At 69.8% G+C, this 111,814-nt stretch carries 112 protein-coding genes and 3 tRNA genes (2 of these 115 cut by a window edge); 66 read left to right on the top strand and 49 right to left on the bottom strand.

Features of this window, described 5'->3' with window-relative positions:
• From trxB to AB0G28_RS06680, 3 genes are all read left to right on the top strand, one after another.
• On the top strand, positions 1-252 hold the end of the coding sequence (trxB, locus tag AB0G28_RS06670) for a thioredoxin-disulfide reductase (protein WP_361083713.1). The gene continues 741 nt to the left of window position 1, outside the view; the window shows 252 of its 993 coding nt (coding positions 742-993); the start codon falls outside the window, past its left edge; its stop codon occupies positions 250-252.
• 33 nt (positions 253-285) lie between these two features.
• A complete protein-coding gene (gene trxA, locus AB0G28_RS06675; RefSeq protein ID WP_093945794.1) occupies positions 286-609 on the top strand; it encodes a thioredoxin in 324 nt (107 codons plus the stop codon).
• A 281-nt stretch (positions 610-890) separates the two neighbouring features.
• Positions 891-2,039, top strand: coding sequence for an N-acetylmuramoyl-L-alanine amidase (locus AB0G28_RS06680; protein WP_361083717.1), 1,149 nt, complete (start codon positions 891-893; stop codon positions 2,037-2,039).
• 208 nt (positions 2,040-2,247) lie between these two features.
• On the opposite strand, the gene AB0G28_RS06685 is transcribed toward AB0G28_RS06680, so the two are convergent.
• On the bottom strand, positions 2,248-2,892 hold the full coding sequence (locus AB0G28_RS06685; protein ID WP_361083720.1) for a GNAT family N-acetyltransferase: 645 nt from the start codon (positions 2,890-2,892) through the stop codon (positions 2,248-2,250).
• A gap of 216 nt (positions 2,893-3,108) precedes the next feature.
• On the opposite strand from AB0G28_RS06685, the gene AB0G28_RS06690 reads away from it, so the two are divergent.
• Together AB0G28_RS06690 and AB0G28_RS06695 are read left to right on the top strand one after the other, a co-directional pair.
• Positions 3,109-4,428 (top strand): PLP-dependent aminotransferase family protein, encoded by a 1,320-nt coding sequence (locus AB0G28_RS06690; protein ID WP_361083723.1) that lies wholly within the window; start codon positions 3,109-3,111, stop codon positions 4,426-4,428.
• Positions 4,429-4,464: 36 nt separating this feature from the next.
• Positions 4,465-5,409 carry a D-alanine--D-alanine ligase gene (locus AB0G28_RS06695; RefSeq protein WP_361083726.1) on the top strand — a complete coding sequence of 315 codons (945 nt, stop codon included), beginning with the start codon at positions 4,465-4,467 and terminating at the stop codon, positions 5,407-5,409.
• A 134-nt stretch (positions 5,410-5,543) separates the two neighbouring features.
• Here the strand turns inward: AB0G28_RS06695 and AB0G28_RS06700 are convergent, their stop codons facing one another.
• The 9 genes from AB0G28_RS06700 to rpmH all read right to left on the bottom strand — a co-directional run bounded on the left by AB0G28_RS06700 (position 5,544) and on the right by rpmH (position 11,617).
• The gene (locus AB0G28_RS06700) at positions 5,544-6,542 is read right to left on the bottom strand and encodes a ParB/RepB/Spo0J family partition protein (RefSeq protein WP_361083729.1); all 999 of its coding nucleotides are present in this window, start codon (positions 6,540-6,542) and stop codon (positions 5,544-5,546) included.
• On the bottom strand, positions 6,539-7,486 hold the full coding sequence (locus AB0G28_RS06705; RefSeq protein ID WP_361083732.1) for a ParA family protein: 948 nt from the start codon (positions 7,484-7,486) through the stop codon (positions 6,539-6,541). The genes AB0G28_RS06700 and AB0G28_RS06705 overlap by 4 nt, the downstream gene beginning before the upstream one ends.
• Positions 7,487-7,542: 56 nt before the next feature.
• The gene (gene rsmG / locus AB0G28_RS06710; protein ID WP_361083735.1) at positions 7,543-8,214 is read right to left on the bottom strand and encodes a 16S rRNA (guanine(527)-N(7))-methyltransferase RsmG; all 672 of its coding nucleotides are present in this window, start codon (positions 8,212-8,214) and stop codon (positions 7,543-7,545) included.
• 145 nt (positions 8,215-8,359) lie between these two features.
• On the bottom strand, positions 8,360-8,896 hold the full coding sequence (locus tag AB0G28_RS06715; RefSeq protein WP_361083737.1) for a DUF6886 family protein: 537 nt from the start codon (positions 8,894-8,896) through the stop codon (positions 8,360-8,362).
• Positions 8,897-8,956: 60 nt separating this feature from the next.
• Positions 8,957-9,511, bottom strand: a complete 555-nt coding sequence (locus AB0G28_RS06720; RefSeq protein WP_361083740.1) for a R3H domain-containing nucleic acid-binding protein — start codon at positions 9,509-9,511, stop codon at positions 8,957-8,959.
• A gap of 29 nt (positions 9,512-9,540) precedes the next feature.
• Positions 9,541-10,647: a membrane protein insertase YidC gene (yidC, locus tag AB0G28_RS06725; protein WP_361083743.1), complete on the bottom strand. Its 1,107-nt coding sequence runs from the start codon at positions 10,645-10,647 to the stop codon at positions 9,541-9,543.
• 5 nt (positions 10,648-10,652) lie between these two features.
• Entirely contained in the window at positions 10,653-11,003 is a 351-nt protein-coding gene (gene yidD / locus AB0G28_RS06730; RefSeq protein WP_361083746.1) for a membrane protein insertion efficiency factor YidD, read from the bottom strand.
• A complete protein-coding gene (gene rnpA / locus AB0G28_RS06735) occupies positions 11,000-11,452 on the bottom strand; it encodes a ribonuclease P protein component (protein ID WP_361083749.1) in 453 nt (150 codons plus the stop codon). Before rnpA ends, yidD begins: the two co-directional genes overlap by 4 nt.
• Before the next feature lie 21 nt (positions 11,453-11,473).
• Complete coding sequence (gene rpmH, locus AB0G28_RS06740) at positions 11,474-11,617, bottom strand: 50S ribosomal protein L34 (RefSeq protein WP_043787046.1); 144 nt, start codon at positions 11,615-11,617, stop codon at positions 11,474-11,476.
• Between the two features lie 604 nt (positions 11,618-12,221).
• Here rpmH and dnaA point away from each other — a divergent pair.
• The 10 genes from dnaA (at position 12,222) to AB0G28_RS06790 (ending at position 24,680) form a co-directional block, all read left to right on the top strand.
• Positions 12,222-13,844 (top strand): chromosomal replication initiator protein DnaA, encoded by a 1,623-nt coding sequence (dnaA, locus tag AB0G28_RS06745; protein WP_361083753.1) that lies wholly within the window; start codon positions 12,222-12,224, stop codon positions 13,842-13,844.
• Positions 13,845-14,737: 893 nt separating this feature from the next.
• Entirely contained in the window at positions 14,738-15,871 is a 1,134-nt protein-coding gene (gene dnaN / locus AB0G28_RS06750; protein ID WP_072475326.1) for a DNA polymerase III subunit beta, read from the top strand.
• Positions 15,872-15,903: 32 nt separating this feature from the next.
• Complete coding sequence (gene gnd / locus AB0G28_RS06755) at positions 15,904-16,794, top strand: phosphogluconate dehydrogenase (NAD(+)-dependent, decarboxylating) (protein ID WP_361083757.1); 891 nt, start codon at positions 15,904-15,906, stop codon at positions 16,792-16,794.
• A gap of 10 nt (positions 16,795-16,804) precedes the next feature.
• The gene (recF, locus tag AB0G28_RS06760; RefSeq protein ID WP_361083760.1) at positions 16,805-17,959 is read left to right on the top strand and encodes a DNA replication/repair protein RecF; all 1,155 of its coding nucleotides are present in this window, start codon (positions 16,805-16,807) and stop codon (positions 17,957-17,959) included.
• 106 nt (positions 17,960-18,065) lie between these two features.
• A complete protein-coding gene (locus tag AB0G28_RS06765) occupies positions 18,066-18,671 on the top strand; it encodes a DciA family protein (protein ID WP_361084154.1) in 606 nt (201 codons plus the stop codon).
• 197 nt (positions 18,672-18,868) lie between these two features.
• Positions 18,869-20,836 (top strand): DNA topoisomerase (ATP-hydrolyzing) subunit B, encoded by a 1,968-nt coding sequence (gyrB, locus tag AB0G28_RS06770; protein ID WP_361083763.1) that lies wholly within the window; start codon positions 18,869-18,871, stop codon positions 20,834-20,836.
• A gap of 46 nt (positions 20,837-20,882) precedes the next feature.
• Positions 20,883-23,420, top strand: a complete 2,538-nt coding sequence (gene gyrA, locus AB0G28_RS06775) for a DNA gyrase subunit A (protein WP_361083766.1) — start codon at positions 20,883-20,885, stop codon at positions 23,418-23,420.
• Between the two features lie 47 nt (positions 23,421-23,467).
• Entirely contained in the window at positions 23,468-24,118 is a 651-nt protein-coding gene (locus tag AB0G28_RS06780) for a DUF3566 domain-containing protein (protein ID WP_361083768.1), read from the top strand.
• A gap of 49 nt (positions 24,119-24,167) precedes the next feature.
• Positions 24,168-24,241 (top strand) — tRNA-Ile (locus AB0G28_RS06785).
• A 283-nt stretch (positions 24,242-24,524) separates the two neighbouring features.
• Positions 24,525-24,680: a hypothetical protein gene (locus AB0G28_RS06790; RefSeq protein ID WP_361083771.1), complete on the top strand. Its 156-nt coding sequence runs from the start codon at positions 24,525-24,527 to the stop codon at positions 24,678-24,680.
• A gap of 12 nt (positions 24,681-24,692) precedes the next feature.
• Here AB0G28_RS06790 and AB0G28_RS06795 read toward each other — a convergent pair whose 3' ends face one another.
• Entirely contained in the window at positions 24,693-26,282 is a 1,590-nt protein-coding gene (locus AB0G28_RS06795; RefSeq protein ID WP_361083774.1) for an alpha/beta hydrolase, read from the bottom strand.
• Between the two features lie 298 nt (positions 26,283-26,580).
• Between AB0G28_RS06795 and AB0G28_RS06800 the strand changes: the two genes are divergently transcribed.
• Entirely contained in the window at positions 26,581-26,748 is a 168-nt protein-coding gene (locus AB0G28_RS06800) for a DLW-39 family protein (protein ID WP_361083776.1), read from the top strand.
• A 33-nt stretch (positions 26,749-26,781) separates the two neighbouring features.
• Positions 26,782-26,854 (top strand) — tRNA-Ala (locus AB0G28_RS06805).
• Between the two features lie 170 nt (positions 26,855-27,024).
• Here the strand turns inward: AB0G28_RS06805 and AB0G28_RS06810 are convergent.
• Positions 27,025-27,483, bottom strand: a complete 459-nt coding sequence (locus AB0G28_RS06810; protein ID WP_361083779.1) for a hypothetical protein — start codon at positions 27,481-27,483, stop codon at positions 27,025-27,027.
• A gap of 706 nt (positions 27,484-28,189) precedes the next feature.
• Here AB0G28_RS06810 and AB0G28_RS06815 point away from each other — a divergent pair.
• The gene (locus AB0G28_RS06815; protein ID WP_361083782.1) at positions 28,190-29,119 is read left to right on the top strand and encodes an ATP-binding cassette domain-containing protein; all 930 of its coding nucleotides are present in this window, start codon (positions 28,190-28,192) and stop codon (positions 29,117-29,119) included.
• Entirely contained in the window at positions 29,116-29,859 is a 744-nt protein-coding gene (locus tag AB0G28_RS06820) for an ABC transporter permease (RefSeq protein WP_361083785.1), read from the top strand. Before AB0G28_RS06815 ends, AB0G28_RS06820 begins: the two co-directional genes overlap by 4 nt.
• Here AB0G28_RS06820 and AB0G28_RS06825 read toward each other — a convergent pair.
• Positions 29,843-32,950, bottom strand: coding sequence for a BTAD domain-containing putative transcriptional regulator (locus AB0G28_RS06825; RefSeq protein WP_361083788.1), 3,108 nt, complete (start codon positions 32,948-32,950; stop codon positions 29,843-29,845). The two genes, AB0G28_RS06820 and AB0G28_RS06825, sit on opposite strands and share 17 nt — an antisense overlap.
• A 101-nt stretch (positions 32,951-33,051) precedes the next feature.
• Between AB0G28_RS06825 and AB0G28_RS06830 the strand changes: the two genes are divergently transcribed.
• Both AB0G28_RS06830 and lipB read left to right on the top strand, forming a co-directional pair.
• A complete protein-coding gene (locus tag AB0G28_RS06830) occupies positions 33,052-34,272 on the top strand; it encodes a cytochrome P450 (protein WP_361083791.1) in 1,221 nt (406 codons plus the stop codon).
• Positions 34,273-34,281: 9 nt separating this feature from the next.
• Positions 34,282-34,917, top strand: a complete 636-nt coding sequence (lipB, locus tag AB0G28_RS06835) for a lipoyl(octanoyl) transferase LipB (RefSeq protein WP_361083794.1) — start codon at positions 34,282-34,284, stop codon at positions 34,915-34,917.
• On the opposite strand, the gene AB0G28_RS06840 is transcribed toward lipB, so the two are convergent.
• The 3 genes from AB0G28_RS06840 to AB0G28_RS06850 are packed head-to-tail and all read right to left on the bottom strand — an operon-like array spanning position 34,901 to position 37,643.
• Positions 34,901-36,292, bottom strand: coding sequence for an alpha/beta fold hydrolase (locus AB0G28_RS06840; RefSeq protein WP_361083797.1), 1,392 nt, complete (start codon positions 36,290-36,292; stop codon positions 34,901-34,903). The genes lipB and AB0G28_RS06840 overlap by 17 nt on opposite strands.
• Before the next feature lie 54 nt (positions 36,293-36,346).
• Entirely contained in the window at positions 36,347-36,985 is a 639-nt protein-coding gene (locus tag AB0G28_RS06845) for a pyridoxal 5'-phosphate synthase (protein ID WP_361083800.1), read from the bottom strand.
• 1 nt (position 36,986) lies between these two features.
• Positions 36,987-37,643 (bottom strand): hypothetical protein, encoded by a 657-nt coding sequence (locus tag AB0G28_RS06850; RefSeq protein ID WP_361083803.1) that lies wholly within the window; start codon positions 37,641-37,643, stop codon positions 36,987-36,989.
• 82 nt (positions 37,644-37,725) lie between these two features.
• Here AB0G28_RS06850 and AB0G28_RS06855 point away from each other — a divergent pair, with 82 nt between their 5' ends.
• Together AB0G28_RS06855 and AB0G28_RS06860 are read left to right on the top strand one after the other, a co-directional pair.
• Positions 37,726-38,253: a DUF2020 domain-containing protein gene (locus AB0G28_RS06855; RefSeq protein WP_361083806.1), complete on the top strand. Its 528-nt coding sequence runs from the start codon at positions 37,726-37,728 to the stop codon at positions 38,251-38,253.
• A gap of 146 nt (positions 38,254-38,399) precedes the next feature.
• Entirely contained in the window at positions 38,400-38,852 is a 453-nt protein-coding gene (locus AB0G28_RS06860) for a hypothetical protein (protein ID WP_361083809.1), read from the top strand.
• A 63-nt stretch (positions 38,853-38,915) separates the two neighbouring features.
• Here AB0G28_RS06860 and AB0G28_RS06865 read toward each other — a convergent pair whose 3' ends face one another.
• On the bottom strand, positions 38,916-39,452 hold the full coding sequence (locus AB0G28_RS06865) for a hypothetical protein (RefSeq protein ID WP_361083812.1): 537 nt from the start codon (positions 39,450-39,452) through the stop codon (positions 38,916-38,918).
• A gap of 90 nt (positions 39,453-39,542) precedes the next feature.
• Here AB0G28_RS06865 and AB0G28_RS06870 point away from each other — a divergent pair, with 90 nt between their 5' ends.
• Together AB0G28_RS06870 and AB0G28_RS06875 are read left to right on the top strand one after the other, a co-directional pair.
• Positions 39,543-40,061 carry a peptidylprolyl isomerase gene (locus AB0G28_RS06870; protein ID WP_361083814.1) on the top strand — a complete coding sequence of 173 codons (519 nt, stop codon included), beginning with the start codon at positions 39,543-39,545 and terminating at the stop codon, positions 40,059-40,061.
• Between the two features lie 38 nt (positions 40,062-40,099).
• The gene (locus tag AB0G28_RS06875; RefSeq protein ID WP_361083817.1) at positions 40,100-41,053 is read left to right on the top strand and encodes a rhomboid family intramembrane serine protease; all 954 of its coding nucleotides are present in this window, start codon (positions 40,100-40,102) and stop codon (positions 41,051-41,053) included.
• Here the strand turns inward: AB0G28_RS06875 and AB0G28_RS06880 are convergent.
• Entirely contained in the window at positions 41,050-41,421 is a 372-nt protein-coding gene (locus AB0G28_RS06880) for a PH domain-containing protein (RefSeq protein WP_361084157.1), read from the bottom strand. The genes AB0G28_RS06875 and AB0G28_RS06880 overlap by 4 nt on opposite strands.
• A gap of 112 nt (positions 41,422-41,533) precedes the next feature.
• Positions 41,534-41,800 (bottom strand): cell division protein CrgA, encoded by a 267-nt coding sequence (gene crgA / locus AB0G28_RS06885; RefSeq protein ID WP_043787021.1) that lies wholly within the window; start codon positions 41,798-41,800, stop codon positions 41,534-41,536.
• Positions 41,801-42,043: 243 nt separating this feature from the next.
• On the opposite strand from crgA, the gene AB0G28_RS06890 reads away from it, so the two are divergent.
• Genes AB0G28_RS06890 through AB0G28_RS06900 form a run of 3 tightly spaced genes read left to right on the top strand, consistent with a single transcriptional unit; the run spans position 42,044 to position 44,224 of the window.
• Positions 42,044-43,066 (top strand): class E sortase, encoded by a 1,023-nt coding sequence (locus AB0G28_RS06890; RefSeq protein WP_361083820.1) that lies wholly within the window; start codon positions 42,044-42,046, stop codon positions 43,064-43,066.
• Entirely contained in the window at positions 43,066-43,221 is a 156-nt protein-coding gene (locus tag AB0G28_RS06895; RefSeq protein ID WP_361083823.1) for a hypothetical protein, read from the top strand. Before AB0G28_RS06890 ends, AB0G28_RS06895 begins: the two co-directional genes overlap by 1 nt.
• Positions 43,222-43,234: 13 nt before the next feature.
• Positions 43,235-44,224 (top strand): LLM class flavin-dependent oxidoreductase, encoded by a 990-nt coding sequence (locus tag AB0G28_RS06900; protein WP_361083826.1) that lies wholly within the window; start codon positions 43,235-43,237, stop codon positions 44,222-44,224.
• On the opposite strand, the gene AB0G28_RS06905 is transcribed toward AB0G28_RS06900, so the two are convergent.
• From AB0G28_RS06905 to AB0G28_RS06915, 3 genes are all read right to left on the bottom strand, one after another.
• Complete coding sequence (locus tag AB0G28_RS06905; protein ID WP_361083829.1) at positions 44,193-44,585, bottom strand: SCO5389 family protein; 393 nt, start codon at positions 44,583-44,585, stop codon at positions 44,193-44,195. The two genes, AB0G28_RS06900 and AB0G28_RS06905, sit on opposite strands and share 32 nt — an antisense overlap.
• Before the next feature lie 100 nt (positions 44,586-44,685).
• Positions 44,686-45,420, bottom strand: coding sequence for an ABC transporter permease (locus AB0G28_RS06910; protein WP_361083831.1), 735 nt, complete (start codon positions 45,418-45,420; stop codon positions 44,686-44,688).
• A complete protein-coding gene (locus tag AB0G28_RS06915; protein ID WP_361083834.1) occupies positions 45,417-46,130 on the bottom strand; it encodes an ABC transporter ATP-binding protein in 714 nt (237 codons plus the stop codon). The genes AB0G28_RS06910 and AB0G28_RS06915 overlap by 4 nt, the downstream gene beginning before the upstream one ends.
• 170 nt (positions 46,131-46,300) lie before the next feature.
• Here AB0G28_RS06915 and AB0G28_RS06920 point away from each other — a divergent pair, with 170 nt between their 5' ends.
• Together AB0G28_RS06920 and AB0G28_RS06925 are read left to right on the top strand one after the other, a co-directional pair.
• Positions 46,301-48,124: a histidine kinase gene (locus tag AB0G28_RS06920; RefSeq protein ID WP_361083837.1), complete on the top strand. Its 1,824-nt coding sequence runs from the start codon at positions 46,301-46,303 to the stop codon at positions 48,122-48,124.
• Entirely contained in the window at positions 48,064-48,723 is a 660-nt protein-coding gene (locus AB0G28_RS06925; protein WP_361083840.1) for a response regulator transcription factor, read from the top strand. The genes AB0G28_RS06920 and AB0G28_RS06925 overlap by 61 nt, the downstream gene beginning before the upstream one ends.
• Here the strand turns inward: AB0G28_RS06925 and AB0G28_RS06930 are convergent.
• A complete protein-coding gene (locus AB0G28_RS06930; protein WP_361083843.1) occupies positions 48,720-50,066 on the bottom strand; it encodes an FAD-dependent oxidoreductase in 1,347 nt (448 codons plus the stop codon). The two genes, AB0G28_RS06925 and AB0G28_RS06930, sit on opposite strands and share 4 nt — an antisense overlap.
• 85 nt (positions 50,067-50,151) lie before the next feature.
• Between AB0G28_RS06930 and AB0G28_RS06935 the strand changes: the two genes are divergently transcribed.
• The 4 genes from AB0G28_RS06935 (at position 50,152) to AB0G28_RS06950 (ending at position 52,627) form a co-directional block, all read left to right on the top strand.
• Positions 50,152-50,796: an aminodeoxychorismate/anthranilate synthase component II gene (locus tag AB0G28_RS06935; protein WP_361083846.1), complete on the top strand. Its 645-nt coding sequence runs from the start codon at positions 50,152-50,154 to the stop codon at positions 50,794-50,796.
• Positions 50,793-51,584: an ABC transporter ATP-binding protein gene (locus AB0G28_RS06940; protein WP_361083849.1), complete on the top strand. Its 792-nt coding sequence runs from the start codon at positions 50,793-50,795 to the stop codon at positions 51,582-51,584. The genes AB0G28_RS06935 and AB0G28_RS06940 overlap by 4 nt, the downstream gene beginning before the upstream one ends.
• The gene (locus AB0G28_RS06945; RefSeq protein WP_361083852.1) at positions 51,572-52,213 is read left to right on the top strand and encodes a hypothetical protein; all 642 of its coding nucleotides are present in this window, start codon (positions 51,572-51,574) and stop codon (positions 52,211-52,213) included. The genes AB0G28_RS06940 and AB0G28_RS06945 overlap by 13 nt, the downstream gene beginning before the upstream one ends.
• A 99-nt stretch (positions 52,214-52,312) precedes the next feature.
• A complete protein-coding gene (locus AB0G28_RS06950) occupies positions 52,313-52,627 on the top strand; it encodes a hypothetical protein (protein WP_361083855.1) in 315 nt (104 codons plus the stop codon).
• A 52-nt stretch (positions 52,628-52,679) separates the two neighbouring features.
• On the opposite strand, the gene pknB is transcribed toward AB0G28_RS06950, so the two are convergent.
• The 7 genes from pknB to AB0G28_RS06985 form a co-directional block, all read right to left on the bottom strand.
• A complete protein-coding gene (gene pknB, locus AB0G28_RS06955; protein WP_361083858.1) occupies positions 52,680-54,659 on the bottom strand; it encodes a Stk1 family PASTA domain-containing Ser/Thr kinase in 1,980 nt (659 codons plus the stop codon).
• Positions 54,656-56,020 (bottom strand): serine/threonine-protein kinase, encoded by a 1,365-nt coding sequence (locus tag AB0G28_RS06960; protein ID WP_361083860.1) that lies wholly within the window; start codon positions 56,018-56,020, stop codon positions 54,656-54,658. The genes pknB and AB0G28_RS06960 overlap by 4 nt, the downstream gene beginning before the upstream one ends.
• 3 nt (positions 56,021-56,023) lie before the next feature.
• Positions 56,024-57,490: a penicillin-binding transpeptidase domain-containing protein gene (locus tag AB0G28_RS06965; RefSeq protein ID WP_361083864.1), complete on the bottom strand. Its 1,467-nt coding sequence runs from the start codon at positions 57,488-57,490 to the stop codon at positions 56,024-56,026.
• A complete protein-coding gene (locus AB0G28_RS06970; protein WP_361083867.1) occupies positions 57,487-58,974 on the bottom strand; it encodes an FtsW/RodA/SpoVE family cell cycle protein in 1,488 nt (495 codons plus the stop codon). Before AB0G28_RS06970 ends, AB0G28_RS06965 begins: the two co-directional genes overlap by 4 nt.
• Positions 58,974-60,371: a PP2C family serine/threonine-protein phosphatase gene (locus AB0G28_RS06975; RefSeq protein ID WP_361083870.1), complete on the bottom strand. Its 1,398-nt coding sequence runs from the start codon at positions 60,369-60,371 to the stop codon at positions 58,974-58,976. The genes AB0G28_RS06970 and AB0G28_RS06975 overlap by 1 nt, the downstream gene beginning before the upstream one ends.
• Positions 60,368-60,829, bottom strand: a complete 462-nt coding sequence (locus AB0G28_RS06980) for an FHA domain-containing protein (RefSeq protein ID WP_003079002.1) — start codon at positions 60,827-60,829, stop codon at positions 60,368-60,370. Before AB0G28_RS06980 ends, AB0G28_RS06975 begins: the two co-directional genes overlap by 4 nt.
• Positions 60,830-60,930: 101 nt before the next feature.
• Positions 60,931-62,175, bottom strand: a complete 1,245-nt coding sequence (locus AB0G28_RS06985; protein WP_361083873.1) for a DUF3662 and FHA domain-containing protein — start codon at positions 62,173-62,175, stop codon at positions 60,931-60,933.
• 130 nt (positions 62,176-62,305) lie between these two features.
• On the opposite strand from AB0G28_RS06985, the gene AB0G28_RS06990 reads away from it, so the two are divergent.
• Positions 62,306-62,388 (top strand) — tRNA-Leu (locus tag AB0G28_RS06990).
• 205 nt (positions 62,389-62,593) lie between these two features.
• Here AB0G28_RS06990 and AB0G28_RS06995 read toward each other — a convergent pair.
• The 3 genes from AB0G28_RS06995 to AB0G28_RS07005 all read right to left on the bottom strand — a co-directional run bounded on the left by AB0G28_RS06995 (position 62,594) and on the right by AB0G28_RS07005 (position 64,702).
• Entirely contained in the window at positions 62,594-63,328 is a 735-nt protein-coding gene (locus AB0G28_RS06995) for a trypsin-like serine protease (RefSeq protein ID WP_361083876.1), read from the bottom strand.
• A 103-nt stretch (positions 63,329-63,431) separates the two neighbouring features.
• Positions 63,432-64,184: a trypsin-like serine protease gene (locus AB0G28_RS07000; RefSeq protein WP_361083879.1), complete on the bottom strand. Its 753-nt coding sequence runs from the start codon at positions 64,182-64,184 to the stop codon at positions 63,432-63,434.
• A 143-nt stretch (positions 64,185-64,327) separates the two neighbouring features.
• Positions 64,328-64,702, bottom strand: coding sequence for an FKBP-type peptidyl-prolyl cis-trans isomerase (locus AB0G28_RS07005; protein WP_361083882.1), 375 nt, complete (start codon positions 64,700-64,702; stop codon positions 64,328-64,330).
• A 140-nt stretch (positions 64,703-64,842) separates the two neighbouring features.
• Between AB0G28_RS07005 and AB0G28_RS07010 the strand changes: the two genes are divergently transcribed.
• On the top strand, positions 64,843-68,061 hold the full coding sequence (locus AB0G28_RS07010; RefSeq protein WP_361083885.1) for a penicillin acylase family protein: 3,219 nt from the start codon (positions 64,843-64,845) through the stop codon (positions 68,059-68,061).
• 50 nt (positions 68,062-68,111) lie between these two features.
• Here the strand turns inward: AB0G28_RS07010 and AB0G28_RS07015 are convergent, their stop codons facing one another.
• Positions 68,112-69,107, bottom strand: a complete 996-nt coding sequence (locus AB0G28_RS07015) for a hypothetical protein (protein ID WP_361083888.1) — start codon at positions 69,105-69,107, stop codon at positions 68,112-68,114.
• A gap of 100 nt (positions 69,108-69,207) precedes the next feature.
• On the opposite strand from AB0G28_RS07015, the gene AB0G28_RS07020 reads away from it, so the two are divergent.
• Complete coding sequence (locus tag AB0G28_RS07020; protein ID WP_361083891.1) at positions 69,208-69,558, top strand: hypothetical protein; 351 nt, start codon at positions 69,208-69,210, stop codon at positions 69,556-69,558.
• A gap of 3 nt (positions 69,559-69,561) precedes the next feature.
• Here AB0G28_RS07020 and AB0G28_RS07025 read toward each other — a convergent pair whose 3' ends face one another.
• A complete protein-coding gene (locus tag AB0G28_RS07025; RefSeq protein WP_361083895.1) occupies positions 69,562-70,371 on the bottom strand; it encodes a phosphoribosyltransferase in 810 nt (269 codons plus the stop codon).
• Between the two features lie 167 nt (positions 70,372-70,538).
• Here AB0G28_RS07025 and AB0G28_RS07030 point away from each other — a divergent pair, with 167 nt between their 5' ends.
• The 4 genes from AB0G28_RS07030 (at position 70,539) to AB0G28_RS07045 (ending at position 73,865) form a co-directional block, all read left to right on the top strand.
• Positions 70,539-71,411 (top strand): DNA-processing protein DprA, encoded by an 873-nt coding sequence (locus tag AB0G28_RS07030; RefSeq protein ID WP_361083898.1) that lies wholly within the window; start codon positions 70,539-70,541, stop codon positions 71,409-71,411.
• 30 nt (positions 71,412-71,441) lie between these two features.
• A complete protein-coding gene (locus AB0G28_RS07035; RefSeq protein ID WP_361083900.1) occupies positions 71,442-72,482 on the top strand; it encodes a PLP-dependent transferase in 1,041 nt (346 codons plus the stop codon).
• 61 nt (positions 72,483-72,543) lie between these two features.
• Entirely contained in the window at positions 72,544-73,293 is a 750-nt protein-coding gene (locus AB0G28_RS07040; protein WP_361083903.1) for a hypothetical protein, read from the top strand.
• Entirely contained in the window at positions 73,290-73,865 is a 576-nt protein-coding gene (locus tag AB0G28_RS07045; RefSeq protein WP_361083906.1) for a class F sortase, read from the top strand. The genes AB0G28_RS07040 and AB0G28_RS07045 overlap by 4 nt, the downstream gene beginning before the upstream one ends.
• On the opposite strand, the gene AB0G28_RS07050 is transcribed toward AB0G28_RS07045, so the two are convergent.
• Complete coding sequence (locus tag AB0G28_RS07050) at positions 73,851-74,891, bottom strand: patatin-like phospholipase family protein (protein WP_361083909.1); 1,041 nt, start codon at positions 74,889-74,891, stop codon at positions 73,851-73,853. The two genes, AB0G28_RS07045 and AB0G28_RS07050, sit on opposite strands and share 15 nt — an antisense overlap.
• A gap of 10 nt (positions 74,892-74,901) precedes the next feature.
• Positions 74,902-75,648: a FadR/GntR family transcriptional regulator gene (locus AB0G28_RS07055; protein ID WP_361083912.1), complete on the bottom strand. Its 747-nt coding sequence runs from the start codon at positions 75,646-75,648 to the stop codon at positions 74,902-74,904.
• A gap of 66 nt (positions 75,649-75,714) precedes the next feature.
• Between AB0G28_RS07055 and AB0G28_RS07060 the strand changes: the two genes are divergently transcribed.
• The 10 genes from AB0G28_RS07060 to AB0G28_RS07105 all read left to right on the top strand — a co-directional run bounded on the left by AB0G28_RS07060 (position 75,715) and on the right by AB0G28_RS07105 (position 85,470).
• Entirely contained in the window at positions 75,715-77,205 is a 1,491-nt protein-coding gene (locus AB0G28_RS07060; protein WP_361083915.1) for an ABC transporter substrate-binding protein, read from the top strand.
• Positions 77,202-78,146 (top strand): ABC transporter permease, encoded by a 945-nt coding sequence (locus tag AB0G28_RS07065; RefSeq protein ID WP_361083918.1) that lies wholly within the window; start codon positions 77,202-77,204, stop codon positions 78,144-78,146. The genes AB0G28_RS07060 and AB0G28_RS07065 overlap by 4 nt, the downstream gene beginning before the upstream one ends.
• Positions 78,146-78,952 (top strand): ABC transporter permease, encoded by an 807-nt coding sequence (locus AB0G28_RS07070; protein WP_361083921.1) that lies wholly within the window; start codon positions 78,146-78,148, stop codon positions 78,950-78,952. Before AB0G28_RS07065 ends, AB0G28_RS07070 begins: the two co-directional genes overlap by 1 nt.
• Positions 78,949-79,680 (top strand): ABC transporter ATP-binding protein, encoded by a 732-nt coding sequence (locus AB0G28_RS07075; RefSeq protein ID WP_361083924.1) that lies wholly within the window; start codon positions 78,949-78,951, stop codon positions 79,678-79,680. Before AB0G28_RS07070 ends, AB0G28_RS07075 begins: the two co-directional genes overlap by 4 nt.
• Positions 79,677-80,447, top strand: a complete 771-nt coding sequence (locus tag AB0G28_RS07080) for an ATP-binding cassette domain-containing protein (protein WP_361083927.1) — start codon at positions 79,677-79,679, stop codon at positions 80,445-80,447. Before AB0G28_RS07075 ends, AB0G28_RS07080 begins: the two co-directional genes overlap by 4 nt.
• Entirely contained in the window at positions 80,440-81,852 is a 1,413-nt protein-coding gene (locus AB0G28_RS07085; protein WP_361083930.1) for an aldehyde dehydrogenase family protein, read from the top strand. The genes AB0G28_RS07080 and AB0G28_RS07085 overlap by 8 nt, the downstream gene beginning before the upstream one ends.
• The gene (locus tag AB0G28_RS07090) at positions 81,849-82,604 is read left to right on the top strand and encodes an SDR family oxidoreductase (protein WP_361083933.1); all 756 of its coding nucleotides are present in this window, start codon (positions 81,849-81,851) and stop codon (positions 82,602-82,604) included. The genes AB0G28_RS07085 and AB0G28_RS07090 overlap by 4 nt, the downstream gene beginning before the upstream one ends.
• Positions 82,605-82,613: 9 nt before the next feature.
• Positions 82,614-83,999, top strand: a complete 1,386-nt coding sequence (locus tag AB0G28_RS07095; protein ID WP_361083935.1) for an amidase — start codon at positions 82,614-82,616, stop codon at positions 83,997-83,999.
• Positions 84,000-84,086: 87 nt separating this feature from the next.
• Positions 84,087-84,608, top strand: a complete 522-nt coding sequence (locus AB0G28_RS07100) for a sigma-70 family RNA polymerase sigma factor (protein ID WP_361083938.1) — start codon at positions 84,087-84,089, stop codon at positions 84,606-84,608.
• The gene (locus AB0G28_RS07105) at positions 84,601-85,470 is read left to right on the top strand and encodes a CU044_5270 family protein (RefSeq protein ID WP_361083941.1); all 870 of its coding nucleotides are present in this window, start codon (positions 84,601-84,603) and stop codon (positions 85,468-85,470) included. The genes AB0G28_RS07100 and AB0G28_RS07105 overlap by 8 nt, the downstream gene beginning before the upstream one ends.
• Positions 85,471-85,509: 39 nt before the next feature.
• Here the strand turns inward: AB0G28_RS07105 and AB0G28_RS07110 are convergent, their stop codons facing one another.
• Positions 85,510-86,361: a CoA ester lyase gene (locus AB0G28_RS07110; protein WP_361083944.1), complete on the bottom strand. Its 852-nt coding sequence runs from the start codon at positions 86,359-86,361 to the stop codon at positions 85,510-85,512.
• Positions 86,358-87,428 carry a CoA ester lyase gene (locus AB0G28_RS07115; protein WP_361083947.1) on the bottom strand — a complete coding sequence of 357 codons (1,071 nt, stop codon included), beginning with the start codon at positions 87,426-87,428 and terminating at the stop codon, positions 86,358-86,360. Before AB0G28_RS07115 ends, AB0G28_RS07110 begins: the two co-directional genes overlap by 4 nt.
• Positions 87,429-87,850: 422 nt before the next feature.
• Between AB0G28_RS07115 and AB0G28_RS07120 the strand changes: the two genes are divergently transcribed.
• The 3 genes from AB0G28_RS07120 to AB0G28_RS07130 are packed head-to-tail and all read left to right on the top strand — an operon-like array spanning position 87,851 to position 90,106.
• Positions 87,851-88,501, top strand: a complete 651-nt coding sequence (locus tag AB0G28_RS07120; RefSeq protein WP_086841766.1) for a hypothetical protein — start codon at positions 87,851-87,853, stop codon at positions 88,499-88,501.
• 10 nt (positions 88,502-88,511) lie between these two features.
• Positions 88,512-89,162 (top strand): SDR family oxidoreductase, encoded by a 651-nt coding sequence (locus AB0G28_RS07125; protein ID WP_361083951.1) that lies wholly within the window; start codon positions 88,512-88,514, stop codon positions 89,160-89,162.
• Positions 89,159-90,106 carry a ribose-phosphate pyrophosphokinase gene (locus tag AB0G28_RS07130; protein ID WP_361083954.1) on the top strand — a complete coding sequence of 316 codons (948 nt, stop codon included), beginning with the start codon at positions 89,159-89,161 and terminating at the stop codon, positions 90,104-90,106. The genes AB0G28_RS07125 and AB0G28_RS07130 overlap by 4 nt, the downstream gene beginning before the upstream one ends.
• Here AB0G28_RS07130 and AB0G28_RS07135 read toward each other — a convergent pair.
• Positions 90,103-91,398: a D-arabinono-1,4-lactone oxidase gene (locus AB0G28_RS07135; RefSeq protein ID WP_361083957.1), complete on the bottom strand. Its 1,296-nt coding sequence runs from the start codon at positions 91,396-91,398 to the stop codon at positions 90,103-90,105. The genes AB0G28_RS07130 and AB0G28_RS07135 overlap by 4 nt on opposite strands.
• 87 nt (positions 91,399-91,485) lie before the next feature.
• Here AB0G28_RS07135 and AB0G28_RS07140 point away from each other — a divergent pair, with 87 nt between their 5' ends.
• Positions 91,486-92,670: an amino acid deaminase/aldolase gene (locus tag AB0G28_RS07140; RefSeq protein ID WP_361083959.1), complete on the top strand. Its 1,185-nt coding sequence runs from the start codon at positions 91,486-91,488 to the stop codon at positions 92,668-92,670.
• 6 nt (positions 92,671-92,676) lie between these two features.
• On the opposite strand, the gene AB0G28_RS07145 is transcribed toward AB0G28_RS07140, so the two are convergent.
• Positions 92,677-93,273: a TetR family transcriptional regulator gene (locus AB0G28_RS07145; RefSeq protein WP_361083962.1), complete on the bottom strand. Its 597-nt coding sequence runs from the start codon at positions 93,271-93,273 to the stop codon at positions 92,677-92,679.
• A gap of 93 nt (positions 93,274-93,366) precedes the next feature.
• On the opposite strand from AB0G28_RS07145, the gene AB0G28_RS07150 reads away from it, so the two are divergent.
• The gene (locus tag AB0G28_RS07150) at positions 93,367-94,299 is read left to right on the top strand and encodes a zinc-binding dehydrogenase (protein WP_361083965.1); all 933 of its coding nucleotides are present in this window, start codon (positions 93,367-93,369) and stop codon (positions 94,297-94,299) included.
• 63 nt (positions 94,300-94,362) lie between these two features.
• Here AB0G28_RS07150 and AB0G28_RS07155 read toward each other — a convergent pair whose 3' ends face one another.
• Positions 94,363-95,010, bottom strand: coding sequence for a TetR family transcriptional regulator (locus AB0G28_RS07155; protein WP_361083968.1), 648 nt, complete (start codon positions 95,008-95,010; stop codon positions 94,363-94,365).
• Positions 95,011-95,140: 130 nt separating this feature from the next.
• Between AB0G28_RS07155 and AB0G28_RS07160 the strand changes: the two genes are divergently transcribed.
• A complete protein-coding gene (locus AB0G28_RS07160; protein ID WP_361083971.1) occupies positions 95,141-96,463 on the top strand; it encodes a GH1 family beta-glucosidase in 1,323 nt (440 codons plus the stop codon).
• Positions 96,456-97,715 carry an MFS transporter gene (locus AB0G28_RS07165; RefSeq protein WP_361083973.1) on the top strand — a complete coding sequence of 420 codons (1,260 nt, stop codon included), beginning with the start codon at positions 96,456-96,458 and terminating at the stop codon, positions 97,713-97,715. Before AB0G28_RS07160 ends, AB0G28_RS07165 begins: the two co-directional genes overlap by 8 nt.
• Positions 97,716-98,040: 325 nt before the next feature.
• Here AB0G28_RS07165 and AB0G28_RS07170 read toward each other — a convergent pair whose 3' ends face one another.
• Positions 98,041-98,454 carry a hypothetical protein gene (locus AB0G28_RS07170; protein ID WP_093945700.1) on the bottom strand — a complete coding sequence of 138 codons (414 nt, stop codon included), beginning with the start codon at positions 98,452-98,454 and terminating at the stop codon, positions 98,041-98,043.
• Positions 98,455-98,466: 12 nt separating this feature from the next.
• Positions 98,467-98,811 carry a hypothetical protein gene (locus AB0G28_RS07175; protein ID WP_072475261.1) on the bottom strand — a complete coding sequence of 115 codons (345 nt, stop codon included), beginning with the start codon at positions 98,809-98,811 and terminating at the stop codon, positions 98,467-98,469.
• Positions 98,812-99,131: 320 nt separating this feature from the next.
• Here AB0G28_RS07175 and AB0G28_RS07180 point away from each other — a divergent pair, with 320 nt between their 5' ends.
• Positions 99,132-100,517, top strand: coding sequence for a helix-turn-helix transcriptional regulator (locus AB0G28_RS07180; protein ID WP_093945699.1), 1,386 nt, complete (start codon positions 99,132-99,134; stop codon positions 100,515-100,517).
• Positions 100,518-100,539: 22 nt separating this feature from the next.
• Positions 100,540-101,427, top strand: a complete 888-nt coding sequence (locus AB0G28_RS07185) for an aminoglycoside phosphotransferase family protein (protein ID WP_361084160.1) — start codon at positions 100,540-100,542, stop codon at positions 101,425-101,427.
• Between the two features lie 185 nt (positions 101,428-101,612).
• On the opposite strand, the gene AB0G28_RS07190 is transcribed toward AB0G28_RS07185, so the two are convergent.
• From AB0G28_RS07190 to AB0G28_RS07205, 4 genes are all read right to left on the bottom strand, one after another.
• On the bottom strand, positions 101,613-102,644 hold the full coding sequence (locus tag AB0G28_RS07190; RefSeq protein ID WP_361083979.1) for a CopD family protein: 1,032 nt from the start codon (positions 102,642-102,644) through the stop codon (positions 101,613-101,615).
• Positions 102,644-103,195, bottom strand: coding sequence for a copper resistance CopC family protein (locus tag AB0G28_RS07195; protein ID WP_361084163.1), 552 nt, complete (start codon positions 103,193-103,195; stop codon positions 102,644-102,646). Before AB0G28_RS07195 ends, AB0G28_RS07190 begins: the two co-directional genes overlap by 1 nt.
• Positions 103,196-103,297: 102 nt before the next feature.
• On the bottom strand, positions 103,298-104,062 hold the full coding sequence (locus tag AB0G28_RS07200) for a YcnI family protein (protein ID WP_361083982.1): 765 nt from the start codon (positions 104,060-104,062) through the stop codon (positions 103,298-103,300).
• 72 nt (positions 104,063-104,134) lie between these two features.
• Positions 104,135-104,623 carry a hypothetical protein gene (locus AB0G28_RS07205; protein WP_361084165.1) on the bottom strand — a complete coding sequence of 163 codons (489 nt, stop codon included), beginning with the start codon at positions 104,621-104,623 and terminating at the stop codon, positions 104,135-104,137.
• 292 nt (positions 104,624-104,915) lie between these two features.
• Between AB0G28_RS07205 and AB0G28_RS07210 the strand changes: the two genes are divergently transcribed.
• From AB0G28_RS07210 to AB0G28_RS07225, 4 genes are read left to right on the top strand one after another with little or no spacing between them, the layout of a single operon-like run.
• The gene (locus AB0G28_RS07210) at positions 104,916-105,563 is read left to right on the top strand and encodes an ABC transporter permease (protein ID WP_003068987.1); all 648 of its coding nucleotides are present in this window, start codon (positions 104,916-104,918) and stop codon (positions 105,561-105,563) included.
• Complete coding sequence (locus tag AB0G28_RS07215) at positions 105,556-106,722, top strand: ATP-binding cassette domain-containing protein (RefSeq protein ID WP_361083986.1); 1,167 nt, start codon at positions 105,556-105,558, stop codon at positions 106,720-106,722. Before AB0G28_RS07210 ends, AB0G28_RS07215 begins: the two co-directional genes overlap by 8 nt.
• The gene (locus AB0G28_RS07220) at positions 106,719-107,498 is read left to right on the top strand and encodes an ABC transporter permease (protein ID WP_361083989.1); all 780 of its coding nucleotides are present in this window, start codon (positions 106,719-106,721) and stop codon (positions 107,496-107,498) included. Before AB0G28_RS07215 ends, AB0G28_RS07220 begins: the two co-directional genes overlap by 4 nt.
• Positions 107,495-108,454, top strand: coding sequence for a glycine betaine ABC transporter substrate-binding protein (locus tag AB0G28_RS07225; RefSeq protein WP_361083992.1), 960 nt, complete (start codon positions 107,495-107,497; stop codon positions 108,452-108,454). Before AB0G28_RS07220 ends, AB0G28_RS07225 begins: the two co-directional genes overlap by 4 nt.
• Positions 108,455-109,157: 703 nt before the next feature.
• On the opposite strand, the gene AB0G28_RS07230 is transcribed toward AB0G28_RS07225, so the two are convergent.
• Positions 109,158-109,619 (bottom strand): DUF6474 family protein, encoded by a 462-nt coding sequence (locus AB0G28_RS07230; protein WP_361083995.1) that lies wholly within the window; start codon positions 109,617-109,619, stop codon positions 109,158-109,160.
• Between the two features lie 94 nt (positions 109,620-109,713).
• Between AB0G28_RS07230 and AB0G28_RS07235 the strand changes: the two genes are divergently transcribed.
• Both AB0G28_RS07235 and AB0G28_RS07240 read left to right on the top strand, forming a co-directional pair.
• Positions 109,714-111,354, top strand: a complete 1,641-nt coding sequence (locus AB0G28_RS07235; RefSeq protein WP_361083998.1) for a TM0106 family RecB-like putative nuclease — start codon at positions 109,714-109,716, stop codon at positions 111,352-111,354.
• An 82-nt stretch (positions 111,355-111,436) separates the two neighbouring features.
• Positions 111,437-111,814 carry the 5' portion of a PadR family transcriptional regulator gene (locus tag AB0G28_RS07240; RefSeq protein ID WP_361084000.1) on the top strand. It continues 252 nt past the right edge of the window, so 378 of the gene's 630 nt are visible here — the first part of the coding sequence; the start codon lies at positions 111,437-111,439; the stop codon falls past the right edge of the window.

A 111,814-nucleotide genomic window follows, 5' to 3' on the forward strand; every position in this document is an offset into this window, starting at 1 on the left:
GTGAAGGGGCAGGTCGAGCTGGACGAGGACGGCTACGTGGTCACGAAGGGCAAGACGTCCTTCACGAACCTCGACGGCGTCTTCGCGGCCGGCGACCTGGTGGACCGCACCTACCGGCAGGCGATCACCGCCGCCGGTTCGGGATGCAGCGCCGCGATCGACGCGGAACGATGGCTCGCGGAGCACGGCGAGTCGGACGCCCATGAGGCGGCCGAGCTGGTCGGCGGCGGCTACGGCGCGGGCACCAACTGACTTTCCGGCTTTCGACCACTTGGAGGAGAAACCATGTCCAACACCGTGAAGGTGACCGACGCGACGTTCGTCGACGAGGTCCTGACCAGCGAGAAGCCGGTCCTCGTCGACTTCTGGGCCACCTGGTGCGGCCCGTGCAAGATGGTCGCCCCGGTGCTCGAGGAGATCGCCGCCGAGAAGGGCGACAAGCTGACGATCGCCAAGATCGACATCGACGAGAACCCGAACACGCCGCGTGACTACCAGGTGATGTCCATCCCGACGCTGATCCTCTTCCAGGGCGGCAAGCCCGTGAAGCAGATCGTGGGCGCCAAGCCGAAGGCCGCGCTGCTGTCGGACCTCGCCGACGTCCTCTGAACCGAACAAGCCCGGCGAACCCGGGGCCTGCGGGAATCTCCCGCGGACCCCGGGTTCTTCCGTCCTTCGGGGGAATCTGACCGATGTGGGTGAATGCAGCGTGACGACGGCCACGACGGGTACTCCACGATCGGGCCCTTGACCCACCTACCGGGCCTGCGCTGTCACCGAGAGTTGGCAAGGCACAATAGAGGACCTGGGTGCGGCCCAGCGAAGGTTTTCCCCAAGTCCTGCCACGCACCGAGCCCCCGATTCGGTGCCTGAGGAAGAGCGAGGAGTGCATGCGGGTACTCCGCCGCGGTGACGCCGGTCCGGACGTCGCCGAGATCAGGTCCATCCTGGCCGGGATGGACCTGCTCCCGCCGGTCACCGACACCGGCGACTACGGCACGTTCGACGTCGCCGTCGAGCACGCCGTCCGTGCCTTCCAGCAGCGCCGTGGGCTGATCACCGACGGCATCGTGGGTCCGGCCACGTTCCAGGCGCTCAAGGGCGCCAGCTACCACCTGGGCAGCCGCCCGCTGTCGTACACGATCGCGGCGCCGATCCAGGGTGACGACGTCTTCACGCTGCAGGAACGGCTGACCGAGCTCGGCTTCGACGCCGGCCGCCCCGACGGGTACTTCGGCCCCCAGACCGAGCGCGCCCTCAAGACGTTCCAGCGCGACATGCGCCTGACGCCGGACGGCATGTGCGGTCCGGCGACCATCCGTGAGCTGCACCGCCTGTCGTCGCCGCGGGCCCGGGGCGGTCGCCCCGTGTTCCTGCGCGAGCAGGAGCAGGTGCGCCAGGCCGGGCCGCGGCTGCGCGGCAAGCGCATCGTGATCGACCCCGGCCACGGCGGCGACGACCTCGGCGTGGTCGCCGGCGACCTGCGTGAGGCCGACATCGCGTGGGACCTCGCGCGCCGCCTGGAGGGCCGGATGAAGGCCACCGGCATGGAGGCGCTGATCTCCCGCGGCCCGAACCACAGCCCGACCGAGCTGGAGCGTGCCCGCTTCGCGAACGACGCGGGCGCCGACCTGTTCCTGTCCCTGCACAGCGACAGCAACCCCTCGCCGCGCGCGCAGGGCATCGCGAGCTTCCACTTCGGCACCGGCAACGGCACCACGTCCACCGTCGGTGAGCTGCTGGCCGGCTTCATCCAGCGCGAGGTCGCGGCCCGCACGGGCATGCTGGACTGCCGCACGCACTACAAGACGTGGGAGATCTTCACCCGCACCCGCTGCCCGGCGGTCCGGGTCGAGATCGGCTACCTGACGAACCCGGACGACGCCCGCAAGCTCGGCGACCCGGCGTTCCGGGACATCGTCGCGGAGGGCATCCTCATCGCCGTCAAGCGGCTGTACCTCCTCGGCGAGGGCGACCAGCCGACGGGAACGTTCACGTTCGCCGACGTCCTGGCGCACGAACTCGCGAAGGCCGAATAAGCCCGACCACAACCCCTAGCGGCTCTCCTTCACCTGCCCCACCACCCCTGGGGACGACGTCCGCTCGTCCCCAGGTTTCGGGGCAGTCATCCACAGCTTTTCCACCGCTCCTATCAGCGCTCTGTGGATAACTCGGCACTTCTTCCACAGTTGTGCACACGCGCTTTCGAGCGCGCGAAAGCTCACGCGCAAACGTTTGCGGGGTAGGTCAGGCGCGGCCGAGGCTCGGCTCGGCGGTGGTGATCGTCACCTGGCCGAGCAGCCGTTCCAGCGCCGCCTCGACGTCTTCCTTCCAGGTGATCGCCGAGCGCAGTTCGAGGCGCAGCCGCGGCCACTTCTGGTGCGGGCGGACGGTCTTGAAGCCGACGCTCTGCAGGAATCCCGCCGGCAGCACGCAGCTGTGCCCACCGTCCGGGTCCGGCTCGTCGGGCTTGGCGTCGCCGAACGCCTCGATCGCGCGCACGCCGCGCTTGGTCAGGTCCTTGGCGACCGCCTGCACCAGCATCCGGCCGAGACCGCCGCCGCGGAACTCCGGGAGCACCTGGAACGCCGTCAGCAACACGGCGTCGGCGCTCGGCGGCGACGTCGGGAAGGCGAGGGCGCGCGGGACGGCGTTCGGCGGGGCGTAGAGCACGAACCCGACCGGCAGCGTGTCGCTGTAGACGATGCGGCCGCAGGAACCCCACTCGAGCAGCACGCTCGAGACCCAGGCTTCCTTCTCGACCTCGGTGGCGCCGAACTCCTCCGCCTGGTTCTTCAGGTGGGGGGCGAGTTCCCAGTACACACACCGGCGGCAGCTCTTGGGCAAGTGCTCGAGGTTGTCCAGTGTGACGCCCACGACGCGACGCGACACCCGCGACCTCCCTGACCTGCGCGCTCCCGACCGGCTACCCGCTCGTCAAGCCGCGCGAGATCCACAGCACGAATACGGGAGCCATGGTCGAGGATAGGCCGATGTGACAAGCACCGAAAGGCCAGGGGTCCCGGACGGGTGCCCGGTTACACTCGATGGGATCTCCACAGCTCCCGCGGGAGTGACCGTGTCCACCGAGCCCCGGGTGAATCGTCGATGACCGAGAACCGCCCCAGCAAGCCGCAGAGCGGCCGCCACAGCCTCGACCCGCACCTCGAGCGGTACGCCGCGCGCACCGCCGGGATGACCGCCTCCGAGATCCGGGCGCTGTTCGCGGTGGCCAGCCGGCCCGAGGTGGTCTCGCTGGCCGGCGGCATGCCGAACCTGGCGGCGCTCCCGCTCGACACGCTGTCGGCGCAGGTGGCGGAGATCATCGCCGAAGACGGCCTGGTGGCGCTGCAGTACGGCTCGGCGCACGGCGTCCCGGTACTGCGCGAGCAGATCTGCGAAATCATGGCCCTGGAGGGCATCAAGGCGCACCCGGACGACGTCGTGGTGACCGTCGGCTCGCAGATGGGCCTGGACATGGTCACGCGGTTGTTCTGCGACCCCGGTGACGTCGTGATCGCCGAAGGCCCCTCGTACGTCGGCGCGCTGGGCTCGTTCGCCGCGTACCAGGCGCAGGTCGTGCACGTGGCGATGGACGACCACGGCCTGGTGCCCGAGCTCTTGCGCGAGGCGCTCGACCGGACGAAGAAGGCCGGCCGCCGCGTCAAGTTCCTCTACACGATCCCGAACTTCCACAACCCCGCCGGCGTCACGCTGGCCGTGGAGCGCCGCGCGGAAATCCTCGAGATCTGCCGCGAGCACGACGTCCTGGTCGTCGAAGACAACCCGTACGGCTTGCTCGGCTTCGACGGACAGACCTACCCGGCGCTGCGGTCGACCGATCCCGAAAACGTCGTGTACCTCGGCTCGTTCTCCAAGACGTTCGCTTCCGGCCTGCGCGTCGGCTGGGTGCTCGCGCCGCACGCCGTGCGCGAGAAGCTCGTGCTCGCGGCGGAGTCCGCGACGCTGTGCCCGCCGACGTTCAACCAGATGATCGTGTCGCGCTACCTGGCCACGCACGATTGGAAGGGCCAGATCAAGAAGTTCCGCGAGAACTACCGCGAGCGGCGCGACGCGATCCTGTCCGCGCTCGACGAGCACCTGCCGCCGGGTTGCACCTGGACCAAGCCGGACGGCGGCTTCTACGTCTGGGTGACGGTGCCGGAAGGCGTCGACACCAAGGCGATGCTGCCGCGCGCGGTGACCGCGCGGGTGGCGTACGCGTCCGGAACCGGCTTCTACGCCGACGGCTTCGGCAGCCGTCAGATGCGGCTGTCGTACTGCTACCCGACACCGGAGCGCATCACCGAGGGCGTGCGGCGGCTCGCCACCGTGCTCGAGTCCGAAATGGACCTTGCCCGCACCTTCGGTAACGTGGGCACGCGCCGGATCCAGGGGCCGCAGACACCTTCACCGGACACGGTCTAGAACCGCGAGTCCGTAGCAGCTAAAGGAGTTTCCACGGTGGTCGACCGTACCGTTGCCGTGCTCGCCGGCGGGCTTTCGCACGAACGCGACATCTCCCTGAGGTCCGGGCGACGGCTCTCCGCGGCGTTGAAGTCCGAAGGCTTCGACACCCACGAATGGGACACCGACGCCAGCCTGCTGGAGCGCCTGCGCACCCAGCGCCCGGACGCGGTGGTCGTCGCCCTGCACGGCGGCGAGGGTGAGAACGGCTCGGTGCAGACGGTCCTGGAGATGCTGGACGTGCCGTTCGTCGGCACCGGCTCCCAGGGCTGTCGCCGCGCCTGGGACAAGCCCACCGCGAAGTCGCTGCTCGCGAACGCCGGGTTCGTGACGCCGAGCTGGGTGGTGCTGCCGCACAGCATGTTCCGCGAGCTGGGCGCGCAGGCGGTGCTCGACGCGATGGTGGAGCGCCTCGGCCTGCCGCTGATCCTCAAGCCGGACCAGGGTGGCTCGGCGCTCGGCACCCAGGTGGTGCGCGAGGCGGCGGAACTGCCGGCGGCGATGGTCGGCTGCTTCGCCTACGGCGACACGGTGCTCGCGGAACAGTACGTGGACGGCGTCGAGGTGGCCGTGACGGTCGTCGAAGGCGAGGACGGGCCCCAGGCCCTCCCGGCGGTCGAGATCGTGCCGGAGAGCGGCGTGTACGACTTCACGGCCCGCTACACCGCCGGCCTGACCGACTTCTTCACGCCGGCGCGGCTCGACGACACCGCGGCCAAGGCGGTGGCCGAGCTGGCGGTCGCCGCGCACCGCGTGATGGGGCTGCGCGACATCTCCCGGACCGACGCGATCGTGGCCGCGGACGGCACGGTGAACTTCCTCGCCGTGAACCTGTCGCCGGGTCTCACCGAGACGTCCACGGTGCCGATGTCGATCGAAGCGGCGGGCAAGTCGCTCGGCGGGGTTTTCTCGGAGCTGATCTCCCGGGCGATCGCCCGCTGATCCTTCCTACGCGAAAGGCCACTACGGAAGCTTCCGTGGTGGCCTTTTTCGTGTCGCGAACCATGATCACCGGGAGTGCTTCCCACGGCTGCGATCCGCAATCATCACCGTGACGAAACACCCCGGTGTGATCCCTAATCGGAATCCGGTGTCCGATTTGCCGTGTTCGCGTCGATGATCGAGACGATCCGCTCGAGGTCGTCGACCGAGCCGAACTCGAGCACGATCCGGCCCTTGCGCCGGCCGAGGTCGACCTTCACGCGGGTGTCGAACGTGTCCGAAAGCCGGTTCGCGAGCTCCTGCAACCCGGGCGCCTGGATCGGCTTGCGCGGTGCGGGCTTCGGCTTGGCCGGCTTTTCGCTCTTCTTGAGCGTGACGGCTTCCTCGGTCGCCCGGACCGACATGCCTTCCGCGACGATGCGGGCGGCGAGCTCTTCCTGGCTTTCGGCGTCCTCCAGCGACAGCAGCGCCCGCGCGTGCCCGGCGGACAGGACGCCCGCGGCGACCCGGCGCTGCACCGGCAGGGGGAGCTTGAGGAGCCGGATCGTGTTGGTGATCACCGGGCGGCTGCGGCCGATCCGGCTCGCCAGCTCCTCGTGGGTGACGGCGAACTCGTCGAGCAGCTGCTGGTACGCCGCCGCCTCTTCCAAGGGGTTCAGCTGGACGCGGTGGATGTTCTCCAGGAGCGCGTCGCGGAGCATCGACTCGTCGGCGGTCTGGCGGACGATCGCCGGGATCGCTTCGAGCTCCGCCTGCTGCGACGCCCGCAGCCGCCGCTCGCCCATGACGAGCTCGTACTCGTCGTTGCCGAGCTCGCGGACGACGATGGGCTGCATGAGACCGAACTCGCGGATCGAGTGCTCGAGTTCGGCGAGCGCGTCTTCGTCGAAGACCTGCCGCGGCTGCTTCGGGTTGGGCTTGATCGAGCTGACCGGGATCTCGCGGTAGACCGCGCCGGCGACCTCGCCGCCGTGCTGCGTCGCCTGACCGTTCGCCGCGAACCAGCCCTTGTCCTCGGCCGCCTTCTTGTCCGCCGCGTCGACGGCGGGCGCCGGCAGCGGCCCGCCGGTCGCCGGTCCGGTCGGGATCAGGGCAGCGAGGCCGCGCCCCAGCCCTCCTCGGCGCTCGGTCATGTCGAACTACCCCTCTCCAGCTGTGCGCCGCGCTCGGCGATCTCCTTCGCCGCGTCGACGTAGCTCATCGCCCCGCGCGAACCGGGATCGTAAGCCAGCACCGTCTGGCCGTACCCGGGCGCCTCCGACACCTTCACGCTGCGGGGGATGACGGTCTTCAGCACGGTGTCGCCGAAGTGGTTCCGCACCTCGTTCGTCACCTGGTCGGCCAGCTTGGTCCGGCCGTCGTACATGGTGAGGAGGATCGTCGAGACGCGGAGCTCGCGGTTGAGGTGCTGCTGGACGAGCTCGATGTTGCTCAGCAGCTGCCCGAGTCCTTCGAGCGCGTAGTACTCGCACTGGATCGGGATGAGCACCTCCTGCGCGGCGACCATCGCGTTGACCGTGAGGAGGCCGAGCGACGGCGGGCAGTCGATGAAGACGTAGTCGACGCCGATCTCGTTGAGGATCTCCGAGGAGATGGCCTCCTTGAGCCGGGACTCGCGCGAAGCCATCGAGACGAGCTCGATCTCGGCGCCGGCGAGGTCGATCGTCGCGGGGACGCAGAAGAGGTTCGGGGACTGGTCGGTCGGCTGGGCCGCTTCCGCGAGCGTCACCTCACCGATCAGCACCTCGTAGATGGAGGGCGTCCCGGACCGGTGGTCGACGTCGAGCGCGGTGCTCGCGTTGCCCTGCGGGTCGAGGTCGACGACGAGCGTCTTGAGCCCGTGGACGGCGAGCGCGGCGGCGAGGTTGACCGTGCTGGTGGTCTTGCCGACCCCACCCTTCTGGTTGGCGACGGTCAGCACGCGGCGGCGTCCGGGCCGGGGGAGCTCCCCCTCCTTCGGGTGCAGCAGACGCGCGGCGCGGGCGGCTTCTTCGGCGATCGGGGTCCAGCCCACGTCGGGGGTGGTCTCCGTGGAGTCGGACGGCGGGGGATTCACCGGTCTCGACACCTCCTCCATGTAGACGTCTGGTCGGTGGTCGAGTCGCGTTGTTTCACGTGGAACAGCGCGACTCGTTAACGCTTCCTGCTCCGCGCCTTCGGCTTGCCCGGCGCCGTCTTCGACGGCAGGCGGCGGATCTTCACGACCGTGCTGGGGACCTCGAGCACAGCCGCACCGCACTCGACGATCAGCGGATCGGCACCGCCGGCCTTGCGGATGGCAGCGCCGTCCCGATCGATCTCGTCCGCCGCGCTGGCCCCCTTGAGGGCGACCAGGAAGCCGTCGGGACGGACGAGCGGCAGGCACCAGTCCGCGAGCCGGGCGAGGGGGGCGACCGCGCGAGCGGTGACGATGTCGGCACCACCGAGCTGCTCACGCACAGGCCGCTCCTCCGCGCGTCCACGGACGATGGTAATCGGGAGTTCCAGCTTCTCGGCCACCTCGGCCAGCCAGTCCACCCGGCGGGCCATCGGTTCGAGCAAGACGATATCGAGGTCCGGTCGTGCGATCGCCAGCGGTACTCCCGGAAGCCCGGCGCCCGACCCGACGTCGATGACGCGAGCCCCTTCGGGCAGCTGCTCGCCGATCACCGCCGAGTTGAGCACGTGCCGTTCCCACAGCCGCTCGACTTCCCGGGGTCCGATCAGGCCACGCTCGACGCCGTGGCGCTCCAGGAGTTCGACGTACCCGGCCGCTTGGTCGACGTGCTCACCGAACACTCGCGCCGCGGCCTGCTCCAAGCTCACTCCGCCTACTCCTCGTCCGCCGGTTTCACGTGAAACCGCGCTCGCTCGATTGTCCCCGATGAACCGGGGAAGACGAGCCGACAGTCCGAAGATGTGGACAACTCCACTCAGGCGGCCGTCGTCGCGGACGGTTCCACGTGAAACATCACGCGTGTAATTCGCTCCGCCGAGGCCGGGCGTTGCCCAGCCGGATGCCGCTGAAGCCGAGCGAGCTCTCCGCCGCGGTGTCGACGAAGCGCCACAGGTTCGGCATCACCCGCAACTCGATCCCCGCCGCCTCGTGCAGCGCGAGCAGATCGCCGACCGGCTCCGGCGGGCCGAGCGGCTCCACCGCCTCGGTCGCCACGACCGCATGGGCGTGCGCCCCGAACGGCCGGAACGACGTCGCCGCGAACCGGTAGGCGAACAGCCGCACCGTGCGCATCGCCTCGAGCCAGCCGTACTCGATCGCGTGCACGCGATCGGCTCCCAGCCACGCGCGGTCGGCCGACGACGTCCCCGGCACCACCCAAGCCATCGCGCGGGGGCACTGGCGCGGGAACCAGTAGTCCGGTGCCCGGGCCGCATCGACCGCCCAGACGTACGCCTCCGGCTGCCGCGCCGTCGCAGCGACGTGTGGCTCGAAGCGGGTGATCGCCGGATCTTCCGAGAAGTGGAGGACCTCACCGGGTGCCGGGCGCATGGCACAAAAGAAGCGGCCCCACCTGACCAAGTCAAGTGGGGCCGCTTCGACAACCGGGGCTCAGGACTCCGGGAAGATCACCACACGCCGCTTCGGGTCTTCGCCCTCGCTCTCGCTCGTGACACCCGAGACCGTCGCCACCGCGTCGTGGACCACCTTGCGCTCGAACGGGCTCATCGGCTGCAGCCGCACCCGCTCGCCGCTCTTCAGCACCGACTCCGCCGTCGAGCGGCCGAGCTCGCGCAGTTCCTCGCGACGGTCCGCGCGCCAGCCCGCGATGTCCAGCATCAGGCGGCTGCGAGAGCCGGTCTCCTGCTGGACCGCCAGGCGGGTCAGCTCCTGCAGCGCCTCGAGCACCGTGCCGCGCGGGCCGACGAGCTTCTCGAGGTCCTCGCCGCCGTCGATGCTCACGATCGCGCGGCCGGCTTCCACGTCGAGGTCGATGTCACCGTCGTAGTCGAGCAGGTCCAGCAGGCGCTCGAGGTAGTCGCCGGCGATGTCACCCTCCCGCACGAGGATGTCGTCGTCGCCTCCCGCCTTCTGCTCGGTGGCCTCACCGTCGGCCGGGGTCACGTCGTCCTGATCGGCGTCGATCGTGTCGATCGTCTCCGACATCATTCGTCTCCTCTCCGAACCGGTCGCGCTCAGCGGCGCTTCCGGCCCGACTTCCTGGTCGAGTCTTTGAGAAGGCCCGGCACGCCCGTGCCGTCGTCCTTCGAGCCGTTCTGGCCGTTGGTGCCGGCCGTGGTCTTGTCGGTGCCGCCCGCCGGAGCGGTCTGCGCGAAGCCGTGGGCCGAGCCCGCCTTCGTGACCTTCTTCGACGTGCCCGTCTGCTCGGGCTGGTTCTTCTTCTGCTGGACCGGCTTCTGGCCGACCTTCGGCGCGGTCGGCTTCTGCCCCGGCTTCGGGCCGAGCGACGCGCGCTTCTCCGCGGCCTCCGCCTTGCGGGCCGCCTCTTCCTTGTCGATCTTCGTGTAGACGAGGCGCTGCTGCATCAGGGTCCAGCCGTTGTTCGCCAGCCAGTAGAAGAGGAGGCCGAGCGGGAACAGCGCACCGAAGACGAGCACACCGAGCGGGAAGATGTACATCGTCAGCTTGTTCATGATCGCGGTCTGCGGGGTGGCCGACGCGGCGTTCTGCCGGGCCACCGAGTGCCGCGCGGTCAGGTGCGTGGCGATCGACGCGACGATCATCAGCGGCAGTGCGACCGGGAGCACGCTCCAGTGGAAGCCGACGTTCGTGGCGCCACCGCTGACGACCCCTACGCCGTTGTAGACGGCCTCACCGAGGTTGACGCCGAACAGCTTCGCGTTGACGTAGGACTCGACGTCGTGCTGGCTGAAGAAGTAGTTCTCGGTCTTCGGGCCGCCACCGGGCGGCGGCATCGTGAACGCGCGGAGGACGTGGTTCAGGCCGATGAAGACCGGGATCTGGAGCAGCATCGGCAGGCAGCTGCCCAGCGGGTTGACGCCGTGCTCGCGCTGGAGCTTCTGCATCTCCTGCGCCTGGCGCTGCCGGTCGTTCGCGTACTTCTTCTGGATCTTCTTCATCTCCGGCGCGAAGTCCTGCATCTTCTTCATCGACCGGACCTGGTTCACGAACGGCTTGAACATGATGCCGCGCACGGTGAACGTCAGGAAGATGATGCCGAGGATCCAGGCGACCGCGGTCGATTCCCCGAAGACGAACCCGAAGACCTTGTGCCAACACCAGAGGATGAAGGACACGGGGTAGTAGATGAAATCGAGCACTGCTGCTACTCCTCGATCGGTGTTTCAGGTCGTCGGTGGCGCCACGAGAACTCCTCGGGCACGGGATCGCGGCCAGGCGGTGTCCAGGGTCCGCAACGCAGCAGCCGGCGCAGCGCGAGGTAGGAGCCGCGGCCGGCGCCGTGCCGGGTGAGGGCTTCGACTGCGTACGCGCTGCAGCTCGGGTAGAACCGGCAAGCCGGCGGGAGGAAGGGCGAGATCGCCTTGCGGTAGAGCTTGATGGGGAGCAGCAGGACCCAGGCAACCGGGCCGGGCCGCGGTTCGGCGACGTCGACGTCGTCGTGCCCGGAGTGGTCGTGTGCTGAGTCGTGCTCGGGGTTGGCTCGCATGCCGGTCACACCGCTGATCCGTGGTCGGGGGCCGCGTCCGCGGGACGCGTCGGGCGGGGGACATCCCCGGCCGGACGGTGCGACGTCAGAAGCCCCAGCCGACGCAACGCGGCGTCGAGATCGGATCCCAGCTCGGCGCTGGACGCGGTCGACGACGGCGGCAATGCCCGTACGACCAACGAAGTACCGGCGGGCAGTGTTCCGAGCCTGGCCGAAACGAGATGACGCAGCCGCCGGGTGACACGGTGGCGGACCACCGAGTTCCCGACGGCCTTGCTCACCACAAAACCCGCCCTGGCCACCGGCACAGTGTTATCGAACTGCACAGCGTCGGCGGCCACGGACGGGTCCGTGGTGAGCGCGTGGACGACGAGGCGGCGCCTGCCTGCCCTGGACCCGCGACGGAGAACCACGCGGAAATCCTCACTCCGCCGCAGACGTGCGGCAGCCGGCAGCACGGCGCGCCTCGATCGGGGCGATCAGGCGGACAGCGCGGCGCGGCCCTTGCGACGGCGGGCCGCCAGGATGGCCCGGCCGGCGCGGGTGCGCATGCGCAGGCGGAACCCGTGGGTCTTCGCGCGGCGGCGGTTGTTCGGCTGGAAGGTGCGCTTACCCTTGCTCACTGCTTCTCCTGTGTCTCGCGGTGTCGTGTCCCCACCCGGCCCGGGAAGAATCTTCTTCCCCCGCCTGGCGTGTCGTGCGGGCGCACGGCAGTCTCTGGTGTCTCCTACCAACGTGTGGCCTCGTCACGACGAGCGACGACAACGTGGGCACGCGAAACGCACCCGTCGCATACGGGAGACCTTACGAGGGTACGCACCCCCGTCGGGCGGCCGGTAAGCACCCCCTCGGCCACGGTACGCGACGGGCGAGCGGGCCCGCGATCGTCGACGCCGGGGCACCGAATGGCAACGCGCCGTACACCGTGAAATGCTTGCGCCCCAGGATGCCTTGTGGCCGCGAGCGGGGCTTGTTAGCGTGCCTCTCTCGGGTCACCGGTTCCAGGTGCACGAGTATCCGGGTGGTGGAGTGCCCACCGGCGTACGACGAGCCCGCAGGTGGCAGCGCCGCGGGTCGCCGTACATTAGTGCACAGCTGTGGACAACTATGTGGATATTCGCTGTGCCGGTGCGCGGACAGGCTTCCTGTGATCGCCGGGTGGAGTGACCAGGGCGTTCCGGGAGCGGATCGGCCGTCCACGCCGACGAGGGGAGGGGAGCCAGACAGGTGTCGGAGCACCAGCACAATCTGGGTGTCATCTGGGAACAGGTGGTACGCGAACTGTCCGACGGGACCCTCTCCCCCCAGCAGCGCGCCTGGATGCGCGTGACCCGGCCGATCGGCCTGCTCGACGGCACCGCCCTCCTGGCCGCCCCCAGCGACTTCGCGAAGGAAGCGATCGAACGCGGGTTGCGCGGCGCGATCACCGACGCGCTGTCGCGGCGCCTCGGCCGCGCCATCTCCCTCGCTGTGAAGGTCGACACCGCCGAGGCCGTCGCCCCGGCGCCCGTGGCCCGCTACGCGCCGTCACCCGGCCGGGTGGAAAACGGCGTCGGCCACGAAGCCGCGCCGCCGCTCCCGGGCAACGGCGCGCCGATGATGCCGCCGCCGCGTCCCGAACCCGCGCCGCCGATGCCCCCGCCGATGCCGGCCCACCAGTCCGTGGCCCCGAAGCCGGACGACGACGGCGACACCGACGAGGAAGTCGACGAAGAGGGCGAGGCGCTCGCCGCGGTCCACGAGATCTGGCCGACGTTCTCCGGCCAGCCGATCGCCGGCCAGCCGTACACCGCGCCCGCGCAGCCGCAGACGTCGAAGACGAAGCTGAACGAGAAGTACACCTTCGACACCTTCGTCATCGGCGCGTCCAACCGCTTCGCGCACGCGGCCGCGGTCGCCGTCGCCGAAGCGCCTGCCCGCGCGTACAACCCCCTCTTCATCTGGGGTGAGTCCGGACTCGGCAAGACGCACCTGCTGCACGCGGTCGGGCACTACGCGCAACGGCTCTTCCCGGGCATGCGCGTCCGGTACGTCTCGACCGAAGAGTTCACGAACGACTTCATCAACTCGCTGCGCGACGACCGCAAGGTCGCCTTCCAGCGGCGCTACCGCGACATCGACATCCTGCTCGTCGACGACATCCAGTTCCTGGAAGGCAAAGAAGGGACGCAGGAAGAGTTCTTCCACACCTTCAACACCCTCCACAACGCGAACAAGCAGATCGTCGTCAGCTCCGACCGCCCGCCGAAGCGCCTCGAAACGCTGGAGGACCGGCTGCGGACGCGGTTCGAGTGGGGCCTGATCACCGACATCCAGCCGCCCGAGCTCGAGACGCGGATCGCGATCCTCCGGAAGAAGGCGGCGCAGGACAGGCTCGCGGTGCCGGGCGAGGTCCTGGAGTTCATCGCCTCGCGCGTCGAGGCGAACATCCGGGAGCTCGAAGGCGCGCTGATCCGCGTCACGGCGTTCGCGTCGCTGAACCAGCAGCCGGTCGACGTCGGGCTCGCCGAGATCGTGCTGCGGGATCTGATCCCGGACTCGCACGCGCCGGAGATCACCGCGCCGACCATCATGGGCGTCACGGCGGAGTTCTTCGACGTGACGCTCGACGACCTGTGCGGCCCGGGCAAGACGAAGGCGCTCGCCACCGCCCGCCAGATCGCGATGTACCTCTGCCGCGAGCTGACCGACATGTCGCTGCCGAAGATCGGGCAGACGTTCGGCGGCCGCGACCACACGACGGTCATGCACGCGGACAAGAAGATCCGCAAGGAGATGGCCGAGCGCCGGCGGATCTACGACCAGGTGCAGGAGCTGACGTCGCGCATCAAGCAGCGCGCCCGCCAGTAGCACATCCCTTATCCCGCAACGACTTCGGGGCGTCCGCTCAATGTGGACGCCCCTTCGTCGTCTTTGAGTGAAGTCCTTTATGGGCACAGTCGTCTTTGGAGTGTTCTCAGCACGCGTACACGCCTTCGCTGCTTCGCGCGTGTACGCGTGCTTCGCAAAGTCGCGAAAATTGTTTGTACACAAGGAAGTTTCCCCATGGTGTGGGCGGATTGCCCACAGTGCCAACAGATCTCTCACCAGCGACGATGCCGGATCGGTCCACACCCCGCCCACAGGCCGTCCACAGGAAATCCACACGGTTGTCCACGCGGATTCCCCAGGTTGCCCACAAGCTGTGCACAGGAGGGCCCGGTCACTCGGAAGGGCGATTCGGACCGCTCCCGGCACCCCCAGACCCTGGGTACAAATCGCCCCGCACCTGGGGACAACCGTGGGGACAACTGGGGATGGCTGTGGACGAATCGGGGGACGCCCGAAACCATCCACGGACGCCCCGATCCGTCCACAGGTCCGCCACCACGGTTCTCCACACGCCCGCGAGCGCTCCGACCTGCGCGAACGAGCTTGATCCACACAATCCACAACGCCTACTACTGCTACTGCCCTTAGATCTTTTGAAAGAGAGAACAAAACAAAAACAGGCGATGGACGAAGTTGGGGACAGCCTCGAGATCGTGTCGGCATGTCGACAAACCGAAGGGCAGCCCGAGGTGACGCAGGCCGCCACGACGGCCTAACGTGGACGCCTGCACCTGGTCCGCGCTCCGGCCGCACACGCGGAGGGCGGACCGGCCGGAGGGGGCAGCCGGTCACTGCCCCGCGAGAACGTGGCCCGGCCGGCCTCGTCGCCCTGCCCGAGCCGAAGAGGGCTCGGTCGTCGAAAGGATGCGCGCATGAAGATCCGCGTCGAGCGTGACGGGCTCGCCGACGCCGTCGCGTGGGTGGCCAGAAGCCTCCCCTCCCGGCCTCCGGTGCCGGTACTGGGCGGTGTCCTCCTCGACGCCGGTTCGGACGGCGACACCGACGCGCTGACGGTCTCGGGCTTCGACTACGAGGTCTCCGCCACGGTCGGGGTCCCGGCGACGATCGCCGACGGCGGCCGCCTGCTGGTCTCCGGGCGGCTCCTGGCCGACATCACCAAGGCGCTGCCGGCGCAGCCGGTCGAGATCTCCGTCGACGGCGCGCGCGCCACCATCACGTGCGGCAGCGCGCGGTTCTCCCTGCCGACCATGCCGGTCGAGGACTACCCGCAGCTGCCGTCCCAGCCCGCCTTCGCGGGCGAGCTCGCCGGCGACGCGTTCGGCCAGGCCGTCACCCAGGTCGTCGTCGCCGCGGGCAAGGACGACACGCTGCCGATGCTGACCGGCATGCGGCTCGAGATCTCCGGCAGCTCGCTGACCCTCGTCGCGACCGACCGGTTCCGGCTCGCCATGCGCGAGTTCACCTGGCAGCCGGCCGAGGGCCTGGCCGACGCCGCGGTGCTCGTCCCGGCGCGCACCCTCGCCGAAGCCGCCAAGACGCTCGGCGCGTCCGGCGCCACGATCCGCCTCGCCCTCGCCAGCGGCGAAGGCCTGCTCGGCCTGTCCGGTTCCGGGCGCTACACGACGACCCGGCTGCTCGACGCGGAGTTCCCGCCGTACCGCCAGTTGCTGCCCGCGTCGCACACCTCACGCGCGGTCATCGACGTGTCGGCTCTCACCGAAAGCATCAAGCGCGTTTCGCTGGTGGCCGAGCGGGGGACTCAGGTACGACTGGAGTTCGGGGACAACACGCTGCGGTTGTCCGCGGGCGGCGACGACGAGGGAAGCGCCGAAGAGGAGCTTCAGGTCGAGTACGAAGGTGAGCCGGTGACGATCGCGTTCAACCCGGGTTACCTCGTCGACGGCCTCGGCGCGCTCCACAGCGACCGGGCCGAGCTGACGTTCACCACGCCGAACCGGCCCGCGCTCATCAAGCCCGCCGACGCCGAGGGCAACGTCGTCCCCGGCTACCTGTACCTCCTGATGCCGGTTCGCCTGCCGGGCTGACCCGGAACTTCGTTAGCACGTAAGGGGATCTCATGGTTCAGCTCGGTCTGATCGGCCTGGGCAAGATGGGCTTCAACATGCGTGAGCGGCTGCGCGCGGCCGGTCACGAGGTGGTCGGCTACGACCGCAACCCGGACGTCAGCGACACGACGTCGCTCGAAGACCTGGTGTCCAAACTGGACGCTCCGCGGATCGTGTGGATCATGGTCCCGGCCGGCGAACCGACCCGGCAGACGATCACCGAGCTGAGCAACCTGCTCGCCGCGGGCGACATGGTGATCGACGGCGGCAACTCGAAGTACACCGACGACAAGCTGAACGCCGACCTGCTCGCGGCGAAGAGCATCGGCTACCTCGACTGCGGCGTGTCCGGTGGTGTGTGGGGCAAGGAGAACGGCTACGGCCTGATGGTCGGCGGCGCGGCCGCCGACGTCGAGAAGGCGATGCCGATCTTCGACGCGCTGCGCCCGGAGGGTCCGCGCGAAGAAGGCTTCTCGCACGCCGGCGAGGTCGGCGCGGGTCACTACGCGAAGATGATCCACAACGGCATCGAGTACGGCATGATGCAGGCCTTCGCGGAGGGCTTCGAACTCCTCGAGGCGGCGAAGGTCGTCAAGGACGTGCCCGCGGTGATCAAGGGCTGGCAGCGCGGCACGGTCGTCCGGTCGTGGCTGCTCGACCTGCTCGTGCGCGCGCTCGACGAGGACCCGGAGCTGGACGACCTCGAAGGCTACGTCGAGGACTCCGGCGAAGGCCGCTGGACGCTGGAAGAGGCGATCAACAACGCGGTGCCGGCGCCGGTCATCTCGGCCGCGCTGTTCGCCCGGTTCGCCTCGCGGCAGGAACACTCGGCCGCGATGCGCGCGGTCGCCGCGCTGCGCAACCAGTTCGGCGGGCACGCCGTGAAGAAGGTCGGCGGATAGGGAGCCACTGGTGTATCTGCGACACCTGCAGGTCACCGACTTCCGCTCCTGGCCCCAGGCCGATCTCGCCCTCGAACCCGGGCCGACCGTGCTGGTCGGCCAGAACGGCCGCGGCAAGACCAACCTGCTGGAGGCGATCGGGTACGTCGCGACGTTGGGCTCGCACCGCGTCGCGACGGACGCGCCGCTCATCCGGCACGGCTGTGAGCGCGCGCTGGTCCGGGTCGCGGTGGTCAACGACGACCGCGAGCTGACCGTCGAGCTGGAGATCACCGCCGGCCGGGCGAACCGCGCCCGGGTCAACCGCGGTGCGGTCGGCCGTCCGCGTGACGTGCTCGGGATCCTGCGCACGGTGCTGTTCTCCCCGGAGGACCTCGCGCTCGTGCGCGGTGACCCGGGTGAGCGACGCCGGTTCCTCGACGAGCTCCTGGTGCTGCGCGCGCCGCGGTACGCGGGGGTCCGGGCGGACTACGAAAAGGTGCTGAAGCAGCGGAACGCCCTGCTCAAGACGGCCGGGAAACGGCGTACGGGCCGCGAAGACCCGTACGCGCTGTCGACGCTCGAGGTCTGGGACGACCACCTCGCGGTGGCCGGCGCGGAGTTGCTGGCCGCGCGCCTGAACCTCGTCGCGGACCTCGCGCCGTATGCGGCTTCGGCGTACATGGGGGTCGCGCCGGACTCACGTCCGGCGAAGATCTCCTACCGGTCGTCGCTGGGTGCGGCCCTGCCGGAGACGTACGGCGTACCGGACGGCGAACGGGCGCAACCCGAGGTCCTCAAGGACGTCTTACTCGAGGCGCTCGGGGAAGCCCGGAAGGCGGAGCTCGAGCGCGGGATCAGCCTGGTCGGCCCGCACCGGGACGAGCTGGAGCTGATCCTGGGCCAGGCACCTGCCAAGGGTTACGCGAGTCACGGCGAGTCGTGGTCGTTCGCGCTGGCGCTGCGGCTCGGCAGCTACGAGCTGCTGCGTGCGGAGGCGGGCGAGCCGGTGCTGCTGCTCGACGACGTGTTCGCCGAGCTGGACCGCAAGCGCCGGGCCAGGCTGGCGGAGGTGGCCGCGAGCGCCGAACAGGTGCTGGTGACCGCCGCGGTCGACGAAGACGTGCCCAGTGAGCTGGCCGGGCACCGGTTCGTGGTGGCGGATGGTGAGATCTCGGGTGGCTGAGCAGCGCGATCGAACACCCCGTGTGACGGGCGACACAAACCGTACCCAATCTGGGGACAAACCTGTGGACAGTGTGGATAACACGGTGAATGAGTTATCGCTGCCCGTGACCCTGCGGCCAGATGGGTGGCCCAAAACGCCCGAAAACGACTCCAAGCCTCCCGCGAGTACTGAGCGTGACAGCCAGGTTGGGCCGAACGAGACGCCTCCGACCGGGCGCGACCTCGCCCACGCCGCGCTCGAAGCCGCCAAGGCCAAGGCGAAGGAGCGGGGCGTTCCGCCGGGACGGCGCCGCCCGGCGGTCGGCGGCGGGCAGAACCCGCGCCGTCGCCGCTGGTCGGGGCCGGGCGCGGACCCGCGCGACCCGCAGCCGCTCGGCCGGCTCGTCTCCCGGCTGGTCAGCGACCGCGGGTGGAACGAGAGCGTCACGAGCGCCCGCGTCTTCGCGCAGTGGGCGCGGCTGGTCGGCGAAGACGTCGCCGAGCACGCGCAGCCGGTCGCGCTGAAGGACGGCGAGCTCACCGTCCGCGCCAGCTCGACGGCGTGGGCCACGCAGCTGCGGTTGCTGCAGGGAAAGCTGCTGGCCAAGATCGCGGCGGGGGTCGGCAACGGCGTCGTCAAGCGGATGCGGATCCAGGGCCCGACGGCCCCGAGCTGGCGGAAAGGGCCTCGTCACGTGCCGGGCCGCGGCCCCCGTGACACGTACGGCTGACCCGGCTTGCGCGATGCTCGGTTGAGTGCCCCGAGAACGCATCCAGAACTCCCGAGATACGTCAAGACTCGGCTTGCACCGATTTCGTCCGTCTGTGACGCGTTCAGGGGTGTCCTTGCCGCATGTCAGCGGACGCGGCCAAGTACACTGGGAGGGAGCGAGCGTCCGCTCGGGCGAGACGAGGAGAAACAACGCCGGTGACCGAGAACAAGAGCGAGTACAACGCGTCGTCGATCACGGTGCTCGAAGGCCTCGAAGCGGTCCGCAAGCGCCCCGGCATGTACATCGGTTCCACCGGTGAACGCGGGCTGCACCACCTCGTCCAGGAGGTCGTCGACAACTCCGTCGACGAGGCGATGGCCGGCTACGCCACCAAGGTCGAGGTTACCCTCCTCGCCGACGGCGGGGTGCGCGTCGTCGACGACGGCCGCGGCATCCCGGTCGACATGCACCCCAAGGAGAACAAGCCGACCATCGAGGTCGTGCTGACCCAGCTGCACGCGGGCGGCAAGTTCGACAGCGACTCCTACGCGGTGTCCGGCGGCCTGCACGGCGTCGGCATCTCCGTGGTGAACGCGCTCTCGACGAAGCTGCTGGCCGAGGTCAAGTACGGCGGCCGCAGCTGGCGGCAGGAGTACACGAACCAGGTGCCCGGCCCGCTCGAGGACCTCGGCCCGGCGACCGAGACCGGCACGACGATGACGTTCTGGGCCGACGGCGACATCTTCGAGACCACGACGTACAACTTCGAGACCATCTCGCGCCGGCTCCAGGAGATGGCGTTCCTCAACAAGGGGCTGACGCTGTCCCTGCGCGACGAGCGCGTCGCCGACGAGGAGACCGAAGAGGACGCGGAGGGCAAGGTCGCCCGCGTCAAGGAGAAGGTCTACTGCTACCCGGGCGGGCTCGAGGACTTCGTCAAGCACATCAACGGCAGCAAGGACCCGATCCACCCCAGCGTGATCTCCTTCGACGCCAAGGGCACCGGCCTCGAGGTCGAGGTCGCGATGCAGTGGAACACCGGGTTCACGCCGTCGGTGTACACGTTCGCCAACACGATCAACACCCACGAAGGCGGCACCCACGAAGAGGGCTTCCGCGCCGCGCTGACCCGCGTCGTCAACGCGTACGCGCGCGACAAGAAGCTGCTCAAGGAGAAGGACGCCAACCTGACCGGTGACGACGTGCGCGAGGGTCTCGCGGCGATCGTCTCGATCAAGCTGGGCGAGCCGCAGTTCGAGGGCCAGACCAAGACCAAGCTGGGCAACAGCGAGGCCAAGACGTTCGTGCAGCAGCAGTCGAACGAGTGGCTGGCGGACTGGTTCGAGCGCAACCCCACCGAGGCGAAGACGATCATCAACAAGTCGATCTCCTCGGCGCAGGCCCGGATGGCCGCCCGCAAGGCGCGTGACCTGGTCCGCCGCAAGGGCGCGCTCGACATCGGCGGCCTGCCCGGCAAGCTCAAGGACTGCCGCTCCACCAAGCCGGAGGAGTGCGAGCTCTACATCGTCGAGGGTGACTCGGCGGGCGGCTCGGCCAAGGAAGGCCGGGACTCGATGTACCAGGCGATCCTGCCGATCCGCGGCAAGATCATCAACGTCGAGAAGGCCCGCATCGACCGCGTCCTCAAGAACACCGAGGTCCAGTCGCTGATCACGGCGCTCGGCACCGGCATCCACGACGAGTTCGACCTCTCGAAGCTGCGCTACCACAAGATCGTGCTGATGGCCGACGCCGACGTCGACGGCCAGCACATCACCACGCTGCTGCTCACCCTGCTGTTCCGGTTCATGACGCCGCTGATCGAGCACGGCCACGTCTTCCTGTCGCGGCCGCCGCTGTACAAGATCAAGTGGCCGCGGTCCGAGCCGGAGTACGCGTACTCCGACCGCGAGCGCGACGCCGTCATCAGGGCGGGCGTCGAGGCCGGCAAGAAGCTGCCGAAGGACGACGCGATCCAGCGCTACAAGGGTCTCGGCGAGATGAACGCCGAAGAGCTGTGGGAGACCACCATGGACCCGGCGAACCGGCTGCTGGGCCGGGTGACCATGGACGACGCCGCCCAGGCGGACGACCTGTTCTCGGTCCTGATGGGCGAGGACGTCGAGGCCCGCCGCTCGTTCATCACGCGCAACGCCAAGGACGTGCGCTTCCTGGACGTGTGAGCGTCCCCCGACCTTGTCCCGCCAGGACCCACCCGAGAAGGACCAGATGACGGAAACCCTGCCGCCGGCTCCGGAGAACGACCGGATCGAACCGGTCGACATCCAGCAGGAGATGCAGCGCTCCTACATCGACTACGCGATGAGCGTGATCGTGTCGCGGGCGCTGCCGGACGTGCGCGACGGCCTCAAGCCGGTCGCCCGCCGCATCCTGTACTCGATGTTCGACTCCGGCTTCCGGCCGGACCGCGGGTACAACAAGTGCTCCCGCGTCGTCGGCGACGTCATGGGCAACTACCACCCGCACGGCGACTCGGCGATCTACGACGCGCTGGTGCGGCTCGCCCAGCCGTGGTCGCTGCGCTACCCGCTGATCGACGGCCAGGGCAACTTCGGCTCGTCGGGCAACGACCCCGCGGCCGCCATGCGGTACACGGAGTCCCGGCTCGCGCCGCTGGCCATGCAGATGCTGGCCGACATCGAAGAAGACACCGTCGACTTCTCCGACAACTACGACGGCCGCACGCAGGAGCCCGACGTCCTGCCGTCGCGGTTCCCGAACCTGCTGGTCAACGGCGGTTCCGGGATCGCGGTCGGGATGGCGACCAACATCCCGCCGCACAACCTGCGCGAGGTCTCCGAGGGCGTCGTCTGGGCGTTGGAGAATCCCGACGCGACCGACGACGAGCTGCTGGCCGCGCTGCTGGTCCGGATCAAGGGCCCGGACTTCCCGACCAGCGCGATGATCCTCGGCACGTCCGGCATCGAGGACGCCTACCGCACCGGCCGCGGCTCGATCCGCATGCGCGCGGTCGTCGAGGTCGAAGAGGACGCGAAGGGCCGCACGATCCTGGTCGTGTCCGAGCTGCCGTACCAGGTCAACCCGGACAACCTGGTCGAGAACATCGCGAACCTGGTCCGCGACGGCAAGCTCACCGGCATCGCGGACATCGCCGACGAGTCCAACAGCCGTTCGGGCATGCGGATCGTCGTCACGATCAAGCGGGACGCGGTCGCGAAGGTCGTGCTGAACAACCTGTTCAAGCACACCCAGCTGCAGCAGAACTTCGGCGTCAACATGCTGGCGCTGGTCGACGGCGTGCCGCGCACGCTGCGGCTCGACCAGATCATCCGCCACTACGTGAAGCACCAGGTCGAGGTCATCGTCCGGCGGACCAAGTTCCGCCTGAAGAAGGCCGAGGAGCGGGCCCACATCCTGCGTGGGTACGTCAAGGCGCTCGACATGCTCGACGAGGTCATCGCCCTCATCCGGCGGTCGCCCTCGGCGGACGAGGCCCGGCCGGCCCTGATGGAGCTGCTGGACGTCGACGAGATCCAGGCCACCGCGATCCTCGACATGCAGCTGCGGCGCCTCGCCGCCCTGGAGCGGCAGCGGATCATCGACCAGCTGGCCGAGATCGAGCTCGAGATCGCCGACCTGAAGGACATCCTCGAGAAGCCGGAGCGGCAGCGCGCGCTGATCCGCGACGAGCTGATGGCGATCGTCGAGAAGTACGGCGACGACCGGCGCACGCAGATCGTCGGCTTCGGCGGCGACGTCACCGACGAAGAGCTCATCGCGGTCGAGGACGTCGTCGTCACGATCACCCGCACGGGGTACGCCAAGCGGACGAAAACGGATCTCTACCGGTCCCAGAAGCGCGGCGGCAAGGGCGTGCAGGGCGCGACGCTGAAGCAGGACGACATCGTCCAGCACTTCTTCGTGTGTTCGACGCACGACTGGATCCTGTTCTTCACGAACAAGGGCCGGGTGTACCGGACGAAGGCGTACGAGCTGCCCGAGGCGAACCGCAACGCGCGCGGCCAGCACGTGGCGAACCTGATGGCGTTCCAGCCGGACGAGCAGATCGCCCAGGTCATCGAGATCAAGAACTACGAGGTCGCGCCGTACCTGGTGCTCGCCACCAAGCGCGGCCTGGTGAAGAAGACCAAGCTCACCGACTTCGACTCGAACCGCTCGGGCGGCCTGATCGCCATCAACCTGCGTGAGGGCGACGAGCTGGTCGGCGCGGTGCTCGCCGGCCCGGAGGACGACCTGCTGCTGGTGTCGGCCGAGGGCCAGTCGATCCGCTTCCACGCGACCGACGAGGCACTGCGGCCGATGGGCCGCCCGACGTCCGGCGTGCTCGGAATGCGCTTCAACGACGGCGACGAGCTGCTCGGCATCAGCGTCGTCAAGCCGGACAAGTTCCTGCTGGTCGCGACCGACGGCGGCTACGCCAAGCGCACGGCGATCGAGGACTACCCGGTCCAGGGCCGCGGCGGCAAGGGCGTGCTCACCATTCAGCATGACCGGAAACGTGGCAGGCTGGTGGGTGCGCTCATCGTCGACGCCGAGGACGAGCTGTACGCGATCACCTCGAGCGGCGGCGTGATCCGCACACCGGCGGGCGACGTGCGCAAGGCAGGACGGCAGACGAAGGGGGTCCGGCTGATGAATCTCGGCGAAGGCACCACTCTTCTCGCGGTCGCACGCAACGCGGACGAGCCCTCGGACGTCGCCAATGGTGAAGCTCCGGAAACACCTGAAGCGGGTGAAGAAACGACGGCGCCGTCGGAGCAGTAAGTTCACTACGGACAGCGCCCCACGGCACGGGTAAGGACTGACTCTTCGTGACACCATCCGAGAATCCCGAGGCAGCGGGTTCGAACGGGACCGCGGCCAGCCCGCCCTGGCAGCGGGTCGACAAGGAAGGCGACGCCGAAGCGACGGTCAAGCTGGCCACGGAGCCGTCGTCCGACGAGACACAGCAGGTCGAGCGCCCGGTGGTGACGGGAAGCGCGGCCCCCCGCCTCTTCGGCGGCCCCGAACCATCGGGCGAGCCCTCAGCGGCGGCCGTCCCGTCGGCCTCGACCCAGCGAGCCCGCCCGAGCGCCCTACGGCGCCCAGGACGTGGGCCCCGCCGGGCGTCGCTGCAGGTGAAGCGGTTCGACCCGTGGTCGGTCCTGAAGCTGTCCCTGGTCCTGGGCGTGGCGATGTTCTTCGTCTGGCTGGTGGCGGTAGGCGTGCTGTACACGGTCCTCGACGGCATGGGCGTCTGGGACAAGCTGAACGGAACGTACTCGTCCCTGGTGGGCGGCGAAGGCGCCAACGCATCAGCGGAACCCCTGATCAGCGCGGGCCGCGTGTTCGGCATCGCAGCCATCCTCGGCGCGATCAACATCGTCCTGGTCTCGGCCCTGGCCACGGTCAGCGCGTTCATCTACAACGTGTCGGCAGACCTGGCGGGAGGCCTCGAAGTCACCCTGTCGGAACGAGAGTGACCCGGTTGCAGGGCCCCTTCGGGGGTCCTGTAAAGTTCTCCTCGTTCAAGGGCCTATAGCTCAGGCGGTTAGAGCGCTTCGCTGATAACGAAGAGGTCCCAGGTTCAAGTCCTGGTAGGCCCACCCGGTTGACCCGGTCATGTGCGGTGAAAGCCCGCACATGACCGGGTGTTTTTTGTCTCTGGGGGCCGAGCCCCCAGACCCCCACGGTGCGGTTTGTTCCGACCCAGCGTGGTTGCCTCGCGTCGTTCTACGAAATGCTCGGCTTCGAGATCACCTGTCGGCAGACGCGGCGGCGGGGATGCGGTCCGTGCACGGAAAACTGCTCGTCTCCGGCATTCCGCGAAGGAACCCGAGGCGCGGACCAAGCTCGCCAAAGCCATGGAGAACGCCGTGAGGCAGGCGGATGCGCGCGGCGACGAACGCCAGGGGCTTGAAGATCCTGGAAGGCGCGTTGAAGCGGGCGACCGGCGACGAACCGGGGTTTCCGGCGGTGCAGGAGTACCGCGACGAGCTCATCGAACGGATCTACGGCGAAAGCCCGGTTCACCAAAGTTGGTGAACCGGGCTTTGACTATCCGCCTGACGGCGGGTCGAACGGCCCGCGCTCGGCGGCGCAGACCGTGCCGGCCGGTGGCAGTGTCAGGTCCGTCAAATAGCCGTCCAGCCACTGGTCCACGCACTGGTTCCGGCCGTCGTACGCGACGCCGTGGCCGGCGATGTCCGCGGTGAGGAGGCGGGCGTTGCCGAGCAGGTGGCTGGTCGAGACCGCGTCCTCATACGGAGTCGCCGGGTCGCCGAGGCGGTCGCCCACCAGCAGCAGCGGGTTGGCGGTCGGCCGGTTCCACGGGCCCGTGTACCGGTCCGGGTCGGTCGCCGGCCAGCTTGCGCACGGCAACGAGCGGTAGATCCACGCTGACGCGAAGCCCGGAGCCGCTGCCTCGGCCTGGCGGGCGTAGCGGCCGACCGCCTTCGGGTCGCGGGGGTTGTCGGAGTCCGTGCAGGCCACCGCGTTGAACCAGGTGTTGAACGCGTTCTGTGGCTCGTCGGCGAAGGAGAACCGCGGCTGAACCGACCCGGGGACATGCGCGGAGGTAACCGCCGGGTGCTGGGCGGCCACATACACCGCTTGCAGGAACGGAGTTATGTACGACGCGGCGTCCCAGATGTAAAGCGCGGTCAGCATCCGGTTGACCAGATCCTGGTAGGTGATCCGCTGCGTCTCGCCGTGCGAATCCGTGAGGGTGACCGGGCCCTGGCGCAACCTGGCCAGCAGGTCGTCGTACTTGCGGTGCAGGCTCTGCTCGGTGGCGCCGGGACCGCCGAACTCGCACTGGGTGTGGGTCGCGCATTCCCGCAGCACGGTGTTCAGCGCGGTTTGGGCACCGAGGTACGGACCCATCCGGTAGATGTACGGCTCGCCGGCCCGGCCGGTGGTCCACTCCTGGGGTTGCACCACGCCGTCGAGGACCATCGCCCGCACCCGCTGCGGGAACAGGTTGGCGTACACCTCACCCAGATGCGTCCCGTAGGACGTACCGATGTAGGTCAGCCGCTGGTCGCCGACGGCGCGGCGCAGCAGGTCCAGGTCCCGCGCCACGTTCGCGGTCGACATGTGCCCGAGCAGCGGTCCGGCCTGCTGGGCGCAGCGTGCGGTGACCTCGCCGACCTGGCGGATCGCGGCGGCCTCTTCGGCTTCGGTGACGGGGAAGACCGGGCTCAGTTTCGCGTCGTCGGCCGGGTCGGCGGAGCAGGTGACCGGCGTGGAGTCGTGGGTGCCGCGCGGGTCGAACCCGACGATGTCGAAGCGCGCGGCCATCGCCGATGACAGCCGTGGCGGGAGCCGGCCGCCGCTGCCGGGGCCGCCCGGGTTGGTGAACACCGTGCCGATCTTGTGCTGGGGGTCCTTGGCGGGCCGTTTGGTCAGTGCCAGGGAAATCTGCGGACCGGACGGATCGCGGTAGGACAGCGGGACGCGGGCCGTGGCGCACTCGGAGCCCGGCGGGCCCGTCTCTTCCGGGCACGGCACCCAGGCAAGCACTGGTGTGGCGGCTTGGTCGGAGTCCGGGACGGCCGCGGCGCTCGCTTCCGTGGTCAGTCCCGCCGCGATCACCAAGGTCACGGTGCCCAGCGTGATGCCACGCCGGAAAGCGCTGTGTCTCATTCGGGTGACCGTAGGGAAGCGGAGCGACAGCCCGGAACGGCCGGAGAGCCGGGAAGGAGTGACCGTTCGGCCGATATACAGGTCAGCCCTGCCGGGAAGAGAAGTCCGGCAGGGCTGAGTTCTCGGGTCAGGGACCGCTTAGTAGAACGGGACACGCGCAGCCGGTATTTCGCCCCGCGTGTGACCTGTGTTACCGGCGAACTCTTGGTTCCACGTGGAACCACCGGCGCCCGACGCCGGGCCGGACCGGTGCAGTAACATCACGGAGTAAGGGAAGCAAGCTGAGAAGGGGGCTTCGGTGAAGAAGCTGCTGGCACTCGCGGTCATCGCGGGCGGCGTCCTGTTCGTCGTCAAGCGCAACAAGGCGGCCAAGGCCGAGGCCGACCTCTGGCGCGAGGCGACCGCGCCCGTCCCCTCCAGCAACGGCACGACTCCGGCCAAGTCGGCAGGTGCGTCCCACAACTGAGTCCTCCCGCGGGCACGCACTGTGCCCGCGTCCGGGGCTGTAGCTCAATTGGTAGAGCACCGCCTTTGCAAGGCGGGGGTCAGGGGTTCGATTCCCCTCAGCTCCACACGTCGTGCGACGTGACAAAGCCCAGGCCGGGCGGTTTTCCCGCTGGCCTGGGCTTTGCCGTATCAGGCGGCCGCGTCGTCTGCTGCCACTCCGTTCGACCGAAGGGCGCCGACGTCCGGGACCTGGCGCGGAGTGATGTCGGAGCAACTCGCCTGACGTCGCTCTGGCTCACCTTGCTGGCTCCGAATTACCACTCGTGGCGCTCGGGTCGGCATCGGCGGACGCCACGGTGTCGTTCTCTGTCTCGTCATCGATCTGCGCCGGGAACGAGTCGTCCGTCGGCGCTCCTTTCGAGACCGCTGACCAGTTCCTCGACTCTTCGAGGAACTCGAGGATCTTCTCTCCGGCCTTGAAGCCCGTCCGCTGCACCGTGGGCTTGGCCTTGGTCCAGAGGAAGCGGGTAGTGCCGGGCACCAGGGCAACGAGCAGCCACCACACAAGGTGCTCGCGCAAGGCATCCAGGTTGTCCAGAGTGCTAAGGAACCGCAGGTGCCAAGTCCCGAACAGCGTGAGGGCGATGAGGACCGCGACGATGTTGAAACCGGTGATTGCCGCCTGGACCCGCGTGACCTTTGGGGGGTCGGGGCGGCCACTCCCGGACGTTGCGCCGTTCGTGTGCACTGCCATGGCGGTCCCTTCGGAACTCTTGAACGTCGTGCCAAGTGGAGTAGGGAGCAAGTCGCATCAGGGACGTGGCCGAGGCCAAGAAATTCGAAACCCGTCAGCGCGTAAGGCATTGTTGGCTCAATAGAAAATTATGGGAATATTGTGTGCTCGACGTGAACAATCGCGGTTTGGTCGGGGTCATGCGAAGGCTGGCTGACACGATGCACGCGACCTCGCCTATCGTGTCGAAGCGACTCTCGCCAACGACGGCATGCCGGTCGAAGTGCAGGTTTGCCGTCGCGACAGGCTTCCGGCCGCCTGGCAACATTCATGGCGCGGTGATGACGCAAGGTCTCAACGTCCGGATATAATCTGTCATGTCCCTCCGTTCCGCTGACGTCGCGCCTACGTCATGTACGTACAGCGTCAAGCTCCGTAGAACAATGTTTCGCGAGGTGTGCCCATCAAACATCCGTCACCTGACCGATGCTCGAACTTGGGTGTCCTTAGATGGGTTCTAGAGTTGCTCCTGCAATGCCCCATGTAGCGTAGTGAACGCTTACGGTGACTACCTCTTTCGCGCTAATGGTACGTCTCAGTAGTCAACGAGAAGATCAACTAGCGGAGAGTTCCCGCAAGACGAGGGTCAGCCGGGTTTCGTTTGGGGCAGGTACCGTGTCAGGGCAGGGTCAGGTCTGTGTCAGGGCCGCTGAGCACAGTGGTTCCCATGACAGACCTGGCGATCACGGCCTCCGGCTTGCGGAAGGCCTACCAAGACAAAGTCGTGCTCGACGGCATCGATCTCGATGTTCGTGCGGGCACCATCTTCTCCCTGCTCGGCCCCAACGGGGCCGGCAAGACCACCACCGTGAACGTCCTGACCACGCTGGTCGGCGCCGATGGCGGGACCGTCCGCGTCGCCGGGCATGACGTCGCGACCGAGGCCAAGGCCGTGCGGGCGGCCATCGGTGTCACCGGGCAGTTCGCGGCCGTCGACGAGCTGCTGACCGGGCAGGAGAACCTCCAGCTCATGGTCGACCTGACCGGCGGCAGCAAGAAGACCGTCGCCGAGCTGCTGGAACGCTTCGACCTGACCGAGGCGGCGCGCAAACCCGCGTCGACCTACTCCGGCGGGATGCGGCGGAAGCTCGACCTGGCCATGACCCTCGTCGGCGACCCGCGGATCATCTTCCTCGACGAGCCGACCACCGGCCTCGACCCGCGCAGCCGCCGCACGATGTGGACGATCATCCGTGAGCTCGTCGCCGACGGCGTGACCATCTTCCTCACCACCCAGTACCTCGAGGAAGCCGACCAGCTCGCCGACCGGATCGCCGTCCTCGACCAGGGCCGCCTGGTCGCACAGGGCACCCCCGACGAGCTCAAGCGGCAGATCCCCGGCACCCACGTCCGGCTGCGCTTCACCACCGCCGCCGAGCTCGACGCCGCCGCGCGCGTGCTCACCGACTCCACCCGGGATGACGACGCCATGGTCCTGCGCGTTCCCGGTGACGGCGGCACGAAATCCCTGCGGTCCCTGCTCGACCGGCTCGACGAGTACTCGATCACCGCCGGCGAACTGTCCGTCCACACCCCCGACCTCGACGACGTTTTCCTCGCCCTCACGGGCCACACCACGGAGGTGCTCGCGAAATGAAGTCTCCCTCGATCGTGATGCTGCGGCGCAACTTCAAGCACATCGCCCGGAACCCGACGTCGGTGTTCAACGCGGTCCTCATGCCGATCGTGATCATGCTGATGTTCGTCTACATGCTCGGAGACGCTTTCGACGTCGGTGTCAGCTACGTCGACTACGCGACGCCGGGCCTGATGCTGCTGGCCGTCTGCTACGGCCTCGGCGCCACCGCGACGTCGGTGAACTCCGACATGACCAAGGGCATCATCAACCGCTTCAAGGTCATGGACGTCTCCCGCGGCGCGGTGCTGACCGGGCACGTCGTCGCCAGCGTGCTCACCAACCTCGTCGCCATCGCCGCTCTCGTCGGCGTCGCTTTCCTGCTGGGGTTCAGCCCGTCGGCGAGTTTCCTCGACTGGCTCGGCGTGGCCGGCATCGTCGTCCTGCTCGCCGTCGCGGCCGGCTGGCTGACGATCGCCTTGGGACTGGCCGCGAAATCCGTTGAGACGGCGGGTCTCGCCACCGTGCCGCTGGTCATGTTGCCGTTCTTCAGCAGCGCCATCGCTCCGGCGGACAAGATGGGGCAGGGGCTCCGGCAGTTCGCCGAGTACCAGCCGTTCACGCCCATCATCGAAACCGTGCGCGGGTTGCTGAACGGCACCCCGTCGACCGGCTACGCGATCGCCGCGGTCGCGTGGTGCGCCGGCATCGCCGTCGTCGGTTACCTGTGGGCGTCCGCCACCTTCAAGAAGCGAGCGTGACCGCGATCAGCTCGCGCCAGCTCGCCTGCGCACCTTCCCGCGTCGCCTCGGTGAACCGCGTGTCACCGAGGCGACGTCGCGTGGTCTCCTCGATCCGCGCGGCGTCCGGTTTGGACAGATCCGGCAGGCCGCGCACTTCGGCGCTCGCCGCGAGCAGCCGGGCGGCTTGCTCGTACTCCTCTTGCCGCAGAGCCAAATCCGCGACGCCGACCAAGGCGTCCGCGATCACGGCGGTGTGGCCGGTCTCGGCCGCCGCTTCACACGCGGCCAGGCGGAGTTCACGAGCCTCGCCGAGGTCTTCGGTGAGGTAACCCCGCAGAATCAGGGTGGTCGAGCGGAGGTGCGGCTGCTCCGCCTGGTTCCCCAGCACGGCCTTCATCACCCCGATCTGCCGGCGTGCTTCCTCCGCGTCGCCGTCCCAGCGGGCGAGTTCCGCCTTCGCCAGGGCGAGCACGGCCAACGTGCCCGGCCAGGTGACGCCTTCCGCGCGCCGCTTCGCCTCGGCGATGGCGGCCGCGCTCGAGTCCTTGTCGCCCAGCAGCCGATAGTGCTGCGCCTGGCGCGACCGCATCCGGATCACGTCGTCGACGGCGCCGATCTCGCTCACGGCCGCGATCGCGTGTTCCAGGTGTTCACACGCTCCGGCGAACTCACCGCGGCTGGCGATCAGGTCGGCCAGCTCGGCGAGCGCGAACGAGATCCCGAAGCGCTCGCCGATCGCGCGGAACTCCGCCAACGCCGTCTCGAGGTACTCCTCGGCCTCCCGGCTGCCCTGGCCGGACAGGACCCGCATCTTGCCGAGCTGCAGCCGGGCCAGTGCGCGGACCCAGGGATCCTCGTCTTCCAGCGCCGGTTCGAACGCCGACAACGCCGCTTCCGGTTCCCGCAAAAGGCGTTCCATCGCGACGACCAGCCCCAGCGCCGGGTGCCCGCCCTCGACGTTCCGGCTGAAGCGGTACGCCTGGTGGATCCATTCCGCGGACTGCTGTTCATCGCCCGGCCCGGAGTCCACGAACATCGAGATGAGGGCGTACACCGTCGCGCGGAGCCCGTCGCCGACCTCGCCGGGCGCGCGGGTGGCCGCGGTGAGCAGTTCCATGCCTTCGGACTTGTGCCCGCCCAGCCACCAGTACCAGCCGGCCCCCGCCGCGAGCCGCATCGCCGCCTGCGCGTCGCCCGCTGCGAGCGCCCCGCGCATCGCCGCGGCGAGGTTGTCGTGCTCGGCTTCGAGCGTGGCCAGCCATTCCACCTGTTCGGCGCGACGAAGGTGTGGCTCGGCGGTTTCGGCCAGCTCGGTGAAGTACGTGAGGTGCGCCCGGCGCGTCGAATCCGCTTCGCCCGCTTCGGCGAGCCGTTGCTCCGCGTACTCCTTGATCGTCCCGAGCATGCGGTAGCGCGGCGCCTCCTCGCCGTCGGCGACGACCAGCGACTTCTCGGTCAACGCCGTGAGCACGTCTTCGACCGCGTCGCCGCCGCAGACGTGTTCGGCCGCTTCCAGGCTCGCGCCACCGGAGAACACCGACAGCCGGCGCAGCACCGCTCGTTCGTCGTCGGCGAGCAGTTCCCAGCTCCAGTCGATCACCGCGCGCAGCGTCCGGTGCCGCGGCAGCGCGGTCCGGCTTCCGCCGGTCAGCAGGCGGAACCGGTCGTCGAGCCGGTTGGCGAGCTGCTCGAGGGACATCGTCCGCAGCCGGGCCGCGGCCAGCTCGATGGCCAGGGGCATGCCGTCCAGCGCGCGGCAGATGCGCGCCAGGGTCGACGACGTCTGGACGTCGTTCGCGAGGTCCTTGCGCACGGCGCCGGCCCGGTCGCGCAGCAGCCGGACGGCCGGCGCGGCCTCGATCTCGGCGAAGTCGGCGTTCTCCCCGGGCAGGACCAGCGGCGCGACCGGCCACAGCGCCTCGCCGGTGATGCCGAGGGGCTCCCGGCTCGTCGCGAGGACCCGCAGCCGCCGGCATTCGCCGAGGACGCGGTGGGCGAACTCCGCCGCGGCCTCGATCACGTGCTCGCAGTTGTCCAGGACCAGAAGCGTTTCCCGCTCGCGGAGCGCGGCGACGACCCGGTCCGCCGGCTCCGCGTCCGGTCCGTCGCCGAGCAGGACGTCCCGCAGGCCGAGGGCGGAGAGCGTCGCCTGCGCGGGGTCACCTTCGGCGCCGATGGCCGCGAGTTCCACAACCCAGGCGCCGTCCGGCAGCTCGCCGAGCACGGTGCGCGCGGTTTCCGTGGCCAGCCGGGTCTTTCCCGAACCGCCCGGCCCGATCAGGGTGGTGAGCCGGTGCCCGGCGACGAGCTCGCGGACCGCGGCGACGTCGTTGTCCTTGCCGACGAAGCTGGTCAGCTCGGCCCGCAGGTTGGTCTTCCGGGTCTCCTCACGCCGTCCCAGCTCGCCACGCAGCAGCGCGACGTGCAGCCCGGACAGCTCGGGCGACGGGTCGACGCCCAGGGTGTCGGCCAGCGTTTCCCTGGTGCGTTCGTACGCGAGCAGCGCCTCGGTGTCGCGCCCGCTCGCGACGAGGGCCCGCATCAACGCGCCGACCAGCCGCTCCCGCAGCGGATTCGCGGCCACCAGGTCGGTCAGTTCGGTGACCAGCTCCGCGCCGCGGCCGAGCCGGACCTCCTCGTCGAACCGGTCCTCCAGCGCGGCCAGACGCAGGCCCTCGAGCCGGGTGACCGCCGCGCCGAACGCCGGGCTCTCCGGCAGCTCGACGTCCTGCATGGCCGCGCCGCGCCACAGGGCCAGCGCTTCCCGCAGCTGACGTGGGTCCTGACGGGCCTCGCCGACGAGGCGTTCGAACCGCACGGCGTCGACGGCGTCGGGCGCCACCAGCAGCCGGTAGCCGTTCGGCGTGCTGTCGACCGATCCTTCGGGCAACGCCTTCCTCAGCCGGGAAACCAAGCGCTGCAGGGCGTTCGCCGCTTCGGCGGGCGGACGCTCGCCCCAGATCCAGTCGACGAGCGTCGCTTTCGGGACCACCTGACCCGGTTCGAGCGCGAGGGCGACCAGCAGCGCCCGCAACCGGGCGCCCGGCACGTCGGCGAGCACGCCGTCGTCCAGCCGCACTTCGAAGGGCCCCAGGATCCCGATCCGCACGCGGCCGATCTTGCCACGACCGGTGGTGTCCGAGGCGTGTCAGCGCCATGTCAGCCCCGCCGGTGATCGTGATCGGCACAGCCACCACGAAAGGAAACCCGATGAGCCAGGTCGACATCCCGCACGGACTCCCCATGGAACGCGACGCGGGCCCCTTCGACCCGCCGCGCGAGATCACCCGGCTGCGCGAGGCTCGCCCGGTCAGCCCGCTGGTCTTTCCCGACGGTCACGAGGGCTGGCTCGTCACCGGCTACGAAGAGGTCCGGCAGCTGATGGCCGACACGCGGTTCAGCTCCCGGCTGGACCTCGACGTCATCCACGTGCCGTACGAGACGGGGATGCCCGCCGCCACCGAGCCGTCGCCGCCGATCCCGGGCATGTTCGTCGCGATGGACCCGCCGGACCACAGCCGGCTGCGCAAGCGGCTCACCGGCGCTTTCACCGTCAAGCGCATGAAGCAGCTCGAAGAGCACATCGCCGACGTAGTCGAGCGGCAGCTGGACCACCTGGCACGGCTGGCCCCGCCGGTCGACCTGGTCAAGGAGTTCGCGCTCCCGGTGCCCTCGCTGGTGATCTGCGAACTGCTCGGCGTGCCCTACGCGGACCGCGAGAAGTTCCAGGCCGACTCCGCCCAGTTCATGGTCCGGGAGCAGCCGCTCGAGGAGAAGATGGGCGCGTACATCGCGCTCAACACCTACCTCGCCGAACTGGTCACGAGCAAGCGCGCCGAGCCGGGCGAGGACATCCTGTCCGACCTCGCCCGCCACGACGACCTGAGCATCGAGGAACTGACCGGCGCCGCGTTCCTGCTGCTGCTCGCCGGGCACGAGACCACCGCCAACATGCTGGCGCTGGGCACGTTCGCGCTGCTGGAACACCCCGGGCAGTGCGCCGAACTGCGCGCCGATCCGGAACTGCTGCCCGGGGCCGTGGAAGAACTGCTGCGCTACCTGTCCGTGGCCGACATCTTCTTCCGGTACGCCACCGAGGACCTCGAGCTCGGCGGGGAAACGATCGCCAAGGGCTCGACCGTCGTCGTCTCGCTGCTGGCGGCCAACCACGACCCGCGACGCTTCGCCGACCCGGACACGCTCGACATCCGCCGCAACGCCCGCGGCCTGCTGTCCTTCGGCCACGGCATCCACCAGTGCCTCGGGCAGCAGCTGGCCCGCATCGAAATGCGCGCCGGCTTCGGCGGCCTGCTGCGCCGCTTCCCGACCCTGGCGCTGGCCGTCCCGGCCGGCGAGGTGAAGCTGCGGACCGACATGAACATCTACGGCGTCCACGCCTTGCCGGTCACGTGGACGGAAGCGCCGGCGTAGCCTCGAACCGTGGGATGGCCGATCAAGCGGGTCGACCTCGGTGAGGTCGGCTACCACCAAGCTCTCGCCGACATGGACACGTGGGTGGAAGAACGTCAGCAGGGCTTGGCCGAGGACCGGCTCTTCCTGCTGAGCCACCCGCCGATCGTCACCTACGGCCCGCGTACCAAGCCCGAAGACCTGCCCGCCGGCCTGCCGGCGGTCCAGGTCGACCGCGGTGGGTTCGCCACCTACCACGGGCCCGGGCAGCTGGTCGGTTATCTCGTCGTCGACGTCAAGGCGCGCGGTCCCGTCGACATCGTGCGGTGGCTGGAAAACGGCCTGGTGGACGCCCTCGACAAGCTCGGCTTTCCCGCCGTCCGGAGGGAGACGCCGAAGGGGGCGTCCAGCCTGGCCGGCGTCTGGACGCCGGACCACCGGAAGGTCGCTTCGATCGGCATGCGGATCCGCCGGGGTGTCACCAGCCACGGCTTCGCGCTCAACGTGGACCCGGACATGGCGGCCTTCCAGCGCTTCGTCGCGTGCGGTCTCGCCGACGTCACCATGGTGTCCCTCGCCGAGCTCGCCGCCGAACAACGGCGAGAGACACCCTCCGATGCCGAAGTGCGGGACGCGGTCTTCGCTTCCCTCACCGCAGGAAGCTGATCACCGCGTCCCGCCCCGCGTGGCCGCGTTCGCGGTTCTGGATCGAGTGCGACGCGCCCGGCACGATCACGAGCTTGCCGCGCGGGGCCTGTGCCGCTTCCTCCCGCGCCCATTCCAACGGCGTCGAAAGGTCGCGGTCGCCGTTGAGCAGCAGCACCGGGACGTCCGGCAGCGGGCCGGCCGGGTTCGAGGCGGGACGTTCCGCCGGCCACGGCAGGCAGCTCTGGATGAACCCCTGCCGCGTCGCGACCTCCGTCGTGTACGGCCAGGTAGCGCTCGCTGGCAGCGTGTGCGCGGTCAGCGACAGCAGGGGTTGCCGGAACGCGATCGGGGTGGCCGCCGAGCCCCACGGGAAGCGCTGGTCCGCGCACAGCGTCGCCGCGTGGAGGCCGGAGCTGAACGACGCCGGGTCGTCGCCGCCGGACTTGTACGCCTCCAGCAGCTCGTCCAGCTGCGCCGGGGCTCTGCCGCGGGCTTCGTGGAGGGCGCCGATGATGTCGCCCGCCGCCGGGGCGCGGTAGGTCGGGTCGACGAACTCGTACGTGACGATCGTGTCGAAGATCCGCACCCCGTCGGCCGCGCTGCGGTGGCGGACCACCCACGCCAGGTCCTCGGCCGGGTCGTAGCCGCAGGCCGGGGCCACCGTGCAGGCCGCGCGCAGCACGCGTGCTTCCGCCGTCAACCCCGTCAGGTACAGCGACGCCGACGCCGTCGCGTGGTGTGGCAGCACCGAGTCGAGGACGACCTTGCTGACGTTGTGCGGGTGCGCGATCGCGTACCGCGCCGCCGTGAAGGAGCCGTACGAGACGCCGTCGACCACCATCTTCGGCACGCCCAGCGCCTGCCGGAGCCGGTCGAAGTCCGCGACGGTCTGGTCGGTCGAGTACAGCGGTGCCGTGTCGCCGAGGATGCGCGCGCATTCCTTCACCGCATCGGGTGACGGCGTCGCGATGTCCGAACTGCCCATCTGCGCCTGCAGGCCAGGACACTTCAGCGCGCCCGACGGCCCGGTGCCGCGCTGGTCGAGCATGACGAACCGGTAGTCCTTCGCGACTTCCGGCAGCCGTTGCGTGGCGATCCGCGTGATCGCGCCGACGCCGCCCTGCCCGGGACCGCCGGTGAGGAACAGCAGCACGCCCTTGGGCGCGGTCACGTTGTCCGCGGTCGCCACGGGCAGGTCGAGCGTGCCCGGCACCCGGCCGGTGTGGTCGAGCGGCACGGTCAGGATCGAGCAGGTGAACCCCGGTTGTCCCGGGCACGGATGCGGGTCCGTCAGCTTCGGTCGTCCCCCAGGACGCGCGTCGGCCGCGGCCACACCCCCGAGTGCGGCGGTCAGCGCCAGGACCAGCCCGGCGGTCAGGATCTTCGAGCGCATGGGTGCATCATGCGCACAGCGGCGCGGAACCCGCATACCCCCGAACGGGGCCGGTCACGGCCAGAGGCGCTCGCGAACCCACCCGCCGCCGGACTTCCGGTACCGCAGCCGCACGTGCCGCCGGTCGTGGCTCGCCTGCCAGAACTCGACGTCGTCCGGGTCCACGAGGTAGCGCGTCCACGTTTCCGGGGCCACGTCCGGGTTCTCTTCGACCCAGCGCCGGGCTTCCGCGGCCGCCGCGTCGAGGTCCGCGGGATCGTGCAGCACCTGGGACTGGTGCCCGATGAACGCCTCGACGCGGGACGCCGGCGGCCGGGCCAGGAAGTCCGCCGCGGACACCTCGGGCGCGGCGGGGGAGACCGGGCCGCGCAGCCGGACCTGGCGGCCGCGGCCGGGCCAGAAGAACGTCAACGCGGCGCGCGGATCCTTGCGCAGCTGCAGGCCCTTGGGGCTTTCGGAACTGGTCGCGACCGCCCAGCCACCGGGCCCGACGTCCTTGAGGATCACCACGCGCGCGTCGGGCGCGCCATCGGCGTCCACTGTGGACAGTGTGACGGCGTGCGGGGCCAGCACGTGCTCCCCGGCTTCGGTCAGCCACTCCAGGAAGAGCGCTTGCGGGTCCGGCGGCGCCGTTTCCGGCGTGAACACGGGAAGTTCTTCGGGGAACGACGGCCAGCCACGCAACTCCACCATGTCAGTAACCGTACGGGCCCTGCTGCGGCGGATGTCCCGGCGGTGGGTAGACCGGCGGCTGGGGACCGGCCGGGCCGACGTACGGCGGAGGCGGCACCTGCGGCGCCGGCGGCGGCATCGGGTGCTGAGCCTGCTGCTGTTGCTGGGCCTGCTGCCACTGCACCTGCTGATAGACCTCGGCGGGCTGCGGGAAGCAGTACGTCATCTTGGCGTTGACCGAGCCCTGGACCGCGGCACCCCAGAACTTGCCGCCGACGAACGCGTACAGCTGCCCGGCCGAGAGGTCCACCGCGACCATCCGCGTCTCGCCGCCGAACTGGTTGCCCGACTTCGCCGACGCGGCCTGCGCGGCGTCCGGGTACACGCGGCCACCGACCAGTCCGGCGATGACGACGGACGCCGCCGTCCAGCCCATGGTGCCGACCAGGTTCGCGCGGGCGTGCTGGGTGGCGCGGCCGGTGAAGTCGTACAGCGCGGCCGCGCTGACCTCGGGAACGGCGGCCGCGACCACGCAGTAGTTCATCGTCGAAAGCAGCACCGACTCGGTGAACAGCCCGACGACCGCCGTCGCGGGGCCGATCTGGACGGTGTTCAGCCGGCCGCCGGCCCGCTGGATGCGCTCGGCCATCGCGCCGAGGTACTGCTCCGGGGTGAGCACGGGGCCATCGTCGCACGTCGGGTGGTCACGGCGACGTCAGCCAGCAGTTTTCACACACGCTTCATGGTTGACTGTGCGCGCTATGCGACGACTCGTACTTCTCGCGCCCGCCGTGGTCCTGCTGGCCGGCTGCAGCGCCACCATCGTGTCCGGCACCGCGGCTCCCAGCCCGCCGTCCGCGTCCGCCGCCGCGGGCGCCGAGCTGCCCCCGGACCCGCAGCCGGGCGCGACCGAGGACTGCCCGTACCTCGGCAGCGAGGTCGTGGCCGAGGCGAACGGCCAGCACGTCTCGAAGGTGCGCGTGTCCGCCGACCAGCCGCACCCGGCGTGCTTCTTCTACCGCCCGGACGGGAAGATCCAGCTCACCGTGCGGGTGTACGTCGGGGACGCGAAAACGGCGACGGCGCTGGTCAACAAGGCGGCGCCGATCGACTCGTCCAACCCGGCGTCCGACCCTTCCGGCTGGAAGGGCGGCTACCTGTCCTCCGACGACGGCGCCGTTTACGCCGTCGCGAAAGGGGCATCAGCCGTCGTGGTGACGACCAACCAGAAGCAAAGCGTCAAGGCACGCACAGTGGCGAAGAAGGCTATCGCTGCCCTGAAGCTCTAGGTAGCGGGCTCCACACGGGTGAGTGATGTTGATCTTGTATTACGCTGTGCGTCACGCGCAGGCTTCGTGGACTCGCGCACCGCAGCCACCGGGGACCCCCACCCCGGGGCGGGGCACCAACTCTGCAAGGACAAAGGACAAGATTCGTGGCTGACACCCTCAAGGAAATCCTGCTCGACTCCAGCCGTCGCCCGGCGGTCGTGACCGACTTCGAGACCCTCGTCGACGCCGAGGTCTCGGACAAGGGCGGCGTTTCGGGTGCCGTTGTCAAGACCGGCTTCGCCGCGGTCAAGAAGATCAAGCCGGGCATCATCCCCGCGGCCGTCGACACGCTGCTGCCGGACTTCGCCTCCGCGCTCGAGCCGTTCTACGGCGACTACCGCGCCCAGGGCGGCAACGACTTCGGCGCCTACCTGTCCAGCCGCTCGGACGAGGCTTCCGACGCGCTGCTGAGCGTCACCGACTCGCGCGCGGAGAAGAGCAGCCGCGACAGCATCAAGAAGGTCTACTCGAAGCTGCGCCCGAACGGCAAGAAGAACGTCGAGGAGGCGCTGCCGCGTCTCGGCCAGCTGATCGACAAGCACGCCGCCGCTGTCTGAGCGGACCCCACGCACGACTGAAGAGGCCCCCGGTGCACCCCCGGGGGCCTCTTCGCGTCGTGTTCAGTTCTTCTTTTCGGCGGGCGTCGCGGACGGCGCCTTGCCGTTCGCCTGCGGGGCCGGCTTCGCCGCTTCGGCGGGCTTCGGCGCAGGCGGGGTGGCCTTCGGCGGCGCGGGCGCGACCGGCGGCTCCTGCTTCGAGCGGAGGGCGTAGGCGGCCCCCGCGCCGACCACGACCAGGCCGAGCAGCCACGGCCACTTGCGACGGCTGCGGGTGCCCTTGGCGGCCGACTTGGCCTCGGACAGCGCGGCGTAGAAGTCCTTCTTCGCCGCCTTGAAGTCCTTCTTGCCGCGGCGCTTCGACTCGCCGGCCGCCTTCGCGGCCTTGATGGCGGCCTTCTTCGCCTTGCGACCCGGCTTGCGCAGCTCGGACAGGCGCGCGAGCGCCTCCTGGCGAGCGGCCTTCGAGCTCTTCTTGAGCTCCTTGCGGGTCAGTTCCGTCTTCTTCGCGAGCTTCTTCTGCGCGCGCCGCCCCTGCTTGACACCCTCGGTGACGAGTTTGTCGGCGGTCTCGACGGCCTGGGCTGTCGCCCGGGACATGGGCTTCACCTCATCATTCGTTTTGACACTGCTCTGTTACCCGTAACCTATCGTGCCCCTTTTTCCTGCCGCCCGCCCGCAGATGGCACGATGAGGTACGTGAAAGCTACGCTGCACACCAACCAGGGTGACATCCACCTCAACCTGCTCCCCGACCACGCGCCCAAGACGGTCGCGAACTTCGTCGGGCTGGCGGAAGGCACCAAGGAGTACACCCAGCCGAACGCGGCGGGCACGAACTCCGGCCCCTTCTACGACGGTTCGATCTTCCACCGGGTCATCGACGGCTTCATGATCCAGGGCGGCGACCCGACCGGCACCGGCCGCGGCGGCCCCGGCTACAAGTTCGGCGACGAGTTCCACCCGGAGCTGCAGTTCAGCAAGCCGTACCTGCTGGCCATGGCGAACGCCGGGCCGGGCACCAACGGCTCGCAGTTCTTCATCACGGTCGCGCCGACCACCCACCTGAACTTCCGGCACACGATCTTCGGCGAGGTGGCCGACCAGGAGTCGCGCAACGTCGTCGACACGATCGCGCGCACCTCGACCGGCCCGGCGGACCGTCCGCTCGCCGACGTCGTGATCGAGAAGATCACCATCGAGCACTGACGGCTTGCCGACGTGGGTTTCGGTAGGTTGGTGACATCGTGAACCAACCGCCGAACCCCGCCGCCGAACAAGCCGCGCTCCCCGGGTGCTGGTGGCACCCGAACCGCCCGACCGGGCTGAGCTGTTCCCGGTGCGGGCGTCCGGCGTGCCCGGACTGCCTCCGCGAGGCCCCCGTCGGCTTCCAGTGCACCGACTGCGTGCACGCCGGCGGCCAGCAGCAGCGCCGTCAGCACCGGGGCTACCAGGACGCCGGCTTCGGCGTGCGCACGATCGCCGGGGCCCGGCCGTCGCCGTCCGTGCTGGCCACGCAGGTCATCCTCGCCGTCAACGTCCTCGTCTTCCTCGTGACCGTCGTCCAGGCCCGCAGCCTGAACGACAACCAGACCTCCGGCGTCTTCCAGATCGGCGTGCTGTGGGGTCAGGCGACGCTCGGCGCCGGCGAGTGGTGGCGGCTGTTCACCTCGGGCTTCCTGCACTATGGGCCCATCCACATCGCGGTCAACATGTTCTCGCTGTGGATGATGGGCCGCGCGCTCGAACCGGTCTTCGGCAAGGTCCGGTACCTCACGCTCTACTTCGTCTCGATGCTCGGCGCGTCGACGGCCGTGCTGCTCTTCGACAGCCTCGACGGCGGCACCGCCGGCGCGTCCGGCGCGCTGTTCGGCCTGATGGGCGCGTACGGCGTCATCGTGCTGAAGCTGCGGCTGAACCCGACCGGGCTGATCATCACGCTCGCGCTGAACGCGTTCATCACCTTCGGCGTCGCGAACATCTCGATCCTCGGCCACGTCGGCGGCCTGGTCACCGGTGCACTGGTCACCGTGGCGATGCTCTACGCCCCGCAGGCCCGCCAGCCCGCCTACCAGGCGGCCGGGGTCGCCATCCTGGTCGTCGCGATGATCGGGCTCCTGGTCTACAAGGACGCCCAGGTCGCGGCGCAGACGTGCCAGTTCGTCCAGTACCGCGGCCAGGAGCTCTACAGCTGCGGCTAGCTGCGCAGCGTGCTGAGCACGTCCAAGACCTCGCGGGGGTCCTCGCCGAGGTCGAGCCACCCGAAGACGTACAGCTCGTCGTCGTGCTCGACCTCGAGCGTGACGCCGTCGCGGCCCAGGCGGCGGGTCGTGCGCAGCCGGGTGCGGGTCTGGGCCCACGGCAGCCGGTGCGTGCCGCTCAGCGTCCGGGCGACCAGACCCTCGGTGCCGGCCGCCAGCCGGGGCCGCACGAGCGTCGAATGGGCGGCGAACGCGCCGACGGCCAGCGTCGCGAGGGCGAACAGCACCAGGCCGCCGTGGTCGCCGGTCACCGCGTCGGTCACCACGCCGGCCAGCAGCAGCGCGGTGACCGCCCAAGCCGATACCACAAGGGCCGGACGCGGTGCCCACGAGGTGGGGTAGTTATCCACAGGGGTTATCCACACTGGGGATGAGTCACACCGGTGTAATTCGGCGTCAAGCCGCCATTCGGAGTAATAATCAACGCCAGCGCATGGTCATCAGCAGACCCGCGATCATCAGCGCGAACCCGCCGGCGAAGTTCCAGTTGCCCAGGTCGGCCATCCAGGAGATCTTGTCCCCGGCGATGTAGTTCACCAGCAGCCACACCAGGCCCAGGAGCATCAACCCGAACATCGGGATCTTCCAGGCGAGGCCGGTCGGGCCGGCGGCTCGCACCTTCACCGGCGTGCGCCGGTCGGCGGGCGGGGTGTACGCGGTCTTCTTGCGGACCTTGGACTTGGGCATCGTGTGTTCCTCGCGGTGCTCTTCGGGCTCGTCTGGTGGCGATGTCCCGCTGAGGGTGCGCAACCAGCGCCACGTGCACACGTTAACGTAAACGACCGCAGGAAAGCAGCGGCCGGAGTGGTCGGATTTTCCCGCACCGTGACATCGGCGTCACCCAGGGTTCGACGCGGCTTGAGAGGAGCTTGCGTGACGATGCGCGAAGGACCGGATGACGACCGGCGCAGACACCCCGGACAGCGACCGATGCCCCAGCGCCGTCCCGCGACGCCTCCGCGCGGCCAGCTGCCGCCCCACCAGCCCCAGCGTGGCCCCCAGGGCCAGGCACCCCGGCGTCCGCAGGGACCGCCGCCCCGCCGGTACGCCAGTCCGCCTCCGCCGCCCGGCGCGAACGAGGAGACCGTCGTCTTCGCCCCCGTCGGGAAGGGCGGCACCGCGACCAAGGAGAAGCCCGCCCCGCCCCCGCTCGGCAAGGGCGGCGTCGCGATCCGGACCGCCGGCGAAATCCTCATCACGCTCGGCCTGGTCGTGCTGCTGTTCATGGTCTACGAGCTCTACGTGACCGACCTGTTCTCGGCGGGCAAGCAGTCCGAGGCGAGCGACCAGCTCGACGGCGAGTGGGCGCACGACCGCACGCTGCACCCCGAGCTGATCGACGGCAAGGCGTTCGCCCGCATCCACATCCCCAGCTTCGGCGTCGACTACAACTTCACCATCCAGGAGGGCACCGACGACGCCGCCCTCGAAGTCGGCCCCGGCCACTACAAGGGCACGTCACTGCCCGGCGAGCCCGGCAACTTCGCCGTGGCCGGCCACCGCGTCGGCAAGGGTGCCCCGTTCAACGACCTGGACAACCTCTCCTCCTGTGACCAGATCGTGATCGAGACCTCCACCGACTTCTACATCTACAAGGTCCTGCCCTACGACGACGAGGTGAAGGACTGGGCCGGCGGCAAGGGCGCCGACCCGAAGTGCAAGGGCGTCTCGACCCTGCGCGACGCAGGTGCCGAGGACGGCGGCGCGTACAGCGAGACGTTCGGCCGCAAGGTCGTGCTGCCCAGCAACGGCGCCGCGGTGAACCCGGTCCCGTACAAGCCCGCCGACGTGCTGCCGAAGGCCCAGCAGGCCGCGCTGCTCACGCTCACCACCTGCCACCCGCAGTTCTCCGCCAAGGAGCGGCTCATCATCACATCGGTGCTGACCCAGCAGGTGCCGAAGGACCAGGTCAAGAACTACGGCGACCTGCTGTCGAAGATCGGGGAGGCCTGATGTACGCCTGGATCTGGCGGAAGCTGCCCGGTCCGTTCGCGGCGAAGCTGACCGCCGCGATCGTGCTGGTGCTCGGCGTGATCGCGCTGCTGATGTTCGTGGTGTTCCCGTGGCTGGAGCCGCGGCTGTGGTTCAACGAGGTCGCGGTCAACTGAGCGGGCTCGGTTCTTGAGGTTCGGGGTCTTCCTGGTCAGCGGCCGGTTCCCCGGTCAGGCGGACGGTGACGTCCTCCGCCGGACCGTCCGCGCCGCCGAACTGGCCGAAGAAGCCGGCTTCGACGACGTCTGGTTCGCCGAGCACCACTTCGTGCCGTACGGCGTGTGCCCGTCGGCGATCACCCTCGCTGCGCACGTGCTCGGCCGGACGCAGCGGATCACCGTCGGCACCGCGGTCAGCGTCCTGTCGACCACGCACCCCGTCGCGCTGGCCGAGCAGTGGTCGATGCTGGACGCCGTCTCCGGGGGACGGCTCCGGCTCGGCGTGGGGCGCGGCGGCCCGTGGCAGGACCTGGAGGTCTTCGGGACCGGGCTGGACCGGTACGAGACCGGCTTCGAGGAAACCCTCGACGTCTTCCTGCGCGCCACCACCGGCCGCGTCGAAGCCCGGGGGAGGCACTTCGCCTTCCGGGACGTGCCCGTGGTGCCGTCCCCGGAACGGCGGCCGGACGTCGTCGTGGCGTGTGGCGGGCCGGAGTCGGCCGCCGTCCGGCAGGCCGCGGCACGGGACCTTCCGCTGCTGCTCGGCCTGCACGCGGACGACGACGAGAAAGCCGCCACGGTCGCGGCCTACGGGAAGCCCGCGAACCACATCTCGACCGTGCTCTGCCAAGTGGGTGACGCCGACGTGGTGCGAAAAGCCCTACCCGGCTGGCTGGAGGTCGGGCTCGGCGCGCACGTCACCGTCGACGGACGCCCCGGCCCCGGCAGGGATCCGGGGGAGTACACCGAACGGCTCTGCGCGATCCACCCGATCGGCGACGCGGAACACTGCGTCCGCACCCTGGAGACGAGCCTCCGGCGCACCGGCGTCACCCACGTGCTGATGCTCGTGGAAGCGTCGGGTACGCCGGAGGGCACGTACGCGAACATCGCGCGGATCGGCACCGAGGTGCTGCCCGCGCTGCGGGCTAGCAGTCCCGCAGTTCCGGGCTCTGGTTGAGCAGCTGGCCACGCGGCGAGACGAACGCGCGGTAACGGGCACTGTCCACATCGGACTGCTTGAACACGGCGACGCGGTGGCAGTTCTGGAAGGCCAGCTTGACGCCGAAGTGCCGCTCGAGACCGCCGCGGATCGCGTCCGACGCCAGTGCTCGCAGCAGCTGGCCGCGGGCGGCCTCGCTCGGGGGCGGCGTCTCGTTGTCGGCGAAACCGTCCGCCGCGCCCTCGGCGTCGGCGATGACGCCGGTGATGACTTCCCAGGCGTAGGGCAGGGATTCCTTGACGCAGGTGACGAACTCGGCGTCGGTGACCTCCCCGCGCTCGGCCTTCTCCAGCAACGCGGGTGACACGTCCAGGGACATCGAACCTCCAGTTTGAGCAGGGCCACCTCCTTGGCTACCGCCCGGGTGGCCCGGCCACAAGAGAAAACGATGATCATCACCACTTTGGCGGAAGCGGTGGTCACTCCCACCGGAAGAGCTTCGCCGCGAGCACCGTTCCGAGCACCGCGAAGGCGGCGAGCGCGGCCAGTTGCAGCGGCTGGACGCCGGTGCCGACCCAGGCGTCCTGCAGCGGCTGTGACCCGGGCGGCACGTAGTCGCCGATCCGGCGGAGGACCTCCGGCAGGAACGGCCGCGGCAGGTACACGCCACCGAAGAACATGGCGGGCAGGAACGCGATCATCGCGACCCCGGACGCGGCCTTCGACGTCCGGGCGACCGCGGCCGCGATCAGGCCGAGCGCGAACATCGAGACCGTGCCGAGCACCAGCGTCAGCGCGAACGACAACGGGTGCTTCGGCAGCGGGATGTCGTAGACGGCGTTGCCCAGTCCCAGCACGAGCGCGATGCCGGCCAGCGCGACCACGACGTGGATCAGCAACTGCGCGCCCAGCAGGTTGGCCGGGTGCACCGGGGTCGTGGCGAGCCGGCGCAGCACCCCCTGCTCGCGGTAGGTGGCGACGGCGGCGGGGATCGACTGCAGGGCGAGCATCGCGAGGCTCATGACGATCAGCGACGGCACCCACGCGTCGATGAACCGGTACCCGCCCGCCTTGTCGCTGGGCTCGGTCATGCCCGGGATGGCGCCGATGGCGAGCAGGAGGACGGACGGCAGCAGGATGCCCGCGATCGCCATGAACGGCGAGCGGAGGACGAGTTTCGTTTCGGTGGCGGTGATCTTGGCGAAGGTGGTCATCGGGCGCTCCTGGTCAGCGAGACGAACGCGTCGTCCAAAGTGGATTCTCCGGCGGCGGCGCGGAGCTCGGCCGGGGTGCCGGTGGCGACCACGCGCCCGGCGTCGAAGATCGCGACGCGGTCGCAGAGCCGCTCGGCCTCGTCCATGAAGTGGGTGACGAGCAGGACGGTGACGCCGGTGGCGCGGACGCCCTCGACGAGCCGCCACGTTTCGCGGCGGGCGTGCGGGTCGAGCCCGGTGGTCAGCTCGTCGAGGATCGCCAGCTCCGGCTGCCCCACGAGGGCCAGGGCGATCGAGACCCGCTGCTTCTGGCCGCCGGACAGCTTCCCGAAGTAGCTGCGGGCGTGGTCACGGAGGTCGAGCTGGTCGAGCAGGACGTCGATATCCGCGGACTCCGGATAGAAGGACGCGAACAGTTCGAGGGCTTCCCGTACGCGCAGCTTCGCGGGCAGCCGGCTTTCCTGCAGCTGGACGCCGACGCGGCGGGTGAGGGCCGCGCGGTCGGTCGCCGGGTCCAGGCCGAGGACGGACATCGTGCCGCCGTCGGCCTGGCGGAGGCCCTGGAGGCATTCGACGGTGGTGGTCTTCCCGGCGCCGTTCGTGCCGAGGATGCCGAAGATTTCGCCGCGCTCGACGGTGAACGAAACGCCGTCGACCGCGACCCGCGTGCCGTAGCGCTTGCGGAGGTCGGTGACTTCGATGAGTGGCATGGCTTCGAAACTACGAACCGGCGGCCGCGTTCGTAATGACGCTGAATCCCCAGCTCAGGTAGCGTTTTGCGGACGCGGGGGGTGGGGCTGGACCCACCCTTTTCGTGGGGCTTCGCGCAGTGCGTGGAGGCGGGCGGATCGGTGAGGATCCCGGGGGAAGGAGGTGCCGGATGCCGTACCTGCGTGCGCTGGGCCGGGCGTTCGCGCTGGCCGCGTTCTCCCTGCTCAGCTGGGTGGACGTGCTGATCCAGCTGATCACGTTCGCGCTGCTCTGCGTCGGGCTGGTCTTCTTCTTCGGCCCCACGATGCTGTGGGCCCGTGGCCGGTCGGCGACCATGCGCGCGCTGGCCGGGCGCTGGTGCGGCGTCGAGGTCGAAGCGCCGTACTCACCCGAGCCGCCGGAGCCGGTGCGCGAACGCGACGGCTGGTACCGCGACGGCAACCAGCTCTACAAGCGGGCGTTCTGGATCCGCTGGCAGCACCGGCTCACCTGGGCGATGGAGGACCCGGCCTCGACGCGGGAGTTCGCTTGGCAGCTGGTGAACCCGCTGTGCACGCTGCTGCTGCCGGTGGCCGTCCTGCTCGGCGGCCCGGCGGTGCTGCGCGGCTACGGCCGGTGGACGCGCTGGTGGATCGGGCCCCGCCCGCCCGTCGAACCCACGCGCAAGAAGTGGCTGCACCGGCACCTCGAAGCGCTGGGCCACCAGGCCGGGCTGTTCGCGGTTTCGGTGGTGCAGCTGGTCTTCTCGGTCTTCCAGCTGGGCGTCATGGTCTTCTTCATGCCGCTGGCCGCCCCGGTCGTGCTGTGGAACCGGACGCTCACGGACACCCTGCGCCGGGAGGCCGGGAACTGGACCGGGGTGCGGATTCCGCGACCGTACCTGCCGCCGCCCGGGTTGCCGGTGCCCCGCGCCGACGGGCTCTACCAGGTCGGCAGGCAGTTGTACGAGGAGCCGTTCTGGCCGGTCCAGCACGCCCGCACGCGGTGGGTCTACCGTGACCGCGCCACCTGGCGCGACCTCGCCGGCAGCCTGCTCGTCCCGCTGGTTTCGTTCGTCCTGATCCTGCCGACGCTGGCGTTGCTCGGCCGGAGCCTCACGGGCATCGCGGCGCTGTGGATCTGGCGGCCGTTCGTGTCGCCGCGCGTCGAGTGGTTTCCGTTGCCCGAGGTGACGACGCACCTGGGCGCGCTCGCGCAGACACCCGTCCTGCTGGCCATGGCCGCCGCCGGGTTGGCGCCGGCGCCGTGGCTCGCCCGCCAGCAGGCCCGCTTCGCGCGGTTGTGGTTCGGGCCGACCGAGTCGACCCGGCTGGCCCAGCGCGTCGAACGGCTGAAGCAGACCCGTTCCGACGTCACGGTCACCCAGGCGGCGGAGCTGCGCCGGATCGAGCGCGACCTGCACGACGGCATCCAGTCCCGGCTCGTCGCGATGGGGATGAAGCTCGGCGCGGTCGAGGCGCTGGTGGACACCGATCCCGCGGCGGCGAAGCGGCTCGCGGCGGAGTTGCGCGCGTCGTCGTCGGAGGCGCTCACCGAGCTGCGGGTGCTGATCCGCGGCATCCACCCTCCGGTGCTGTCCGAGCGCGGGCTGCTGGACGCCGTGCGCGCGCTGGCACTGGACAGCCCGCTGAAGACCCAGGTGACGGGCTCGCTGCCGGGGCGCGTGGAGGAGCCCGTGGAAGCGTGCGCGTACTTCGCGGTATCGGAACTGCTCGGCAACGCGGCGAAGCACGGCGCCAAGCGGGTGTCGATCGAGCTGGGGTTCGCCGACGGTCTCTTGACCGTGGTGGCGACCGACGACGGTCCGGGCGGCGCGAACCCGGCGCTCGGCTCGGGACTGCGCGGAATCGAGCGCCGGTTGGGTGGCTTCGACGGTAGGTTGACGCTGACCAGCCCCATCGGCGGCCCGACGAAGGCGACCCTGGAGATCCCGTGTCAGATCGACCAAGAACCCTCGTCGCCGAAGACCAGTACCTCCTCCGAGACGGCCTGACGCATCTCCTGACCGCGCACGGCTTCGACGTCGTCGCCGCGGTCGCCACCGGTCCGGAACTCGTGGCGGCCCTGCGCGAACACCGCCCCGATGTGTCCATTGTGGACGTCAGGATGCCGCCGACCAACACCGACGAGGGCCTGCAGGCCGCGCTGAGCGCCCGCCGGGAAGTCCCCGGACTGCCGATCCTGGTGCTGTCCCAGCACGTCGAGCAGCTCTACGCCCGCGAACTGCTGGCCGACGGCACCGGCGCGATCGGCTACCTGCTGAAGGACCGGGTCTTCAACGCGGACCAGTTCATCGACGCCGTCCGCCGGGTGGCGGCGGGCGGCACGGTGATGGACCCCGAGGTGATCGCGAAACTGGTGGCAGGCAACGCGTCCGACCCCCTCGAAGCGCTGACCCCGCGCGAGCGCGAAGTGCTGGGCCTGATGGCGGAAGGCTGCTCGAACGCGGCGATCGCGGCACGCTTGCACTTCAGCGAAGGTGCGGTCGGCAAGCACACGGCCAACATCTTCCAGAAGCTCGACATCTCGGCTTCGGACGACACGAACCGCCGGGTGCTCGCCGTTCTCGCCTACCTCGGCGCGGGGACTTAGCCGCGGGAGACCCGGGTCATCTCCTCGCGCTCCACGACCTTGACCCGTTCGCGGCCCGCCGCCGTGCCCAGTGCCTTCTCGTGCGCGTCGAGCCGGCCCCAGCCTTCCCAGGTCGTGAACGGGATCCCGCGCGTACCGAGGAAGTCCAGGATCGCGTCCGGCGAGTCGTACTTCGGCGTGCGAAGCGTTTCCGCGTCCGCCAGGAGACTCGCGATCGTCTCCGCCGCGTCGCCCTTCGTGTGACCGATCAGGCCCACCGGGCCACGCTTGATCCAGCCCGTCACGTAGACGCCGGGCAGCTGGTTGTCGTCCAGGTCCAGCACCCGGCCGGCCTCGTTCGGCACGACACCCGCCACGTGGTCGAACGGCAGTTCCGGCAGGTGCGACGACAGGTAACCCACCGCGCGGTACACCGCCTGGACGTCCCAGTCGTGGAACTCGCCGGTGCCCCGGACGTTCCCGTCACCGGTCAGCTCGGTCCGCTCGGTGCGCAGGCCCGTCACGCGGCCGTCCTCGCCGAGGACCTCGGCCGGCGAGTGGAAGAAGTGCAGGTGCAGCCGGCGCGGGCGCGAACCCGGCTCCCGGATCGCCCATTCCTGCAACGTCTTCACGACCATGTCGATCTGCTTCGACGCCCGCAGCGCCGCGATGCTGCCCTCGTCGAACTCGATGTCCTCGGGGTACACGATGACCTCGACGTTCGGCGAGTGGTCCAGCTCCCGCAGCTCCAGCGGCGTGAACTTCGCCTGCGCCGGGCCGCGGCGGCCGAACACGTGCACGTCGGTCACCGGGCTGGCCTTGAGCCCCTGGTAGACGTTGTCCGGGATGTCGGTGGTCAGCAGCTCGTCGGCCGTCTTCGCCAGGATGCGTGCCACGTCCAAGGCCACGTTCCCGACACCCAGCACCGCCACCGAGGACGCGTCGAGCGGCCAGGTGCGCGGCACGTCCGGGTGGCCGTCGTACCAGGACACGAAGTCCGCGGCGCCGTGGCTGCCGTCCAGGTCGATGCCCGGGATGTCGAGTGCGCGGTCGGCGGACGCGCCGGTCGAGAAGATCACCGCGTCGTAGAACTCGCGCAGCTCGTCGAGCTTGATGTCGGTGCCGTAGTCGATGTTGCCCAGCAGGCGGATGTTCGGCTTCGAGAGCACCTTCTCGAGCGCCGTCACGATGCCCTTGATGCGCGGGTGGTCCGGCGCGACGCCGTACCGGATCAGCCCGAAGGGCGCGGGCATGCGCTCGAACAGGTCGATCGAGACATCGGCGTCGGACTTGTCCAGGATGTCGGCGGCGTAGATCCCGGCGGGACCGGCGCCGACCACGGCAACACGAAGAGAACGGCTCACTCGGTCCACGGTAAGTTAGGTTGACCTAACCTAAAATGTGATTTGGCGTACGGTCCACGGACTGGGAGCCGGTAAGCTCGGCGCCATGCGCGTTCTCGTCGTCGACAACTACGACAGCTTCGTCTACAACCTGGTCCAGTACCTGGCCCAGCTCGGCGCCGACTGCACGGTCTGGCGCAACGACGTCGTGGACCTCGACCGCGTGCCCGAGTTCGACGCCGTGCTCGTCTCGCCCGGCCCCGGCACGCCGGAACGCGCCGGCCAGAGCATGGACGTCGTCCGCAAGTGCGCCGAAACACGCACGCCGATGCTCGGCGTCTGTCTCGGCCACCAGGCGCTGGGCGTCGTCTACGGCGCGACCGTCGACCGCGCGCCCGAACTCCTCCACGGCAAGACGAGCCAGGTGCGTCACACCGGCCTGGGCATCCTCAAGGACCTGCCCGAGGAGTTCACGGCCACCCGGTACCACTCCCTGACCGTGCTGCCCGAGACCATCCCGGACGACGTCTTCGAGATCACCGGCCGCACCGAGTCCGGGATCGTGATGGGGATGCGCCACCGCGAGCTGCCGCTGGAAGGCGTCCAGTTCCACCCGGAGTCCGTGCTCACCGAGGGCGGTCACCGGATGCTCGCGAACTGGCTGGCCGCGGCGGGCCACCCGGTCGATCCGGTCCGCGTGAACGAGCTCGAGCGCGCGACCAAGGCGCTCCAGAAGGCCGCTGTTGCGTGATCCGGCTCCAAGGGGTCGGCAAGCGGTACGGGCGCGGTGACTTCGTCCTGCGCGACGTCGACCTGACCGTCGAGCCCGGGCACGTCGTCGGGATCCTCGGCAGCAACGGCTCCGGCAAGTCGACGCTGCTGCGGATCATGGCCGGCGTCTCACAGCCGACCACCGGGTCGCTCGCGGGCACCCCGCGGATCGGCTACCTGCCCGACCGCTTCCCGGCGGGCCAGCGCATGGGGGCCCGGGCCTACCTGCGGCACATGGCGCGCATCCGCGGGCTCACCGACCTGTCGGCGATCGACCCGCTGCTCGAACGGCTCGCCCTCGTCGGCGGCCCGACGGCACCGCTGCGCACGCTGTCCAAGGGCAACGCGCAGAAGGTGGGGCTCGCGCAGGCCGTGCTGGTTCGGCCCGACCTGCTGATCCTCGACGAGCCGTGGTCCGGGCTGGACGTCGGGACGCACGCGATCCTCGGCGAGCTCGTCGCCGAGACGCGGGCGCGCGGGGCGAGCGTCGTGTTCACCGACCACCGGCCGCAGGTGGTGCACGACCACGCCGACGTCGTCCACCTGATGGACTCCGGCAGGCTCACCGCGGAAAGCGCGGAGCCGACCACGCGGATCGTGCTGCGCGGCGGCGGCACCGGCTGGGCCGACGAGCCCGGCGTGCGGCACGCCGTCATCGAAGGGGCCCAAGTGGTGCTCACCGTCGAAGTCGGCCGCGTCGACGCCGTGCTGCTTCGCGCGCTCAAGGACGGCTGGTCCGTGCGGGAGGTGGCGCCGTGCTCGCCTTGACGCGGTACTACCTCGTGCTGCTCGGCCATTCGCAGCGGTACCTGCCGGCCCTGCTGGCCTACCTCGCGCTGTGCGTGATCCTCTACGCCGACCCGCATTCGCCGCCGCTGCCGTTGTTCGGCATCAGCGCCGGCGGCCTGCTCGTCGTCTCGTGCTGGCTGACGATCGCGCTGCTCGACATCGAAGACCCGGTCCAGCGGCTGGTCACCCTCAGTCACGCACGGCAGTGGCGGCGGATGATCACCGGGGCGATCCTCACGGTGCTGGCCTGTTCCTTGGCGCTGACGGTGATCACCGAGGTCTGGTCGGCGATCAAGTCGTTCAAGGTCCAGCCGTCGGCGCTGGGCATCGGGCTGCTTGCCCACCTCGCGTGCGCACTGCTGGGCATCGCGATCGCGCTCCCGTGTTCGCGGTTGCTGGTCAACCGGATCGGCTGGACGGTGCTCGCCGCCGTGATCACGCTGGTCGTCGTGCTGCTGGCGAAGATCCCGCTGGTCCACCCGCTGCTGCACGCCCTGACCGACGACGAACCGGTCGGCGGCCCGCTGGTGCTGGCGGTGGTGACGTCGGTGGCGATGCTGGCCGCCAGCTTCGCCGTCGTCTCGGCTCTCGTCCGCCGTCGCTCCTGACTGCAATTTGCCATCTTCAAATCCCCGCCCGCTCTTCCTGGAAAGCCATGGGGCCGACTAAGGTTCTGGTCCTCTCCGGTTCCGGTGAAGGGAGAACGGGTGACGGCTGGGATCGTCGCGATCACCGTGCCAGGCTCCGACGGTGAGCTCCCCGAGCTCGCCGACTGGTTGCGCGGGGAGGACGCGCTCCGCGGTCGCGTCCAGGTCTTCGACGCCGTCGTGGTCGGTGTGTCGAGCAACTCCGCCGGTGTCTTCTGCCAGTCGCTCTTCGCCTGGCTGCTGCGTTGCCAAGCCCGTGTCTCCCTGAAGGTCAAACGCTCCGGCGCCGCCGAGGAACTCGAACTCGACTGCGGCGCCGCGAGCGATGCCGAGCAGGTTCTCGGGGCCGTCCAAGGATTCCTCGACCAGCCCTGAACAGAGGAAAGGCCCGCACGGCGAACCGTGCGGGCCTTTTCCTTGCCCAGTGTCAGTTTCCGGTGGTCGACGGCGGACCGGTCGGGATCGTGATCCCGCCGCCGTTGCCCTCCGAGACCGAGACGGTGATCGCCTGGTCCTTGGTGATCGGGGTACCCGGCGGCACGCTCTGCTTGGTGACCGTGCCTTCCGGCTGCTTGCTGTTCCGGTCGGCCTGCGGCCGCAGCGTGCCGGTCCAGCCCATGCTCTGCAGCTTCGCCTGCGCGTCGTCGAACGTCATGCCCACCAGGATCGGCATCTGGATCTGGTTCTGGTTCTCCGGACCCGTCGACACCGTCAGCGTGATCAACTCGCCCACCGCCAGCTGACCGCCGTTCGGGTTCTGGGTGATGACCAGGTCCTTCGCCACCGTGTCCGACGCCGCTTCGACCTTCTTGGTCCTGAAGCCCTGGCCTTCCAGCGTCGACTTGGCCTGCGAGTACGGCTTGCCGGTGAAGTCGGTGACCGACTTGAGCTGCTTCGACTTGCCGATCGTGATCCTGACGGAGGTGCCCTCGTCGACCTCGGACGACGCGGACGGGGTCTGCGACTGCACCAGGCCGGCCTGGTTGGGGTCGTCGACCTCGACCTGGTCGACGTTCTGGTCGAGCGTCAGCTTCGCCTCGGTCAGCGCCTTCTGGGCCTGGTCCTGCGTCTTGCCCTTGAGGTCCGGCACGTTGGCCTTGCCCGGCGCGACCCCGACGTACAGCGTGATCTTCGTGCTGGTCGCGACCTGGGTGCCGACCGAGGGGTCGATCTTGATGACCCGGTTGACGTCCTCCTGGCCGCACTGCGGGCTGCCGTCGGTCGGCTGCACCCCGCAGGTCACCTGCTTGGGCTCGACCGTGCCGTTGAACCCCCTGCTGATCAGCGTCTCCCGTGCCTGGGGGACCGTCTGGTGCAGCACGTCGGGGATCGCCACCAGCGTCGCGTCGGTGTTGCTCTTGAACGAGCCCGACAGCCACATGATCAGCAGCACCGCGCCCAGCACGAACACCGCGGCCACCGCGGCGAGGATCGAGCGACGCCGACGCTTGGCCTTCGGGTCTTCGTCCGGCTCGGCGTACTCCTCGTAGCGCTGCGGCTGCCGCCGGTCGGCGTTCATCACCTGCGTGCGCTCGTCTTCGGACATCACCATCGGCGCCGCCGGGCGCTGGCCCGAGAGCGTGCGCACCAGGTCCGAACGCATCTCCGCCGCCGACTGGTAGCGGTTCGCCGGGCCCTTGGCCAGCGCCTTCAGCACGACGGCGTCCAGCTCGGGCGCCACCGCCGGGTTCACCGACGACGGCGGGTTCGGGTCCTCCCGGACGTGCTGGTAGGCCACCGCGACCGGGGAGTCACCGGTGAACGGCGGCTCGCCGGTGATCAGCTCGTACAGCACGCAACCGGCGGCGTAGACGTCGGAACGCGCGTCGACCGACTCGCCGCGGGCCTGCTCCGGCGACAGGTACTGCGCCGTGCCGATCACCGCGGCGGTCTGGGTCATCGAGGCCTGGCCGTCGTGCATCGCGCGCGCGATGCCGAAGTCCATCACCTTGACCGCGCCGTTCTTCGTGATCATCACGTTGGCCGGCTTGACGTCGCGGTGCACGATGCCGTGACGGTGCGAGAAGTCCAGGGCCGCGCAGACGTCGGCCATGACCTCCATCGCCCGCTTCTGCGACATCGGACCCTCGGTCTTGACGATGTCACGCAGCGTCCGGCCTTCGACGTACTCCATGACGATGTACGGCAGCGGCCCGAACTCGGTGTTGGCCTCACCCGTGTCGTAGACCGCGACGATGGCCGGGTGGTTCAACGCGGCGGCGTTCTGCGCTTCGCGGCGGAAGCGCTCCTGGAACTGCGGGTCCCTGGCGAGGTCGGCACGGAGGATCTTGATCGCGACTTCCCGGCCGAGACGCACGTCGTGGCCGTGATGGACCTCGGACATGCCTCCGTAGCCGAGCGTTTCGCCCAGCTCGTACCGGTTGGAGAGCAGTCTGGGTGTGCTCATCTCTGGGTGCCGTTCCATTCCGTCCAACGTGTGGTCATGATGCCTTGCGGGCCATCGTGGGTCGTGCCGGGAGTGTCCGCCGGGTAGGCGATCGAGCCGGCCGGCTCCTCCGTGGGCGCCTGTCTGCCCGGGACCACCTGGCTCTGCGTCTGGCCGGTGCGCGGTGGCGAGCCGGAGTCGCCGATCATCTTCGCCACCAGCACGATGCCCGCCACCAGGACAACGAGCAGGATCACCGCGAGAAGCGCCCACCAGCCCCACTGGGACCTCTTCCGGGCGGCCGGCACCATGACCGTGCGCCCCACGGGCCGGGAGGGCGGGCCGAGGGCGACCATCGGGTTCATCGCCGGGGACGGCGGGCCGACCGGCATGTGCGGCTGCTGCGGCGGTGGGGGAAGCTGCTGCTGGGGCACCGGTACCGGCATCGACGGCGGTGGCTGCTGCGGCACCTGCTGGGGTTGCGGCGGCACCACCGGCTGCTGGCCCGTCGTGTACGTGGCGTTGACCAGCCCGGACGGCGTCGGCAGCGGCAGCCCGGCGCGGACCGCGGCGACGGCGGCCGCGAACTCGCCGCCGTTGTTGTAGCGCTGCCGCGGGTCCTTGACCAGGGTCGCCTCGATCACCGCGCGCGCCGCGGGCGGCACGTCCGGCGGCAGCGGCGGCGGGATGTCGCGAATGTGCATCATCGCGACCGTCACGGCGTTCTCGGACAGGAACGGCCGGTGCCCGGCGAGGCACTCGTAACCGCACACGGCCAGCGAGTAGACGTCGGACGCCGGCTCGGCCGGGTGCCCGAGCGCCTGCTCCGGCGCGATGTAGTGCGCGGTGCCCATGACCATGCCGGACCGGGTGACCGGGGCCGCGTCGGCGGCCTTCGCCACCCCGAAGTCGGTGATCTTCACCTGGCCCGCCGACGTCACCAGGATGTTGCCCGGCTTGACGTCGCGGTGGACCAGGCCCTGCTCGTGCGCGGCCTGCAGCGCGTTGCCCGCCTGCTCCAGCATGTCGAGCGTGAACTCCGCCGACAGCCGTCCGTGCTTGGCCAGCAGGCCGGCCAGTGGGTCGCCGTCGACGAGTTCCATCACGAGGTACGCGATCGACAGGTCACCGTCGAGGATGGTCTCGCCGTAGTCGTGCACCGCGGCGATGCCGGGGTGGTTCAGGGACGCCGTCATCCGTGCTTCGGTGCGGAAGCGGTGGAGGAATTCGGCGTCGCCGGAGAGTTCCGTCTTGAGGATCTTGACGGCGACGGTCCGGTCGAGCCGGGTGTCGCTGGCCTGCCAGACCTCGCCCATCCCACCGACGGCGATCCGGCTCGTCAGCTTGTAGCGATCGGCCAGCAGCTGACCGGAGGACAGCATGCGCTATCCACCCCCGAGCTTCGCGTTGATCGCCGCGCGGCCGATTTCCGCCGCGACCGAGCCGCCGGTGGCCGCGAGCCCGCGGTCACCGCCGCTCTCGACGATCACGGCGACCGCGATCTGCGGGTTGTCGACCGGGGCGAAGGCGGTGTACCAGGCGTGCGGCGCGGTGTTCTTGGAGTCCGCGCCGTGTTCGGCGGTGCCGGTCTTCGACGCGATCTGGATGTCCGCGCGCTTGCCGCCGCCCTTGGTGAAGCCTTCGGAAGCGACCATCATGTCCTTGAGGATCGCGGCGTTCGACGACGACAGCGCCGGGGTGCCGGTGAGTTCGGTGGGGGTGTAGTCCTCGATCGTCGACAGGTCCGGTGCCAGCACCGACTGCACCAGCTGCGGCTTCATCGCCATCCCGCCGTTGGCCACGGTGGCCGCGAGCAGGCAGTCCTGCAGCGGCGTCAGCCGGACGTCGCGCTGGCCGATGCCGCTCTGGTAGAGCGCGCCCTGGGAGTCGAGCGGGCCGACGGTCGAGGCGGCGACCTTCATCGGCACGGTCAGGTCGGTCTGCCCGACGCCGAAGTTGGCCGCCGTCTTCTTGATCTTGTCCGCGCCCAGCTGGCCGGCGAACTGCGCGAACGGCACGTTGCAGGAGTGCGCGAGCGCGTCCTTGAAGGTGTTGCCCTGGCAGGGCGTGTTGGCGTAGTTCTCCAGCGTGACGCTGCTGCCGGGAAGCTTCGTGCTCGACGCCGTGTCGACCGGCGTGTCCGGGCCCTTGCCGTCCTCGAGCTCGGCCGCCGCGATGATCAGCTTCATCGTCGAACCCGGCGGGTAGGTCTCCGAGATCGCCCGGTTCAGCATGGGCTTCTTCGGGTCCTTGTTGTTCGCGTTCCAGGCGTCGCTCTGCGCCTTCGACGTGTGCGACGCCAGCTGGTTCGGGTCGTACGACGGCGTCGAGACCATCGCCAGGATCTTCCCGGTGCTCGGCTCCATCGCGACGACGGCGCCGGTGTAGCCCTTCTGCGTCATCAGGTCGTACGCGGCCTTCTGCACGGCCGGGTCGATGGTCAGCCGGACGTTGCCGCCGCTCGGGTCGCGGCCGGTGACCATGTCCGACAGCCGCCGCACGAACAGCCGCGGGTCGGAGCCGTTGAGGACGTCGTCCTCCGAGCGCTCCAGGCCCCCGGCGCCGTAGTTGATCGAGTAGTAGCCGGTGACCGGCGCGTACATCGGGCCGTCGGCGTAGGTCCGCGTGTACTTGTACTTGTCGTTCGACGGGGTGACGTTGGCCAGCACCTCGCCGCCGGGCGCGACGATCTTGCCGCGCTGGCGGGCGAACTCGTCGTAGAGCACGCGCGCGTTGCGCGAGTCGGTGCGGTAGTCGTCGGCCTTCACCACCTGGATGTAGGTGGTGTTGGCGAGCAGCAGGACGACCATGACGAGCATCGCCATGCCGACCTTGCGGAGCGGGGTGTTCATGCCTGCGCGCCCCCGTCCGCCGGCGGGCGCTGCACGAGCACCGTGTGCGCTTCCGCGATCGGCGCCTGCGGCTGCTGCTGCGGCTTCGGGCGGGCCGCGGGCTTGCGGGCCGCGTCGGAAATGCGGAGCAGCAGCGCGACGAGGATGTAGTTCGCGAGCAGCGACGAACCACCCTTGGACAGGAACGGGGCGGTGATACCGGTCTCCGGGATGAGTTTCGTGACCCCGCCGACGACGACGAAGATCTGCATGACCATGGTGAACGCGAGCCCGCCGCCCAGCAGCTTGCCGAACGTGTCGCGCACGGCGAGCGCGCTGCGCATGCCGCGCATGGCGACCAGCAGGTACAGCATCAGCACCGCAGCCAGCCCGATGAAGCCGAGCTCTTCGCCGATCGACGCGGTGATGAAGTCGGTGTTGGCCTCGGGCACCATGTCCGGCCGCCCGGCACCGAGCCCGGTGCCGCCGACGCCGCCGGTGCCGAGCCCGAACAGGCCCTGCGCGAGCTGGTAGCCGCCCCCGGCCTGGTCGTAGGTGGCCAGCGGGTCCAGCCAGTTCGCGACCCGCTGCTGGACGTGCTTGAAGAGGTTGTAGGCGATGATGCAGCCGACCGCGAAGAAGCTGAGGCCCAGGACGACCCAGATGACCCGCTCGGTCGCGACGTACAGCATCACCAGGATGACGCTGAAGAACAGCAGCGACGTCCCCAGGTCCTTCTCGAACACCAGGATGCCGATGCAGACGAACGCGGCGATCAGGATCGGGCCGAGGTCACGGGCCCGCGGGAGCTCGACGCCGACGAGCTTCTTGCCCGCCACCATGAACAGGTCCCGCTTCGACACGAGGAACGAAGCGAAGAACACCATCAGCAGGATCTTCGCGAACTCGCCCGGCTGGATCGAGAAGAACGGCAGCTTCAGCCACACCTTCGCGCCGTTGACCTCGGACAGGCTCGACGGCAGCAGCGCGGGCAGCGCCAGCGCGACGATCCCGACCAGGCCCGCGGTGTAGCCGTAGCGGGTCAGCGTGCGGTGGTCGTTCACCACGATCAGTACCACGATGAAGAACACGAGCGAGATCACCGTGAACAGCACCTGCGCGGTGACCGCGGGCGTGTAGTCCTTGCCCTGCTGCGTGGCGCGTTCCGCCAGGGCCAGGTCGATCCGGTGGATCATCACCAGCCCGATGCCGTTCAGCAGTGCGACGCAGGGGAGCAGCACGGGATCGGCGTACGGCGCCCACTTGCGGACGGCCAGGTGGGCCGCGCCGAAGATCCCGAGGTAGGCGAGGCCGAGCCAGATGATCGACCAGGTGAGCTCCTGCTCCTGGTTCGCCTCCACCAGCACCAGCGCGATGGTGACGATGAACGACGCGAACCCCAGCAGCACCAGCTCGGTGTTGCGGCGGGTCGGGACCTCGCGCGGCGGGTTCGTCTGGAACTGCGCGGCGAGCGGTTCGGCGGGACGCGCGACAGGCTGGCTCATCAGTTACCGCCTCCCGTCGTCGGTGCCGTCGAACTCGGCGTCGAGCAGTCCCTCCCCGCTGGCTGGTTCGCCGACGACGGAGCAGTAGAGCCGGCCGGAGCCGACGGAGTGGTCGTCGGCGACGCCGGAGGGGTCGGCGTCGGGGACGGGGTACCGCCCGCCGGCGCGCAGTTGTTCAGGCGCTTGTGCAGCTGCAGGAAGTCGTCGATGTACCTGCGGGCGTCATCGAGGCTGTCCTTCCTGACGCCGTTCTGCACCGCCAGCCGCGCGTCCTCCTGGAGCTGGTCGACGCGCAGCTTGTCCGTGCACACCTGGGTGGGCGGGCAGGAGCCCTGCTCGTAGGTGTGCAGGTCGATGCCGAGAATGCTGCCGGGGACGCCGCGGTAGATCACGACCTCCTCGTCCGCTCCCTCGCCGACATAGTACTGACTCAGCACGAAGTAGCGGGTCGCGATGGCGGCCGCGGCCAGCACGACGAGGACCACGAGCGCACCGGCCAGCCAGCGGAACCGCTTCCGGCGCTTCGCCTTCGGATCTTCGGTCGGCTGCGGCAGTTCCGGCCGGGGCTGCGGCGGCGGCTGGGTCAGGGCCCTGGCCCGCGCCGCGGGCGAGTCGCCCTGGTGCCGTTCGTCGCTGCCGTCCCCGGCGGCGCCGCCCACGATGGGCGCGTCCTCGCCGAAGTCGACGTCGACCACGTCGGCGATGATCACCGTGACGTTGTCGGTGCCGCCGCCCTTGAGCGCCAGCTCGATCATCCGGTCCGCGCACTGCTGCGGGTCCGGGATCTGCACGGCCTCGGCCAGCGTCTCGTCGCTGACCATGCCGGACAGGCCGTCCGAGCAGATCAGGTACCGGTCACCGGCACGTGCTTCGCGCACGGTCAGGCTCGGCTCGACCTCGTGCCCGGTCAGCGCCTTCAGCAGCAGCGACCGCTGCGGGTGGACCGCCGCCTCTTCGGGCGTGATCCGGCCCTGCTCGAGCAGTTCGTTGACGAAGCTGTCGTCCCGCGTGATCTGCGCGAACTGGCCACCGCGCAGCAGGTAGGCCCGCGAGTCGCCGACGTGCACCAGCCCCAGCCTGGTGCCGGCGAACAGGACAGCCGTGAGCGTGGTGCCCATGCCGTCCAGATCCGGGTCCTGCGAGACCAGCTCGGCGATCGCGGCGTTGCCGTTCGCCACCGCCTCCCGCAGCTGGGCGAGCAGGTCGTCACCGGGCTCGTCGTCGTCGAGCGGGGCCAGCGAGGCGATGACGACCTTGCTGGCCACTTCGCCCGCCGCGTGCCCACCCATGCCGTCGGCGAGCGCGAGCAGGCGAGGGCCGGCGTACACGGAGTCCTGGTTGCTCGAACGCACCAGGCCCCGGTCGCTGCGGGCTGCGTAGCGGAGGACGAGAGTCATGGGCGAAGCTCGATCACCGTCTTGCCGATCCGGATGGGGACTCCGAGCGGGACCCGGAGGGGTGCAGTGACCTTAGCCCGGTCGAGGTAGGTGCCGTTCGTCGAGCCCAGGTCTTCCACGTACCAGTCCTCACCACGCTGGGCGATCCGGGCGTGCCGGGTCGACGCGTAGTCGTCGTCGAGCACCAGAGTCGAGTCGTCGGCCCGGCCGATCAGGATCGGCCTGCCGTCGAGCGCGATGCGCGTCCCGGCGAGCGCGCCGTGGGTCACCAGCAGCTGCTGCGGCGACTTGCTGTTGCGCGGCTTCTTCTCCTTCTTGCGCCCGAAGGTCGGCACCTGGACGCGCATGCCCGAAGCCGCGTAGAGGTCCGAACGGACGACTCTGAGCGCGGCGAACACGAAGAGCCAGAGCAGCACGAGGAAGCCCACCCTGGTGAGTTGTACGACCAGCTCTGGCACTTGGTGTGTCCGCTCCCGACTCTTCCGCGCAGCCGCGACGCGGGTACGCCGCGGTCCCCCCCGCACGTCAATTCTGCGGGAACAGTATTCCGTGTCCCGAGTCAGCCCTGCGTACGGAACACGAGGGACGAATGGCCCACCCGGATGACGTCGCCGTCGGCGAGCTGCCAGGTCTGGACCGGGGTCCCGTTCACGGTCGTGCCGTTCGTCGAGCCGATGTCGGCCAGCGTGGCGCTCTGGCCGTCCCAGGTGATCTCCAGGTGACGGCGCGAGACACCGGTGTCCGGCAGGCGGAAGTCCGCGTCCTGACCCCGGCCCACGACGTTCCCGCCCTGCTTCAGCGAGTACGTGCGGTTCGAGCCGTCGTCCAGCTGCAGGCTCGCCGCGAGCTGACGGCCCGGCGCGGGCTGGCCGTAACCGCCCTGCTGCTGCCCGTACGGGTCAGCGGCCGGCTGGCCGTACGCCTGCTGCTGGCCGTACTGGTCGTAACCGCCCTGCTGCTGGCCGCCGTACTGGTCGTAGCCGCCGCCCTGGGGCTGGCCGTAGCCGCCCTGGTCGTAGCCACCGCCCTGGGGCTGGCCGTAGCCCTGGTCGTAGCCACCGCCTTGAGGCTGGCCGTAGCCGCCCTGGTCGTAGCCACCGCCCTGGGGCTGACCGTAGCCCTGGTCGTAGCCGCCGCCCTGGGGCTGCGCGTAGCCGCCCTGGTCGTAGCCACCCTGCTGGGGCTGGCCGTACTGGTCGTAACCGCCGCCCTGCTGCTGCTGGCCGTACTGGTCGTATCCGCCCTGCTGGCCGTAACCCTGGTCGTACCCGGGCTGCTGGCCACCCTGCTGTCCGTAGCCGTACTGGCCGCCGTGCTGGCCGTACGGGTCACCCTGGTCGTATTGGCCGTAGCCGGGGGGCTGGCTCATTGCTGGGTCTCCTGCGTTGCTGGGTCGTGCCGACCGCGGTGAACCGGCGCCTGAGGGGCGGGCGTCGGGATCGACGGACGAACGGGTCTTGAACTGTCCAGTATGCAGCGCCTCGTTGCGCTCGAGTGATACGACGACGTCACCATAGGTGTCCAGGCCCTCGGCGGCGAGGTGTTCCGCCACCGCCCTGGCCAGCATCTGCGTGACACGCTGCTCGTCACCGGCCATGCGCTCGTGGTCAGCCGCCCCCAGGGACACGATGTAGTGATTCGGGGCGAGCTGCCGACCGCCTGCCAGCTCACGAACGTTCTCCTCACTCTCCCGCTCCAGGGCGATCGCCACTTCCTGCGTGACGACGTTGCCACCGAACATGCGCGCGAAAGCGTTCCCCACCAGGTTCTCGAGTCGCTTGTCGAAACGCTCGGCGCGGCCCACCGGGGAAAACCTCCTCACACGTCTGCTTCCGCATCGATCCTATCCGGGTGAGCGAGCCTCTACACGGCCCCCGGTGAAACCCGTCCGAACGGCCTGCTAGTCTTCTCCTCGCTGCCGCAAGGAAGCACTCGGGCGAGTGGCGGAATGGCAGACGCGCACGGTTCAGGTCCGTGTGTCCGAAAGGACGTGAGGGTTCAACTCCCTCCTCGCCCACGCTGTTCAGGGGCCCGGTCGCTTGCGCGACCGGGCCCCTTCCCTTTGTCCTCATTCCTCCCGGGGGGGCCGAGCCCCCCGGACCCCCCACGGTGCCTTCGGCTCTGACCCAGCTTGGTTGCTTCTGTTGCCGGGGTTCTTTGGTGGGGAATGTCACCCGGTTGGACCCTGCGTGGTGTTCGCTTCTGGCGGACTTTTTGTGCTTCTAGGTTGTTGTTTTCTTGATCCAGTTCGTCAGGATGTCTGTCCTTGATGTTGTCTCTATGCCTGCGTGGGGGCAGCCTGGGCCTGTTGCCTCCAGGGCCAGCAGTCCGTCTTCCGGTGTGAAGTACGGGGCTCCTGAGTCGTATGTGCATGCGCTTGTCGTGATGTCCGGGGCTGCTCCTCGGACTCCCAGTGTTGTTGGCGCGATGCTCGCTATTGCCACCGTGCCCTCTTGCATGTGGGTTGCCGGCTTGGGGTTTTGGCTGGTCAGGCTGCCCCAGCCCGCCAGGGTCAACTGTTGGCCCACCTTGGGGGCCGCGTGGCTCACCATGAGGGGCGCGATCGTTGTCACTGGGGAGTCCAGGTGGAGGAGGGCCACGTCGTTCTGGTTGGCCTGGACTACCTCTGTTGCCTTGCGGGCTATGCCCGACTCTGTCTCTTCGTTGGTCAGGCCCAGCGTCGCCGTTGTGGGGTAGGGGACCTTGCCTGAGACCCTGTTGCGGTTCGCGTCGTGGAAGCAGTGGCCCGTGGTGATCAGCCAGCTCGGGGCGATCAGGGCTCCTGTGCAGTAGCTGCTGTACGTCGAGCCGTCCGGGCGGGGGATTTTCGTCATCGACAGCTTCGCCACGAAGCCGTACTGGCCCGGGAGGACGTCCGAACCGTGGGCTACCGCCCAGGCGGTGGGTGTGGTCGTGATGGTCAAGATGGCGGCGGCTAGCAGGGCGCGCAGGCGCATTCTTCCCCTTCGTCGAACTGTGTCGGCGTTCGACGTTAGGGGTGCCGGCGCGCGCTGGGAATTCCCTGGCCGGGCGTCACCCGGGTGACGCCCGGCCGCCGGGTCAGCCGGTGTGGGAAGCGATCCAGTCCGCGACCACGTCCACGCGCGAAGTCGTCTCGAGCTGGTTGTGCGGGCAGTCCGGGCCCGTCGACTCCACCGACACCAGCTGGCCGCCCGAGCCGGCCGCCACGAAGTACGGCGCGCCCGAGTCGTACACGCAGGCACTCGTCGTCGACGTCGGGGCCACGCCCTGGACGCCCAGCGTCGCCGCCGCGACCTGGCCGACCTTCACCGTGCCCTGCTGCAGCTTCGTCGACGGTGCCGGGTTGACCGAGGTCAGGCTGCCCCAGCCGGCCAGGGTCAGCAGCTGGCCGACCGACGGCGTGACCCGGTTGACCGTGAGCGGCGTGATCGTCGTGACGTCGGCGTCGAGCGTCGCGAGCGCGATGTCGTTGACGCTCGACTGGTAGACCGTGACGACGTTGCGCGTCACGCCGGGCGTGCTCTGGTTGACCGTGCCGAGCAGCACGGACGTCGGATACGGCACCGGGCCGGAGACGCGGTTGCGGTTCGCGTCGTGGAAGCAGTGCCCGGCCGTGATGATCCACTTCTTGGCGATCAGCGAGCCGGAACAGGCGCTGTTGTACTTCGTGCCGTCGGGCCTCGGGATGTTGGTCATGGTCAGCTTGGCGGCGAACCCGAACTGGCCCGCCGGGACATCGGAACCGTTGGCCACCGCCGAAGCCGGTGCCGCGGTGGCGAGACCGGCGGTCAAGGTCAGGAAGGCAGCGGAAAGCACGGCGCGAACGCGCATCGGTGAATCCCCCTTGTCACGCACCGGCGACCCGCGCCGGTGATCACCATCGAGGGTAGCGAGGCGCGCGAGGGCGGGAATGCTCTGCTCGGGCTAATAAGACGGCCCCGGCGGAACTCCGCCGGGGCCGTTTGCCGGAAAAGTCAGTTAACGCCGACCAGGTCGACGACGAAGATCAGGGTCTCGCCGGGCTTGATGACACCGCCCGCGCCGCGGTCGCCGTAGGCCAGGTGCGGCGGGATCACCAGCTTGCGGCGCCCGCCGATCTTCATGCCCGCGACACCCTGGTCCCAGCCGGAGATGACCTGGCCGGCACCGAGACCGAAGCGCAGCGGCTCGCCCCGGTTCCAGGACGCGTCGAACTCTTCGCCGGTCGAGTGCGCGACGCCGACGTAGTGCACGGTGACGGCCTTGCCGGGCGTGGCCTCCGCGCCGTCACCGACGGTGAGGTCGGTGATCTCGAGGTCGGCCGGAGGCGGTCCGTCCGGGCGGTCGATGAGGGGCTTTTCCAAGGTCATGGGCCTCACCGTACCGACGCCCGGGGTGCTGCGCCGAACGGCCTACGCCCAAGGAGGGGAAAAACGCGAAAACTCTTCACACTTGACCTACTGCTGGGTAACGTGCGCTTCGTCACTCTTCTGACTGAGGGGAGCCCGGCATGCGACGTGGCATCCGCGCCCTGACCGTTACGGCACTGGGGGCCCTCGTGGCCGGGCTCACCCAGGTCGTCATCACCGCGCCGGCCGCGCACGCGGCTTTGTCGCCCGACGACTACTGCGGCGGGCAGTGCAGCGACATCCTCCCGCCCGGCGAACAAGGCAGCGCCACCCTCGCGGAGATCCTGGCGCACAAGCTGCTCGGCACCCGCCCGGCGCACTCGGCCGACCAGCTCGGGAAGTACGCCTCGCTGGCGGGCGGCTACAAGACGCTGACGACCGGTGCGATCAACCAGTACTTCAACGACTCCTCGTTCGGCGTCCCGGCCGACCAGGTCGCGAGCACGACGCAGCCGCGTTCGGACGTGACGATCGTGCGCGACAAGGCCCTCGGCGTCCCGCACATCACCGGGACCACCCGCGCCGGCACCGAGTTCGGCGCCGGGTACGCCGCCGCGCAGGACCGGCTGTGGCTGATGGACGTGCTGCGCCACGCCGCCCGCGGCCAGGTCACCTCGTTCGCCGGTGGCGCCGAAGCCAACCGCGAGCTCGAACAGCAGTTCTTCGCGAACGCGCCGTACACCGAGGCCGAGCTGCAGCAGCAGATCGACCGCACCGCCGCGAGCGGCCCGCGTGGCGCGCAGGGCCTCGCCGACGCGCAGGCCTACGTCGACGGCATCAACAAGTACATCAGCGACTCCTACAACGGCCGCTACTTCCCGGGCGAGTACGTGCTGACCGGGCACGTCGACTCGATCACCAACGCGGGCTCGATCGACCCGTTCAAGCTGACCGACCTGGTCGCGCTCGCCTCGCTGATCGGCGCCGAGTTCGGCGCGGGCGGCGGCGGCGAGGTCCAGAACGCCATCGCGAAGCTCGCGATGCAGGAGAAGTACGGCGTCGTGCAGGGCGAGAAGGTGTGGCAGAGCCTGCGCTCGGAAGACGACCCCGAGACGGTCAAGACGCTGCACGACGGCCAGACCTTCCCGTACGGCAAGACGCCGGCCAACGCGGCCGGACGGGCCATGCCGGACAAGGGTTCGGTGACCCCGCAGCAGCTGGTGTTCGACAAGACCGGCTCGGCCTCGACCGCGACGCCGTCCACTGTGGACGTCGCCGCGCCCGCGGAGCTGGAGCCCGCCCGCGGGATGTTCGAGAACGGCGTGCTGCCGGCGAACCTGCTGAGCGAGAAGCACGGCATGTCCAACGCGCTGCTCGTCTCCGGCGCGAAGACCGCCAGCGGCCACCCGGTCGCCGTGTTCGGCCCGCAGACCGGCTACTTCGCGCCGCAGCTGCTGCTGTTGCAGGAGCTGCAGGGCCCGGGCATCAGCTCGCGCGGCGCGGCCTTCGCCGGGCTGAGCATGTACACGCTGCTGGGCCGCGGCCAGGACTACTCGTGGAGCGCGACGACGTCGGCGCAGGACATCATCGACACCTACGCGCTGCAGCTGTGCGACCCGAACGGCGGCACGCCGACGAAGGACTCGAACTACTACACCTACCAGGGCAAGTGCGTCCCGATGGACACCGTCGAGGTGAAGAACGCCTGGAAGCCGACGGTGGCCGACGGCACCGCGGCGGGTTCGTACACCTTGCGCAGCTACCGGACCAAGTACGGGCCGGTGCAGAGCCGGGCGACCGTCGGCGGCAAGCCGGTGGCCTACGCGGCACTGCGCTCGTCCTACTTCCACGAGGTCGACTCGCTCATCGGCTTCCAGGAGCTGAACGACCCGACCTTCGTCAAGTCCGCGGCGGACTTCCAGAAGGCCGCGTCCGACATCAACTTCACGTTCAACTGGTTCTACGCCGACTCGCGGGACATCGCCTACTTCAACTCCGGCGCCAACCCCGCGCGGCAGTCCGATGTGGACCCGAACATGCCGGTGTGGGGCGACCAGGGCCACGACTGGCAGGGCTGGAACCCGGCGGGCAACCTGGCGACCTACACGCCGGCGTCGCAGCACCCGCAGTCGATCAACCAGGACTACTACGTCAGCTGGAACAACGCCCAGGCCAACGGCTACGCGGCCGCGGGCGCGGACAAGTCGGCCGTGCACCGCGTCGACCTGCTCGACTCGCGGGTGAAGCAGCTGATCTCCAGCGGCACCAAGGTCACCCGGGTCAACCTGACCCAGGCGATGGCGGACGCCGCGCTGGCCGACCTGCGTGCCGAGCGCGTCCTGCCACTGCTGCTGCAGGTGCTCGACAAGACGCCGACCACCGGCGCGGCGGCGGACGCCGAGACGAAGCTCAAGACGTGGCTCTCGAACGGCCACCTGCGCAAGGAGACTTCGCCCGGTAGCAAGACGTACGCCGACGCGGACGCGATCCGCATCTTCGACGCCTGGTGGCCGCTGCTCGTCCAGGCCGAGTTCAAGCCGGGCATGGGCGACGCCGCCTACACCGCGATGACGAACGTGCTGGGCATCAACGAAAGCCCGTCCGGGTGGCAGAACGGCAACGGCCAGCACACCGGCCAGCCCCACAAGGGCTCGTCGTTCCAGTTCGGCTGGTGGGGTTACGTCAGCAAGGACATCCGGCAGGTGCTCGGCCAGCCGGTGGCCGGCCCGCTCGCGCAGACGTTCTGCGGCGGCGGCGACGTCACCGCGTGCCGCCAGGCGCTCGTCGACTCGCTGACCACGGCCGCCGGCCAGGCCGCGAACACCGTCTACCCCGGTGACGCGAACTGCTCGGCCGGTGACCAGTGGTGCGCCGACTCGATCATCCAGAACCCGCTCGGCGGCATCACGCAGGACAAGATCAGCTGGCAGAACCGCCCGACGTTCCAGCAGGTCGTCGAGTACGCCGCGCACCGCGGGGACAACATCGCGAACCTGGCGGCGACGAAGACGGTCAGCGCCACCAGCGCCGAGACCGGCTTCTACAACTCGCCGGCGTCGAACGCGATCGACGGGAACGCCTCGACCCGCTGGGCCAGCGACTGGAGCGACGACCAGGCGATCACCGTCGACCTCGGCTCGGTCCAGCAGGTTTCGCGGGTGCTGCTCAACTGGGAATCGGCCTACGGCAAGAGCTACAAGATCCAGCTCTCGCCGGACGCCGTGCACTGGACGGACGCGGCGGTGGTGACCGACGGCGACGGCGGACAGGACAACGTCTCGTTCGCCGCGACCCCGGCCCGGTTCGTGAAGATGCAGGGCGTCCAGCGCGGCACGAAGTACGGCTATTCGCTCTACGAGTTCGAGATCTACGCCCACTGATACCCGGCCGGGGCACTCACGGACGCGTGCGTGCCCCGGCCTCGGTGTTATTAGTGGTGGGTGGTCGGCTTGGCGACGTCGTGGATCAGCACGGTGTGACCGGTGAGAGTCTTCTCTCGGGCCAGTTCAGTCAGCTCGAATTCGTTCAGTGAAGCACCGGGGACGCCGGCATCCCTGAGCGTTCTCGGCGGCACCCGCAGGCTGCCCCCAGTCGAGGCTGTGTCGACCTCGGGGATCGACTGCGCGAGTCGGAAGAGTTCGCGGTGCGCCACGATCAGCACTGATATGGCGCGCTCCGCGGCGGTACGTCTGAACTCCCACAGCCGACGGATCAGCGTGAGGTGCCTGGGCCGCGAGGGGACGTTCTCCTCGTGGACCAGCGTGACCTGCACGTCGATCTCCGGCGTCGTCTCGTAGTGCAGGGACAACCGGCCGAGGGGCCTGGTGAGAAGCGACGCGAGTTCGGCCGGTAGCCCCGCAGCCTTGAGCGCTGTTGCTGTTGCGTGAGTTGCCACCTGATCCGTAGTCAGATGCAGCATTCCACTGCCGGCTTCGTCGGTGATCCACTCGGCCAGCCGTTGTGATGCGAGTGGCCAGGCCGGCTCGCTGCCAGGCCGCATAGGGGAGCGGAAGACCGGGCTGCCGTTGCCCGGCTGCCACGCGCCCAGCCAGCTGCGATGCTCCAATGGAAGCAGGGTCCGCAGGTCATCCGGATCGCAATGCGCGAGGGGCGGCAGGTCAAAGGCCAGTGCGAGCGAAAGAAGCATCGGCAGGGTGATCGCCCGGCGACCGGACCAGACGGCGAGGACGGTGCGGTCGCCTCTCGCCTTACCTAGGTGGGCCGCGACATCGGCGGCGGACAGGCTCGTCCCGCACTGTGCCCGGATTCGGGCGACGAGTTGCTGCTGGGCGAACGCCGCCGCAACCTCGCCGGGATTTTGTCCCTCGTCGACGAACCACCGGGGCTCACCGGTGAACGTGTGACCTTCGGTGTACCGGATCGGGGGACCGTCGCCCGGTGGGCGGCCGCGCCGCGGCTCGTTCATGGTCGGCTCCCCGGCGAGCCTTCGACATTTAAACTACGGCTGGTTGTAGTTTAAACGCCGGTACTCGAGAGATCCAGCGCGACGTGGAGAGGGAGTTCGGATGGACGTGCGGATGCTGACTGATCAGCTCGAGTCGTCCTCTCCGCTGCCCGGCGTTGCGTTCGTGGTTGCGCGGGAGGTCGTCGAGTCGGCCGTGCTGGATGGCATGGTCAACGAAGACGCCGCTGAGGATCTGATGCGGGCGGCCGAACATCTGCAGGTTGCAGCCGCAGGTAACACGATGCTGAGTGGATATCAGACTTTGGTCGGGCACCTTGTCCACATCGCGGAGACTCGCTCACTGCCCGACGACCGTACGCTGATCGAGGTCAGATCGGCGCTGCGGGAATTCGTGAGGACAGTGCCGCGAGAAGGCTCGGTGGCACCGACCACCGACTACGTCGGTTTCTGAGGTTCAGCGTCGCCAGTTGCGGGCGGCGGTCAAGCCGAGCACGGTCGACGCGCCGGCAAGCCGGGCGGCGCGGGCCACTCCACGCATTGTGTATCCAGTATGGAAGACGTCGTCGACCACCAAGACCGCGAGGCCGCTCAAATCCCGCTCGAACACGAAGTAGTCGAGCAGTTCGGCTCGCTCCTGGTCTGTCATGTTCTTCACGGACTTACGAAAACCTGGGCGGCGGCTCTTCGGTGACATGCACGGTACTTCTGCGTGTCTAGCAACCGTGACGCCGATGCGGACGCTGGTAGCCACCTGGTCCGAGTCGTGTCCGGGGACCGCCAGAACCAAGTCGATCGAGCGAAACCAGGGGTGGGTCATCACTACTTCGGAGAGTAGTGCTGTGAGCCGCTGGCCCGCCTGGGCTACTTCTACCTCACCAAGGGCTTGGTACTTGATCGCGTTGACCAGCGATCCCACAGGTGTGGGTGCCAGTCCTGACCCGCCGTTGAAGGGCGGTCGGTAGTAGAAGTCGAGGGCTATGACCGCGTCGAGGTCTTCCGTTGTCCGCAACGTCAAAACGCGTTGGAGCACGTCAAGAGTCGGCACTGGGTCGGCCTCGCTCCCCAGGCAGAGTCGATGCGTCCAGGCCGGAGCATACCTGGGATAGAGATCTACCTTCATTGTCCCGGGAAAAGCTCGGATCACCTGATCTGTGATCTCGTCTGATCCCCGTAGTAACAGCAGTTTCTTCTGTCCCACATGTTCCCAAGCCCAGTCAGCGAGGCGGTTACCTCGGGGATCTGGATTGAAGGTTCCGGACGACATAGCGCTGAGTAGCCCTCCCTGGACTACTCAGTGTCGCGCAGGGTTGGCGTTCGGTGCGTGATCTGCGAGGGGTGTGTCGACGGGTGGACTAGATCGAACATGTGTTCTAGTGTCGTGCTTTGATGAGATAGCGTCATAGTCCCTGCGTTGGAGAGAGCGGCCGAGCCATGACGATCGAAGGAGCTACTTCGGTTCGTGAGCTGGTGTTTGCTCTGCTGGCGCCACGTGCGGCGGGCGGTCCGCGACGCGCGGCGAAGGTGCTACTCCAGTCGGGCCGCCGCAGCCTCGAGGAGGTGGCGGGTGAGCTTCCGTACGAGGAGCAAGTCGCTGCAGCCGAGCTGGCGGATGGTCTGCTGTCCCAGGGCGTAGGCGTACTCTTCTGTGACGATCCCGCGTACCCGGATCGTCTGCGGGTGGCTCCTGGAGCTCCACCGGTCCTGTATCACCGTGGGCCGATCGAACTGCTCAACCGTTCATCGATCGGGGTGTGCGGTTCGCGCAATGCGGGTACGGAGGGCCTGCGTGCTGCCCGAGCCTGTGGGGAGGAGGCAGCCGCTCTTGGCGTTGTAGTCGTTTCCGGGTACGCGAAGGGGGTCGATACCGAAGCGCATACCGCTGCGCTCACCGCCGGAGGCGGCACCGTGGCAGTGCTTGCCGAAGGAATTCTCGACTTCCGGCTCAAGCAGGCCTACCGCGATCTGCCTGATGAAGCATTGCGGCGGCTGCTGGTGGTCTCGCAGTTTCCTCCGAAGCAGCGGTGGACCGCGGGCGCCGCCATGACGCGTAACCAAGTCATCGTCGGCTTGGGAGACGCGGTTGTCGCCGTTGAAGCGGGCAAAACGGGTGGAACACTCCGAGCCGGTGAAGTCGCGCTTCAAAGTGGAAAGCGACTGTGGGTACTCGGATTTCCCGGCGAGGACCCACCGGGCAACAAGGCGTTGCTCGCCGCAGGCGGTTCCCGGATCGCCAGCCGGACTGCGCTGAGGGCCAAGTTGCAGGACCTCTTAAGAGGCCCCTTCTCGCCGTCGCTGTTCGACTGAGTGCCCCGGCCTCCCCTTATCGTGAGGCGCATGGACGACTGGACGCCTCGCACCAAGGCCATCGCCGCCGGCCGCCCGCACGGTCCCGGCGAGCCGCTGAACACCCCGCTCGTCGCCACCAGCACCTACCAGGCCGGTGGCGATTTCGCGTACGCGCGCAGCGACGGGACGCCGACGTGGCTGGCGCTCGAAGAGGCCGTCGGTGCATTGGAAGGCGGGCAGGCGACGGCGTTCGCGTCCGGGGTCGCCACGCTGTCCGCGGTCCTGGACCTGCTGCCGGTCGGCTCGCGGGTCGCCGTGCCGACGTTCAGCTACGCCGTGACGCGCGGAGTGCTGGCCCACGCGCAGAAGCTCGGCAAGCTCGCCGTCACCGAGCTGGAGCCCACCGATACCGACGCGTGGGTCGCCGAGGCCGCGACGTCCGACCTGGTCTGGCTGGAGTCGCCGACCAACCCGACCCTCGACGTGATGGACATCGAGACCATCGCCGCGGCCGCACGCGGCCGGGTCGTCGTCGACAACACCTTCGCGACGCCGTTGCGGCAGCGGCCACTGGAACTGGGTGCGGACGTCGTCGTGCACAGCGCGACCAAGCTGATCGGCGGGCACAGCGACCTGCTGCTGGGGATCACGGTGGCCAAGGACCCGGCCGTCGCGGCCGAGCTGCGCGGCGCGCGGACGCGGGTCGGCTCGACGCCGGGCGCGCTGGAGGCGTGGCTCGCCCTGCGCGGCCTGCGGACCATGCCCGTGCGGCTGGCGGAGCAGTCCCGCACCGCCGCGCTGCTGGCCGGGCGGCTGGCCGGGCACGCGGGCGTGCGGCGGGTGCGCTACCCGGGCTTCGGGATGATGATCGCGTTCGACCTGGCCGACGCCGAAACGGCGGACCGGTTCTGCGCGTCGGTCCGGCTGATCCGGGCGGCGACGAGCCTCGGCGGCGTCGAAAGCCTGGTCGAACGGCGGGCGTGGCTGGCAGGCGAGGAGCGCGTCCCGCCCGGGCTGATCCGGTTCAGCGTCGGCCTGGAAGACCCGGAGGACCTCTGGCGCGACCTGGCGTTCGCCCTGCCGGAGTAACGCGGGTGGGCGAATCCTCGATAGTCGCGACGTCGCAGGTCAACGCCGTTGGGAGTCACTTGTGGGTAGAACGCTGAGCCGGGTCGCGGGGATCGTGTCCGCGGGCGCGCTGATCACCTTCGCCGCCGCTCCGGCCGCTTTGGCCCAGACGGAGACCGAGACGACCACGGCGTCGCCGGCGACGGAGACCTCGTCGTCCGAGACCACGACGACGGCTCCGCCGACTTCCGAGACCCCGACCTCCACGGCCACGACGACCGCGACCACCTCGGCCGACCCGACGAACGTGGTCACCACGACCACCACCACGGCGTCGGCACCCACCTCCACCTCCGCGGACAGCGAGCCGCTGAAGGACGACTACCAGGACAACACCGGCCACGGCTTCGTCGGCCTCGGCGGCGAGGGCGTCCTGGTCATCGCCTGCGCGTCCGGCAAGATCGGCCCGGTCTCGACCCAGTACCTGAGCGTCACCGGCGGTCCGGACCAGGACGAGTCGGACGGCCGCTACTGGAACTACACCGTCCGCGTCGTCGACGCCCCGGCCGGCACCACGACCGCGAAGTTCAGCTGGACCTGCGACGGCGTCGAGGGCAACGGCATCGTCGACTTCGAGCAGGTGCAGCAGCCCCCGACCTCGACGAGCAGCACGCCGACCAGCACCGAGCCGACCAGCACGAACCCGTCGAGCACCGCGCCGATCACCACGGCGACTTCGGCTGCGCCGGCCGGGAACAGTGCCCCGAAGGCCCAGGTCAAGGTCGCGCCCAAGGGCGGGGTCGAGACGGGCTTCGGCGGCATGGCCGGATGACCGTCCTGCGGGTAGGCGCGGTCGCCGCCGCGCTCGTCGTCGCGCTGGCCGGGTGCAGTGGCGAGGCGCCGAAAGCCGCCCCCGTGCCCTCGTCGGTGCCGGTGACCGCGCCGTTCAAGGGCCTCCGGCCGACGTCGGTGAAGATCCCCAAGATCGGCGCGGAGTCCAGCCTGCTCGCGGTGGCCGTCAAGACCGACGGCTCGATCTCCGTCCCGTCGGTGCACACGCCGATGCAAGCCGCTTGGTACAAGCTCTCGCCGGTGCCCGGCGACGTCGGCCCGGCGATCGTGCTCGGGCACGTCGACGGCGACAAGAAGCCCGGCATCTTCTCCAAGCTCAAGGACCTCGTGCCCGGCGACGAGGTGGACATCGACCGCAGTGACGGGCGGAAGCTGAAGTTCGTCGTCGCGCGCGTCACCCAGGTCCCGAAGGACAACTTCCCGCGTGACGCCGTCTACGGCAACAGCGCCAAGCCGGAGCTGCGGCTGATCACGTGCGGCGGCGTGTTCGACCACGCCGAGCACAGCTACAAGGACAACATCGTCGTCTACGCGAACCTAGCCGACGCCTGAGCCGGGGTACGGGAACTCCGGTTTCAACTCCGTGTCCGGGCACACCCAGCGCCGCATGCCCGCGTCGCAGACCGCGTAACCCCAGTTGATCAGCTGGTCCTGCGTGGTCTCCGACGTCCTGGTCAGCCGCGTCTTCGTCTCGGCGAGCTTCCGGGTCCGCTCGACCGGCGCGGGCAGGGCGTCCGGCAGTTCGAAGTTCCCGATGTCGCTGTAGGTCGCCCAGTACGTGCCCGCGTACGTTTTGTCCTGATAGGACTTCAGCAATGAGCCGGTGCGCAGCTCGCGGACCTGGTTGTCCATCACGGTCAGCACGCGCAGCAGCTGCATCGGCCAGTTCCGCTTGGGCCGGTCCTCGTGCTGCATCTTCTTGCCGGCGTCGCTGACCAGGACGGTCGCCCGCTGGTTCTCGATCGGGTCGAGACCGAGGTTGTCGTACACGCCGGCGTCGCTGAGCACGATCTTGTGGCCGGCCCGGTGCGGGTCGTCGATGACGACCGGCGAGAGCATCGGCGGGAAGGCCGACGACGCGGCGACCGCGGTCGCGAGGGGAATCCGCCCGTGCGGGCCCGGCTGCCGGAAGAACCACCACAGCGAGCCGTCCTGCAGGTTGGTGGCGGTGAACACGAAGTTCGGCCCGGCCGGGTCGAGGTCCGCGAGGCAGCAGTCGCCGAAGAGGTGCTGCGCGTACCGGCGCGCGAGTTCCTCGCCCGCGCTGCGCCACGGGATGAACATCGCTTTCAGCGTGACCGGGATGTCGAGGTTCGTGCGGGCCAGCTTCCGGATCGGCTGCACGACCTCCTTGCCGAAGTTCTCCGCGACGCCGTCTTCGCCGAAGTACAGCTTGTTCCAGGCGTGCGCCAGCACACCCGCCGCGATCGAACCGCCGGAGACGCTGGAGACGGTCGTCAGCTTCGGCAGCCAGCCGAGCTCGTTGAGCCGCCAGAGCGCGCCGGCGTGGAAGAGCATTGCGCGGTAGCCGCCGCCCGAGAGCGCGAGGCCGACGCCGTCCCGTTTCGCCGAATCCACGCGGAGGAGTTTAGGGCCGCAGCAGCGGTTCGAGGAGAGGCCGTTGCCCAGCCGGGACGTATTCGGCGTAGTTGTCGTACAAGGCCTGTTTGGCCAGGTGGGCCGCACCGGCGCCGTCGGCCGCGCGGATCGCGTCGAGCACCTCCGCGTGGTGCGCGAGCCACGCGCGCATCAACGACGTCCGGTTGCTGGCGTGTTCGAGCTTGTCCTCGATCAGTTCGAGCACGACCCCGCGCACGACTTCTTCGCTGACCACCAGCAGGGGATTGCGCGAGATCCGCGCGATCACCTCGTGGAACGCGACGTCGGCGCGGCTGAACTCGGCGTACCCGCGGGTGACGCCTTCGCGCATCGACTCCAGCGCCGCGTCGAGGCCGGTCAGGTCGTCTTCGGTGCGGAGCTCGGCCGCGAGCAGGTGGGCCGAGCCGTCGAGGATCATCCGGAACTGCAGCAGCTCGGCGAGCCCGACGTGGTCGGCGCGGGCGAGCCGGTGCATCGAGCGGTGCAGGGCGGCGGGCGACGCGGCCAGCACCTCGGGCCCGCGTGGGTCGCCGGGCCGCGAGCGGATCATCTCGGCTGCCTGCAGCACGCGCAGGGCTTCGCGGATGGTCGAGCGGCCGACGCCGAACTGCGTCATCAGCTCGCGCTCGCTCGGCAGGCGTTCGCCCGGCTTGAGCGCGCCGCTGATCACGGCCTGCTCGATCTGCTCCACGACCCGCTCGTACGCGCGCACGGGAGCCACCGGTTCGAACTGCATCCCTTGACCTCGCCGTCCGCTCGGTGCAGGCTACTGGTCAGACCAGTGTACTAATCTGGAGGCCGGATGAAAGCCCGACTTCACGTGGTGGCAGCGGCGCTGCTGCTCGTGGTGTCCGGCTGCTCGGCCGGCTCGTCGGCGAGCGTTTCCGCTGGTCCGGACACGCTTTCCGTCGGCTTCACCGCGGAACCGGCGAACTTCGACTTCACCCGCACGGACGGCGCCGCCATCCCGCAGGCGCTGCTCTACAACGTCTACGAAGGCCTGGTGAAGCTCGACGCGCAAGGCCGGATCGTGCCGCTGCTCGCGAAGTCGTGGACGATCAGCCCGGACCGTCGCACGTACGACTTCCAGCTGCGGCCGGGCGTGAAGTTCAGCAACGGCGCACCCTTCACCGCCGAGGACGTCAAGTTCTCGCTGCTGCGCGTGAAGACCGCCTGGACGATCTCGATCAAGTCCACCATGGACGTCGTCGACCACGTCGACGTCGTGGCGCCCGACCACGCGCGGGTCGTGCTGGCGAAGCCTTCCAACGGCTGGCTGTTCAGCCTCACCAGCAGGCTCGGCGCGATGTTCAGTCCCACCGGCGTCGCGGACCTGGCGAACAAGCCGGTCGGCACCGGGCCGTACGTCGTGGCGGCGCGCAAGCGCGGCGACTCCGTGGTGCTCAAGGCGAATCCGGCGTACTGGGGCCGGAAACCGCGGTACACGACGGTCGTCCTCAAGTACATCAAGGACCCGACCGCGCTGAACAACGCCTTGTACAGCAACGGCATCGACGTCATCACGGCGATCACCGCGCCCGACTCGATCCCGCAGTTCCAGGCCGACGACCGGTTCCAGGTCGTCCAGGGCACGACGAACTCCGAAGTCACGCTGGCCATGAACAACGCGCGGCCGCCGCTGAACGACGTCCGCGTGCGCCAGGCGCTGACGTACGCGATCGACCGGAAGGCCCTGCTCGACACGGCGTGGGCCGGGCGCGGGACGCTGATCGGCAGCATGGTCCCGCCGACCGATCCCTGGTACGAGGACCTCGCGAACGTCTATCCGTTCGATCCCGCGCGGGCCAAGGCGTTGCTGTCGGAAGCCGGCGCGACGAACCTGAACCTGCGGCTGCGGATCCCGAACCTGCCGTACGCGGTGTCGGCCGCGCAGGTCGTCCAGTCGCAGCTCGCCGACGTCGGTGTCCGGACCACGATCGAGCCGCTCGACTTCCCGGCGGTGTGGCTCAAGCAGGTGTTCACCGACCACGACTACGACCTGTCGATCATCCAGCACGTCGAGGCCCGGGACATCACGACGTTCGGGAAGCCGAAGTACTACTGGGGCTACGACGGCAAGCGCGTCCAGCAGCTGCTCGCCGAGGCCGACAGCGGGACGCCGGAGCAGCAGGTCGCCGACATGAAGCAGGTGGCGCGGCAGCTGAACACCGACGCCGCCGCGGACTGGCTGTTCCTGTTCCCCAACGTGATCGTCGCGAAGACCAAGGTCGGCGGGTTCGTGCAGAACCAGGTCAGCGAGTCGTTCGACCTCACCGGGCTGGCGCCGCGATGACCGCGAGGGTGCTGCGCCGGGTGGCCGTTTTCGTCGTCAGCGTGCTGGTCGCGTCGATCGTGGTGTTCCTGTTCATGGCCGTGCTGCCAGGCGATCCCGCGCAGGTCGCGCTCGGCGTCAACGCGACGCCGGAGCTGCTCGCCAAGACGCGCGCGGAGTTCGGCATCGACCGCCCGCTCGTCACGCAGTACTTCGACTGGGTTTCCCACGTGCTGCGCGGTGACTTCGGCCGTTCTTACGTGACGCGGGACGCGATCGGCCCGCAGCTGCTCGACCGCCTCGGTGTCACGTTGTGGCTGGTCGGTGCCGGCATGCTGGTGGCGCTGGTGATCGCCGTGCCGGCCGGGACGTTCGCCGCGGTGAAGCACCGGAAGGCGTCCGGCGCGAGCGTCTCGGGCCTGTCGCAGATCGGCGTCGCGATCCCCGCGTTCCTCGCCGGGGTCATCCTGGTGCAGATCTTCGCCGTCCAGCTGCGCTGGCTGCCGTCGGGCGGCTGGACCCCGCCGGACCAGGACTTCGGCGAGTTCGCGCGCGGGCTCGTGCTTCCCGCGTTGTCCCTCGGCCTGGTGCAGGGCGCGGTGCTCACGCGCTATGTCCGGTCGGCGGTGCTCGACACGCTCGGCCAGGACTACCTGCGCACCGCGCGGTCGAAGGGACTCCGGCCGGGACAGGCGTTGGTGCGGCACGGTCTGCGCAACGCGTCCGTGCCGGTGGTCACCGTGCTGGGCCTGCAGCTGGCGACGCTGCTGATCGGCGCGGTCGTCGTCGAGCGCGTCTTCGTCCTGCCGGGGCTGGGCTCGATGCTGCTGGACGCCGTCGCCGCGCGTGACCTGCTGACCGTGCAGGGGATCGTGCTGGTGCTGGTGGTCGGCGTGCTGCTGGTCAACTTCGTCGTCGACGTCCTCTACACCGTGCTCGACCCGAGATTGCGGGGTTCGTGATGCGCAGTCTCTTGCTCGGCGCGGTGCTCGTCGGCCTGGTCGTGGTGGCCGCGCTGCTGTCGTTCGCGTGGACGCCGTTCGACCCGGTGAAGGTCGACGCGACCCACCGGCTGGTCGGCTTCGGCGCGTCCCACTGGTTCGGTACCGACAAGTTCGGCCGGGACGTGCTCAGCCAGATCATGGTCGGCGCGCGCACGACGTTGTACGTCGGAGTCGTCGCCGTCGGCATCGCCGCGGTGATCGGCACGCCGCTGGGCATCCTCGCCGGCATGTCACCGCGGTGGCTCGGCGAGTTCGTCATGCGCGTCAACGACCTCGTGCTCGCGTTCCCCGCGCTGCTGCTGGCCATCATGTTCGGCGCGGTGTTCGGGGCGGACACGCTGACCGCGATGGTCGCCATCGGCATCGCGACCATCCCGTCGTTCGCGCGGATCGCCCGGTCCGGGACACTGCAGGTGATGAGCACCGAGTTCGTGCTCGCCGCCCGCGCGGGGGGCCGGTCGCGGCCGGACATCGCCGTGCGGCACGTCCTGCCGAACATCTCGGGCCTGCTGATCGTGCAGGCGTCGGTGTCGTTCGCGATCGCCGTGCTCGCCGAAGCGGCGTTGTCGTTCCTCGGTTTCGGGACGCGGCCGCCGACGCCGTCGTGGGGCCGGATGCTGCAGGAATCGCAGGAACTGCTGACCGTGCAGCCGCGGCTGGCGCTGGTCCCCGGCATCGCGATCGCCGTCGCCGTGCTGGGCTTCAACCTCCTCGGCGACGGCCTGCGCGACCGCCTGGACCCCCGATTGGCGGCGCGCGTATGACCCTCTCAGTTTCCGGGTTGTGCGTCGGCGACCTGGTCCGGGACGTCTCCTTCGAGATCGGCCCGGGCGAGCGCGTCGGCCTGATCGGCGAGTCCGGGTCCGGCAAGTCGCTGACGGCGTTGTCGATCATGGGCCTGCTGCCCGAAGAACTCCGCGCGTCCGGCTCGGTTCGCCTCGGCGACCGAGAGTTGCTCGGAATGTCCGAAAAGGACATCTCGCGGCTGCGCGGCGATGAGCTGGCCATGGTGTTCCAGGAGCCGATGACGGCGTTGAACCCGGCCATGCGCGTCGGCCGCCAGGTCACCGAACCCGGCCGCATCCACGGACGCCGGCACCGCGCCGAGGACCTGCTGGCCGCGGTGGGCCTCCCGGGCACCGCCCGCGCGTACCCGCACCAGCTGTCCGGCGGCCAGCGGCAGCGGGTGGTGCTCGCGATGGCGCTGGCCAACGAGCCGTCGCTGCTGATCTGCGACGAGCCGACGACCGCCCTCGACGTCACCGTGCAGGCCCAGATCCTCACGCTCATCAAGACGTCGCTTTCACGTGAAAGCTCCCTCCTCTTCATCACGCACGACCTCGCGGTGGTCGCGTCGGTGTGCGAGCGCGTGCTGGTGACGCTCGACGGCGAGATCGTCGAGGCGGGGTCGACGCGCGAAGTCCTGACGCAGCCGAAGCACGCGTACACGCGGAAGCTCCTGGACGCCTCGGACCTGGAGGCCCGGCGATGATCATCGAAGTCCGCGACCTCGAACGCCGGTACGCCCGCCGGGACGTGCACGCGCTGCGCGGCGTCAGCTTCGACGTCGAGGCCGGGCAGCGGTTCGGCATCGTCGGCGAGTCGGGCTCCGGCAAGTCGACGCTGGTCCGGCTGCTGGCCGCGCTCGACAAGCCGACGGCGGGCACGGTCTCGTTCCAGGGCGAGCGGATCGACAACCTGCCGGAACGCAAGCTCGGCTTCCTGCGGTCGGAGCTGCAGATCGTCTTCCAGGACCCGATGGGTTCCCTCGACCCGCGGATGCGCGTGCTGGACATCGTCTCCGAACCGCTCGGCCGCCGTGAGCCCGATCGCGTGGCCGAGCTGCTCGCGGCCGTCGGCCTGCCCGTCGACGCCGCACAGCGTTACCCGCACCAGTTCTCCGGCGGTCAGCGGCAGCGGATTTCGATCGCGCGGGCATTGGCCCCGAACCCGAGCGTGCTGATCGCCGACGAGCCGGTCAGCGCCCTCGACGTCTCCGTGCGCGGCCAGATCCTCGACCTGCTGGGTTCGCTGGTGGAGCAGTTCGCGCTGACGCTGATCTTCGTGTCGCACGACCTCGGCGTCGTGCGGCACGTCTGCGACCGGGTCGCGGTGATGCGCCGCGGCGAGATCGTCGAGCTGGGCGATGTCGCGCAGGTTTACGACGAGCCGCGGCACGAGTACACCCGGGAACTCCTGGCCGCCGCCCCGAACCTGCGGGCGGAGCTGGCCCGGCTGAGCGGAGGTGACGATGACTGAGTACCCGGACGGCCTGCCGGTCGGCGCGGGCTGGATGTCCACTGTGGACGTCGAAGAAGTCGTTTTCCCTTACGACGGGAGCGTGGTCGGCACCGCGCCCGTCGGCACGCCAGAGCTGGCTACGCGTGCTGTCGAGGAGGCTGTCGCTGTCGCACGCGAAGTGGCTTCGCTGCCTTCGCGGGTTCGTCGCGCCTTGTTGAACGATGTCGCCGCCGCGGTGCGTTCTCGCCGCGAGGAGTTCGAGAACCTCCTCGTGCTGGAAACGGGGAAGCCGCTGGTCGACTGCCGGGTCGAGGTCGCGCGCACGATCGTCACCTGGGAAGCCGCCGCCGAAGAGGTGTCCCGGCTGCACGGCGAGACCGTGCCGCTCGACCTGCTGCCTTCGGGCGACGGCCTGGTCGGGTTCTGGAAGCGCAAGCCGATCGGCGTCGTCGTCGGCATCGCGGGCTTCAACTACCCGCTGCTGCTGGCGTCGCACAAGATCGCGCCCGCCATCGCCGCCGGCTGCCCGGTGATCGTCAAGCCCGCGCCCCAGACGCCGTTGGCCACGCTCTGGCTGGTCCACCTCGTGCGCTCGCTCGCGCCCGTACCCGCCATGGTCCAGCTGGTCACCGGCGACGCGGCCGTGGGCGCGGCGCTGACGACCGACCGCCGCGTCGGCGCGGTGTCGTTCACCGGCTCGGCCGCGGTCGGCCACCGCATCGCCCGCGACGCGGCCCCGACGAAGACATTGCTGGAGCTGGGCTCGAACGCCGCCCTTGTGGTGGCCGAAGACGCCGACCTCGACGCGGCCGTGGACGCGGTGCTGCGCGGCGGGTTCTACGCGTCCGGCCAGGCCTGCATCTCGGTGCAACGAGTCCTGGTCGTCGCGTCGGTCGCCGGGGAGTTCACCGAACGGCTGCTGGCGCGGCTCGAGGAGGTCGTCGTCGGCGACCCGCGCGACGAGAAGACGCGGGTGTCGGCGCTGATCGATCCGGCGTCCACCGACCGCGTCGCCGCGTGGATCGAGAAGGCCGGCGCCCGTCAGGTCGGCGGCGGTGTGGACGGTAGGATCCTGCGCCCGACCGTCCTCCTCGACGTCCCGGACGGCGTCGAAGCCTGGGACGAGGAGATCTTCGGCCCGGTCGTCTGCCTGCGCACGGTGTCCGATGTGGACGAAGCCTTCGCCGCGGTGAACGCCTCCCGCTACGGCCTTCACGCCAGCGTCTACACCAAGTCCCTGAACACGGCGTTCCGCGCGCTGGACGAGCTGGAAGTCGGCGGCGTCGTGGTCAACGAAGTGCCCGGCTTCCGCTCGGACACCATGCCCTACGGCGGGGTGAAGGACTCCGGCATCGGCCGCGAGGGGCCGCGCTTCGCCGTCGAAGAGCTGACCGTGACGAGGATGGCGGTGCTGCGCCCGTGAACTACTCGACGTTGTTCCGCTTGGACGGCCGCCGCGCGATCGTGCTCGGCGCCGGCGGCATCGGCCGCGAAGCCGCGCGGGCGCTGGCCGCGCACGGCGCCGACGTGGTGTGCGCGGACCGCGACCTCGAAGCCGCGCGCGAGGCCGGCGTCGGCAAGGCCTATGAAATCGACCTCCTCGCGCCCGGCGCGATCGACAAGGCCGCGAGCGACCTCGGCCCGGTCGACGTGGTGGTCCTGACGGCCGCGATGAACGTCCGCAAACGGTTGCTGGACTACACGCGCGAGGAGTTCGACCGTGTCATCGCGCTGAACCTCGGCGTCACGTTCGAGGTGGTCCGCGTGTTCGGCGCCGACATGGTCGCGCGCGGGCGGGGGAGCATCATCGGGTTCTCGTCGATCCGCGGCACGACCGTCGAGCCGGGCCAGGGCCCGTACGCGGCGACGAAAGCCGGGCTCGTCCAGCTGCTCCGGACGGCCGCGGCGGAGTTCGGCCCGGCCGGCGTGCGGGTCAACGCGATCGCTCCCGGTGTCGTCGAGACGCCCTTGACCGCGCAGATCAAAGCGAACCCGGAGTGGTACGACGCGTACGCGACGAAGGGCGCGTTGGGCCGCTGGGCGCGTCCGGACGAGCTGGCCGGCGCTGTCGTGTACCTCGCTTCGGACGCTTCGTCGTTCGTGACCGGCTCTGTGCTGGCGGTGGACGGTGGCTGGACCGCCGTCGACGGCCGCTTCGAACCGCCTGCTTCGTGAGGAGGGCTCATGACCGAGCTGCCCGACCTGACCGCCGTCGAACTCGTCGCGCAGTACCGCGCGAAGAAGCTCTCGCCGGTCGAAGTCACCGAAGCCGTTCTCGCCCGCATCGAAGCGCGAGAGCCGGAGCTGCACGCGTTGTACGCGTACGACCCTTCAAGCGCGCGAGAGGACGCGAAGGCCGCTGAAGCGCGTTGGCACTCCGGTGAACCGCTCGGCCCGATCGACGGCGTCCCGCTGACGCTCAAGGAGAACATCGCCACCCGCGGCACGCCGGTGCCGCTGGGCACGGCGGCGACCGCGCTCGTCCCGGCCGCCGAGGACGCCCCGGCGGCCGCGCGGGTCCGCGAGTCCGGCGGTGTCCTGCTGGCCAAGACGACCATGCCGGACTACGGGATGCTGACGTCCGGGCTGTCGAGCTTCCACGCCACCGCGCGGAACCCGTGGGACGTGCGGTGCACGCCGGGCGGGTCCAGCGCGGGCGCCGGGGCGGCGGCCGCCGCGGGCTACGGCCCGCTGCACGTCGGCACCGACATCGGCGGCTCGATCCGGCTGCCCGCGGGCTGGTGCGGGCTGGTCGGGCTGAAGCCGAGCTTCGGGCGGGTGCCGGTCGACCCGCCGTTCCTCGGCCGCGTCGCCGGCCCGATGACCCGGACCGTCGCCGACACGGCGTTGCTGATGACCGTGCTTTCCCGCCCGGACGCCCGCGACCACCTGAGCCTGCCGCCGGCCGACCTGCCGTGGTCGTCGCTCGGCTCGTCGCTGAGCGGCCTCCGGGTCGGGCTGCACCTCGACTCCGGCCCCGGCCTGCCGGTGGATCCCGCGACGCTCGACGCCGTCACCGCGGCGGCCCGTGCCTTCGAGGCCGCGGGGGCGGTCGTCGAGCCGGTCGGGCCGTTCCTGACCCGGGAGATGCTCGACGGGCTGGACACGTTCTGGCGCACGCGGGCCTGGTCGGACACCGCGGCCCTGCCGCCGGACCGGCGCGCGAAGGTCCTGCCGTACATCGCGGACTGGGCGGCGGGCGGCGCGGACGTGTCCGGTGTGGACGTCTACCGCGGCTTCGCCCAGATCGACGCGATCAGCGTCGCGGCCCTGCGCGCGACTGCGGCGTTCGACGTCGTCCTGTCGCCGACCTGCCCGGTGGCAGCCCCGCCCGCCGAGTGGGCGTCCCCGACGAACGACCCGGCCCGGCCGTTCGAGCACATCGCCTTCACGGTGCCGTACAACATGTCCGGCCAGCCGGCGGTGTCGCTGAACTGCGGTTACACCGACGACGGCCGCCCGATCGGCCTCCAGATCACCGGCCGCCGCTTCGACGACCTGGGCGTCCTGCGTGCCGCCGCGGCCTACGAACGGCTCCGGCCACCGCAGCGGCCCTGGCCGATCGGCTGAAAAAAGGGGGAAGGAGTTCCGGCCCGGCGGCGAAGTAGGGGTGAAGCTGTCGCCGACGGGAAGGAACCCCATGACAGAGGCAGCCCCATGACGGCGGCCCGCGTGACCGGCATCGAGCAGTTCACCGAGGTGCACGACCGCTACTTCGCGGTGATCTACCGGTACGTGGCGAGCCGGCTCGGTGCCCAGGCCGCGGAAGACGTCGCCGCGGAGACGTTCCTCGTCGCCTTCGACCGCCGGAGCACGTTCGACGCCGCCCGCGGCGACCTGCGCGCCTGGCTGTTCGGCATCGCGACGAACCTGGTCTCCCGGCACCGCCGCAAGGAGGCCCGGCACTACCGCGCGCTCTCGCGGCTCGACGCGCGCGAAGCCGCCGAAGGGCACGAAAGCCGCGTTGTCGCTTCGGTGTCGGTGGCGCGGCTGGGAAAGGCGTTGGCCCGGCTTTCCGCCGGGGAGCGCGATGTCCTGCTGCTCGTCGCCCTCGGCGAACTCGGTTACGCCGAAGTGGCCGAAGCGCTCGGCATCTCCCCGGGCACGGTCGGCTCCCGGCTGACGCGTGCCCGCAAGAAGCTCACCCCCGTTCTCGCCCAGGAGGCTTTCGATGAATGACCTGCAGACCCTGCGAGCCGCGCTGATCGCCGACGAACCGGCCCAGGACGTCGTCGACCGCAGCCGGCACCGGTTGCGGAACCGGATGCTCGCGGCACCCCGCCGCCGGGTGCGCCCGCTGGCGCTCGGTGCGGGGTTGGTGGCCGCCGCGGCCGCGGCGGCCGTCGTGGTGGCGACCCTGCCCGGCACCCCCGCCCAGGCGCCGCCCCCGCAGGCGGTCGCCCCGGTCGTCACCGGTCAGCAGGTCCTGCTGGCCGCGGCCACGGTGGCCGAGAAGGCCACGGCGGGCACCGGCAAGTACTGGCACATCAAGACCGCCACGGACACTCTGGTCTACGAGACCTGGTTCTCCTCCGACGGCCACCTGTGGTTCCGCGGCGAGAAGTCGGGCGGCCGGGTCATGTCACTGGGACCGGCCCCGTTGCGGCTGGCCGGCACCACCGTGACGTTCGAGCAGCTCCAGGCCCTGCCCACCGACCCGGCGGCACTGCGGGACTGGCTCGTCAACGCGATCGCCCACAGCGGCGCCCGGACGAGCGCCGGCCCGTACACGGCGGCGGACCAGCAACGGGAGCTGCTGCTCTCCACGGTTTCGCTGGTGTCGACCCTGCCGGCGCCCCCGGCCGTGCGCGCGGCGGCCTTCCGCTCGATCGCGGCCTACCCGGACGTCAAGGACCTCGGTCCCGTCCCGGGCGGCCGGGGTTTCCAGCTGCCCGGGGACTACCGCCTGGTCGTCGACCCCGCGACCGGCCGTATCAACCACACCTCGATGTACGTCTCTTGGGACGGTGGCATCTACGTGGCCTCCGGCCCGCAGGGCGCGCAGGTCAGTTCCGAGTGGACGGACACGCTGCCGAAGTGAAGCCTCCCGGTGGCCGGGCCCGCGCCCGGCCACCGGCGGTCAGCTCCCGACCGCCTCCGCCAGCGCCAGCACCCGCCGCGCGTTGTCGACGTGCAGGTTTTCGATCATCCGGCCATCCACCGTGACCACGCCGCGGCCTTCCTGCCGCGCTTCCTCGAAGGCCTCGATGATCCGCCGCGACCGGTCGATCTCCTCCTCGGACGGCGCGAAGATCCGGTTGCACGGCTCGACCTGCGCCGGGTGGATCAGCGTCTTCCCGTCGAAGCCGTACTGACGGCCCTGCTCACACTCGGCTTCGAAACCGGAAAGGTCCTTCACGTCGTTGTAGACGCCGTCGAGGATTACGCGACCCGTCGCGCGGGCGGCCAGCAGGCACAGCGAGAGCCCGCCGAGCAGCGGGCCGCGGCCCGGGACGAACTCCGCGTGCAGCTCCTTGGCCAGGTCGTTCGTGCCCATGACCAGCACGGTCAACCGCTCCGAGGCCGCCGCGATCTCTTCCGCGTGCAGCATCGCCACCGGCGTCTCGACCATCGCCCAGATCTTCGTGTGGTCCGGTGCGCCGCCCAGCTCCAGCGCCCGCTCGATGTTGTGCACCTCGGCCGCCGAGTTCACCTTCGGCACGACCACCGCGGCGGGCCCGGCCGACGCGGCCGCGCGCAGGTCGGCGTCGTGCCACTGGGTGTCCAGGCCGTTCACCCGGATCGTCACTTCCCGGGAACCGTACGAACCCACCGCGGCGCACACCCGCTCACGCGCGGCTTCCTTCGCGTCCGGCGCGACGGCGTCCTCGAGGTCGAGGATCAGCGCGTCCGCCGGGATCGTCTTGGCCTTTTCCAGCGCACGCTCGTTCGCGCCGGGCATGTAGAGGACGGAACGCCGGGGCGTGGTCATCCGAGGGCCTCCTTGGTGGCGGCGTCGTAGGCCGCGGCGAGTTCGGGGTCGTCCGCCGCGAGGGCGTCGGCCAGTTCGGCGACCACGCGGCACTGCTTCACCGACGCGTCGTCCTGCATCTTCCCGTCGATCATCACCGCGCCCGTGCCGTCGCCCATCTCGGCGATCACCCGGCGCGCCCAGGCCACATCGGACGGCGAAGGCGAGAACACCTTCTTCGCGATGTCGATCTGCACCGGGTGCAGGCTCCACGCGCCGACGCAGCCGAGCAGGAACGCGTTGCGGAACTGGTCCTCGCACGCGACGACGTCGCGGATGTCCCCGAACGGCCCGTAGTACGGCAGGATCCCGTGCATCGCGCACGCGTCGACCATCCGCGCCACCGTGTAGTGCCAGAGATCCTGCTGGTACGTCGTCCGGCCCTCGTTCAGGTCGTCACCGACCGGGTCGGTGCGGACCAGGTAGCCGGGGTGCCCGCCGCCGACGCGGGTCGTCTTCATCCGGCGGCTCGCGGCCAGGTCGGCCGGGCCGAGCGAGATGCCCTGCATGCGCGGGCTCGCGCCGGCGATCTCCTCCACATTGGCCACGCCGCTCGCCGTCTCGAGGATCGCGTGCACCAGCAACGGCTTCGTCAGGCCCGCGCGGGCTTCGAGCTGGGCCAGCAGCCGGTCGACGTAGTGGATGTCCTGCGCGCCCTCGACCTTCGGCACCATGATGACGTCGAGCTTGTCGCCGATCTCGGTGACCAGCGTGAGCAGGTCGTCGAGCACCCACGGCGAGTCCAGGCTGTTGACGCGCGTCCACAGCTGCGTCTTCCCGAAGTCGTTCGCCTTGGCGATCGCGACCAGGCCGGCGCGCGCGGCCTCCTTGCGATCGGCGCGCACGGCGTCCTCGAGGTTGCCGAGCAGGACGTCGACCTTCTTGGCGATGTCCGGCACCTTCGCCGCCATCTTCTCGTTGCCGGGGTCGAAGAAGTGGATCATCCGGGACGGCGTCACCGGGATCTCCCGCACGGGAGTGGGCGCGCCCAGGGCGAGCGGGGCGAAGAAGTCCTTCGGGGAGCGCATCGGTCCTCCACGGCGACGACTAAGTGACTGGCCGGTAACTTTAGTCGCGGACGCGCGTGACCGCTGCGGCGTAGCTCACCGCCATGTGGGTGACGGCGGACAACCGCAGCTCAGCGACCCGCGTCCACTGTGGATTTTCCCCGGGTTGCGCCGAACGGGCTAGTCGAACCGGGTTTGACGGCTTCTCCCTTGGGTAGTCGGCCGTGGGCGGACCGTAATGCCACTCACCTGGCTCTCACTCGGTTGGCCGCACCGTTCGACCGAAGTCCGATGACCGCCTACCGACCGGTCATCGACCGCTGGGCGCCGCCGATCGCAGCCACTCGCACTACCCGGCGACGCCGCGCCGCCGCGCTGTTAGACAAGTGAGGTGCCGGTTTTCCCCGGTCACGAAGCGGTGCAGGTTTGAAGGAGGCGGACTCGTGGCGGCTACACCTCAGAACACCGAGCGCTCGACGGTCGCCGGTGGCGCGAAGCGCAGCCGGTCGATGCCGAGCCGCGTGGTGCCGCCGATCGAGCTCCCCGCGAGCGTCGACGAGCTCGCCCGCGCCGCGGCCGCCCAGCTGGGCTGGAACGGCATCGTGCTCCCCGAGACCACGATCCTCGGCCGCAAGGTCTGCGTGGTCGCCAAGCTCCGCACCGACGTGCACGCCGAACGCATCGCGATGGGTGCCGGACCGGTGGCCGACCGTGCCACCGTCGACACCTGGACCTGGCCGGAGCTGGCCGGAACCGCCCCCGCCCCGGCCGCCGAGATCGTCGGCGTCCTGGCCGTCGCGCGCCACTGGCGCACCGCGATGGCCTCCGCGGTTCCGTTCGCCCGCTACGGCGAGGCCGCGATGGTTCTCCCGTCCCCGGCCGTGCTGACCGAGGACTACGTCGGCAACTGCCTGCCGCGCGCCCGCGCGTACGGCCTCGCCGTCGTCACCGCCGACCCGAACGCGGTCGTCGACCTCGACCTCGAGGGTCGCACCGAGCGCGTCGTGCTGGCCGAGGACCCCGTCTCCCGCCTGGTCAACGAGCTGGTCTACGACCACCTGCTCCGCACCGCGGAGGCGCCCGCTTCGCACTAGTGTCGGCTCCATGCGAGTCGTCATTGCAGGTGGACACGGTCAGATCGCGTTGCGGCTGGAGCGGCTGCTCGCCGCGCGCGGTGACGAAGCGGTCGGCATCATCCGGAACCCCGCTCACGTGGCGGATCTCGAGGCTGCGGGCGCCCAGGCCGTGGTGCTCGACCTGGAGAACTCCGATGTGGACGCCGTCGCCGAGGTCCTGAAGGGGGCCGACGCCGCGGTGTTTTCCGCGGGAGCCGGGCCGGGCAGCGGTACCGCCCGCAAGGACGCTGTGGACAGGGGCGCTGCGGCGCTGTTCGCCGAAGCGGCCGAGCGGGCCGGCGTCCGGCGGCACCTCCAGGTGGGCTCGATCGGGGCGGACAACCCGGAGAACCCCGACGTCACCGAGGAGTTCCGGCACTACCTGCGTGCCAAGCGCGCGGCGGAGGACGACCTCAAGGCCCGTGACCTCGACTGGACGATCCTCCGGCCCGGACAGCTCACCGACGACCCCGGCACCGGCCTGGTCCTGCTGGCCGAGAAGACCGACCGCGGCCCGATCCCGCGCGACGACGTCGCCGCGGTCATCGTCGGCCTGCTCGAGACGCCCGCTTCGGTGCACCGGACCCTGACGCTGATCTCGGGTGAGGTCGCCATCGGCGAGGCGATTTCCGCACTGTGAACGACACGACGAGAGAGATCGCCGTCTTCAGCGGCAGTGCGCACCCCGAGCTGGCCGAAGAAATCTGTGAGCACCTCGGCGTGCCGCTGCGGCCGGTCGAGATCCAGCGGTTCGCCAACGACTGCCTCGAGGTGCAGCTCCAGTCCAACTGCCGCGAGCGGGACGTCTTCATCATCCAGCCGCTGGTCAAGCCGGTCCAGGAACACCTCGTCGAGCTGCTGCTGATGCTCGACGCGGCGCGCGGCGCGTCGGCGTCCCGCATCACCGCCGTGATCCCGCACTACTCGTACGCGCGCTCGGACAAGAAGGACGCGCCGCGCATCTCGATCGGCGGCCGCCTGGTCGCCGACCTGCTGGTGACCGCCGGGGCGAGCCGCGTGCTCGCGATGACCCTGCACTCCCCGCAGGTCCACGGCTTCTTCAGCGTCCCGGTCGACCACTTGCACGCCCTGCAGGAGCTGGCCAAGCACTTCCGCCAGTACGACCTCTCGCGCACCACGGTCGTCTCGCCCGACCTGGGCAACGCGAAGGAGGCGTCGCACTTCGCGCGGCTCCTCGGCGTCCAGGTCGCCGCCGGGGCGAAGGAACGCTTCCCCGACGACCGGGTCCAGATCACGTCGGTGATCGGCGAGATCACCGGCCGCGACGTGATCGTGCTCGACGACGAGATCGCCAAGGGCAGCACGGTGCTGGAGCTGCTGGACCGGCTGGCCGAGCTGAAACCGCGTTCGATCAGGGTCGCCTGCACGCACGGGCTGTTCGCGGCGAAGGCCATCGAGCGGATCGGTGACCGGCCCGAGGTGCTGGAGATCGTCTGCACCAACACCGTCCCGGTGCCGGAGGAAGAACGCACCGAGAAGCTGAAGATCCTTTCGATCGCGCCGGCCATGGCCGAGGCGATCCGCCGGATCCACAACGGCGAATCGGTGTCGGCGTTGTTCTAGGCCGGTCCCAGGACCCGGTCGAGGTAGGTGTTGCTGAAGACACCGTTCGGGTCGGTTTCCTTGCGCACGCGCAGGAAGTCGTCGAAGTGCGGGTAGCGCGTGCGGAGGACGCCGGCGTCGAGGTCGTGCATCTTGCCCCAGTGCGGGCGGCCGCCGACGGCGCCGGCGATCTTCTCGAACGCGCTGAAGTACTCGCGGTACGGCATGCCGACGAACTGGTGGATGGCGATGTAGGCGGAGTCGCGGCCCTGCGCGGTCGACAGCCAGATGTCGTCGGCCGCGGCGACCCGCACCTCGACCGGGAACATCACCGGGTCCTTGAGCTTCGGCACCAGCGCGCGCAGCTCGGCGAGGACGTCGAGGACGGATTCGCGGGGAACCGCGTACTCGGTCTCGGTGAACCGGACGTCCCGCGAGGTGACGAAGACGCGGTGGGAGAGGTCGCTGTACTCACGCGCGCTCAGGACGTTGGAGGCGAAGCTGCCGAGCGACGGCACGAGCTTCGGCATCAGCCGTCCGGCCCGGCAGAGCCCGCCGAACGCGACGTTCTCCATGATCCGGTAGTCGACGAACTCGCGCACTTTGCTCAGCGGCTGCGCCGTCTCGGTCCGGTTGTTGCGCTTGACCAGGGCGTTCTTGCCGTAGGGGAACCAGTAGAACTCGAAGTGCTCGTTCTCGTCGGCGAAGTCGTGGAAGCCTTCGAGCACCTGCTCCAGCGGCTCAGGCCGCTCCTGCGCGCGCAGCACGAACGACGGCTCGCACTTGAGCGTGACGGTGGTGATGACGCCGAGCGCACCGAGCCCGACGCGAGCGGCGGCGAAGAGGTCGGGCTTCGCGTCGGCCGAGCAGGTGACGACCGAGCCGTCCGCGAGGACGAGCTCCAGCGCGGCGATCTGGGTGGCGATGCCGCCGAGCTTGGCGCCGGTGCCGTGGGTACCGGTGGAAATCGCGCCGGCGATGGTCTGTGCGTCGATGTCGCCGAGGTTGGTCATGGCCAGCCCGAGCGTGTCGAGGGCGGCGTTGAGCTCGCGGATCGTGGTGCCCGAGCGGACGGTGACGTGCCCGGTTTCGACGTCGACGCGCTCGATTCCGGTCCAGTGCCGCAGGTCGAGCGCATCGGAGTCGGCGACGGCGATCGCGGTGAAGGAGTGCCCGCTGCCCCAGGGACGCACGGTGCGGCCGGCCGCGGCGACGCTTTCGACGGTCGCCGCGATCTCGGCCGTGTTGCGCGGCTGGTGAACGTGTTGCGGCGAGGCGGAGGCCGTGCCCGCCCAGTTGGTCCACCGGGTCATGCGCGCGCACCCTTCGTCAGTCGAGTGCTCGAAACAGTAAGTGAATAGTATTCGCGTTTCAAGCCTTCGTGTCGTACTTTAGACCTCGTGACCAGTGCGACGGTGTACGACTTGGCGACCAAGGACCTCGACCCACCCTTGGCCGTGGTCGACTTGGCGGCGTTCGACGCGAACGCCGAGGACCTCCGTCGCCGTGCGGCGGGCAAGCCGATCCGCGTCGTCAGCAAGTCGGTGCGCTGCCGGGCGTTGCTGGAGCGCGTACTCGCGATGCCGGGCTTTGAAGGCCTGATGTGCTACTCGCTCGCGGAAGCGATCTGGCACGTGGAGCAGGGCACGACCGACGACATCGTCGTCGCCTACCCGACGGCCGACCACGAAGCCCTCCGGCGCCTGGCCGCTTCCGAGCGCGCACGCTCCGCGATCGCGATCATGGTCGACTCGCCCGAGCACCTGGACCTGGTGGATGCGGCCCTCGGCCACGGCCACCCGGAGATCCGGGTCTGCCTGGAGCTGGACGCGTCGTGGCGCCCGGTACCGGGAGTCCACGTCGGCACGCGGCGGTCGCCGCTGTTCACGGCGAAGCAGGCATCGACGTTCGCCCGCCAGGTCGTCGCCCGTTCGGGCTTCCGCCTGGTGGGCGTGATGGCGTACGAAGGCCAGATCGCCGGCCTCGGCGACGCGTCGGGCCGCAGGCTCAACCAGCTCCTGGTCGGCTGGATGCAACGCCGGTCGGCGGCCGAGCTGGCCCACCGCCGCGGCGAGGCGATCCGCGCGATCCAGGCGGTGAGCCCGCTGGAGTTCGTGAACGGCGGCGGCACGGGAAGCATCGAGTCGACGGGCGCGGACACCGTGGTCACGGAGATAGCGGCCGGCTCGGGCCTGATCGGACCGACCCTGTTCGACGCTTACACCCGCTTCAAGCCCCGCCCGGCGGCGTTGTTCGCGTTGCCGGTGGTCCGCCGCCCGACCCGCAACATCGCCACGCTCTTTTCGGGCGGCTACATCGCTTCGGGCCCGACAGGTCCTTCTCGCCAGCCGCTGCCGTACCTGCCGACGGGCCTGAAGCTCCTCGGGTTCGAGGGAGCGGGCGAAGTCCAGACCCCGGTGACCGGCCGAGCGGCCCGCACCCTGAAGCTGGGCGACCGGGTGTGGCTGCGCCACGCGAAGGCGGGCGAGCTGGCGGAGCGCTTCACGCACTACCACCTGGTCCAGGGCGACCGGGTGGAGCGGACGGTCCCGACGTACCGGGGAGAGCACCAGAACTTCGGCTGACCAGCCTTACGCCTCCAGGCGCAGGCTGTCGCCCATGACGGCAAAAGCACGCCGCACACACTCGGGCAGCTCGCCGGGGGCGCAGTCGGGTAGCCACTCGTCCAGCGCGCAGCGCCAGGTGGCCACGCAGAACTCGATGGCCAGCCGGAGTTCGAGGCGGTGCGGATCGCCGAACCGGCGTGCGACCTCTTCCTCGATCTCCGCGCAGTGCCGCAGCGAATGCCCGTCAAGCGACGGCGACTGCTCGATCAACCGGAGAGTGGCGGGGAAGCGTCGGTACCAGTCCTCGTCCATGCGGTCGAGGGTGGCCAGCATCGCGTCGCGGAAGACGTCGACGAGCGGCCCGGACTTTTCGGCCTCGTCCAGCACGTCGAGGTAGGCGCTCCAAAGCTGTTTGACGGCGGTGAGCGCGACGTCTTCCTTCGAGCGGAAGTTGCGGAAGAAGGTCCGCCGCGACACCTCGACCACCTCGAGCAGCGCGTCGAGTGGCGTGGTGTCGAAACCGCGCTCGCCGAATACCGAGATCGCTGTTTCCGCCAGTGCCTGGCGGGTGCGCCGCTTCTTGCGTTCGCGCAGTGTGTCGGGCGGTCCGGAGGTCGTCATCGACGGCAGTCTAGCGTTGGCGCACCCAATGTGCATATGCTCTAGAGGAGCAAACGCCACACTGTGGCACATTGAGGGGAAGGAGATCCGAGGGTGCGAGCACTCGTTGTCGACCACGCCGCGACCGCACACCTCTCGCTGGCAGAGGTGGCCGACCCGGTACCCGCGCCCGGCGAGGCGCTGGTCCGCGTCGGAGCGGTTTCGCTCAACTATGGGGAGGTCAAGGGCGCCACCGAGCCGGCTACGCCGGACGGCACCGTGATCGGGTGGGACGCGGCGGGCGTCGTGGTCCGGGCAGCGGCCGACGGATCAGGCCCCGCGGTGGGAACTCCGGTGGTCACGCTGGGCGTGGCCGGCTGGGCCGAGCTGCGCGCGGTCCCGGCCACCCTGCTCGGTGTCGTGCCGGGCGGCGCCGACCTCGGTGCGGTCAGCACGATTCCGGTCGCCGGCCTGAGCGCCCTGCACGTGTTGCGCCGCATGGGGCAGCTCCTCGGCCGCCGGGTGATGATCACCGGGGCCTCGGGCGGTGTCGGCCGTTACGCGGTGCAGCTCGCTGCCCGCGCGGGCGCGGAGGTCGTGGCGACCAGCGGGAACCCCGCGCAGGAGGAGAGCCTGCGAGCGCTGGGCGCGCACGAGGTGTACACCGATCCGGCCAAAGTGGAGCGGCCGGTGTACGCGGTGCTGGACAACGTCGGTGGCCGGCAACTCGTGGACGCTTTCGCCGCGCTGCAGGCCGGCGGCGTGCTGGTGAGCGTGGGCCGCTCGTCGGAGGCGGACGCGGTCCTCCCGCCTGAGGCTTTGCTGGGCACCGACGCACGGCACGACCGGTCGATCCGCACGTTCTTTCTCCTGGCCGGCCCCGCCACCGACTTCTCCGCCGACCTGACCTGGCTGGCCGCCGAGGTGGCGGCCGGCCGCCTCGATCCCGGAACCAGCTGGCGCGGCCCGTGGACCCGCTACGGCGAGGCGGCCCAAGCCCTGCTCGACCGCCGCCTGCACGGCAAGGCGGTACTGGACATCACCTGACAGCGGCCGAGTCCCCTCAGTTGTCCACAGCTGTGCATACCTGTGGACAACTTCTGTGGACAGCTACGACTTCTCCCCGAACCGCGCCGCGAGGTACCCCTTCACCACATACTTGGCCTCGGCGACGATCTTCTCGTCCCCTCTGGGCTCCTGCCGGAACGCCAGCTTCATCAACGCGTCGGCCACCTCGTTGGCGATCGTGATCGCGAACCGCAGGTCCTCCACCGGCCGGTCCACCTGGGTCGCGACCAGGTCCGTCAGCGAGTCGACGATCACCGCGTTGTTGTCGCGGGTCTCGTCCAGCAGCTGGCGGTCGATGATGTCGCCGAAGTGGACCTTGGAAAAGCCCGGGACCGAGCGGTGCATCTCCAGGTAGATGTCGAGGATCGAGTCCACGACGTCCCACCAGTGCTCCGGGCCCAGCTGGGTCAGCCGCTCGTTCACCGCCGCCACGAAGCGGTCCAGGTTGCGGGCGGTAAGCGCTTGCACCACCGCGCGCTTGTCGGGGAAGAACTGGTACAGCGAACCGACGGCGACTCCTGCTCGTTTGGCGATCAGGGTCGTCGTCAGCGCGTCGTAACCGAGCTCGTCGATCAACGCCGCGCTCGCGTCGAGCATCTGCTCGACCCGTTTCGCGCTGCGTTGCTGGACCGGTTGACGGCGTAAGGGGGTGGCTTCTGCCGGCACCTTCGCGGCCTGGATGTCGGACACGGCGCTCCTCCTCGTCTGATCTGGGACTTTATCGTGCCGACGGGCTTCCCCACGGACGAGTGAAGACCTAGTATATGAGAACTTTTCATGTTCACCCGTACGGGTGTCCTGACGAAGGGGTCAGCAGCCGGTGCAGAACCCGATCTTCCCGCCCGACTTCCTCTGGGGTGTTTCGACCTCGGCGTTCCAGATCGAAGGCGCCACCAGTGAAGGTGGGCGCGGACCGTCCATCTGGGACACGTTCACCGCGACCGAGGGCAAGATCGCCCGCGGTGAACAAGCAAACGTAGCCGCCGACCACTACCACCGCTACCCCGAGGACATCGCGCTGATGGCGGAGCTCGGCGTCGGTGCCTACCGCATGTCCATCGCCTGGCCCCGGGTCCAGCCCGACGGCAAGGGCGCGCCCAACCCCGAAGGCCTCGGCTTCTACGACAAGCTCATCGACGCCGTCTGCGAAGCGGGCATCGCCCCCGCGGTCACGCTCTACCACTGGGACACCCCGCAAGCGATCGAAGACGAAGGCGGCTGGCTTTCGCGGGCGACCGCTGACCGCTTCGCCGAGTACGCCCAGATCCTCGGGGAGCGCTTCGCCGATCGGGTGAAACTGTGGATTCCGCTCAACGAGCCGATGGTCATGTCCATCTTCGGCTACGGCATCGGTGAGTACGCGCCCGGCCAGGTCCTCCTGCTCGACGCCATCCCCACCGCGCACCACCAGAACCTCGCGCACGGGCTCGCCGTCCAGGCCCTCCGCGCCGCCGGCGCCACGAACATCGGCACCGCCAACAACCACTCGCCCATCTGGGCCGCCGCCGACACCCCCGAGGACCACGCGGCCGCGGAGTGGCTTGACGCCCTTCTCAACCGGCTCTACGCCGACCCCGTGCTGCTCGGCACCTATCCGGAACAGCTTCACCCCCACCTCCCGGCCGGGTTCGCCGACGACCTGCCGACCATCGCGCAGCCCCTCGACTTCTACGGCATCAACTACTACGAGCCCCAGGGCGTCGCCAAGCCCGGCCCCGGCAACCCGCTGCCGTTCGAGCTGCGTGACGTCGAGGGCTACCCGATGACGACCAACGACTCGCCGATCGTCCCGCACGCACTGCGCGAGCTGCTGCTCGACTTCCACCACCGCTACCGCGACCGGCTCCCGCCGATCCAGATCACCGAGAACGGCTGCAGCTTCGCCGACGAGGTCGCCGAAGACGGCGGTGTCCACGACCCCGAACGCATCGACTTCCTGCACAGCCACCTGGTCGCCCTGCGTGAGGCGATGGACGCCGGCGTCGACGTCCGTGGCTACTTCTGCTGGTCCCTGATGGACAATTTCGAGTGGTCCAAGGGTTACGCGCCGCGCTTCGGCCTGGTGCACGTCGATTACGAGACCCTGCGGCGGACGCCGAAGGACTCGTTCCACTGGTACCGGAAGCTGGTGCGGAATGAGTGAAACGACCCAGGCCCTCCCGGAGGCGCTCGCCGAGCCCACCAAGCGGGTGCGGCCCGGCTGGATGAGCCTGCTGTTCTTCGCGAACATCGCGCTCTGGCTCGGTGTCTACGCACCGATCCAGGTGCTGCTGCCGAAACAGGCCGAGCTGCTCGACACCGCGAACAAGGAAGCCGTCCTCGGCTTGGTGATGGGCTTCGGCGCGGCGGTGGCGCTCGTCGCCAACCCCGCGATCGGGCTGCTGTCCGACCGGACCTGCTCCCGGTTCGGCCGGCGGCACCCCTGGACCGTCGCCGGCGCGCTCGTCGCCGCCGTCGGGCTCGTGGTGCTGGCGCTCGCTCCGACGGTCGCCGTGATGATCGTCGGCTGGTGCCTGGTGCAAGGCGGCCTCAACGGCATGCTCGCCGCGCTCATGGCCGCCTTGCCCGATCGTGTTCCGGTGCAGCAGCTGGCCGTGGTCGGCGGACTCGTCGGCATCGCGCAGATGCTCGGCACGGTCCTGGGCGCGGTCGTGGTCGTCATCGTGCTCGGCATCGCCGGGTTGCCGTTGGCCTACGCGGTTTGCGCCGGGATCGTGGTGGTGGGCGCCGCGTTCTTCGTCCTCTGGACGCCGGACGCGCGGCTGCCGGTCGACTTCCGTCCGCCGTGGGTGCTGCGCCAGGTGCTCCGCGACTTCTGGGTTTCGCCCCGGAAGTACCCCGACTTCGCGTGGGCGTGGAGCTGCCACTTCATGATCAACCTCGGCAACGCGTTCGGGACGCTCTACCTGCTGTTCTTCCTCCAGGACGCGGTGCACTACCCGGACCCGGAAAACGGCCTGCTGGTCATGATGGGCCTGTACGGCGTCGCGCTCGTCGCCGGCGCGGTGCTCGCGGGGCACTTCTCCGACAAGTCCGGACGGCGTAAGCCGTACGTCCTCGCGGCCTCCGGCGTGATGGCACTTGCCGCTTTGCTGCTGGTGGTGTGGCAGAGCTGGCCGGTGGCGCTCGCCGCGTCGCCGCTGCTCGGTGTCGGTTTCGGTGCGTACATGGCGGTTGCGCTCGCGATGCTGACGCAGGTGCTCCCGGCGGCGCAGAACCGCGCCAAGGACTTCGGGATCATCAACATCGCGAACTCGCTGCCGCAGGTGGTCGCTCCGCTGCTGACGCCACTACTGCTGGCCCACGTCGGCGGTTATCCCGGGTTGTTCGCGGCCTCGGCGGTCGCGACGCTCTTGGCCGCGGTGCTCGTGCTGCGCGTGAAGACCGTCCGTTAGACGTGGAACCGCGGGCCGGTGCCGGTCGGGGGAGGGGAGTGCAACGGCACCGGCCCGCGGAATTCGAGGGCCGCTGAAGGGCGGGGTGACAGGTGGACCAGACCCTTGGTCGACGCTGTCTTCGATGATCAATCTAGCGGGCGATTACCGCCTGGGCTAGGGCTAACGCGGATTTTTTTCGATTAATCGCGGTGGGGACCGGGGTGATGGCCGAGGACTGGTTCGCACTGCTCGGGGGTGCGGGCGAAACAGTCCCCGGCCGACGGCGAGTCCGGCACGGAGTCCGATGGGGCGATCGGTCGGCCGCGCTCGCCGGTCCGGAGGATCAGGCCGTGACCGCTCGGCGCGGGTTCACGAGCGCATGGCGACCGGTGGTCTCGGCCGCGGTGGGGGCCGGGTGGACCGGGACCGGGCTCTTGCGCCGTCCCTGCAGCCGCCGGTCGGCCGGCGCTTGCTGCTGCGGAGCGAGCCCGCCGGCTACCAGGTGTTCGTGCGCGACCTGCCAGACCGAGCACGGCGCCTTGCAGCGGTGCCACCGGGTCGAGCAGGTCGGGCAGTCGCCGCGCTCGTCGGGCTCGTGCATCTTCAGCATCGCGCGCCACGCTTCGGTCAGCCGGGGCAGTTCGGAACGCGCGACCGAGACGAGCGACTGGGCGTCGGCGCGGTTCGCCAGGTCGGTCAGCATGTCGAGGCGCTCCCAGACCGCGTTGCGGAGGACCTGCCCGAGTACCTGATCCATGTCAGCTCACCGTTACCTTTCCGCCATCTTGGCGGCTTCGTTGAGCGCGGCGCGCAGCTGTCCGAGCTGGCCGGACGTCAACCGCGCGGTCTCACCGGGAGGCGAGACCAGTACCACCTGGTTGTCTTCGACGAACACCGTCACGGCGCGTTCCCGGCTGATCAGGTCGCCGCACTGCACCCGCCACACGAGCTGGCCGCCCTCGTAGTGGCGGACGCTCGCCGTGCGCGGGTCGACCGCGGCGGCCGGGGTGACAGGGCGGACGGCGGAGACGGGAGAGACCGACGCGACCGCCGGCCGCACGGCGCGGGTGGCCGTGCCGGCATGTCCCCCTGCGAACGAGTCCACGAACTCCACGCCCTTCTCCGCTCTGTCGAAAGTCTCCGAAGATGCCTTCTGCAACATCGCACCTGGCACGACGCTGCGGTTTTTCGTAGCTCTCCGTGATCGCAACCGGTGTGCGGCCGGTGACGGAGATCTGACAACTACAGTGAGGTGAAACCGGGTGCGATAGAAGGTCGAATTGGCGTCATAGCGGTGACCGGACCGGGTTCCACGGTAAGCGGTCAACGGACTTCGCCCGGACCGATCAGGGCACCAGTTCGGCTGTTCACACGGTTTCCCAGGTTTGCCTACGCTGTTGAGCAGACGCCCGACCGGACAGTGGAGGGGGCGCGATGGACGCCAGTAACGGTGGCAGTGCCGAAGCCCGGCAGAGCCACGCGGTTCCCGCTGACGCGTGGGAGCAGCCGGAGATGAGAGCGGCTCTCGCCACGCGGGAGATCAGCGCCGTCTACCGGCTCCTGCGCAAGCACGGTGTCTCGCAGCGCCAGATCGCCGCGATGACCGGCCAGTCCCAGTCCGAGGTGTCGGAGATCCTCAAGGGTCGCCAGGTCATGGCCTACGACGTCCTCACGAGGATCGCCGACGGCCTGGGCGTTCCCCGTGGGTACATGGGCCTCGCCTACGACGAGGCCACGGCGATACGGGTCGTCGGCTCCGCCGACGGCCAGCAGGCTGAGGAGGACGAGTCCGTGAAGCGACGGAGGTTCCTCGCGCACGCCGCCCAGGTCACGATGGGTGCGGCGGTGTTCGGTCCGGAATCGGGCACGTGGGCGGCCGGACCGGCCAGGACGCCGGCACCCGGGCGCATCGGCATGACCGACGTCCGCCAGGTCGAAGCCGCGACGCGCGCGCTCCGGGCGCTGGACTACCAGTACGGCGGCGGGTTCTGCCGCGACGCCGTCGTGGCCCAGCTGTCCTGGGGCCAGCAGATGCTCGAGGCGCACGGCACCGAGCTGGTGAAGAACCGCCTGTACGTGGCGCTCGCCGACCTCCACTCGCTGGCCGGCTGGACCTCCTTCGACACCGGGCTGATGGACTCCGCCCGCGGCCACTTCGCGAACGCGCTGGACCTGGCCAAACAGGGCGAAAACCACCCGCTGGTGGCCAACGTGCTGTACCGCATGGGCCGCGTCTACCTGCACCAGGACGCCCCGAACGACGCCCTGAAGCTGTTCCAGCTGGGCCAGATCGCTGCGCAGGAATCCGGCTCCGAGCTGGCGGTTTCGGTCCTGTGCGCGAACGAGGCGTGGGCCTACGCGATGATGGGCAACGAAGAGCAGGCGGTGAAGCTGCTCGGCCGGAGCAAGGACGAGTTCGAGCGCGCCAACCTGGCCGAAGCCGAGTCGTGGGTGAAGTTCTTCACCGAGACCGACGTCTACGCCATGGTCGGCACCGTCCACACGGTCCTCGCGCAGAAGAACGCCGAGCACACCAAGTACGCGATCCCCGCGCTGACCAGGGCCGTCGAGTCCTACGACGACGAAATGGCCCGCTCCAAGACGTTCATGCTGAGCGCGCTCGCCACCAACCACCTGCTGGACGGCGACCTCGACCACGGCGCCAAGGTCGGCGGCAAGGCCATCGACTGCGCCGAGGGCATCAAGTCCGAGCGGGTCAAGGACCGGATGCGGCCTCTGCAGGAAGAGGCCGAGCGCCGTCGCAACAACGCCGACGCCCGTGACCTCGCCGACCGCCTCCACGCTTTCTACGCCGCCTGACGCCGAAGGCGCCGGCGCGGTTTTGGACGGCCGGTTCACCTCGGGGAAGCTGCGAGGCGTGCTGGCCGAAACCTGCGCGCTACTGGGTTTCGACCCGGCGGGCGCGCGGCTGCTGCGGTTCACCAACAACGCCGTGTACGCGCTGGTCACAGCGCCTTTCGTGATCCGGATCGTCGGCTCGACCCGGCTCCGGCACCGCGTCGGGACCGTGGTGCGGGTGGCGCGGCACTTCGAACGGCACGGCGTCCCCGCGATCCGGCTGCTCGACGACGTCCAGCAGCCCCTGGAGGTCGGCGGGCACCTGGTGACCGTGTGGCACCAGGTGCCGAGCATCGGCCGGCCTGCGACGTCCGCCGACCTGGCTCGGCTCCTGCGCCAGGTGCACGCCCTGCCGGCACCCGACGGTCTCGCCGAGTGGGCGCCGTTCGCCGCGGTGCGGGCCAGGGTGTCGGACGCCGAGGAGATCAGCGACGCCGACCGCGAGTTCCTGCTGGACCGGTGCGCCGAGCTCGAAGCCGCGCTGGCCGGATGTGAGTTTCCGCTGCCCAGGGGCCTGGTGCACGGCGACGCCTACCCCGGCAACGTCATTCCGGGCCCGGACGGGCCGGTCCTCTGCGACTTCGATTCTTCCTGCGTGGGGCCACCGGAATGGGATCTGACACCGCTGGCGGTCGGCCGTGAGCGGTTCGGTGACCCGCCGGTGCGCTACCGGACGTTCGCCGCGACCTACGGCTTCGACGTGACGTCCTGGGCGGGGTTCTCCGTCCTCCGGGCCATTCGCGAGCTGAAGCTGACGACCAGCGTGCTGCCGATCCTCCGCAGCCGGCCGCAGGTGCGGCCCGAGCTGTTCCGCCGTCTGGACGATCTTCGGAACGGCCGGACGGACGCTCGCTGGACGCGTTACCGCTGAGCCACGTCTGTCACATCGTGTGATCGACACCACAATCTGCACGTGCATTCGCCGACTGCAAATGACCGTTCGTCGCTTCTGAAGTGCGGCCTGCTCTGGGTAGAAACTTCAGTCCGGCAGGTCGCCTCCAATGGGGCAGCACTCATGCCAATGCGCAACTTGCAGCTACTCGCCGTGATTCTTGCTCAAGAAGCAACAACCGGCGCCCGCGTGAGCACGACGGCGAAGCCGAACGCCAAGCCCATGACGGTCAGCTCGAGCGTCGCCCACGAGGCGAGCGCCGTCCGGTTGTGGCGGACGATCTGCGGCATCAGGCGCCACCGGACGTTGGCGCCGAGGAGCGCGATCACGCCGGTGCACACGAGCTTGAGGATGAGCAACTGGCCGTACGGCGTGGTGAAGATCGCCGCCCAGAACCCGATCGTCGGGTTGAGGGAGATCTCGACCAGGCCGTTGAACAGCCCGGTCGCCGCGGAGATGATCAGGCACAGGGTCGCGAGCTTCGAGAACCGGGGCAGCGCGTGCGCCAGCAGCGTCCGGTTCGCCACGAGGAGCACGGTCATCGCGCCGAGGCCGCCGGTCCAGGCGACGGCGCTCATCACGTGCAGCTCCATCGACATCATCGTGTAGTCGTGGTAGTTCCAGTTCGACGCGTGCCCGGTGACCGGCAGCGGCAGCAGCGCGAACAGGCCGAGCCCGACGCGCACCTCCGCGGGCACCTTCTCGCCGAAGCGCAGCGCGAGCGCGCCGATCCCGGCGTGGACGAGCGCGAGCACGGCGACGATGACGAGCGCCTTCCCGGCGCCGACGGCGACGATGTACTGGCCGATGTCCGACGGCGAGAGCGTCGACGAGCCGGGTTTGTACTCCGCGGTCTGCAGGATCAGCGCCACCACCGCGGCCGTGGCCCACACCAGCGCGGCCGCGACACCGGCCGGGCGGGCCAGCCGCATGATCGGCTCGGTCAGCTTCGGCCGGTCGTAGCCGACGAGCACCGACAGCAGCGCCAGGCCGATGGTGGTGACCGCGGCGAGGTCGAGCAGGACCCGCACGACCGGGATGCCGGCCGAGACCACCGCGCTCGGCTGCACCACACCGGGGACCGGCGCGGTGGTGGTGAGCGCGACGCCGATGAGGGCGCCGAGCAGTCCCGCCGTCACGACGCACAGCAGCGTCGAGTAGCGGGGTTTCGTGGTGGTGGTCTCGGCCTGGGACATCAGTTCTTCTCTTCGACGGCTTTACCGCCGGCTCGCAGTGCCACGGTCAGCCCGATCGCCAGCAGTACGACGGCACCGGCGATCCAGACCCAGATCGGCACGCCGGTCGACGACGACTGCGGCGACGCCTGCGACGAGCCGCCCGGCGACCGGGCCGCGTCGACGGTCGCCGGCGTGCCGGTGCCCGCCGTCGTCAGGGTGAAGGTGAGCTCACCGGTCACCGGGTGGCCGTCCGCGGACAGCACCCGGTAGCCGACGGTGTACTTCCCCGCCGGACCGAGCGGCCGCAGGGGCGCGCTGATGACGTTGTTCACCACGCTGATCGGCCCCTCGGCCCACTGGCCGCCGCCGGGTCCGGTCACCGCGATCTGGTTGACGTCCGCGCCCTGCACGTACTGGTCGAACGTCAGGCTGAGCTTCGCCGGGCCGGCGGCGACGGACGAGCCGTTCGCCGGGTCCGAGGAGATCAGCACGTTGTGCGCCAGCGCCGGGGTGGCCGTGCCGAGCACGGCCACCACCGTCAGTGCGAGCGCGACGAGCGCCTTACCAATCCGGCCGAAAGCAGGCGGACACGGTCCGCAGCTGATCCGCGCGAGGCGAGGGTTTCCGCCGTGACTGCCGGTCGGATTGGTAACGATAGGCACACCGCGCATCTAGCTGTCGCCTCCCGACTTGGCCGTGGCCTTGCGGGCCCGGATGGTCGCACCGGCCCCGACGCCGAGGCCGATGGCGCCGACGAGCAGGCCGGCCCCGCCGAGCCAGCGGGCCGTGCTGTCGGACGCCGCCGCGGCGGCTTCAGTGTGCTCCCCGGTCGTGGTCGCCGTGTTCGCGCCCATCGCGGCGTGATCGCCGTCGCCCTCGGCCTTCGCGGCCAGCTTGACCGTCGGCGTCGGGTGCTCCGGCTCCTCGCCGTTCGCCGGGGTCGGCTGGTTCCAGTCGACGACCTTGCCGTCGCTGTAGGTCTGGTGGGCCGGGAACTCGACCTGGTCCACGTTGGTCGGCAGGGGACCGAAGCTCACCGAGAACTCCTGGTAGTCGGTGGCCTTGAGCTCGCTGCCCGGCTGCGCGGTCCAGGTCACCGCGGTGACGGCTTCGGTGATCTGCGTGCCGTTGTCCTTGGTGATCGGGGCGGGCAGCTTGGACTTGGTCACCTGGGCGGTCCAGCCGGGCACCGGCTTGGTCCGCACCGAGCCGATGCCGTAGTCCGCCTTGAAGTCGACGGACACCTTCGTGGTGGTGATCGGGTCCTTTTCCTCGCTCGGCACGCGGAAGACGATCGCCGCGTAGCCGCCCTTCGCGGGCTGCGGGCCGTAGACGTTGGCGGTGACGTGCGCGGACGCGACGCCCGCGCCGAGGAGACCGGCGACACCGACGGTGGCGGCGAGGACGCCGGCGCGCTTGAAGACGTGCAGGGACATGGGTTCACTCCTGATGAACTCAAGAAGGGGCAGCGGCCTCGGGGGGCCGCTGTTTCGGGGAAGAGCTGGGTTTCAGGAGTGAACGGGCGGGCCGCGCCGCCCACGGATCCGGCGCAGGTCGACGCCGACGAGGTGGCTCGGCGCGTCGACGCGGACAGGCACGAGCGCCGGTGCCGCCGGCACCGGCAGCGGCGTGAGCAGCCGCGGCAGGATCGCGCGCAGCACGGCCAGCACCGTGAGGAGCATCGCGTCCGCGCGGGCGAGCAGGAGCGCGGTCAGCAGGGTCGCGACGGTGTGCGCGGTGATCATGCCGAGCCCGGTGCCGGGCATCGCGTACATGTCGTGGTGGCCGGCGAGCGTGGTGAGCAGCAGGTGCATCACCAGTTGGGCGGCCCCCAGCAGGGTGATCGTGGCGAGCGGCCCGCGGGCCTTGCGGGCGAGCGCGGCCGCGGTCCAGCCGAAGAGGCCGGTGAGCAGCACGGTCATGGCCGGATCCGGCAGCCCGCCGTCGGCGAGCCGGTGTGCGGTGACGGAGAGCGCTCCGGCGCTCACGGCGAGCAACACTCCGCGGGTAGCGCCCAGTACGGCGGGACGCCGTACTGGATCGCTCATGAAGAGCAGCCTAAGGGGTCTGCTCCCGCGTGAGCGTGTGATCCCGTGAACTGAGCACACACCGAGTTCACGTTCCACACCATGGCGTGGTTCAGGCAATTTCTTGCCGAACTCCAGCGGGTAGGCCACGGTGGGCCGAAGACGGGGGTTTGGCCGGGTCGGTCGCTGGGTACTGAGCCGTCGGTCAGGCACTAGCCCGTTCGGGTGAAGGCCGGCACGAAGGGCGGGAGAGCGAACACGGATGAACCTCTTCGACTACATCTCCGACCGGGCGAGCAAGCTGTGGCTGGAGGCCTACCTGCACACGAGCATGGTGGTGCAGTGCACCATCATCGCCGCGGTCCTCGGCGTGCTGATCGGGGTCGCGGTGTACCGCAGCCCGATCGGTTCGGCGGTGGCCACGGCGCTGGCGAGCACGATCCTCACGGTCCCGTCGTTCGCCCTCCTGGGCCTGCTGATCCCCCTCTCGGGGCTCGGTCCGACGACGGCCGTGATCGCGCTGGTGCTCTACGGCCTGCTGCCGATCGTCCGGAACACCATCGTCGGGCTCGACGGCGTCGACCCGGCGGTCACCGACGCCGCCCGCGGCATCGGGATGAGCCGCTTCGGCGTGCTCACCCGCGTCGAGCTGCGGCTGGCCTGGCCGGCGATCCTCACCGGCATGCGGGTGGCCACCCAGATGCTGATGGGCATCGCGGTGATCGCGGCCTACGCGAAGGGGCCCGGCTTCGGCGCCGAGGTCTTCTCCGGGCTCACGAACGCGGGGAGCACGAACTCCCTCAACCAAGCCGTCACCGGCACGGTCGGGGTGGTCATCCTCGCCCTGCTCCTCGACGGCGTCTACGTCCTGATCAAGCGCTTCACCGTCTCTAGGGGTGTCCGTGGCTGAGAACGAGGAAGTCTCCGGCGTCGAGATCGAGCTGGAGCACGTGACCAAGCGGTACCCCGGCACCCGCGAGGCGGCCGTCAACGACTTCTCGATGGTCGTGCCCGCGGGCAAGATCGTCGTGTTCGTCGGTCCGTCCGGTTGCGGCAAGACCACGACCATGCGGATGATCAACCGGCTGGTCCAGCCGACGTCCGGCCGGATCACCATCGGCGGCGAGGACGCGCTGAAGCTCGAGGTCGACACGCTGCGCCGTCGCATCGGCTACGCCATCCAGCAGGCCGGGCTGTTCCCGCACTTCACCGTCGCGCAGAACATCGCGGTGGTGCCGGGGCTGCTGGGCTGGGACAAGAAAAAGGTCAACGACCGGGTCGAGGAGATGATGGACCTGGTCGGGCTGGACCCGGCCGACTTCCGCGACCGCTTCCCGCGCCAGCTGTCCGGCGGCCAGCAGCAGCGCGTCGGCGTGGCGCGGGCGCTCGCCGCGGACCCGCCGGTGCTGCTGATGGACGAGCCGTTCGGCGCGGTCGACCCGATCACCCGCGGCAACCTGCAGGACGAGCTGCTGCGGCTGCAGAGCGAGCTGAAGAAGACGATCGTGTTCGTCACGCACGACTTCGACGAGGCCGTGAAGCTGGGCGACAAGATCGCGGTGCTCGGCAACCAGTCGTCGATCCTGCAGTACGACACGCCCGAAGCGATCCTGGCGAACCCGGCCGACGACACGGTCGCGGGGTTCGTGGGCGCGGGCGCGTCGCTGAAGCAGCTGACGTTGCTGCGCGTCCGCGACGTCGAACTCCAGCAGGACGCGCTCACGGTGACCGTCGACGAGTCGCCCGCGTCGGTGCGGGAGAAGCTCGACAAGTCGCGGCGGCACTTCGCGCTCGTGCTGGACGCGCGCCGCCGTCCGACGCGGTGGGTGCACGCACGCGAACTCACGTCGGCGTCTTCGCTGGCCAACCTCGGCAAGCCGCTGCGCGACGTCGTCAGCCTGCAGTCGACGCTGCAGGACGCGCTCGAGGCGATGCTCGCCGAAGGCGGTTCGGTGCCGGTCACCGGCGCGCGCGGCGAGTACGCGGGAACCATCCAGCTGGACACCGTGATCGCGACCATCCAGCAGCTGCGCGAGGAGCACACGAACGACGAAGAGGTGCCGGCATGACGGCTGTCGTCGACACCGGCTTCAGCACCGAGTCCGGCTCCAAACGCGCGGAACGCGTCCGGTTGTTCGCCCAGCCGGTCGCGGTGCTGGTGATCGTCGCGGTGACGCTGGTGTCGGTGTTCTCCAGCGGCCTGAACGCGACGGAGAAGGAGACGCTCAACGCGTCTTCGCTGCTCACGGCGTTGTGGGACCACGTGCTCATGACGCTCGTGGTGACGGCGATCGTCGTGCTGGTCGCGGTGCCGCTCGGGATCCTGGTGACGCGGCCGTGGGCGCGGTTCCTGGCGCCGATCTTCCTGGCCATCGCGAACATCGGCCAGGCCGCGCCCGCGCTGGGCGTGCTGGTGCTGTGGTTCATCATCACCGGCGCGACCGGCGGGATCTGGGTGGCGGCGCTGCCGCTGGCGTTCTACTCGCTGCTGCCGGTGCTGCGGAACACGATGGTCGGCATCCAGCAGGTCGACCCGGCCCTGATCGACGCGGGCCGCGGCATCGGGATGTCGGCGTCGGCGGTGCTCTGGCGGGTCGAGCTCCCGCTGGCGGTCCCGCTGATCCTGGCGGGCCTGCGCACGTCGCTGGTGCTGGCGGTCGGCACGGCGACGTTCGGCATGTTCGTCAACGCCGGCGGCTTCGGGCTGCTCATCGACACCGGCTACAAGCTGAACCTGACCCCGGTGCTGGTGACGGGCTCGGTGCTGGCCGTCGCGCTGGCGCTGCTGGTCGACTGGCTCGGCGCGGTCGCCGAACAGTACTTCGGACCGAAGGGGCTGCGATGAAACTCCGGCGACTGGCCCTCGTGGCGCTGCTGGGCGTGACGTTGTCGTCCTGCGGCCTGACGGTCAACCAGGCGGTGCCGTACGACATCCGGCCGGGCTCGATCCAGCCGATCCCGTCCCTGCAGGGGGTGAAGGTGACGGTGGGGTCGAAGGACTTCACCGAGAACATCATCCTGGCGTACATGGCCGAGATGGCGTTGACGGCGGCCGGCGCGGACGTCGTGGACCTGTCCGACATCAAGGGGTCGAACTCCTCCCGGCAGGCGCTGCTGTCCGGCCAGACCGACGTCACGTGGGAGTACACGGGCACGGGCTGGATCAACTACCAGGGCAACGAGCTCCCGGTCCCCGGCGGCGAAAAGGCCCAGTACGAGGCGACGGCCAAGGCGGACGAGGAGAAGTTCGGCGTCACGTGGCTGAACTATTCGCCGCTGAACGACCAGTACGCGTTCGCGGTGACGGAGGCCTACGGCGCTGCCAACGATCTGAAGACGACATCGGACTTGGCGGCGTTCATCAAGCAGAAGCCGGACCAGGCGGTGTTCTGCCTGGAAACGGAGTTCACCAGCCGCCAGGACGGCTTCCCGGCGGCGGTGAAGGCGTACGGTTTCCAGAAGCCGACGGTGAAGAACTTCGGCATCGGCACCATCTATTCGGCGGTGGCGAGCGGAACCTGCCCGGTGGGCGAGGTGTTCACCACGGACGGCCGCATTTCGGGGCTCAATTTGCGGGTCCTGGAGGACGACAAGAAGGCGTTCCCCCAGTACAACGCGGTGGCGACGCTCCGCACGGAGTGGCTGAAGCAGCACCCGGAAGTCCGCGGCCCACTGGAGAAGGTGAGCGCGGCGATCGACAACGAGCAGATGGTGGAGCTCTGCAAACAGGTCGACGTCGACGGCCAGGACGCGGGCAAGGTGGCCCACGACTGGATGGTCAAGAAGGGTTTCGTGAAGTAACCGAACGGCCGGGCGGCGACCACACCGCCCGGCCGTTCGTCAAATCAGCCATCCACAGACCCGGAGTTGTCCACAGATTTCCGCGGAGCCCCTTTTCGCCCGCCACTCTCGATAGACTGGACAGGGGACGCCCCCCAGGGAGTGGCGGGGGCTGCCGTTCGGGGGTGGGGCTGCGGCAAAGTCGCGCCCGGACTCCGGGCATGCAGGTCCGTCGGCCGCCCGAGTCTCCGGCCCGCCCTCCGTGACTGCTGCGACGCTGGTAGCCGAGGCCTGTCACGCTGCCGAAGGTCGCGAATGACTCATTGGGGACCGCGCACGTCCCGAATGAGTCATTCGCGACACCTGGCCGGCAGCGCACAGCGCCACTTCCACCACGGAGCACCGCGGCAGCGATCGACTTTGCCGGAACCCTGCCCAGGGAGGGCGGGGGAGTTTCGGGGCGGGGCTCTCCGGCACTGCGCCTTCGCTCGCAGTTCGGTGGCCCACCACCCCGAAGCCGGATTGTGACTACGGCCGGCAGTACCGCGTCAAGGCGGGAAAGCGTGCCTTGACCCGGCACTACCGGCCGTGTTCTGGCTTCGTATCGGGGCGGCGGGGGAGGTCTGGGTGGAGCGCGAGTTGTTCCTCAGCGTTGCCGTCCACGACGGGGAGGCACCTGAAAGCGACTTTGCCGGAGCCCCCAGGGATAGGGCAGGGGCCGCGCTCAGATCCCCAGCCGGTGCAGCAGCTGGCCTTCCAGCCGCTCCAGCTCGCCGGCCACCGCCCGGTGTACCGACTTCCGGCGCGCTGTCGGCATCCGCTCCGCCGCGCGGACCGAGGCCGACAGCTGTTCCAAGGTCCCCAGTGCCCCCTGGACGAACTCCGTGTCCGCCTTCGACGCTTTCTCCGACTTCTGCAGGTCCCGGCACCCCTCCGCCAAGCCCGCGATCCGGGCGTGCAAAGCCGCGCCGCGGCCCGTGTACGAGCCCAGCTGGTCGACCGAAACCCCCAGCTTGCGTGCCTGGTAGCGGTCGTACGCCTCCCGGGCGACGCCCGCCGCGCGGACCGCTAGCGGTGCTACCACCGGGATCACCGCCGGGCCGACCACCTTCGCCACCGCGACCGCGTTCTTCGCCCTCTTAGGGGTGAACCTGGCTTCACCCTCGACCTTGGCCTTGCGCGCCATGGCACCTCCTGCGACGTGTCGGGGTCGAACTTACTGGTCGTGCACGTGGTGGGCATGTCGGCTCGGCGGTGGGAACCAATCTAGAGTGATCTCCATGAACACCGAGGTGGTACTCGACGCGGGAGCGGTCAGCCGTTGCCGCCGCCGCGTGCACCTCGAACACGACCCCGCCATGCGCGAGGTCCCCCTCTCCCCGCCGGACCCCACCGCGCAGCAGCGGATCGCCGACGCCACCGCGCACCGCGAGGACATCGTCACCCGGCTCATGGCGGCCAACCCCGGCCACTGGGTCAAGATCGGCCGCGACCTGCCGGCGCACGAGCGCGTCGAGCAGACCGAGCAGGCCTTCGCCGCCGAAGCCCGGTACATCTGGGGTGCGCTGTTGCCGGTCGATCCGGCCGGGCACCGGCGGGGCGGGATTGACCTGCTCGTCCGCACCGCCCGCGGTTACGTCCCGGTGCTCGTCGTGCGCCACCGCATCACCGACCGCGGGGCCGGCGCGATCGTCACCGAACTGACCGACCTCGATCCGGGACACCGAAAAGCCGACGAAGGCCGCAAAGTCCGCTCGCAGCCGCGTGACCAGCTCCGGCTCGTGCACATCCGCCGCATGCTGCAGACGCTCGGGCAGGCCGACGAAAGCCTCACGCTCGGCGGCGTGATCGGCCTCGACGCCGACGTCGTCGTCTGGCACGACCTCACCGCGGGCACCTGGCCCGGCGGGCGCGACGCGCTCACCGAGTACCAGGTCCGGTTCGCCGACCGGCTCGCCATCGCCACCGCGGCCGCGAACGGCGAGGCGCCCCTCGCGGAGCCGTCGCGGGTGCTGGAGTGCCGCCGCTGCCCGTGGTGGCCGACGTGCGAGGTCGTGCTCACCGAGACCCGGGACGTCAGCCTCGTCGTCCGCGGCGAAGACGCCGTCGAGCTGCGCCGCGCCGGCGTGTCCACTGTGGACAAGCTGGCCGCGCTCGACCCGGCGGGTGAGCCGCCGGCGGTGAACTGGACCGGCGTCACGTTCCCGGACGCCGTCGTGCTCGCCAGGGCCTGGCTGGCCGACCTGACGCTGGTGCGCCGCGTCGAGGCAGTCGACGTGCCGCGCGCCGACGTCGAGGTCGACGTCGACATGGAGAGCTTCGGCGACGCCGGCGCGTACCTCTGGGGCTGCCTGCTCAGCGGCGCCGACATCGGCGTCCCGCGGGGCTACCGCGCCTTCGCGACGTGGGACCCGTTGCCCACGGACGACGAGGCCCGGTCCTTCGCCGAGTTCTGGGCCTGGCTCACCGATGTCCGCGAGCGCACCGAAGCGGCCGGGCTCACCTTCCGCGCCTACTGCTACAACGCGCTCGCCGAGAACCGCTGGCTCTTCGGTTCCGTCGAGCGCTTCGGCGACCACCCGGGCGTCCCGGCCAAGAAGGAAATTCAGTCCTTTGTGGACTCCGAGCAGTGGGTGGACCTCTTCCGCAGCGTCACCGACCAGTTCCTGTGCTCCCACGGCAAGGGCCTGAAGGTCATCGCGCCGGTGGCCGGGTTCTCGTGGCGCGACCCCGAAGCGGGCGGCGAGGCGTCGATGCGCTGGTACCGCGACGCCGTGGGCATGGACGGCGAGAAGCCGGACGACGACCAGCGCGAACGGCTGCTGCGCTACAACGAGGACGACGTCCTCGCGACGCGGGCGCTGCGCGAGTGGATCAGCGCGCGAGCCCAGGTCGAAGTGCCGTACATGTTCGATCTCTGAGTAGTTCACCGGCTAAGACACTTGCCCACCGACGCGTCTACGTGCATACTCGTCTGCGAGTACTCGTAGACGAGGAGTCGAGATGCAGCGGCGGAAGGTCGGCAACCTGCTCGGTCTGGCCGTGCTGTCCGTCGTGCTGGAACGCCCCATGCACCCGTACGAGATGGCGGCCGTGCTCAAGGAGCGCGGCAAGGACGCCGACCTGCCGATCAAGTGGGGCTCGCTCTACACCGTCGTCGCCAACCTGGAGAAACACGGCTTCATCGAGGCCGTCGAGAGCGTGAAGGACGGCGGGCGGCCCGAGCGGACGGTCTACCGGATCACCCCGGCCGGGCACGAGGAGTTCGAGGACTGGGTCCGCGAGCTCGTCGGCACGGTCGACCCGGAACCGCCGCGGTTCCGGTCCGGGCTGTCGATGATCGGCGTTCTGGGGCCCGACCAGGCGATCAGCCGGCTGCGG

The organism is Amycolatopsis sp. NPDC021455 (assembly GCF_040640995.1).
Lineage (GTDB): Bacteria > Actinomycetota > Actinomycetes > Mycobacteriales > Pseudonocardiaceae > Amycolatopsis.

Bases quoted from the DNA above. Each gene is read 5' to 3' on its own strand.
- trxA (WP_093945794.1), top strand. From the start codon at position 286: ATGTCCAACACCGTGAAGGTGACCGACGCGACGTTCGTCGACGAGGTC.
- AB0G28_RS06680 (WP_361083717.1), top strand. From the start codon at position 891: ATGCGGGTACTCCGCCGCGGTGACGCCGGTCCGGACGTCGCCGAGATC.
- AB0G28_RS06690 (WP_361083723.1), top strand. From the start codon at position 3,109: ATGACCGAGAACCGCCCCAGCAAGCCGCAGAGCGGCCGCCACAGCCTC.
- AB0G28_RS06700 (WP_361083729.1), bottom strand. From the start codon at position 6,542: ATGACCGAGCGCCGAGGAGGGCTGGGGCGCGGCCTCGCTGCCCTGATC.
- AB0G28_RS06705 (WP_361083732.1), bottom strand. From the start codon at position 7,486: ATGGAGGAGGTGTCGAGACCGGTGAATCCCCCGCCGTCCGACTCCACG.
- AB0G28_RS06715 (WP_361083737.1), bottom strand. From the start codon at position 8,896: ATGCGCCCGGCACCCGGTGAGGTCCTCCACTTCTCGGAAGATCCGGCG.
- AB0G28_RS06720 (WP_361083740.1), bottom strand. From the start codon at position 9,511: ATGTCGGAGACGATCGACACGATCGACGCCGATCAGGACGACGTGACC.
- dnaN (WP_072475326.1), top strand. From the start codon at position 14,738: ATGAAGATCCGCGTCGAGCGTGACGGGCTCGCCGACGCCGTCGCGTGG.
- gnd (WP_361083757.1), top strand. From the start codon at position 15,904: ATGGTTCAGCTCGGTCTGATCGGCCTGGGCAAGATGGGCTTCAACATG.
- gyrA (WP_361083766.1), top strand. From the start codon at position 20,883: ATGACGGAAACCCTGCCGCCGGCTCCGGAGAACGACCGGATCGAACCG.
- AB0G28_RS06790 (WP_361083771.1), top strand. From the start codon at position 24,525: ATGCGCGCGGCGACGAACGCCAGGGGCTTGAAGATCCTGGAAGGCGCG.
- AB0G28_RS06795 (WP_361083774.1), bottom strand. From the start codon at position 26,282: ATGAGACACAGCGCTTTCCGGCGTGGCATCACGCTGGGCACCGTGACC.
- AB0G28_RS06810 (WP_361083779.1), bottom strand. From the start codon at position 27,483: ATGGCAGTGCACACGAACGGCGCAACGTCCGGGAGTGGCCGCCCCGAC.
- AB0G28_RS06815 (WP_361083782.1), top strand. From the start codon at position 28,190: ATGACAGACCTGGCGATCACGGCCTCCGGCTTGCGGAAGGCCTACCAA.
- AB0G28_RS06820 (WP_361083785.1), top strand. From the start codon at position 29,116: ATGAAGTCTCCCTCGATCGTGATGCTGCGGCGCAACTTCAAGCACATC.
- AB0G28_RS06830 (WP_361083791.1), top strand. From the start codon at position 33,052: ATGAGCCAGGTCGACATCCCGCACGGACTCCCCATGGAACGCGACGCG.
- AB0G28_RS06840 (WP_361083797.1), bottom strand. From the start codon at position 36,292: ATGCGCTCGAAGATCCTGACCGCCGGGCTGGTCCTGGCGCTGACCGCC.
- AB0G28_RS06845 (WP_361083800.1), bottom strand. From the start codon at position 36,985: ATGGTGGAGTTGCGTGGCTGGCCGTCGTTCCCCGAAGAACTTCCCGTG.
- AB0G28_RS06855 (WP_361083806.1), top strand. From the start codon at position 37,726: ATGCGACGACTCGTACTTCTCGCGCCCGCCGTGGTCCTGCTGGCCGGC.
- AB0G28_RS06865 (WP_361083812.1), bottom strand. From the start codon at position 39,452: ATGTCCCGGGCGACAGCCCAGGCCGTCGAGACCGCCGACAAACTCGTC.
- AB0G28_RS06870 (WP_361083814.1), top strand. From the start codon at position 39,543: ATGAGGTACGTGAAAGCTACGCTGCACACCAACCAGGGTGACATCCAC.
- crgA (WP_043787021.1), bottom strand. From the start codon at position 41,800: ATGCCCAAGTCCAAGGTCCGCAAGAAGACCGCGTACACCCCGCCCGCC.
- AB0G28_RS06890 (WP_361083820.1), top strand. From the start codon at position 42,044: ATGCCCCAGCGCCGTCCCGCGACGCCTCCGCGCGGCCAGCTGCCGCCC.
- AB0G28_RS06895 (WP_361083823.1), top strand. From the start codon at position 43,066: ATGTACGCCTGGATCTGGCGGAAGCTGCCCGGTCCGTTCGCGGCGAAG.
- AB0G28_RS06905 (WP_361083829.1), bottom strand. From the start codon at position 44,585: ATGTCCCTGGACGTGTCACCCGCGTTGCTGGAGAAGGCCGAGCGCGGG.
- AB0G28_RS06910 (WP_361083831.1), bottom strand. From the start codon at position 45,420: ATGACCACCTTCGCCAAGATCACCGCCACCGAAACGAAACTCGTCCTC.
- AB0G28_RS06915 (WP_361083834.1), bottom strand. From the start codon at position 46,130: ATGCCACTCATCGAAGTCACCGACCTCCGCAAGCGCTACGGCACGCGG.
- AB0G28_RS06920 (WP_361083837.1), top strand. From the start codon at position 46,301: ATGCCGTACCTGCGTGCGCTGGGCCGGGCGTTCGCGCTGGCCGCGTTC.
- AB0G28_RS06935 (WP_361083846.1), top strand. From the start codon at position 50,152: ATGCGCGTTCTCGTCGTCGACAACTACGACAGCTTCGTCTACAACCTG.
- pknB (WP_361083858.1), bottom strand. From the start codon at position 54,659: ATGAGCACACCCAGACTGCTCTCCAACCGGTACGAGCTGGGCGAAACG.
- AB0G28_RS06960 (WP_361083860.1), bottom strand. From the start codon at position 56,020: ATGCTGTCCTCCGGTCAGCTGCTGGCCGATCGCTACAAGCTGACGAGC.
- AB0G28_RS06965 (WP_361083864.1), bottom strand. From the start codon at position 57,490: ATGAACACCCCGCTCCGCAAGGTCGGCATGGCGATGCTCGTCATGGTC.
- AB0G28_RS06970 (WP_361083867.1), bottom strand. From the start codon at position 58,974: ATGAGCCAGCCTGTCGCGCGTCCCGCCGAACCGCTCGCCGCGCAGTTC.
- AB0G28_RS06975 (WP_361083870.1), bottom strand. From the start codon at position 60,371: ATGACTCTCGTCCTCCGCTACGCAGCCCGCAGCGACCGGGGCCTGGTG.
- AB0G28_RS06995 (WP_361083876.1), bottom strand. From the start codon at position 63,328: ATGCGCCTGCGCGCCCTGCTAGCCGCCGCCATCTTGACCATCACGACC.
- AB0G28_RS07000 (WP_361083879.1), bottom strand. From the start codon at position 64,184: ATGCGCGTTCGCGCCGTGCTTTCCGCTGCCTTCCTGACCTTGACCGCC.
- AB0G28_RS07005 (WP_361083882.1), bottom strand. From the start codon at position 64,702: ATGACCTTGGAAAAGCCCCTCATCGACCGCCCGGACGGACCGCCTCCG.
- AB0G28_RS07010 (WP_361083885.1), top strand. From the start codon at position 64,843: ATGCGACGTGGCATCCGCGCCCTGACCGTTACGGCACTGGGGGCCCTC.
- AB0G28_RS07015 (WP_361083888.1), bottom strand. From the start codon at position 69,107: ATGAACGAGCCGCGGCGCGGCCGCCCACCGGGCGACGGTCCCCCGATC.
- AB0G28_RS07020 (WP_361083891.1), top strand. From the start codon at position 69,208: ATGGACGTGCGGATGCTGACTGATCAGCTCGAGTCGTCCTCTCCGCTG.
- AB0G28_RS07025 (WP_361083895.1), bottom strand. From the start codon at position 70,371: ATGTCGTCCGGAACCTTCAATCCAGATCCCCGAGGTAACCGCCTCGCT.
- AB0G28_RS07030 (WP_361083898.1), top strand. From the start codon at position 70,539: ATGACGATCGAAGGAGCTACTTCGGTTCGTGAGCTGGTGTTTGCTCTG.
- AB0G28_RS07035 (WP_361083900.1), top strand. From the start codon at position 71,442: ATGGACGACTGGACGCCTCGCACCAAGGCCATCGCCGCCGGCCGCCCG.
- AB0G28_RS07045 (WP_361083906.1), top strand. From the start codon at position 73,290: ATGACCGTCCTGCGGGTAGGCGCGGTCGCCGCCGCGCTCGTCGTCGCG.
- AB0G28_RS07055 (WP_361083912.1), bottom strand. From the start codon at position 75,648: ATGCAGTTCGAACCGGTGGCTCCCGTGCGCGCGTACGAGCGGGTCGTG.
- AB0G28_RS07060 (WP_361083915.1), top strand. From the start codon at position 75,715: ATGAAAGCCCGACTTCACGTGGTGGCAGCGGCGCTGCTGCTCGTGGTG.
- AB0G28_RS07065 (WP_361083918.1), top strand. From the start codon at position 77,202: ATGACCGCGAGGGTGCTGCGCCGGGTGGCCGTTTTCGTCGTCAGCGTG.
- AB0G28_RS07070 (WP_361083921.1), top strand. From the start codon at position 78,146: ATGCGCAGTCTCTTGCTCGGCGCGGTGCTCGTCGGCCTGGTCGTGGTG.
- AB0G28_RS07075 (WP_361083924.1), top strand. From the start codon at position 78,949: ATGACCCTCTCAGTTTCCGGGTTGTGCGTCGGCGACCTGGTCCGGGAC.
- AB0G28_RS07080 (WP_361083927.1), top strand. From the start codon at position 79,677: ATGATCATCGAAGTCCGCGACCTCGAACGCCGGTACGCCCGCCGGGAC.
- AB0G28_RS07085 (WP_361083930.1), top strand. From the start codon at position 80,440: ATGACTGAGTACCCGGACGGCCTGCCGGTCGGCGCGGGCTGGATGTCC.
- AB0G28_RS07095 (WP_361083935.1), top strand. From the start codon at position 82,614: ATGACCGAGCTGCCCGACCTGACCGCCGTCGAACTCGTCGCGCAGTAC.
- AB0G28_RS07100 (WP_361083938.1), top strand. From the start codon at position 84,087: ATGACGGCGGCCCGCGTGACCGGCATCGAGCAGTTCACCGAGGTGCAC.
- AB0G28_RS07105 (WP_361083941.1), top strand. From the start codon at position 84,601: ATGAATGACCTGCAGACCCTGCGAGCCGCGCTGATCGCCGACGAACCG.
- AB0G28_RS07110 (WP_361083944.1), bottom strand. From the start codon at position 86,361: ATGACCACGCCCCGGCGTTCCGTCCTCTACATGCCCGGCGCGAACGAG.
- AB0G28_RS07115 (WP_361083947.1), bottom strand. From the start codon at position 87,428: ATGCGCTCCCCGAAGGACTTCTTCGCCCCGCTCGCCCTGGGCGCGCCC.
- AB0G28_RS07125 (WP_361083951.1), top strand. From the start codon at position 88,512: ATGCGAGTCGTCATTGCAGGTGGACACGGTCAGATCGCGTTGCGGCTG.
- AB0G28_RS07135 (WP_361083957.1), bottom strand. From the start codon at position 91,398: ATGACCCGGTGGACCAACTGGGCGGGCACGGCCTCCGCCTCGCCGCAA.
- AB0G28_RS07145 (WP_361083962.1), bottom strand. From the start codon at position 93,273: ATGACGACCTCCGGACCGCCCGACACACTGCGCGAACGCAAGAAGCGG.
- AB0G28_RS07165 (WP_361083973.1), top strand. From the start codon at position 96,456: ATGAGTGAAACGACCCAGGCCCTCCCGGAGGCGCTCGCCGAGCCCACC.
- AB0G28_RS07170 (WP_093945700.1), bottom strand. From the start codon at position 98,454: ATGGATCAGGTACTCGGGCAGGTCCTCCGCAACGCGGTCTGGGAGCGC.
- AB0G28_RS07180 (WP_093945699.1), top strand. From the start codon at position 99,132: ATGGACGCCAGTAACGGTGGCAGTGCCGAAGCCCGGCAGAGCCACGCG.
- AB0G28_RS07190 (WP_361083979.1), bottom strand. From the start codon at position 102,644: ATGTCCCAGGCCGAGACCACCACCACGAAACCCCGCTACTCGACGCTG.
- AB0G28_RS07200 (WP_361083982.1), bottom strand. From the start codon at position 104,062: ATGTCCCTGCACGTCTTCAAGCGCGCCGGCGTCCTCGCCGCCACCGTC.
- AB0G28_RS07210 (WP_003068987.1), top strand. From the start codon at position 104,916: ATGAACCTCTTCGACTACATCTCCGACCGGGCGAGCAAGCTGTGGCTG.
- AB0G28_RS07220 (WP_361083989.1), top strand. From the start codon at position 106,719: ATGACGGCTGTCGTCGACACCGGCTTCAGCACCGAGTCCGGCTCCAAA.
- AB0G28_RS07225 (WP_361083992.1), top strand. From the start codon at position 107,495: ATGAAACTCCGGCGACTGGCCCTCGTGGCGCTGCTGGGCGTGACGTTG.
- AB0G28_RS07230 (WP_361083995.1), bottom strand. From the start codon at position 109,619: ATGGCGCGCAAGGCCAAGGTCGAGGGTGAAGCCAGGTTCACCCCTAAG.
- AB0G28_RS07235 (WP_361083998.1), top strand. From the start codon at position 109,714: ATGAACACCGAGGTGGTACTCGACGCGGGAGCGGTCAGCCGTTGCCGC.